Below are 110,212 nucleotides of genomic sequence, written 5' to 3' on the forward strand. Positions count from 1 at the left end.
CTCGGCCCGTCCGGCGATGGCCCGCACGCGTTCTTCGGCGGTGCGCACCGCCAGGCGGGCCTCCATCTCGGCCGCGCGGGCCTGCTGGGCGCGCTCGGCCAGCATGTCCCGGGCGGTGGTGTCCTCGCCGAGGTCGTCGGCGGCCTCGGCGGCGGCCTCCTGTTCGGCCAGCTGCTCGGCCAGCTCCTCGGCGGCGGCCAGGTCCTGCTCGCGGGCCTGCGCGGCGGCATCCAGCGCCTTGGTCAGCCGTTCCACCTCGCCGCGGGCGGCCCGCACGTCCGCCTCCAGCCGGGCGGCCCGCTTGGCCTCCTGGGCGGCGCGGGCCTCGAACTCCCGCAGCCTGCCGCGCACCCGGTCCAAGGCGGCCTGGGCCTGCCCGACCCCGTTTTGCGCCTGCTGGGCGGCGGCCTGGGCCTCCTCCAGCGCCGCCTGGGCCCGGCTTTCGGCCTCCTGCGCGGCCTGCAGGGCGGCGGCCGTCTCCGCGGCGCGGGACTGCGCCTTCTCCAGCGCCCCGGTCGCCTCGTCCAAGGCGGTGCGCGTCTGCAGCAGGTTCTGGGCGCCGCCGGTGCCGCCGCTTTGCGCCCAGTGCGCCCCCAGCAGGTCCCCTTCACGGGTGACGGCCCGCAGGGACGGCTCGCGCCGCACCAGGTCGGCGGCCTCCTGCAGACCGTCGACCACGACCACCCCGCGCAGCAGATGCCGCAGGGCCGGCCGCACCTGCTCGGGGACGTCGATCACATCGGCCAGGTACCGCACCCCGGGCACGGCCGGCTCGTGCTCGTCGGGGCCGCCGCCGACGACCATGGCGGCGCGGCCGGCCCGGCGGGAGCGCAGCAGTTCCAGCGCGGCGCGTGCGGCCTCCAGCGAGCCGACGGCGATGGCCTGCGCGGCGTCGCCCAGCACGGCGGCCACCGCGTTCTCATAGCCGGCCTCGACGGTCAGCAGGGACGCCAGGGTGCCCAGCACGCCCTCCAGGTCGCCGGCCAGCAGCACCTCCCCGCCGTCGACGGCGCTGCCCAGCGTCAGCTCCAGCGCCTCGATGCGGGCCTGCAGGGCGGTGACCTCTTTCTGGGCGGCCTGGTCGGCGGCGCGGGCGGCGGCCACGGCCGCCCGGGCGGCCTTGAGCTGCCGGCGAGGCTCCTCCTCGGCGGCGCGGGCCGCCTCGGCCGCCGCCTTGGCCTCCGTCAGGGCCCGCTGGGCCATCTCGTGCTCGGCGGCCAGCTCGGGGTCCTCGGCGGCCTGGGCGTCGAACGCCTCGTACTCGGCCTGTGCGGCCTCGGCCCGCCGCAGCGCCTCGGCGCGGGCCTCGCTCAGCCGGCCGATCTCCGCCTCGCCGGCCTGGGCCTTGCTGCGCAGCGCCTCGAGCCGGCCGCGCAGCCGGGCCAGCGCCTCGCGGCGGTCGGCGGCGGCGCGGGCGGCGGCCTGCAGGCGGTGTTCCTCTTCGCGCAGCGCGTCCTCGGCCTCGGCGCGGGCCCGCACCGCCTCCTCCAGGGCGGCCTGGGCCTCCTCCAGGGCGGCGCGCAGCTGCTCTTCCTGCTCGCGGACGGCGGCGGCCTCGCGTTCCATCTCTTCGGGGTCGCGGCCGCGGCGTTCCTCGCCGGTCTCCTCGGAGGCGTTGCGGTGCCGTTCGGCCGCCAGGTCGGCCACGCCCTGCAGCCGCTCTTTGAGGGAGGCCAGGCGGAACCAGGTGTCCTGGGCGCGGGCCAGCACCGGCGCGGCGGCCTGCTCGGCGGCCTCCAGCTCGGCCTCGCGCTGCTGGGCGGCGGCCAGGGCCTGTTCGACCTCGGCCCGGCGGCGCTGCAGCGCGGCCTCGTCGGCCTCCTCCCGCTCCAGCCTGGTGCGCAAGGTGACCAGGTCGTCGGCCAGCAGCCGGGCCTTGGCGTCGCGCAGCTCGGCCTGGATGACGGCGGCCTTGCGGGCGATCTCGGCCTGCCGGCCCAGCGGCTTGAGGCGGCGGCGCAGCTCGGCGGTCAGGTCCTGGACGCGGTTGAGGTTGGCCTGCATCGCCTCCAGCTTGCGCAGCGCCTTTTCCTTGCGCTTGCGGTGCTTGAGGACCCCGGCGGCCTCCTCGATCACCGCGCGCCGCCCATCGGGGCCGGCGTGCAGGACGGTGTCCACCATCCCCTGGCCGACGATCACGTGCATCTCGCGGCCGATGCCGGAGTCCGACAGCAGCTCCTGGACGTCCAGCAGCCGGCAGGGGTCGCCGTTGATGGCGTACTCGCTCTGCCCGGAGCGGAACATCAGCCGGCTGATGGTGACCTCGGAGTAGTCGATGGGCAGGGCGCCGTCGGAGTTGTCGATGGTCAAGATGACCTCGGCGCGGCCCAGCGGGGGGCGGCTGGCGGTGCCGGCGAAGATGACGTCCTCCATCTTGCCGCCGCGCAGCGACTTGGCGCCCTGCTCGCCCATCACCCAGGCCAGGGCGTCCACGACGTTGGACTTGCCGGAGCCGTTGGGGCCCACCACGCAGGTGATGCCGGGTTCGAAGCGCAGCGTGGTGGAGGAGGCGAAGGACTTGAAACCGCGCAATGTCAGGCTCTTGAGGTACACGCGCGGACTCTCCTTGCCCTCCCATGGGGGTCGCACCCGAGGCGGATCGCGATGCCCCCGACTCGCTGATCGGCCGGTGAACCTTCCCGCGGGGCCGCCGCGCGGTGCCGCCTCTGCCGCGGCTCCCGCCGGCACCGCTGTGATCAGGCAGTACGCGGGTGAAAAGGTTCAGTGCGAACGATACCGCCCGCCGCGGCGATGCACGCGGCCACGGGCCGCATGCCCCAATGTGCCACGTCCGGCTGCGTCCCGCACCCATGATCACGAGAATGCGAAGGCGGGCGGGCCAGCGGCGGGTGGGAGGAAAAAGGCAAAACAGAAGGGACGTCGACCTCCGACGTCCCTGATGTTTCCTCTCGCGGCGCCGTCAGGTCAGTGCCGGTTCGCGGTCCTTCACTCCCAGTGCCAACACGTCGTCGCGGGCCTGCGCAGCCAGCGCGTCGTTCTCCGCCTGGAGCCGAACGAGCTCGGCCTCCAGGTCACGTACACGCTGCTGAAGGCGCCGCATCTCCGCGACCATCCGGGGGTCGGGACCGCCGACGTGGCCGAGTAGAGCCTTCGCCATGATTAAGGGTCCTCCACGCTGAGCAACCAGCAGGAATCGCGCCCGAGAACGTTCATTACGGTGCGCGTATCATCTAGAGTCGCACCAGCCAGGGTGCCGGTCAAGACAGACATCACGGGCCGGTAACAACCTGTCGACACAAGTTTAGCAGGTGCAAACCCGTTTCCCCCACCCGTCACCGCTCGACGAAACCGACCAGGTCGCCACGGGGTTCGCTCCACCGTTCAACGACCGAGTCGACCCGTCCGGGAGTGCCTGGACCGCGCAACAGTTCCAGCAGGCGCGCGCAACGATCGCGAGGTCCTTCGGCGACCACCTCCACTCGCCCGTCCCGCAGGTTGGCAGCCGAGCCGACCAGGCCCAACTCCAGTGCGCGGGACCGCACCCACCAGCGAAAACCTACGCCTTGAACGTGCCCTTGAACCCAGGCCGTCAACCGTGCCGACGCTGTTTCCTCCACGGCACGATCGTAGGAAATCAAAGGCGGGGACGCCGCGGCCGGGGCTGGCACTTGGGACAACTGTAGGAAGAACGGTTCATGAAGACATCGCGGCGGATGGGCGTGCCGCACCGGCTGCACGGTTCGCCCCGTCGCCCGTATGCCTCCAAGGACCGTTCGAAATATCCACTTTCGCCGTTGACGTTGACATACAACCGGTCGAAGGAAGTGCCGCCGGCGGCCAGCGCGGCCGTCATGACCTCACGCACCCCTTCCAGCACCCGGCTCACTTCCGCCCGGGTGAGATTCTCCGTCGCCCGGGCCCAGTGCAACCGGGCCCGCCACAATGCCTCGTCGGCGTAGATATTGCCGACCCCGCTGATCAATGATTGATCCAGCAATGCCCGTTTGATACCGGTGCGGCGGCGGCGCAGCGCCCGGTAGAACGCCTCATCGTCGAAGGCGGGCTCCAGGGGATCGGGGGCGATATGCGCCACCGGCGCGGGAACGGCCGCCTCCGCCTCCTTTCCGGCGCGGCCGAAGGCGTCGGGGACCAGCTCGGCGACCATCAGGTGCCCGAAGGTGCGCTGATCGACGAACCGCAGGTCATGACCGCCGTCGGTGAACGTCAGGCGGACCCGCAGATGCCGCTGCCGGGCACGGGCGGGGTCGCCGACCAGCAGCTGGCCGCTCATGCCCAGGTGGGCCACGATGGCGCCGCCGCCTTCCGCCAGGGGCAGCCACAGGTACTTGCCGCGGCGGCGGGCGGCGCCGATCGTGTTCCCGATCAGCCGTGCGGTGAAATCGGCGGCGCCGCCGACGTGGCGGCGGACCGCACGCGGATGCAGCACCTCGGCGGCGGCGACGGTGCGGCCGCTCACCCAGCGCTCCAGGCCCCGCCGGACGACCTCGACTTCGGGAAGCTCGGGCACCTCAGCCGCCGGCGCTCGCCTTGTCGTCCTTGCCGTCGGACTTGCCTTCGGACTTGCCGCCCTTGCGCTTGGCCGACATCTCCTTGATGGCGTGCCAGGTGGCCTCGGCGGCGCGCTGCTCGGCCTCCTTCTTGCTGCGGCCCTCGCCGGAGCCGTAGGTGACCCCGCCCACCCGCACGGTGGCGCGGAAGGTCTTTTGGTGGTCCGGGCCGCTCTCGGCGACGTGGTACTCGGGGACGCCCAGCTCCTCTTCGGCGGTCAGCTCCTGCAGCGAGGTCTTCCAGTCCAGGCCCGCGCCGAGGCTGGCGGACTTGTCGATCAGGCTGTCGAACAGCCGGTGCACCAGCTTGGCCGCCTCGTCCAGGCCGTGCTCCAGGTAGACCGCGCCGATCAGGGCCTCCAGGGTGTCGGCCAGGATCGAGGTCTTGTCGCGTCCGCCGGTGCCCTCCTCGCCGCGGCCCAGCCGGATGTAGGCGCCGGCGCCCAGCGACCGGGCCACCCCGGCCAGCGCCCGCATGTTGACCACCGCGGCGCGCAGCTTGGCCAGCTGCCCCTCGGGCAGGTCGGGGTGGTTGCGGAACAGGGTGTCGGTGACGACGAGCCCGAGCACCGAGTCGCCCAGGAACTCCAGGCGCTCATTGGTGGGCAGGCCGCCGTTCTCATAGGCGTAGGAACGGTGCGTCAAAGCGCGTTCCAGCAGCTCCCGGCTGATCGAGACGCCCAGCGCGCGTTCCAGTTCGGCCGGGTCGGGGACGGGCTCGGGTGCCGATTTGGCGGTCACGGAATCCTCCTGGCGGGCCTGGATGCCGCCGTGCGTCATCACGGGACGAAACAGACCGGCCTCGCCGGTGCTCCTCCCGCGGGGAGGTTCCACGAAGACGAGGTGCGCGCCGGAGCACGGTCCCCGGCGTGCACCACGGCCTCGGGCTCCACCCTGTCCGGGTCCGGTGAGGGACGCTCGCCCTCTCCTTCGCCGTCGCCCGGCGGTCACTGCCTGACAATCGAACGGAGCAATCGAACGGAAAGGCGCTTTGCCCGGCACGCCCGGCCGCATGGCCCGGGCCCGCCGGAAAGCGCCGGCGGGGGCGGTCGCGCGGCGCGTCCCGCCCCCGGACGTCACCGGGTCAGCTCTGCGCGATGACCTGGCGGCGGTTGTAGGTGCCGCAGTGCTCGCAGGCCCGGTGCTGGATCTTGGGCTCGCGGCACGTGGGGCACGGGACCAGGTTCGGCGCGGTGGCCTTCCACTGCGAGCGCCGGTGCCGCGTGTTGCTGCGCGACTTCTTCCGCTTGGGGACGGCCACTTCAGCCCTCCTGCTTGTCGTGTGGTCGGTCGGTCAGGCCCCGCAGCGCCGCCCACCTGGGGTCGATGGCGGCCTCGTGGCGGTGGTCGGGCTCGGCGTCCGCCAGCCGTACGCCGCACTCGGGGCACAATCCGGGACAGTCGTCCCGGCACAGCGGAGACAGCGGCAGTGCGAGCACCACCGTGTCCCGCAGCACCGGCTCCAGGTCGATCAGGTCGCCCTCGATCCGGCGCTCGTCTTCGTCGGCCTCCCCGCCGGAGCGGGTGTCGGGGTAGACGAACAGCTCCTGGAACTCCGCCTCGAAGGTGTCCTCCAGCGGGTCCAGGCAGCGTGCGCACTCCCCGGTGAGCGGCATCCGCGCCGTACCCGTGACGAGCACGCCCTCCATCACGGACTCCAGCCGCAGCTCCAGCTCGATGTCCGCGCCCTCGGGAACGCCGACCATCTCCACGCCCAGATCCGCCGGGGCCGCCACGGTGCGGGTGAGCTCGCGCATCGATCCGGGTCGCCGGTCCAGTGCTCGGGTGTCGAGCACCAGCGGGGCATGCGGATCGAGGCGGATCAGAGCTCTCCTGCTTTCGTGGGACATGACGGATCTTCAGACGTCTGGAGGCAGCCGAACGGCGCCGACTGCCAAGGTTACCCAACAGCGGGGAGCTGACCCAACTCGGCGGCGGCCCGGCGGCCGCGCGGCCGGCTCCCGGGGCGGAAGCGCACGGGCGGGCGGGGCTTCCTCAGCTCTCCTCGCGCAGCCGCTCCACCAGGCGCTGCTGGACGAGTTCGGGCACCAGCCCGGAGACGTCGCCGCCGTACTTGACGACCTCTTTCATCAGGCTGGAGGACAGGAACGCATACAGCGGGTTGGTGGCCATGAACAAGGTCTCCACCCCCGACATCCGGTGGTTCATCTGGGCGATCTGCAGCTCATAGTCGAAGTCGCTGACCGCGCGCAGGCCGCGGACGATCACTTGGATGCCGTGCTGGCGGCAGTAGTCCACGGTCAGGCCGTGGAACTTGTCCACCTTGACGTTCCCGTATTCCTTTGTGACCTCCTGGATCATCTCCACCCGTTCATCGACGGTGAACAGGCTCTTTTTGGAGATGTTGATCAGCACCCCGACGACGACTTCGTCATAGAGCTTGGACGCCCGACTGATGATGTCGAGGTGCCCATTGGTGACGGGGTCGAACGACCCGGGACAAAGGACACGGCGCACGAGCTCTTCCCTTCCTTCGGCCTACGTCGCCCACCCGCTCCCCCGAGGGACGATCCGCGGCGTGACCGTACCAAACCGTCCCAACAGGGCTTTCGCCCGGCATACCCCTTATCGAGTGCCGGGACCTCACCGGAGCCGTCAGACGGCCCGTCCGTACCACAAAACCGCCTCCCCGTAGCGGCGGTCCCGGTCGGGGGCGTACCCCTGCGGCCAGCGCAGCGCCTCCCCGCGCGCCGAACGCTCCACCACCACCAGGGCGTCCTCGGCCGTCCAGCCCTGCCCGCGCAGCGTCTCCAGCAGGCCGGTCACCGCCTCGTCGGCCAGCGCGTACGGCGGGTCCAGGAAGATCAGGTCATAGGGTTCCTCAGGGGGCCGGCGCAGCACGCGTTCCACCCGGTCGGCGACCAGGTGCGCGCCGGGCAGCCCCAGCGTCTCGATGTTGCGCCGGATCACCTTGACCGCGCGGGGGTGGGACTCCACCAGCAGGGCGCAGGCGGCGCCCCGCGACAGCGCCTCCAGCCCCACCGCGCCCGACCCGGCGAACAGGTCGGCGACCCGCAGCCCCTCCAGCGGGCCGAGCAGCGCGCCGACCGTGGCGAACAGCCCTTCCCTGGCCCGGTCGCTGGTGGGACGGGTGTCCCGCCCGGCGGGTACGGCCAGCCGCCGTCCCCTGGCCGTTCCGGCGATGACTCTGCTCATCGGTCAGGCCTTCTCCAGGAAGCCGGCGCGTTCTTCATCGAGCATGACGGCCAGCTCGGCGGCCAGGGCGGCATGGCCTTGCAGGTCGGGGTCGGCCTCCACCAGCGCGGTCGCCTCGGTGCGGGCGGTGCGGATCAGCTCCTCGTCCTTGAGCAGGGTCAGCAGCCGCAGGCTGGAGTGACGGCCGGCCTGGGCGGCGCCCAGCACGTCCCCCTCCCGGCGCTGTTCCAGATCCAGGCGGGAGAGGGCGAAGCCGTCGGTGGTGGAGGCGACCGCGTCCAGCCGCTGCCGGGCGCGGCTGCCGGGTTCGGCGTCGGTGACCAGCAGGCACAGTCCCGGCAGCGAACCGCGGCCGACCCGGCCGCGCAGCTGGTGCAGCTGGGAGACCCCGAACCGGTCGGCGTCCATGATCACCATGACGGTGGCGTTGGGCACGTCCACCCCGACCTCCACGACCGTGGTGGCCAGCAGGACGTCGATCTCCCCGGCGGCGAAGCGGCGCATCACCGCGTCCTTGTCGTCGGGGGGCAGCTTGCCGTGCAGCACCCCGATGCGCAGGCCGGTCAGCAGCTCCTCCTCCAGCCGCGGCAGCAGGTCCAGCACCGCCACCGGGGCGCGGCGGCCCTCGTCGTCCGGGCCAGGTGGGGGCGTGGGGGCGTCGTCCTCCTCGTCCTCCTGGGCGCCGATGCGGGGGCAGACGATGTAGGCCTGGCGGCCCTGGGCGACCTCCTCGCGGATGCGTTCCCAGGTGCGGGCCAGGAAGGCGGGCCGCTCGGGCGGCACCACGAAGGTCTTGATCTCGGCGCGTCCGCTGGGCAGCTGGGACAGCGTGGAGGTCTCCAGGTCGCCGAAGACCGTCATCGCCACCGTCCGCGGGATGGGGGTGGCGGTCATCACCAGCACATGGGGGCGGCCGCCGGCGGCCTTCTCCCGCAGCGCGTCCCGCTGCTCGACGCCGAAGCGGTGCTGCTCGTCCACCACGACCAGCCCCAGGTCGGCGAACTGGACGTGCTCTTGCAGCAGCGCGTGGGTGCCGACCACGATGCCGGCCTCGCCGGAGGCGGCCTCCAGCAGCGCCTGCCGGCGGGCCTTGGCGCCTTGGGAGCCGGTCAGCAGCACCACGCGGGTGGCCTTGTCGGCGCCGCCGAGCCGGCCGGCCTCGGCCAGCGGGCCGAGCATGGCGGTGATGGAGCGGTAGTGCTGCTGGGCGAGCACCTCGGTGGGCGCCAGCAGCGCCGCCTGCCCGCCGCCGTCGACGACCTGCAGCATCGCCCGCAACGCCACCACGGTCTTGCCGGCGCCGACGTCGCCCTGCAGCAGGCGGTGCATGGGGTGCTCGCCGGACAGGTCCGCGGCGATCTCCTCGCCGACCTGCAGCTGGCCCTCGGTGAGGGTGAACGGCAGGGCGGCGTCGAAGGCGTCCAGCAGGCCGCCGCGGACGCGCGGGCGGGGCTTGGCCGGCAGCGCACTGGCCGCCTTGCGCCGCTGGGCCAACGCGATCTGCAGCACGAACGCCTCGTCCCACTTCAGGCGGCGGCGGGCGCGTTCCAGCTCGCCCCAGTCGCGGGGCTTGTGGATGCCGCGCAGGGCCTCGCCCAGGCCGATGAGGCCGTGCCGCCGCAGGATCGGCCCGGGCATGGGGTCGGGGCCGAGGTCGAGCTGGTCCAGCACGATCTGGACGCACTCTTCGATCTTCCAGGACTCCAGGCCCTTGGTGGCGGGGTAGATCGGGATGATCTCCTCGGCGAACTCCCGGGCCGCCGCGCCCGCCGACCCCTCCTCCGGCAGCACCCGGAATTCCGGGTGGGTGAGCTGGCGCTGCGGGCGGCCGCCGCCGCGCGGCCGGTAGGTGGTGACCTTGCCGGAGAACAGCCCGCGCACCCCCGGGGACAGCTCCTTTTCGGCCCGCCAGGCGCCCTTGCGCCCGAAGAAGGTGAGCTTGAGGGTGCCGTGCCCGTCGCTGACGGTGACCTCCAGCAGGTAGCCGGGCGAGCGGGGGATGGTGCGGCCCTGGACCTTGGTCACCTCGGCCATGACGGTGACGTGCTCGCCGTCGACCAGACCGTCCAGGTCGGTCAGCTCCCCGCGCTGGGCGTAGCGCCGCGGGTAGTGGTGCACCAGGTCTCCGACCGTGTGCAGCTCCAGGCCGCTCGCCAGCACCTTGGCGGTCTTGGCGCCCAGCAGGTTGCGCAACGGCTCGTCGAGTTTCGCCACGCCCTACTTTCTATCGCGCCCCGCCGACGGAGACGGGCGGACGAGACCGGCGGCCGGGGACCCGTGCCGGGCATGCGTGCGGACCCACCGGTGGGCCGGTGGGTCTGCCGGTCGGTCGCGAAAGCGGCGTCTTCAGACGGCCGGGCGGGTCACCTTGCCGGCCTTGATGCACGAGGTGCAGGCGTTGATGCGCTTGGTCGCACCGTTGACGACGGCGCGCACCCGCTGGATGTTGGGGTTCCAGCGGCGTGAGGTGCGGCGGTGCGAGTGGGAGACGCGCATGCCGAAACCGGGTCCCTTGCCGCAGACGTCGCAAACGGAAGCCACGGGAAACTCCAAGAAGTGTCGATGCTGTGAGGGCGCCCTGATCAGACGCTTGCCGATGGCGCCCCTGGCGGGCGCGCCCAGTCAGGTTAGCCGACCGGCGTTCGAGTGCGCGAATCAGCCACCAGGTGAGGGGGGCCGGCGCGCTCGCCGAGCCTGCTGTCACCGCGTCGGAGTCTTGTCATGTTTCCCGCTGTGACCAGGGAGAACACCGGCCGGCCGCGGCGCGGGCGCACCGGAGGACGCCGCGGGCGGAGTTCTCGGCGCCGGGACGGCCGCGGCGCCCGCCGCAGCTCATTCCCTCGCAGGCGGGAGGCCGGGGGTTGCGCGTGCTCACGTCCGGGCACGGCGATGCCCCGGCCGGCAGGGGGATGGAAGCAGCCGGCCGGGGCATCGTCCCGGGGAGGAAAGTGGCTCGTTTCGTGGAACGGGTGGTCTCAGGCTGCGAGGCCGAGCACGCGGCGAATCCCGCTCACGGCGGTGTCGAGGTCACGCGCGGGGGCGATCCGCTCCGCCCAGGCCCACCAGAACCAGGCCTCATCGCCGGTCGACTCGACGATCACCGGCTCCTCCGCCGCGGGCAGCTGCGGGTTGAGGACGTGCAGGATCGGCGGTTTGCCGAGCGGCTCCTCCAGCCGGGTGTAGATCCCCTCACGGCTCAGTCGGCCGGCCAGTTCCTCCAGGTGTCCGGATGGCGCTTGAGTCGCCATGGGTGTGTCCTCCAATGACCCCATCGGGTTCCGGGCCATATATGAAGGATGTTTCGGCTTTACCCTTACGCGCAACCGATGTTCGAATCTTTTACCTTCGGCATGTTTGAAGTGCCGCTCATCGGGGAAGCCGCCAGCCGTGGTGGACCGGGCCGATGCCCGAGCCCAGGGGGAAGCCGGCCGCGATGGCCCCGGTGACGTACTCCTTGGCCAGCCGGACCGCGGTGGGCACGTCCTCCCCCAGCGCCAGATGGCAGGCGATGGCCGAGGCCAGCGTGCAACCGGTGCCGTGAGTGTGCCGGTTGTCGTGCCGGGGAGCGCTGAAGCGGTACTCGCGCTCGCCGTCGAACAGCAGATCGGCGGGCTCGCCGGGCAGATGCCCGCCCTTGATCAGCGCCCAGCGGGGGCCCAGCTCCTTGACGGCCTCGGCGGCGCGGCGCATCCCCGCCTCGTCCACCACCTTGATCCCGGTGAGCTGCTCGACCTCCCACAGATTGGGGGTCACCACGGTGGCGGTGGGCAGCAGCCGGTCGCGCACCGCTTCGACCGCCTCGGGGGCCAGCAGCGGGTCGCCGTGCTTGGAGACGCCGACCGGGTCCACCACCACGGGCACGTCCAGGCCGGCCAGCACCTCGGCCACGGTCTCCACCAGGACGGGCGAGGCCAGCATGCCGGTCTTGACCGCCTGCGCGCCGATGTCGGACAGCACCGAGTCCAGCTGGGCCCGCACCGCCTCGGGCGGCAGCTCCCAGTAACCCTGCACGCCGAGGGAGTTCTGCGCGGTCACCGCCGCGATGACGCTCATGCCGTGCACGCCGAGGGCGAGCATGGTCTTCAGGTCGGCCTGGATGCCGGCCCCTCCCCCGGAGTCGGATCCGGCGATGGTGAGCACTCGGGCGGGGGTGGTCGAGGGGGTGTGATTCATGAAGTTCACCCTAGTCAACCGGGACGAGCGATCACCCGGCCGCCGTGGGGCCGCCTCAGACCAGCCTGCAGTCGGCCCGGTTGAACTTGCACACCGAGGGCCGGGTGGCGGTGCCGCTGGCGGTGAAGGTCAGCCGGATGCTGGCGCCGGGCGCCAGCGACGGCGCATCGGCCGGGTTGCGCACCCAGGTGACCTGCCCCTTTTTGATGACGGACGCGTTGGCCAGCGTCAGCACCTCGGCCTTGGGGAACTTGAAGCCCAGCAGCCAGCCGTCGATCGGCCGGCTGGTGCGGTTGGCGATGGTCACCGTGCCGGTGAAGCCATCGGGCAGCCTGCGGGCGACGCGGAAGGCGATCAGCACCCCGCGCCGGCCGCCCTCGCCGCTGACCTGGTCGCCGGGGGCCTGGCGCTGGATCTGGTCCCTGCCGGCGTCCGCCTGCGCCTGCTGCGGTGGGCCACCGGCGAAGTTCAGGGAGATCTGCGAAGTGGCCCATGCATAGGAGACGACCCCGATGGCGATCACCAGGGCGAACATCGGCAGCAGCGGTACCGAGACCAGCGTTTTGCCCCAACTGCGTCGCGAACGCTCTGGCCGGAGTTCCTCGCCGGGGGCTTCATCGCCCTCAGGCAGCTTGGTGTGTCGTCCCATTCCGTCCTCTTCGAGTCAGAGGAAGGTATACCAAAGCGCGACCAAGCGCGCCCACAGGAGCGGCAATCCCCTACCGCCTTTTCATCACACTCACCGCCGGCGGGCTCCGTGCGGTCAGGAGCGGAAGTGATCCCAGCCGGCGGCGGCGCAGGGACGGCCGTCCACCGTGACGGCGGGGCCGTCACCGGCCGCGGCGCTCACCCCGCCCACCACGGTCCACGCACCGGGCAGCGCGGTGCCGGGAGGGAAGGTCCCGGCGAAGGCGTGGTCCTCCCCGCCGGTCAGCACATGGCGCAGCCCATCGGGGCCGAGCACTTCCGGCACCGGCAAAGCGGCCCCGTCCAGATCGATGCGCACCCCGCTGGCGGCCGCGATGTGCCCCAGGTCCTGCACCAGGCCGTCGCTGACGTCCACCAGCGCGGTGGCGCCCAGCTCCCTGGCCTGGGGGCCCGCCTCATAAAAAGGACGGGGCCTGCGGTGGGCCTCCACCAGTTCGGCGGGGCCGTCCCCGCCGGCGGCCAGCACCTCCAGCCCGGCCGAGGCGAAGCCCAGCCGGCCGCACACCGCCACCACGTCGCCGGGCCGGGCGCCCGCGCGGGTCAGCGGACGGCCGCCGCCCAGGTCGCCCAGCGCGGTCACCGCCAATGTGATCTGCGGGGCCCGCACCACGTCACCGCCGGCCACCGAGGCCCCGGCCCGCGCGCACTCGTCCCGCAGCCCGTCGACCACCCGCAGCACCCACTCCAGGTCGGTGCCGGGGGGCGCGGCCAGGCCCAGCAGCACCGCGGTCGGCCGGGCGCCCATGGCCGCCACGTCGGCGAGGTTCTGCGCGGCGGCCTTGCAGCCGATCTCATACGGCCCCGACCAGTCGCGCCGGAAATGCCGTCCCTCCACCAGCAGGTCGGTGGTGGCCACCACCCGCCCGTCGGGCGCGGCGATCACCGCCGCGTCGTCGCCGGGCCCCAGGGCGATCCGCGGCCCCTGCGGCAGCCGGGCCGTCAAGCGCTCGATGAGGGCGAACTCCCCCAGTTCACCGATGGTCGCGGGTACCTGCTCGTCCACCTGCCGTCCTGCCGGGCCGTGGTTTTGCCGGGGGCGTCTCCCCCACTTTGCGGCCCCCACGATACGGTGAGCGGTCCAACGGCTTTTTCTCCGCCCGGGGAGGACGTGATGGTGCAGGCCTACATCCTCATCCAGACCGAGGTAGGCAGGGCAGCCGATGTCGCCCGCGAAATCGCGGGAATCCCGGGAGTGACCCAGGCGGAGGACGTGACCGGACCATACGACGTCATCGTGCGAGCGGAGGCGCGCAATGTGGACGAGCTGGGCAAGCTCGTCGTCGCGCAGATTCAGACGGTGGAGGGGATCACCCGTACGCTCACGTGTCCCATCGTCCACATCTAGGCGCCGGGCGCCGGCCTCGGCGCTGACGCTGGCCTTGGCCGCGTCGACGCTGGCCGGCTGCGGGGACGAGGCGGTACGGGTGCCGGTGCCGAGCCCGGACGCGGCGTCGGCGCGGCTGTGCGCGGGGCTTCGGCTGCCGGAGCGGGTGCACGGACAGCCACGGCGCGACACCTCCCCGGAGTCGCCGCTGACCGCCGCCTGGGGGTCGCCGGCGATCGCGCTGCGCTGCGGGGTGCCCAGGCCGCCGCAGATGCGGCCGGACGCCCAGCTGGTCACCGTCAACGGGATCCACTGGTTCCCCTACCCGGAGGGCCGGCCGGTGACCTACACCGCGGTCGGCCGGCAGGCCTACGTGGAGGTGACCGTCCCGGCCAAGTACGAGCCGGCCGGGGACGTGCTGATCGAGCTGGGTGAGGCCATCAAGACCACCATCCCCGAGAAACCGGAGGGCGAGCTGTAGCGGAGGGCTCCGTCCGGGCGCGGCGTAGATTGGAGTGATGGACGTCACGCCGCTGAAAGGCCTCGATCCGTTCGACATCTTCGACGCCGAGGCGGCCCGGCTGGAGGCGTACTTCAGCGGGCTCACCGAGCAGGAGTGGAACCGCCCGTCGCGGTGCGCGGGCTGGTCCGTGCGGGACGTGCTGGGGCATCTGGCCGGGGAGGAGCTGTACAACCAGGCCTGCCTGGACGGCGACCTGGCCGGGTTGTTCGCCGCCTTGGAGAAAGAGGGGGTGAACGACCTGACCTCCTTCAACGAATGGTGCGTGGCCACCCGCCGGCAGGTGCCGGTGGAGCAGGTGCTGCAGGAGTGGCGCGACAAGAACGGCGACACCCGGCGGCGCATGCGCGAACGCGGCATGGACGCCACGCTGCTCACCATGGTCGGGGAGTATCCGGTGGGCCTGCAGACCTTCCACTACAGCTCCGAGTACGCCACGCACGCCGACGACGTGGGGGTGCCGGTCGCCGCGGAGGAGGAGCCGGGCCGGTCGGAGTGGCGCGCCCGGGTGGGGTTGTTCGCATTGAGCGAGAAGAAGACCCCGGTTCGGGTGGAGCAGATCGGCGACCGCTACCGGGTGCGGCTGGGCGAGCAGAGCGCCGACCTGTCGCGGGGGGAGTTCATCGCGGCCACCGTCGCCCGGCTGCCCGATGACCATCCGCTGCCGTCCGCCCTGCGCACCGCGCTGCGCTGCCTGGCCTGAGCGGCTCACCCGCCGAGTTCGGCGAGGTCTTCGGCGGTGAGCCGGATGCGGGTCGCCGCCATGTTCTCCTCCAGGTGGCGCAGGGAGGAGGTGCCGGGGATGGCCAGGATCGCCGGGGAGCGCGCCAGCAGCCAGGCCAGCATGATCTGGGCGGCGGTGGCGCCGTGCCGGGCGGCGACCTTGGCGGCGCGTTCGTCGGGCAGGCCCCACAGCGGGAAGAACGGCACGTAGGCGATGCCCGCGCGGGTGCACTCGTCCACCAGCGGGTCGTCTTCGCGGGCGGTCAGCGCGTATCTGTTCTGCACGGCGGCGACGGGGGCGATGGCGCGGGCCTCGGCCAGGTGAGCGGCGCTGACGTTGCTGACGCCCAGGTGCCGGATCAGGCCCTCGTCCCGGAGGGCGGCCAGCGCGGCGAACCGGTCGGCGATGGATCCGGCCGGTGGCCCGCCCAGCCCGCCGACCCGCAGGTACACCAGGTCGAGGCGGTCGACGCCCAGTTCCCGCAGGTTGCGTTCGACGGAGGCGCGCAGCTCGCCCGCGGTCTGCTCGCCCGAGGGCCGTCCCCGCTCATCCAGTCGCGGCCCGACCTTGGTGGCGATGACCAGCCCTTCCGGGTAGGGGTGCAGTGCCTGGCGGATGAGTTCGTTGGCCGCCAGGTCCCCGTAGGTGTAGAAGGCGGCGGTGTCGATGTGGGTGACGCCCAGTTCCACGGCCCGGCGCAGCACCGCCAGGGCGGTGTCGCGGTCTCCGGCGGGGCCGTCCCAGCTCTTGGCGGGCAGCCGCATCGCGCCGAAGCCCATCCGGGTGATCTGCAGGTCTCCGCCGAGGTTCCAGTGCTCGTTCCGCATGGCCCCCAGCCTCGGCGGGGACGGGGCGGGAGGCGAGGCGATGGCAGCTTGCTGCCACATTGCCGCAGACTGGTTCCGATGACGGCCGATCCGGACCGCAACGTCGTCCTGCGGGGCGAACGGGAGCTGGTGGAACGGGCGGGGCCGCTGCTGGCCGCCGCCGCGGAGGACTTCGCCTGCGCCGCCGCCGACCTGCGGACCTGGGCGTTGCCGGGGGCGCGCGAGGAGATCGTGGCCGAGCGGCACCGCCGGGCGCCCGCCCTGCGCGCCCGCAAGCTTTACAGCCCGCTCGCCGTGGCCGATGAGGAGTCCGAACGGCACCTGGTGGAGCTGGCCGCCCGGGGTGCGCAGGTGCGGATCTGCCCCGCCGGGCTGCCGCAGGAGACGATCCTGGTGGACGGGCGGGCGGCGGTGCTGGCCGGCCCCATCGAGCGGGGAGTGCGCAGCTTCACCGTGGTGCGCTCACCGGACGTGGTGCGCGGGATCCGTGCGCTGTACCAGGCGGCCTGGGAGTCGGCCATCGATCTGGCCGCCTACCGCCGGGCCCGGCCGCCGATGCCCGACGAGGAGGGGCGCCGGATCCTGGGCATGCTCGCGGCCGGGTTGACCGACGAGGCCGCCGCCCGGCGGCTGGGGATGTCGCTGCGGACCTACCGCCGCCGGGTCGCCGGGCTGATGAAGCTGCTGGACGCGCGCTCCCGTTTCCAGGCGGGGCTGCGCGCCCAGCAGCTGGGTCTGGTGCCGGCTCAGGCGTCGGCCAGCCACAGGTCGGGCCCGAAGACCTCATAGTGGATGCGGGACGGCGGCACGCCCCGGTCCAGCAGGTGGGAGCGGACGGCGCGCATGAACGGCAGCGGGCCGCACAGGTAGGCGCGGACGTCCTGGGGGAGGTCGATGCCGGACAGGTCGGCCAGGCCGGTCCGTTCGGCGGGCCACTCCCCCGCCGGCCGCTCGTACCAGACGTGCGCCTGCGCGTCGGGGAGCTTGGCCACCAGCAGGTCCAGCTCGGTGCGGAAGGCGTGGGTGTCCTGGCTGCGGTCGGCGTGCACGACGATGACCCGGCGCGGGGAGCCGGTGTTGGCCAGGTGGGCGAGCATGCTGATGGTCTGGGTGCAGCCGATGCCGGCGGAGGCCAGCAGCACCGGTGACTGGCCGTCGTCGAGCACGGTGTCGCCGAAGGGGACGCTGACGGTGAGCACGTCGCCTTCGCGGACGTTGTCGTGCAGCCAGTTGGAGACCTCGCCGGCCGGGGTGGTGGCGGTGCCGGCCACCCGCTTGACCGAGATCCACCGGTCGGTGCCGTTGGGGGCGCACGAGAGGCTGTACTGGCGGATCTGGTTGGCGCCGTCCGGCAGCGGGACGCGCACCGACACGTACTGGCCGGGCCGGAACGGCGGGCTGGGCGCCCGGTCGGCCGGGCGCAGCATGAACGTCGTCACCTCGGGGGTCTCCTCCAGGCGGCCGACCACCTTCCAGGGCCGCCACACGTCCCCGTCGGCCACCCCGGCCTGGGCGTACAGCCTGGCCTCGGCCGCGATCAGGGCTCCCGCCATCAGCCAGTAGACCTCGTCCCAGGCGGCGGCGACCTCGGGGGTGATCGCGTCGCCGAGCACCTCGGCGATGGCGGCGAACAGGTGCCGGTGGACGATCGGGTACTGGTCGGCGGTGATGCCCACGGAGGCGTGCTTGTGCGCGATCCGCGACAGCATCACGTCCGGACGCCGGTCGGGGTGTTCCAGCAGCATCCGGGCGAACGCCGCGATCGAGCCCGCCAGTGCCCGGGCCTGTTCGCCGCTGGCCTGGTTGCCCCGGTTGAACAGGTCGCGGAGCAGTTCGGGGTGGGCGGAGAACATCTTGCCGTAGAACACGGGGGTGATGTCCTCGATGGCTCCGGCCACGGCGGGCAGGGTGGCGCGGACGATGTCTGCGGATTTGGCGGACAGCATCGAGCTCCTCCAAATAGGAATCTGATACTCGTATTATCGCCGCGCCTTGCCGGCTGTCAGTACCGGGGTGGGTGTGACCTCAGACTCGTCGCTCGAGAAGGTCGACGAACACCGGCGCGGAAGGCGCCTCCACCAGCTCCCGCACCGTCACCGGGTCGAGCGCCGCATAGAAGGCCTCCTGGGCCCGGCTCAGCGCGCCGCGCAGCCGGCAGGCGGCGCGCAGCGGGCAGGGCGGCGAGTCCTCGCAGCCCGCCACATCCCCGTAGCCCTCCAGCTCGCGCATCAGCCAGCCGATCGAGGCGTCGCGGCCGCGCTCGGTCAGCACCAGCCCGCCGCCGCGCCCCCGCCTGGCCTCCAGCACGCCCAGGTGCTGCAGCCTGCTGACCACCTTGGCCACATGCGTGTACGGCGCGCCCACGGCCTCGGCCACCTGTTTGGTGGTGTAGACCTCTGCGGGATCGGCGACCGCCAGCCGCATGGAGATTCGCAGGGCCAGGTCCGTGAACTTCGTAAGCCGCACACCTTCACGTTACCCAGCCATGGCCTTCGTCCCGCCCCCTGCACTCCCGTCCGGACACCCGCTGGACCCCCGGCTCATGAAGCAACCTTTGGGACGCCGGTGTGTCTCCGGTGCATGGGAGTCGATCCAGTGGTCGCGGCGGAGGGACATGCCGACGGCGTCCACGCGCCCTCCGGGGGCCGCCCCGGTTGCCGCCGTCCTCCTCGCCGTCCACCGGATGGGCATCGATGGGCGAGAGCAGGAACTCAGACCGTGGAACCCGATTTCACCGTATGGGTCTTCTTGTACGGGAGAACTTCGCGAACCCCAAGTGCGATCGCGGTGACGTGACCGCCGGCCGGCACAGAGCCCTTAGGACCAGACTGCGATCCCTCTCACAGAAGAAAGTGGGGCGGGCGGGATTCGAACCCGCTCAGCAAAAGCACCTGTTTTACAGACAGGCCCGACTCTCCCACGTCGGCGCCGCCCCGGAAACGGTCTTCCAACCGCTTGCTGCGGGCATTGGAATGATATGCACCTGATCTGCACCGAGGCCATCGATTATCGATGGCCGTTCCACGAACAGATCCCCCTGAGCCGTCTGCGGCGCCGCCCAGCGCATGACCGCCGCACTCCCGGCGCCCACCTGACTTAAGGCCGCAAAGACCGGCCACGACCTGAGCGTGGAACGCCGACGAGGTCGCCCGGCGCCTGCCCCGATTCCTGGCGGCCCTCTGAATTCGGCTTCCCTTGCACGAGGGCCGCCCACCATGGATCCAGAGCCCGGCGACATACCGCGCGGCCAAGAGAACCCTTGCCACAGTGCCCTCGGCAGGATTCGAACCTGCAGCCTCTTCGCTCTCGACGAAGCGTCTCTGCCGGTTGGACTACGAGGGCCTGGTGCGGCTCCCGGGAGTCGAACCCGGAACATCCACTTTCTGAAAGTGGCCTCTCTGCCTGTTGGAGTAGAGCCGCGTAGATCTGGGAGAGGAGTCGCTCGCGATTGTCGCGGCCGGGATGAGTTCTGAGCCTTTAGGACGGCACAGTGAGTGGATCGCCGTGTGGAGAAGGTGCAGAAGGCTCAGTGCGCCAGGGACCGGCCGTGGCGGGCAAGGGACGTCCCAGGCAGTCGGCGAAGTAGCTGGGGCATGGCCGGTCCTCCTCTCTCGGTCCCGTCGTAGTTCTCGGTGAGGCGACGTTCATAACAGTGCCAGGAGAAAGGAAGACAGGGCAACGGGTTTTCGCGGGCGCTATGGGACTGCCCTCTATGTGGGTGTTTTGCGACGTCCTGGCGATGTCCTGGGCAGGTGTTTCGCCGTGTGATCAGGAACGTTCCGGGGATCGGGACGGATCGCTCGAGAGGTGCTCGGTCTCCTGGAGGGAGCGGCGGAGGGTCGTGGTGACGATTTCAGATGTGACGTGCAAAGGGCGGGTGTCGCGGGCGGTGCGGCTGAGGAGGATGGCGCCTTCGAAGGCGGCGAGGACGTAGGTGGACAGGTCGGCGGCCTTGGTTTCGGGGATGCCGGCGGCGGTCAGGCGGCGGGTCACGGCGGTCTGCCAGGAGGCGAAGACCTCGGCGCAGGCGTGGCGGAGGGGTTCGCTGGTGGAGGCGGTCTCCAGGGCGACGGTGGCGATGGGGCAGCCGTCGGCGTAGTCGGAGTCTTCCAGGGCCTGCACGCTGAGCTGGAAGAAGTCGGCCACCGTGCGGACGATGTCGGCGCCGGCGCGGGTGAAGACCCGGTCGAACAATTTGAGGTAGCGGGCGCCGGAGTGGGTGACGGCTTCCACGCCCAGCTGCTCTTTGCCGCCGGGGAAGAAGTGGTAGAGGGAGCCCCAGGGGGCCTGGCCGGCCGCGGTGATCTGCTTGAGGCCGGTTCCGGTGTAGCCCTGGGAGCGGAAGAGCTGGGCGCTCGCCTCCAGCAACCGGCGCCGGGTGTCCATGGGGCCAAGGGTAGTGCTTGCCGGCACTAGATCGATCTATCTAATATGACGATCGATCTAGATAGAAAGGCGGGCGCCATGGCGGTACGCATCGAGGACCGGGGGCACGTCCGGATCGTGACGCTGGATCGGCCCGAACGGCGCAACGCGGTGGACGGGCCCATGGCGGACCGGATCGCCGAGGTGTTCGCCGCCTTCGAACGGGACGGGCGGGCCCGGGTGGCGGTGCTGACCGGGGCCGGCGGGACGTTCTGTGCGGGCAACGACCTGAAGGCGATCGCCGCCGGGGAGTTTCCGGTGCCCACGCGCCAGGCCCCGCCGATGCGGGTCACCCGGGCCGCGCCGGCCAAGCCGGTCATCGCGGCGATCGAGGGTCCCTGTTTCGGGGGCGGGCTGGAGCTGGCGCTGTGGTGCGATCTGCGGGTCGCCTCCGCCACCGCCGAGTTCGGCCTGCTCAACCTGGTGCACGGGCTGCCGTCCATGGACGCCGGGACGGTGCGGCTGCCGCGGCTGATCGGGCACGCCCGGGCCCTGGAGATGATCGTGACGGCGCGCCGGGTGCCGGCCGCCGAGGCCATGGGCTGGGGGCTGCTCAACCGGCTGGTGGAGCCGGGGCGGGCGCTGGATGAGGCGCTGCGGCTGGCCGAGGCGGTGGCGGCGCTGCCGCAGGAGCCGATGCTGGCGAGCCGCCGGTCGGCCCTGCAGCAGTGGGGGCGGCCCGAGGCGGAGGCCTTCGGCCGGGAGGTGGAGCTCGCGCTGGCCGCGCTGGGGAATCCGGGCTGATGGTCAGGCGGCGTCCGGGCCGGGCATCAGCATGGGGCCGGTGACGCCGAAGCGCTCCACGCCCCGCTTGGTCAGATTGACCCGCAGGTCGATCCAGCCGGGCATGGCGGACCCCGGGCAGTCGGGGGCCTCGGGCGAGGGGAAGTGCAGGTCCCCCACTGAGAGCTTGGCCCCGCGGACGTGGACCGGCAGCAGGATCCGCGAGCCGGCGGTCAGCGGGGCGACCGCGCAGTCGACGATCTCACGGCCGCGCAGGGTCGTCGGCACCGCCTCCGCCGCCACCTGCTCATAGCCGCGCAGGCCGGGACGGACCCTGCCGAGGATGACGCCCTCGGGGCGGGAGACGGGAGAGCGCCTTGCCCGCCGCACGCTGTGCGGGGCCGGGGCGCAGCCGATGACCCCGGGGTGAGCGCCGGGCGCATGCCGCCCGTCGCGGCGGCCCAGGGCCAGGACGTCCACCACGATCACATCGCCGGGCTCGGCGCCGACCACCACGATCGGGCCGCACAGGACGGCCTCGTCACCGGGCAGCGCGCCCTCGCACTCCAGGCGGACCGAACCGCCGGTGATCACCTCCGCGACCCCGGGGATGTCGGGGTGCCAGCGGTTGTGACCGGGCACCGCCTGCGCGGCGGCCGGGACGGGCGCGTGCGGCCGCGGCACCGTGGGCGAGAGCATCAAGAGGTGCGTTCCTTCCTGGGCGACGGTGACGATGAGACGATCGTGCCCGCTCCCCTGTTTCCAGGCCGTTACCACGGACTTACAAGTCAGTAAGGCAGTGTTCACTGACGGCGTGGGGTCACACCCTGGGACCGAAATGGCCGAAATGTCCGTCTAGGTGGGGCGGCCCGCTCATTGCTACGCTGCTGCGCGGACGCGGGGGCACGTCCATTTGCCCAGTACACAGCAGCGACGAGGATGACGTGATGCGGATCGCCGTGTTGTTCGGAGGCGCCAGCTCGGAACGGGAGGTTTCGATCGCCAGCGCCGCACAGGTGTTCACCGCACTGCGCGACCGCGGCCACGACGTCATCGCCATCGACACCGCCAAGGGGAAGCTGAGCCCGCAGGAGGTGGAGGCGTTCGTCAGCGCCACCGTCGCCTACGACCCGCCCGGAGTGGACGACATCCCGGCCTCGGAGGTGACCGCCCGGCTGACCGCCGAGGACAGCGAGCTGCGCGGCGTGGACGTGGTGTTCCTGGCGCTGCACGGCGGCTCCGGCGAGGACGGCACCCTGCAGGCGCTGCTGAAGGCCGCCGGCATCCCCTACACCGGCAGCGGAGTGCTGGGCAGCGCCGTGGCGATGGACAAGGACATGTCCAAGCGGCTGTTCCGGCAGGCCGGCGTGCCCACCCCCGACTGGATCATGGCGCCCGCCACCGCCGCCGAGGTGGCCGAGCGGATCGGCTTCCCGGCCATCGTCAAGCCCAACTCCCAGGGCTCCACCATCGGGCTCACCGTGGTCAAGGCGCCCGAGCAGCTGGAGGAGGCGATCGCCACCGCCGCCGCCTGGGACCACGAGGTGATGATCGAGCGGTTCGTGCCCGGCCGCGAGCTGGTGGTCGGGGTGCTGGACGGGCGGGCGCTGGCGGTCGGGGAGATCGTCCCGCAGCTGGGGGAGATCTTCGACTACCAGAGCAAGTACCAGGTCGGCGGGGCGGTGGAGACCTTCCCCGCCGACCTGCCGGCAGAGACCGCCGCCGAGGTGCAGCGCCTGGCGGTGGCCGCGCACCGGGCGCTCAAGCTGGGCTCCTACAGCCGGATCGACTTCCGGCTGGATGCGCAGGGCCGGCTGTGGTGCCTGGAGGCCAACACGCTGCCCGGCATGACCGCCACCAGCCTGATGCCGCAGTCGGCGGCGGCGGTGGGCATCGGTTTCGCCGAGCTGTGCGAGCGGCTGTGCGAGCTCGCCCTGGCCGAGCACCGCGGCCGCTGAGCGGGCCGCGGCCTCACAGGCCGTAGCGCTCCGGCTTGGGCGAGCGGGACATCAGCAGCGACGCCGCCTCGGAGATGCTCATCCCATGGTGCATCACCTGCGCCACCACCTCGGTGATGGGCATCTCCACGCTGTGCTTGCGGGCCAGCTCCAGCACCGCCTCAGAGGATTTGACGCCCTCGGCGGTCTGCTTGGTCACCGCGATGGTCTGCTCCAACGTCATGCCGCGGCCCAGGTTCTCCCCGAAGGTGCGGTTGCGCGACAGCGGGGAGCTGCAGGTGCCGACCAGGTCGCCCAGGCCGGCCAGCCCGGCGAAGGTGTGCTCGTCGGCCCCCAGCGCGGCGCCCAGCCGGGTGATCTCGGCCAGCCCGCGCGTCATCAGCAGCGCCCGGGTGCTGTCGCCGAAGCCCAGGCCCACGGCGATGCCCACGCACAACGCGATGACGTTCTTGACCGCCCCGCCCAGCTCGCAGCCGACCACGTCGGTGTTGGTGTAGACCCGGAAGTAGGGGGTCATGCAGGCCGCCTGGATCCGTTTGGCGGTCTCCTCGTCGGTGCAGGCGGCCACCGCGGCGCCCGGCTGGCCGGCGCCGATCTCGCGGGCCAGGTTGGGGCCGCACACCACGGCGATCCGGTCGGGGGACGCGCCGGTCATCTCGGCGATCACCTCCGACATCCGCCGCCCGGTGCCCAGCTCGATGCCCTTCATCAGGCTGACCAAGATGGCCTTCGGCGGCAGCAGCGGGCTCCAGACGCGCAGGTTCTCCCGCAGCGTCTGGCTCGGCACGGCGATCGCCACGATGTCGGCGCCCTCGACCGCCTCGGCCAGGTCGGTCGTGGCGCGCAGCCCCTCGGGCAGCTGGATGCCCGGCAGGTAGTCGGGGTTCTCGTGCCTGAGGTTGATCGCCTCGGCGATCTCCGGGCGGCGGGCGTAGAGCGTGACCTCGGTACCGGCGTCGTGGAGCACCTTGGCGAACACCGTTCCCCATGATCCCGCGCCCAGTACTGCCGCTTTGGTCAATGCTCCACTCCGTCTTCTCGCCTGCTGCCTGCTTGTGCCGGGGAGGTCCCCTCACCCCGTCTCCGGGATGAGCCTTCGGATCCGAAGGGGAGGGCCGGACGGCCGCATCGCGCCCGTCCGGTCCGCTCTCCCAAAGAACGCCCCCCAAACCCCCCAAGATCCGGACCCGGTGATCCGGTCAGGAGGCGGCCGCCCCTTTCCCGTCCCGCCGGCGGCGTTCGGCGATCGCCTTCTTGTGGTCGTAGAGCTCCTTGGGCGGCTCTTCGCCGCGCAGCTCACCGAGCAGTTCGGCGATCGTTCTCATGATCTCATTGGTGGCCTCGCGCAGCACCGTGGCGGTCATCGGCTGGTCGGCGTACTTGGACAGGTCGATCGGCTCCCCGGCGATGACGTGCATGGTCTTGCGGGGGAAGGGGCGGAACTTCTTGGTGCCATAGGGCAGCAGTTCGTGCGCCCCCCAGTGGGCGACCGGCAGCACCTTGACGCCGGTGCTGATGGCCAGGCGCGCCACGCCGGTCTGCCCGGTCATCGGCCACAGGTTCGGGTCCCGGGTGCAGGTGCCCTCGGGGTAGAACATCAGGCACTGCCCGGCCCGCAGCGCCTCTTCGGCGGCCTTGAGCGCCATGGCGGCGTCGACGCTGTCGCGGTAGACCGGGATCTGTCCGGTGCCGCGCAGCACCGCTCCGATGAACCGGGTCTCAAACAGCGGGGACTTGGCCAGGTAGACCGGGTAGCGCCCGGCCTCGTAGACGTAGTGGGCCAGGGCGAGGGGGTCCGCCCACGACAGGTGGTTGGCGGCCACGATCATTCCGCCTTCGGCCGGCACGTTGTGCTGGCCGCGCCAGTCCCGCTTGAGCATGCCGAACAGCAGGGGGCGCAGTACCGCGATTGTGAGCAACCGCCAGCGCGGCGAGTAGCCGTAACTCATGACTGCCTTCCTAGAACGTGACCCCGCCGGAGCGCACGGCAACGGGGTGGTCCCCCAGTGTCGCCGGTGACGGCGCGTAGTGTCGAGTTGAGATGGCTGTTGAAACGTCGCATGACGCTGAACTCACATGGTCCCTGGTGCTTCCGGTCAAGCCGCTGGCCAGGGCGAAGACCCGGATGGCCGAGGCGGCCGGGCCGCTGCGCCAGGCGCTGGCGCTGGCGGTGGCGGCCGACACCGTGGCCGCGGCGCTGCGCTGCGCGGCGGTCGCCGAGGTGATCGTGGTCACCGACGATCCGCTGGCCGCCGCGGAGCTGTCGGCGCTGGGGGCGCGGGTGGTGCCGGACGAGCCGGACTGCGGGCTGAACCCGGCGCTGGCCCACGGGGCGGCGCTGGCCCGGGCGGCCCGGCCGCGGGCCGGGGTGGGCGCCATGTCGGCGGACCTGCCGGCGCTGCGCCCGGCGGAGCTGGGGCGTGCGCTGGCGGCCGCCGCCGGCTTCGCCGAGTCGTTCGTCGCCGACGCCCAGGGCGTGGGCACCACCTTGTACGCGGTGCGGCCCGGCGTGCCGTTCTCGCCCGCCTTCGGGCCGGGCTCGCGCGCCCGGCACGCCGCCCAGGGAGCCCGTGAGCTGGCCATAGAGGGCCTGGACAGCCTGCGCAGGGACGTGGACACCCCCGGCGACCTGCGGGCCGCTCTGGCGCTGGGAACGGGCCCGCGCACGGCCGCTCTGGCGGCTCGCATGCCCGCCTTCAGTCCGGGAGCGGAAACGTCGAGAGGGTGACGGCGGTGATCCGCCCGTCCTCGACGGCCAGGTTGACCCGCTGTCCCAGCCGCAGCAGCCGCAGGCCCCCGGCGGCGAACGCCCGGGCGTCGAAGGCCAGCTCGGTTCCGTCGTCCAGCAGCACGGTGCCGCTTTGCGTCGCCGCGTCGTAGCCGCCGACCGTCGCCTGCATCCGCACTCTGTCCGCCATGCCGCAAGGGTAGCCGCCGGCGCGGGCCCTCCCCCGGTATGCACGCGCCCGGGGCCCGTGCACGGCACGGACCCCGGGCGTACGGGCTTGCTGGGGTGTTCTACTTCTTGCCGGCGACCAGGTTCTTGAAGTCCGAACCTGCCCGGAACTTGGGCACCGACGTGGCCGGGACCTCGATGGTCTTGCCGGTCGCCGGGTTGCGGGCCGTGCGGGCGGGCCGCTCGGCCTTCTCGAACGAACCGAACCCGGTGATGGCGACCTTGTCGCCCTTGGCGACGGCGTTCTGGATCGTCTCCAAGATCGCGTCGACGGCCTCCGCCGCGGCCTTCTTGCTGCCCAGCCGCTCCGAGATGGCGTCGACCAGCTCACGCTTGTTCATTGGGTTACTCCTCCGGTTCCCCCCTTGCCCGCACGAAACTAGGGGACGTGGGGCAGGGAAACAATCACCTGCAAGCAATACTTCCCGTGTCGCAGGCGATTTCGTCGTTCTACGGGGTCTCCGACGAGATCAGCGAACTGGAAGTATCCGCTTGGTCACCCTGCGCACCTACCCGTTCCCGGAAATCGGCCAAGAATGCCTGCAACCTGCGATCGGCCAGCTCGCAGTCCCGTTTGGCCAGATCCGTGATCGTCAGCAGGTGGCGGATCAGCCGGCGCCTGGGCTCCGGCGGCAGCGGGGCGATCATGCGGTGGGCCTCCCGCAGCCGGTGGGCCAGCCGGGTCAGCAGGGGATCCTCCCACTGCGGCCCCGCCCACGGCGGGCCGCCCGGCGAGGTCCGTGGTGTGCTCACGCAACCGCCCCCAAAAGCCGTCGAGCGCGTTCCCCACAGGATTGTCCTCTGCGGGGAACGCGCTCGTGCGCCGAGCCCCCTCCAAGGGCGCCTCGTCCCGGCTCGGGCGGCGTCAGAGGGTGACCGGCAGCCAGGAGGCGCGGCGCTGCTCGTAGGCGGCGATCTCGTCGGCGTGACGCAACGTGAGCCCGATGTCGTCCAGGCCCTCCATCAGCCGCCAGCGGGTGTAGTCGTCGATGTCGAAGCCGGCGGTCAGGCCGGCGGCGCGCACCTGGCGGGCCTCCAGGTCCACGGTGATCTCGGTGGCCGGGTCGCGCTCGACGGTCTCCCACAGCGTCTCGACGGTCTCGGTGGGCAGCACCACCGGCAGCAGCCCCATCTTGGTGGCGTTGTTGCGGAAGATGTCGCCGAAGCGCGGGGAGATCACCACGCGGAAGCCGTACTGCTGCAGCGCCCACACCGCGTGCTCGCGGGAGGAGCCGGTGCCGAAGTCCGGGCCGGCGATCAGGATGGTGGCGCCCTGGTACTGCGGCTGGTTCAGCACGAAGGACGGGTCCTGGCGCCAGGCCGAGAACAGGCCCTTCTCAAAGCCGGTGCGGCTGACCTGCTTGAGCCAGACGGCGGGGATGATCTGGTCGGTGTCGACGTTGCTGCGCCGCAGCGGCACGCCGCGGCCGGTGTGGACGGTGAAGGCTTCCATCGCGACGGGTCTCCAGGTCGGTTTGCGTTCGGGTCGGGACGCTCACAGGTCGGCGGGCGCGGTCAGGCGGCCGGTGACGGCGGTGGCCGCGGCGACGGCGGGCGAGACCAGGTGGGTGCGCCCGCCGGGGCCCTGCCGGCCCTCGAAGTTGCGGTTGGAGGTGGAGGCGCTGCGCTCGCCCGGGGAGAGCTTGTCGGGGTTCATCGCCAGGCACATCGAGCAGCCGGCCTCCCGCCACTCGGCGCCGGCGGCCTTGAAGATCTCATCCAGCCCCTCCTCCTGGGCCTGGGCCTTGACCTTCATGGAGCCGGGGACGATGAGCATGCGCACCCCGTCGGCGACCTTGCGGCCCTTGAGCACCTCGGCGACGGCCCGCAGGTCCTCGATGCGGCCGTTGGTGCACGAGCCGACGAACACGGTGTCGATCTTGATGTCGCGCAGCGGGGTGCCGGGGGTCAGCCCCATGTACTCCAGGGCGCGCTCGGCGGCCTGCCGCTCGATCGGGTCCTCGAACGAGGCCGGGTCGGGCACCGACTCGCTCAGCGGCAGCCCCTGGCCGGGGTTGGTGCCCCAGGTGACGTACGGGGTCAGGGTGGAGGCGTCGATCACCACCTCCTTGTCGAAGACCGCGTCGTCGTCGGTGCGCAGCGACTTCCAGTACTCGACGGCCTTGTCCCACTCGGCGCCCTTGGGGGCGTGCGGGCGGCCCTTGAGGTAGGCGAAGGTGGTCTCGTCCGGGGCGATCATGCCGGCGCGGGCGCCGGCCTCGATGGACATGTTGCAGACCGTCATGCGGCCCTCCATCGACAGGCCGCGGATGGCCTCGCCGCGGTACTCGATGATGTGGCCCTGGCCGCCGCCGGTGCCGATCTTGGCGATGATGGCCAGGATCAGGTCCTTGGCGGTGACCCCGACCGGCAGCGTGCCGTTGACCGTGACGGCCATGTTCTTGGGCTTGATCTGCGGCAGGGTCTGGGTGGCCAGGACGTGCTCGACCTCGCTGGTGCCGATGCCGAAGGCCAGCGCGCCGAAGGCGCCGTGGGTGGAGGTGTGGGAGTCGCCGCACACCACCGTCATGCCGGGCTGGGTCAGCCCGAGCTGCGGGCCGATGACGTGGACGATGCCCTGGCCCTCGTCGCCCATGGGGTGCAGCCGGATGCCGAACTCGGCGGCGTTCTTGCGCAGCGTCTCCACCTGGGTGCGCGAGACCGGGTCGGCGATGGGGGCCAGCAGGTTCTGGGTGGGGACGTTGTGGTCCTCGGTGGCGATGGTCAGGTCCGGCCGGCGGACCTTGCGGCCGGCCATGCGCAGTCCGTCGAACGCCTGCGGGCTGGTGACCTCGTGCACCAGGTGCAGGTCGATGTACAGAAGGTCCGGCTCGCCCTCGGCACGCCGCACGACGTGCGCGTCGTAGACCTTGTCGGCCAGTGTCCGGCCCATGAGCTCCACCTCACCTGATCCGTCACGTGCTTTGTCGTCTGGAAAACTCGTCTGGAAAGTCGTCTGGGACGTCTGCGGGAAACGGCCTTCAGCCCCCGAGGTGACGGGCCGGGTGGTCCCCCTCATCGACCGGTCTATGCCGCTGCCTGTGCCGGTCTACCCGGCCCGCTCCGGGCACGGGTGGTGCGCCGGAATCGGGCCCCGAACTTGCATCTCATATTTCAAGACTGCAATATCGAGGTATGGACAACTCTAGCGGAGTCGGCGTACTCGACAAAGCTGTTCGGGTTCTGAACGCACTGGAGGCCGGCCCCGCCTCGCTGGCCAGCCTGGTGCAGACCACCGGACTGGCCAGGCCGACGGCCCACCGGCTCGCCGTCGCGCTGGAGTATCACCGGCTGGTCCACCGGGACGCCCAGGGGCGTTTCGTCCTCGGTCCCCGCCTGGCGGAGCTGGCCGCGGCGGCGGGCGAGGACCGGCTGCTGGCCGTCGCCCAGCCGGTGCTGACCCAGTTGCGCGACCTGACCGGCGAGAGCGTCCAGATCTTCCGGCGGCAGGGGGACGTGCGCATCTGCGTGGCGGCGGCCGAGCGGGCCAGCGGGCTGCGCGACACCGTCCCGGTGGGCAGCGCGCTGCCGATGACCGCCGGTTCGGCCGCCCAGGTCCTGCTGGCCTGGGAGGATCCCGACCGGCTGCACCGGGCGCTGCGCAACGCCAAGTTCGAGGCGGCCACGCTGGCCTCGGTGCGGCGGCGGGGCTGGGCGCAGAGCGTCGGCGAGCGCGAACCGGGGGTGGGCTCGGTGTCGGCCCCGATCCGGGGCGCGGGCGGCCGGGTGATCGCCGCCATCTCGGTGTCCGGCCCGCTGGAGCGGCTGACCCGCTCCCCTGGACGGCTGTACGCCGGCCCGGTGGTCGCCGCCGCCGAGCGCATCACCGAGGCGATGCGCCGCTCCTCCGGGTGAGCGGGCGGTAGGAGCGCTCAGGCGGCCCGCCGCGGCGAGAACGGCAGGGCCAGGTGCCGGTCGGCCTCCTCCCACAAAGCGGCGGCGGCGTTCCGGTCGCGGGGCAGGTCAATGACGGGCAGCTCCCAGAACCGGAACTGCGCATCCCGCGTCCACGGGCGGATCTTGCGCATGACCGCGCCGTGCGGGTCGGTGCGGGCGTAGCGGTAGAGCGCCTCGCGGTCGGTCCAGGCCGACAGGGTCCAGAAAGTGCCCCGCAGCGGCCGGGCGCGCAGCGAGACGCCGAGGGCCCCCGGTGCGCGCCGGGCCTGCCGCCACAGCCGCAGCGAGTGCAGCAGGAAGGCCGGTGCGCGCCAGGGCGTCTTCAGCTGGAAGCGGGAGGCCATGACCAAGGCGGTCGCCCCGGTCTCGCGGTGGCCGGTCGAAGACCACGGGATCTCCATGGCGTGCCCCTCACCGGGCGGCGGAGGCTCCGCCACCCATTAGATACTGTCACTATCCAATAGTTGGATAGTACTACTATCCAACTGGGGGTGCCATGAGGATTTCCGAGCTGAGCGAGCGCAGCGGGCTGCCGGTGCAGACCATCAAGTTCTACATCCGGGAGGGTCTGCTGCCGAAGGGCACGCCGTGCGCCGCCACCCGCGCCGAGTACGACCAGGCGCACCTGGAGCGGCTGCGGCTCATCCGGGCGCTGCGCGAGGTCGGCGACCTGCCGGTGGCGGCGATCCGGCGCATCGTCGAGGCGCTCGAGGACGAGCAGGTCTCCCTGCACGACCTGTTCGGCCGCACCCAGTACGCCCTCGGCCCGCACGCCTCCACCGCCGGCCACGACCCCGACCTGCAGCAGGCCCGAGACGACGTGGACGCCTTCCTTACCGAGCTGGGCTGGCAGGTCACCGAGCAGGCGCCGGCCCGCGAGCTGCTCGCCCAGACCCTGGTGGCGCTGCGCCGCCTGGGCTTTGCGACCGGCCCGGACGAGCTGCGCCCGTATGCGCGGGCCGCCGCGGCGCTGGCCGAGCACGAGACGGGCAGGCTCGCCGAGGACACCCCGCGCGCCCAGGCGGTGCGCGGCATGCTGGTCACGACCGTGCTGTATGAGCAGGTGCTGATCGCCCTGCACCGGCTGGCCCAGGAGGACGCCTCGGCGCGGCGCTTCAGCGGGCGGTGAGCGAAGGCGGGCGAGCCTCAGCCCACCAGGCCGTGGGAGGCGGCCAGGTCGAAGGCGGCGCGGGCGGCGGGGGCGAGCAGGTCCCGTTCGTCCGCCCCCACGTACACGCACTCGTCGATCTCGCCGGCCGGGCCGATGCGGCCCCGGAAGCCGGCGGTGAAGCAGGCCATCCGGACGCAGGTGTGCGCGGGCTGGTCATGGGCGGGGGCGTGCACCACGCCCAGGGGGCGGAAGGAGTCCCGGTCCAGCTCCACGGCCAGCTCCTCGCGCACCTCCCGCGACAGCGCCGCCCAGTCCCCCTCCCCCGCCTCGCGCTTGCCGCCGGGCAGGTAGAGCAGGTCACGGCCGCGGGCCCGCACGGCGAGCATCCGGCGGTCGGCGACGTGCACCCAGGCCACGACATCGAGCATGGGGCGATCTTCTCAGGCCGCCACGGCGAACGAGAAAGGGATACCCGGTCGAAAAATTCCCCAAAAAGGGATGTATAGGGCGAACATTGTCGCGGGTATGACCTGGAACGCAGCTTCCCCACCCCGATGTGCGGAGGCTGAACGATGTCCACGGCGACGCCGGTCCCCCAGGCGGCGGACACGCTGCAAGGCGTCGCCGAGCAGGAGACCTCCCGGCTGCTGACCGGCTCGCGGCCGTGGACATGGTGGCTGGAGCAGGCGGCGCGGCACGGCCGCCACGGCTTTTGCAACACGGTGCTGATCGCGGCGCAGCGGCCCGCGGCCACCGACGTCCGTTCCCCTGAGGAGTGGCGGGCGGCCGGGCGGCGGGTGAAAAGCGGCGAACGCGGGATCAGGATCCTTGCGCCGGACGGACGCCGCCGGGCGGTGTACGACATCTCCCAGACCAGCGGGCCCCCGCCACGGCCGCAACAGGCTTCGCCGCAGGCGGCCGTGGCGCGGCTGCGGATCGCGGCCGACAGCCTCGGCCTGCAGGTCGACCACGACGCGCCCGTCGGGCCCGACACGCTGACCGCGCTCGCCCTGCGGCTGGGCCACCGGCTGCTGCCCGCGCACACCACGTCGGTGGCGTACCTGGTGCTGGCGCACCTGGGCGTGCCGGTTCCGCCTCTGGTCTACCCCCGCGTGCGCGCCTGGGCCGCAGACGCCGCCGCGGTCGCGGCCGCCGGTGAGCGCATCCTGCGGGCGGCACGGGTCGTGACCGGCAGGCTCGACCTGGTCGAGGCCGCCCGCGAGTGCCTGGCCGCCGCGCACGCGTTCTTCCGCGCCCGGGCCCCCGGCAGCTGGGTGCCCGCTCACCTGGCGGAACGGGGATTGGGGCCGGACGCCCTGGAGCGGTGGCAGATCGGGTACGCGCCCGCTTCGTGGCGGGCGCTCACCGGCCACCTGCTGAGCTCGGGCCACCGCCCGGAGGCGATCGTCGCCGCCGGGCTGGCCCGGCGGGGGCGGAACGGCGCGCTGTATGACCTCTTCCGCGACCGGGCCATGTTCGCCCTCCGGGACGGGGACGGCGCCATCGCCGGTTTCATCGGGCGGCTGCGCGAAGGGGCGGCCGGGCCGAAGTACCTCAACAGCCCCGAGTCGCCGCTCTTCCGCAAGGGCCGGCTGCTGTACGGGCTGCAGGAGGCCCGCGGCCGGCTGGAGGCGGGCGCCCGGCCGGTGCTGGTGGAAGGGCCGTTCGACGCCCTGGCCGTCAACGCCGCCTCACCCGCCCATGCCGCCGTCGCCACCTGCGGGTCGGCCGTGACGCAGGCCCAGGTGCGCGCCCTGCTGAAGGTCTGGCCGAGAGTGTCCGGTCCCCCTGCCGCCGGGGGCCTGCGGCAGGGGGCGGACGGTCCGGGGGTGCTGGTGATGCCGGACGGCGATGCGGCCGGGCGGGCCGCCGCGCTGCGGGCCTGGGAGGTGCTCGCGAAGGTGGGCGCGCCGGTGGATGCGGTGCTGCTCGCCGAGGGCGGCGATCCGGCCGACGTGCTGCGGCGGCGGGGGCCGGCGGCGCTGCGGGGCGCACTGGCGTCCGCGCATCCGCTGGCCGACCTGGCGGTGGATGCGGCCGTGGCGCGGGCGGGCGGGGCGCTGCACTCCCCGGAGGACCGGGTGGCGGCGCTGCGGGCGGCCGCCGCGGTGATCGCCGGGATGGCGCCCGGCCACGTGGCCCGGCAGGTCGGCCGGGTGGCGGCCCGGCTGGACCTCGACCACGCCACCGTCACCTCGGCCCTGGTCGAGGCCGTCACCGGTGCAACGGAAGCGGGGTGAGGACCCCGGCCCCCACGGGGCGGGGCGTTTGGGTGGATCTTCGCGGTCGAGGATCCGCCGCTGCCCGGTCCCCCATGGCACGGGGTGCTCTGGGCCGGTTCCCGGGTCGGCCCGAGCCTCTTCCGGCACGCCGTCTCCGCACGTCGAGATGGCCGTGCCGCACGTGGTGATCTGCGGGGACACGGCGCCGGTCCGGGGCCGCGAAAGTTCAACCCGTGGCCTTCGAGTTCCGCCCTCCCCCGGCCCAGGCCTCGAAGGCCACGATTTCGCGGGTCACGGCAGCGTCCCAGACCGCGCCGTCCCCGCCTGGACCCCGCGGGAACGGCGCGTCGGTGAGGGTCACTGGGCCGCCTGCTCCTTGGCCAGTTCGATGGCGATGTCGATGAGCTGGTCCTCCTGGCCGCCGACCAGCTTGCGCTCCCCGGCGCGCACCAGGATCTGGGCGCCGGAGACGCCGTAGCGTTCGGCGAGGCGGTCGGCGTGCTTGAGGAAGCTGGAGTAGACCCCGGCGTACCCCATCATGATCTCCATCCGGCCCAGCAGGCACTCGGAGTCCATCACGGGGCGGACCACGTCCTCGGCGGCGTCCACGATCTTGAACACGTCCACGCCGGTGCGGATGCCGAGCTTGTCGCAGACCGCGATGAACGCCTCCAGCGGGGTGTTGCCCGCCCCGGCGCCCAGCCGGCGGACCGAGCCGTCGATCTGCTTGGCGCCGGCGCGCACCGCGGCGATGCTGTTGGCCACGCCCAGCCCCAGGTTCTCGTGGCCGTGGAAGCCGACCTGGGCGTCGTCGCCCAGCTCGGCGACCAGCGCGGCGATGCGGTCGGAGGTCTCCTCCAGGATCAGCGCGCCCGCCGAGTCCACCACGTACACGCACTGGCAGCCGGCGTCCGCCATGATCCGGGCCTGCTTGGCCAGCACCTCCGGCGGCTGGGAGTGGGCCATCATGAGGAAGCCCACGGTCTCCAGCCCCAGGTCGCGGGCCAGCCCGAAGTGCTGCACCGACACATCGGCCTCGGTGCAGTGGGTGGCGATGCGGCAGATCTGGGCGCCGTTGTCGGCGGCCTCGCGGATGTCGTCCTTGACGCCCACCCCCGGCAGCATCAGGAAGGCGATCTTGGCGCGGGTGGCGGTCTTGACCGCGGCCTTGATCAGCTCCTGCTCGGGGGTCTTGGAGAACCCGTAGGTGAAGGACGAGCCGCCCAGCCCGTCCCCGTGGGCGACCTCGATGACCGGCACGCCCGCCTCGTCCAGGGCGGCCACCACCGAGGTGACGTGGTCGACGGTGAACTGGTGGCGCTTGGCGTGCGAGCCGTCGCGCAGCGAGGAGTCGGTGACGCGGATGTCGAGGGTGTCGGAGTAAGGCGTCATCAGTCGCTCCCGGTGATCTCCTGGGCGAGGACCTCACCGACCTTGGTGGCGGCGGCGGTCATGATGTCGAGGTTGCCGGCGTAGGGGGGCAGGAAGTCGCCCGCGCCCTCCACCTCCAGGAAGATCGCCACGCGGGCCATCCCGCCGCTGACGGGGCTGGGGTCGTCGAACTGGGGCTCGGCCCGCAGCCGGTAGCCGGGCACGTACTCGGCGACCTGGGCCCGCACCTCCAGGATGGACTCGGCGATCTTGTCGCGGTCGGCGTCGGGCGGGATCGAGCAGAACACCGTGTCCCGCATGATCACCGGCGGTTCGGCCGGGTTGAGGATGATGATGGCCTTGCCGCGGCGGGCGCCGCCGATGGTCTCGATGGCGCGGGCGGTGGTCTTGGTGAACTCGTCGATGTTGGCGCGGGTGCCCGGGCCGGCCGACACCGACGCCACCGAGGCGACGATCTCGGCGTACTCCACCGGCACCACCCGGGAGACCGCGTACACCATGGGGATGGTGGCCTGGCCGCCGCAGGTGACCAAATTGACGTTGTCGGCGTCCAGGTGCTCGCGCAGATTGGCCGGCGGCACCACGCCGGGCCCGATCGCGGCGGGGGTCAAGTCGATGGCCCGGATGCCGGCCTCCTTGTAGCGGGGCGCGGCGGCCCGGTGCACATAGGCCGAGGTCGCCTCGAACACCAGGTCGGGCTTTTCGGGACGGGACAGCAGCCAGTCGATGCCCTCGTGGCTGGTCTCCAACCCCAGCTTGGCGGCCCGTTTCAGCCCCTCGCTGTCGGGGTCGATCCCCACCATGTAGCGCGGTTCGATGTGCTCGCTGCGCAGCAGCTTGTACAGCAGGTCGGTGCCGATGTTGCCCGGCCCGACGATCGCGGCGGTCGCCGCCATGGTCACCCCCTGCGGGTCACTTGAAGGTCAGGGACACAGCGCCCAGTCCGCTGAACTCGGCGGTGAAGGTCTGGCCCGCGGCCACGTCGATGGCGCGGGTGCACGAGCCGGGCAGCACCAGGTGCCCGGCCTGCAGCCGCACGCCGAAGGAGGCGACCTTGCGGGCCAGCCAGGCCACGCTGGTCACCGGGTTGCCCAGCACCGCGTCCGAACGGCCGGAGACCACGAACTCCCCGTCGCGGTACAAGGCGGCCTCGATCGCGGTCAGGTCCAGTCCTTGGGGGGAGACGCCCTCCCCGATCACATAGCCGGCCGAGGAGGCGTTGTCGGCGATGGTGTCGGCCAGCGCGATCTTCCAGTCGATGATCCGGCTGTCGATCAGCTCCAGCGCCGGCACCACCCGTTCGGTGGCGGCCAGCACGTCGGCCTCGGTGCAGGTCTCGCCGGGCAGGTCGGCGCCGAGTATGAAGCCGACCTCCACCTCCACGCGCGGGTAGCAGTACCGGGCGACTTCGACCGGCTCATCGGAGCGCAGCTCCATATCGCCCAGCAGGTGGCCGTAGTCGGGCTCGTCCACGCCCATCATCTGCTGCATCGCCTTGGACGACAGGCCGACCTTGTGGCCTTTGACCACGGCGCCCTCGGCCAGGCGACGGCGGATGTTGATGAGCTGAATCTCGTAGGCATCGACGGCGTCGATGCCCGGGTAGCTCTCGGTGAGCGGCGGGATCGGCGCCCTCTGCAGCTCGGCGTCGCGCAGCCGGTCGGCGGCCTCGCGGCGCTGTTCCTCGGTCAGCATGCTGCGACGGTACGAGCCGAAAAGGCCCGGCGCCCGGGACGATCCCACTGGCCGGGAGCGCCCGGGCGGCCGGGGTTTTCAGGCTCCGTAGACCGGCTCGGGGGTCTGCGCCTTGGCCAGCAGATCGGCCACGACCGGGCCGAGTTCGGCCGGGTCCCAGCGGGCGCCCTTGTCCACCATGGGGCCGTGCCGGAAGCCCTCCATGACGCAGACCTTGCCGCCCTCGACCTCGAAGACCCGCCCGGTGACGTTCTTGGACTCGGCCGAGCCCAGCCACACCACCAGCGGGGAGACGTTCTCCGGGGCCATCGCGTCGAAACCGCCGTCGGTGGGGGCGGCCATGGTGGCGGCGAACACCTGCTCGGTCATGCGGGTGCGGGCGGCCGGGGCGATGGCGTTCACCGTCACCCCATAGCGGCCCAGCTCGGCCGCGGCCACCAAGGTCAACCCGACGATGCCGGCCTTGGCGGCCGAGTAGTTGCCCTGGCCGACGCTGCCCAGCAGCCCCGCCCCCGAGGAGGTGTTGATGACGCGGGCGTCCACCGGCTCGCCGGCCTTGGCGCGGGAACGCCAGTAGGTCCCGGCGTGCTTGAGCGGCAGGAAGTGGCCCTTGAGGTGGACGCGGATCACCGCGTCCCACTCCTCTTCACTGGTGTTGATCAGCATCCGGTCGCGCAGGAAACCGGCGTTGTTGACCAGCACGTCCAGCCCGCCGAAGGTGTCGATGGCGGTGCGGATCAACGCGGCGGCGCCCTCGTCGGTGGCGATGTCGTGCCCGTCGGCCACCGCCTCCCCGCCGAGCGCCCGGATCTCCTCGACCACCTGCTGGGCGGGGCCCTGGTCGGCCTGCCCGGTGCCGTCCCGGTTCACCCCCAGGTCGTTGACCACGACCTTGGCGCCCTGGCGGGCGAACTCCAGGGCGTGGGCGCGGCCCAGGCCGCGTCCGGCGCCGGTGACGACGACGACGCGTCCCTTGCAGATCATGTTCGGCTCTCCGCTCACAGTCGCTCGATGATGGTGACGTTGGCCTGGCCGCCGCCCTCGCACATGGTCTGCAGCCCGTAGCGGCCGCCGGTGCGCTCCAGGTGGTGCAGCAGCGTGGTCATCAGGCGGGCCCCGGTGGCGCCCAGCGGGTGGCCCAGCGCGATCGCGCCGCCGTTGGGGTTGACCTTGGCCGGGTCGGCGCCGGTGTCCTGCAGCCAGGCCAGCACCACGCTGGCGAACGCCTCGTTGATCTCCACCGCGTCGATCTGGTCGATCGTCATGCCGGTCTTTTCCAGGGCGTACGCGGTGGCGGGGATGGGCGCCGACAGCATCCGGATCGGGTCCTCGCCGCGGGCGGAGATGTGGTGGATGCGGGCCCGCGGGGTCAGGCCGTGGTCGCGCACCGCCCGCTCGGAGGCGATCAGCAGCGCCGCCGCGCCGTCGGAGATCTGCGAGGACACCGCGGCGGTGAGCAGCCCGCCCTCGGTGAGCGGCTTGAGCGCGGCCATCTTCTCCAGCGAGGTGTCGCGGCGCGGGCCCTCGTCCTCGCTCACCCCCTCCAGCGGGGCGATCTCCTTGACGAAGTGACCGCCGTCGATGGCGGCGATGGCGCGCTGGTGGGACTGGTAGGCGAACTCCTCCATCTGCTCGCGGGTGATGCCCCACTCGCGGGCGATCTGCTCGGCCCCGGCGAACTGGGAGACCTCCCCGTCGCCGTAGCGGGCCACCCAGCCCTTGGAGCCGACGAACGGGCCCTCGGTGAAGCCGAGGGGGGCGGCGGCGGTCATCGCCGAGCCGATCGGGATCTGCGACATGTTCTGCACGCCGCCGGCCACCACCAGGTCCTGGGTGCCCGACAGCACCGCCTGGGCGGCGAAGTGCACCGCCTGCTGGGAGGAGCCGCACTGGCGGTCCACGGTCACCCCGGGCACGTGCTCGGGCAGGCCCGCCGCCAGCCAGCAGGTGCGGGCGATGTCGCCGGCCTGCGGGCCGATGGTGTCCACGCAGCCGAACACCACGTCCTCCACGGCGGCCGGGTCCACCCCGGTGCGCTCCATCAGCGCCTTCAACACGTGGGCGCCCAGGTCCGCCGGGTGCACGCCCGACAGTCCGCCGCCGCGCCGCCCCACCGGGGTGCGGACGGCGTCGATGATGTAGGCCTCAGCCATGAGTGATCTCCTTACGTAGGTCCACCTTGCGGACCTTGCCTGCGGCGGTGCGCGGGAAGTCGTCCACGAACACGACCTCGCGCGGCACCTTGAAGTTGGCCAGGGCGTCCCGGCAGTGGGCGATGAGCTCCTCGGCGGTGGCCCGCCGGCCGGGGCGCAGCCGCACGTAGGCACGGCCGACCTCGCCCAGCCGCTGGTCGGGGACGCCGATGACGGCGGCCTCGGCGACCGCCTCGTGCCGGACGAGCACGGACTCGATCTCGGCCGGGTACACGTTGAACCCGCCGACGGTGAACATGTCCTTGGAGCGGCCGGTGATGGTCAGGTAGCCCCGCTCGTCCAGCTTCCCCCGGTCGCCGGTGACCAGCCAGCCGTCCCGCAGCGCCTCGGCGGTGGCCTCGGGGTCGTCCAGGTAGCCGGACATGACGTTGTAGCCGCGCACCAGGATCTCCCCGTCCTGGCCCGGGGGCAGCGGCCGCCAGTCCGGCCCGGCGATCATGACTTCCACGTCCTCGATGGGACGGCCGGAGGTGGTGGCCACCGTGACGTCGTCGTCATCGACCGAGCAGGCGGTGACCGTGCCGGTGGACTCGGTCAGCCCGTAGGCGGTGATCACCTGCGGGAAGAGGGTGCGGATGCGGCGCACCAGGGCGACCGGCACGTCGGCGGCGCCGGTCACCGCCAACCGCAGCGACGACAGGTCGCGTTCATCCAGGTCGGGGGCGTCCAGCAGGGAGGTGTAGATGGTGGGCGGGCCGGGCAGCACCGTGATCTTCTCGGTCTCGATCAGATGCAGCGTCTCGGGGACGTCGAAGACCCGCTGCAGCACCATGGTGGCCCCGCGCAGCAGGCACGCCAGGACCCCGGCCTTGTAACCGAAGGTGTGGAAGAACGGGTTGATGATCAGGTACCGGTCGCCGGCGGTGACGCCGGTGCGGCCCGACCAGGCCAGGTAGGTGCGCACGTTCTGCTCATGCGTGCTCAGCACGCCCTTGGGCCGTCCGGTGGTGCCGGAGGTGAACAGGATGTCGGCGACGTCGCCGGGCGCCACCGGATCCGGGTCGGACGCGCCCTCGCCCCGGGCCAGCCACCGCTCCCAGGAGATGACCCCGGGACGCTCCGGGCCGTTGAAGGTGACCACGGTCTGCAGGTCGGGCAGGCCGGGCAGGGTTCCGGACTCCTCCAACCCGAGCATGCCCGGGTAGTCGATGCCGAGGAAGTCGTCCTCGACGAAGAGGACCTTGACCTTGGCCTTGGTCAGCGGCCAGCGGGCCTCCTCGCCCTTGTAGCGGGTGTTGAGCGGCACCAGCACCGCCCCGGCGCACACCGCGCCCAAAGCGGCCACTATCCACGACAGGCTGTTGGGGGCCCAGATGGCGATTCGGTCGCCGCGGCCGATGCCGGAGCCGACAAAGGCCCTCGCGGCGGCCCGCACCCGCTCCCCCAGTTCGGAGAAGGTCACCCGGACCTGCCGGTCCACGACCGCCTCGGCGTCCGGGAAGTCGCGCACGGCGCGGTCGAGCACGGCCGGGATCGTCAACGCGTCCTGCTCGCTCATGCCCGCCATGGTGGCGATCGGCGCGGCGGGCGTGGGGGGCTTGTCCCGGTGAACGGTATGCGGGCCTTCTTCCAGCGAGCGCGGCCGTACCCTCCGTGAGTCTTGAGCGAGTCATCGCATGGAAGATCGCAGGGAAGCCGGAAGGAGCGGGATGAGCAGCGGGGTGAACGCGGCGGTGGACTTCACCGGCCGGGCGGTGCTGGTCACCGGGGGGACCAAGGGCATCGGCGCCGTGATCGCCAAGGCGTTCCTGCAGGCGGGCGCCGAGGTGACGGTGTGCGCGCGCAACGAGCCCCCCGAGCCGCCGAGCGCCGCCGGCCGCAAGGCCCACTTCCTGGCCGCCGACATCCGCGACGCCGCTCAGGCCGCCGCGATGGTGGAACGCGCCGCCGAACTGATGGGCCGGTTGGACGTGGTGGTCAACAACGCCGGCGGCTCCCCCGACGCCGAGGCCGCCACGGTCTCCCCCCGCTTCGTCGAACGCATCGTCCAGCTCAACCTGCTGGCCCCGTTCTATGTGGCCCAACCCGCCAACAAGATCATGCAGTCCCAGGAGGACGGCGGCTGCATCATCAACATCGGCAGCGTCTCCGGCATCGACCCCCAGCCCGGCACCGCCGCCTACAGCGCCGCCAAGGCGGGCCTGCGCACCTTCACCCAGGCCCTCGCCCTGGAATGGGCCCCCAAGGTCCGCGTCAACCACATCACCGTCGGCCTGGTCCTCACCGAGGCCGCCGCCTCCTACTACGGCGACGGCAGCGCCTTCAACAAGATCATCCCCATGGGCCGCATGGGCACCCCCCAAGACGTCGCCGACACCTGCCTGTACCTGGCCAGCGACCTGGCCCGTTACGTCACCGGCGCCGACCTCCCCGTTCACGGCGGCGGCGAATACCCCGCCCGCTGGCTCATCACCCACCGCTGACAACCACCCCGCCCGCCACTGCCACGGCGGCGGGGTGAGACCGAGCCATCCCTACAGTGAACCCCCTTGAAAGGGGCGGCCGGAGAGCAACGATTCATCGCGGCGCTGATCGCGCCGATGCCGCTGGCGTCCTGCGGTCTCGGCGACTGGGGTGAAGATCCGCTCACCGAAAAACATCCCGACCCCAGGGCCGTGCCCGGCAGCGAATCGGAGATACCCCTGGAGAAGGCATTGGGGGATCTTGGAATCACCATGCCGCCCGATGCCAAGGGGGTTCGTTTCAAAAGCCGCAACGACTTTGCACCATACTACCTTTATGTGAAATTCACAGTACCCTGCTCGCGAGCCGAATCGGTGATCCAAGCCAACAGACTGATCGACTTGCACAGATCCGACATACCCGGCTCCCTTGATGAATATACTCTAGAGAATATCTCTAGAACAGTGGAAGCGCAGATCCCATCCGGGGCCGGCATAAAGTTCTTCGTGTCGAAGTACAGCTCCAACGACCACAAAAAAGGCGGCCTACTCTTTTCTCCGGACAAGTCGAATTGCACATTCGCCTTGGCAGCCGAGAGGCACATTTGAACATCACTCCCGGCGTTCTGCATAATGCGGCGCTTGAGCAGACCACATAGGAACGCACTGGCGCCGGAGGCGGCGCCGCGTCCCGCGGGAACGGAGTGGAAACAAAAAGCCGCAGCACTTCAGTGCCCTCCGACCCCAAAAAAGGATGTCGGGATGACGCAGTTCATCTCGTACATCCGGGACCGAAACGGCAACCAGGCCGGCTCCGGACTCCCAGGGCAGCGCAAATTCCGAAGCAGGGCCACCGGCTTCAGCACGGAAATCGCCGCCGACGCGGCGAGCAGCCAGGCGCGACCACGGCCAGGCCGGTCATGCAGATGGCGGTTCTTGGAGAGTGTCCTTTGGGGAAACAGCAGAGCCGCACCGGCTGACAAGCGATTCGGGTCGGATCCACACTGAGGCTCCGTCGGCGGACACGCCTCAGGACCTCGCAGGAAGCCGTCTCATCACTTGGACCGAGACGCGGGCACGGAATGAGCTCACCCCCGTGGTCCCCCGGCCGGAGGCGGGCCGAGGGACCACGGGGTGTGCGGCGTTGCTAAGAGGCGAACAGAGCCCGGCCGCCGGACAGGACCACGGTGTCGTCCACGGCGGCTTCGAACAGGACGGCTTCGCCGTCCTTCCAGGTGGAGACGGTGAGGGTGTCGCCGGGGAAGACCGGGGCGCTGAAGCGGCCCTCCAGTTCCGTCAAGTCGGCCGGGTGGGCGCCGAGTTCGGCGGCCAGGGGCAGGGTGACGGTCGCCAGGGTGCACAGGCCGTGCATGAAGGGGCGGGGCATGCCGGCGGCCTTGGCGGCCTCCGGGTCGATGTGCATGTGGTGGCGGTCGCCCAACAGGCGGTACAGGGCGGCCTGGTTGGGGGAGGTGGGGACGGTGAGCGTGGTGTCGGGGGCGCCGTCGGGGCGTTTGCGGGCCGAGGGACCGCGGTCGCCGCCGAAGCCGCCGCAGCCGGGGGCGAACAGCGACCAGACGGCCTCGAAGTACTCGCTCTCCACCACGACCTCGAAGATGGCGGCCGAGCCCTTGTCCCAGACCTCGCCGACGCGGGCGGCCAGTTCCAGTTCGCCCGCCCTCGGCAGCGGCTTGTGGACCTTCAGGCGTTGGGAGCCGTGGACGGCGGTGGTGGGGTCGAAGGCGCCCGCCGAGCCCAGGGCGTCGGGGGCCCACTGAGCGCGGGTGAGGGCGAAGGTGGGCAGCACCCGCAGGCGTTCTTCGAAAACCAACTCCAAGTCGGTGGCCTGGGCGCCGACCGCCAGGGCGTACAGGATCGCGTCGCGGTCCTCGTAGGCGACGGTGCGGGTGCCCAGGTCCCGGCCCTTCCACTGTCCGGCGTTCATCGGTCCGCTCCCAGGATCAGGCCGCTGGTGGGCACGCCGGTGCCGGCGGTGACCAGCACGTTGGTGACGTCGCCGGGCTGGTTCACCGAGGTGCCGCGGACCAGGCGGACGGCCTCGGCGATGCCGTTCATGCCGTGGATGTAGGCCTCGCCGAGCTGGCCGCCGTGGGTGTTGCACGGCAGGCGGCCGCCGATTTCCAGGTTGCCGTCGGCGATGAAGTCCTTGGCCTCGCCGCGGGCGCAAAAGCCCAGCTCCTCCAGTTGCGGCAGCACCAGCGGGGTGAAGTGGTCGTACAGGATGGCCGCGCCGATGTCGGAGGGGTTGAGCCCGCTTTGGGCGTACAGTTGCTGGCCCACCAGGCCCATCTCCGGGATGCCGGTGATCTCGGAGCGGTAGTAGCTGGTCATCATGTGCTGGTCGTAGCCGGAGCCCTGGGCGGCGCCCCAGATCAGCGCGGGCGGGTGGGGCAGGTCGCGGGCGCGTTCGGTGGAGACCACGACCAGGGCCTGGCCGCCGTCGCTCTCCTGGCAGCAGTCCAGCAGGTGCAGCGGCTCGACGATCCAGCGGGAGTTCTGGTGGTCCTCCAACGTGATGGGGCGCTGGTAGAACCAGGCCTTGGGGTTGGTGGCGGCGTGCTTGCGGTCCACCACGGCGACGCGGCCGAAGTCCTCGCTGGTCGCCCCGTACTCGTGCATGTAGCGGCGGGCGAACATGGCCACCCACTGGGCGGGGGTGTTGAGCCCGAACGGCAGCAGCCAGGCGTAGGCGGCGCTGTCGGCGCCCTGGTCCATCTGGCGGCCGGCCTGGCCGAGGCCGTAGCGGACGCCGGAGCGTTCGTTGAAGGCGCGGTAGCAGACCACCACCTCGGCGATGCCGGTGGCCACGGCCATGGCGGCCTGCTGGACGGTGCCGCAGGCCGCGCCGCCGCCGTAGCCGACGCGGGAGAAGAACTTCAGCTCGCCGATGCCGGTGTTGCGGGCCACGTGGATCTCGGAGCTGGTGTCGGCGGTGAAGGTCACCAGTCCGTCCACGTCCGAGGGTTCCAGGCCGGCGTCGGCGATGGCGGCCAACACCGCCTCGCACGCCAGTTGCAGTTCGCTGCGTCCGGAGTTCTTGGAGAACTCGGTGGCGCCGATGCCGGCGATGGCGGCGGCTCCGGGCAGCACGCTCACTGCCGGTCTCCTTCCGGGAGTTCGATGACGACGGTGCCGGTGACGTGGGCGCCGAGGGAGTTGGTGCCGCGCACCGCGATCTCCACTCGGCGGGCGGCGTCGTCCTTGGCGGACACGGTGCCGGTCAGCGTCATGGTGTCGCCGGGGTAGTTGGGGACGCCCAGCCGGATCTTGATGGCCTTGACGCGGGCGGCCGGGCCGGCCCAGCTCGTCACATACCGATCGACCAGGCCGTTGGTGGTCAGGATGTTCATGAAGATGTCCTTGGACCCGCGCCGCACCGCAAGCTCCGGGTCGTGGTGGACGTCCTGGTAGTCGCGGCTGGCGATCGCGGTGGCCACGATCAGGGTGCGGGTGAGGGGGATGGCCAGTTCGGGCAGCTTCTCCCCCACGGACACGTCCGGGTAGGCACGGGTGGCGAGTTTCATGAGGCGGCCCCCTCGGCGATCAGGTCGCCCAGCCGCTGCAGGTCGGCGGAGGCGCCGCCCAGCGTGCCGGAGATCTGCTTGCCCCACAGGAAGTAGCGGTGGATCGGGTAGTCCACGTCCACGCCGATGCCGCCGTGCAGGTGCTGGGTGCGGTGCACCACGTTCAGACCGCCTTCGTCGGCCCACCATTTGGCGACCAGTGCGGCCTTGCCGTCGGTGGCGCCGTCCTCGGCGGCGCAGACCGCCTGCCACAGGCACACCCGCATCGCCTCGATCTCGATGTAGCAGTCGGCGAGCTGGTGCTGCACCGCCTGGAAGGTGCCGAGCGGGCGGCCGAACTGCTCGCGTTCCTTCAGGTAGGAGGCGGTGATGTGGAGGGCGCCGGAGGCCACGCCGAGCTGGACGGCGGCCAGGGCGGTGCGGGCGACGTCCAGCGTCCAGGGCAGGGCGGCGGGGCCGAGCGCGCGGGCGGGCACGGCGTCCAGGGTGAGGTTGCCGGCCATGTCGCGGCTGGTGGTCTCGGTGCGTTCCCAGCTCAGGCCGGGGGCGTCGGCGTCCACCAGGAACAGGCCGGGCCCGTCGGGGCCGGTCGCCGAGACCAGCAGGTGGGCGGCTCCGGTGATGCTGGGGACGACCGCCTTGGTGCCGCTCAGACGCCAGCCGTCGCCGTCCGGGACGGCGGTGCAGCCGGGTGCGGCCACATCGCCGACGCCGAACTCCTCCAACGCCACGGTCAGCCGCCGGGAGCCGTCCACCACGCCGGGCAGCAGATCGCGCTGCTCGGCGGTGCCGTGCTCGGCGATCGCCAGCGCCGCCACCAGCGTCGGCCACAGCGGGACGGGCGCCACGTGCCGTCCCTGTTCTTCCAGCAGCACGCACAAAGCGCCCAGGCCCAACCCGGCGCCGCCGGCGGCCTCGGGCAGCGCGACGCCGAGCAGTCCGGCGCCGGCCAGTTCCCGCCACAGCGTCTCGTCGATGCGGCTCTCGCTGGTCTCCACGGCGCGCAGCCGCTGGTGGGTGGCGTGGTCGGTGAAGATCTGCCGGGCCAGGCCCTGCAGTTCGGTGAGCTCCTCGCCAAGGGTGAAGTCCATCAGCTCTCCTCCTGCGGGACGGCCGGCCGGAACACCGGCAGGGTGAGCTCGGGGTCGGCCTCCAGCCAGTCCAGGACGACCGGCATGCCGATTTCGATCTTGTCGGGGGCGATGCCGACCAAGTTGGTGACCAGTCGGGTGCCTTCGGTCAGTTCCACCAGCGCCACCACGTACGGCATCTCGAAGGCCGGGTGCGGGGGGTGGTGGGCGACGATGTAGCTGTAGACCTGGCCGGTGCCGGCGGCTTCGACGGTGTCCCAGTCGAACGAGCCGCAGTGCGGGCAGCAGGGGCCGGGCGGGTGCCGCAGCGTCTTGCAGGCCGCGCACCGCTGGATGACCAGGCGGCGCTGTTTGGCGGCCTCGAACCAGAAGGCGTTGTCGCGGTTGATCGCCGGGCGGGGGCGCAGCGCCTTGGGTTTCTGCTCGGTCTGCTCGGTCTTCTTGGGGCGGAACCGCAGCAGCCGCCACCGCTGTGTGGCCACGACCTCGCCGTGCTGGTCGCGGTAGGTGCGCAGCGTGGTGATGAAGCGGCCTTCGCCCAGGGCGGTCTTCTTCTCCGGGGAGATCGACTCGACCTGTTCCTGGACGCTGATGTGGTCACCGGGCACCAGTTCGCGGTGGAACTCGAACTCCGAGTCGGTGGCCACCACCGAGGTGTAGCCGCCCTCGGCGAGCAGGGCGGTGAGCTCCTCCATGCCGCCCGCTTCGGGCTCGGGGTTCACGGTGGCGGCGTAGCCGCGCATGGTCCAGGCCTGCATCATCGACGCCGGGGCCACGACCGTCTCCCGGCCGGTGGCGCGGGCGGCCTCCTCGTCCAGGTAGACGGGGTTGGTGTCGCCCATGGCCTCGACCCAGTGGCGGATCATCGGCACGTTCACCGGGTCCTGGCCGCGCCGGGGCTCCCCCAGCGTGCGGCCGACCCATGCCTGCAGTCGCTTCTCGTAGTCTTCGCCGCTCATGCCCGCCTCGATCTCGGCATGCCCAGTCCCAGCGTGGCGACCATGTCGCGCAGCACCTCGTTGACGCCGCCGCCGAAGGTGTTGACGATGCCCTGCCGGGAGAGCTGTTCGATCTGCCCGGCCAGCACCGCGCCCGGGGATTCGGGGCGGATCCGCCCGGCGGCGCCCAGGATCCCGGTGAGGGTGCGCTGCACGTCGATGTGGGTTTCGGTGCCGTAGGCCTTGGTGGCCCCGGCGTCGGCCCCGGTGAGCTCGTCGTTCTCGACGGCGATGGTCATCTTCCAGTTCAGCAGCCGCATCGCCTCGAGCTTGGCGTAGGTGCGGGCCAGGTCCCGGCGCACCCATGGCTGTTCCAGCACGCCGTTGTCGCGGGCCCAGGCCACCACGTCCTCCCACAGCCGGATCATCCGGCCGCCGAGCGCGGCCAGTCCGATCCGCTCGTGGTTGAGCTGGGTGGTGATCAGCTTCCAGCCGCCGTTGATCTCCCCGACGACCTCGCTGACCGGGACGCGCACCCCGCTGTAGTAGGTGGCGGTCACCACCATGCCGCCGACGGTCTGGATGGGGCTCCAGGAGAACCCTTCGGCGTCGGTGGGGACGATGATGATGGAGATGCCCTTGTGCTTGGGGGCCTCCGGGTCGGTGCGGCAGGCCAGCCAGATGTAGTCGGCGGTGTTGGCGCCGCTGGTGAAGATCTTGCTGCCGTCGATGACGAACTCGTCGCCGTCGCGGACCGCGCGGGTGGTCAGCGAGGCCAGGTCGGTGCCGGCGCCGGGCTCGGTGTAACCGATGGCGAAGACGATGTCGCCGGAGAGGATGCCCGGCAGGTACTTCTTCTTCTGCTCATCGGTGCCGTACTTCATCAGCGTCGGCCCGACGGTGTTGACGGTGACGAACGGGAACGGCAGCCCGGCCCGCTGCACCTCGTCGAAGAGCACGTACTGCTCGCTGATGGAACGGCCCTGCCCGCCGTACTCCTTGGGCCAGCCGTACCCCAGCCAGCCGTCGGAGCCGAGCATCTTGACCACTTCGCGGAACCGCTCGCCGCCCACGCCCTGCTCTCCGACGCGGCGGCGTTCGTCTGCCGGCAGCAGCCCGTTGAAGTAGGCCCGTAGCTCGGCCCGCAGCTCGCTGAGCGCCGCGGGCTCACGCAGATCCATGTATCGCCCCCTCCTATGGCAGGAAACGCAGACGCCCGTTGGCGGCGAACTCCTCGCGCAGCGCCGCCTTGTCCGCTTCGGTCATCAGGTGGTATTCGGGTGCGCCCCGGCCGACCCACCGGTAGACCGGGTCGCCGGTGCGCCAGCCCTCCACCTGGAGCTGCTTTTTGGCGAGCTTCCCCGAGCCGGTGGTGGGCAGGTGGTGGGAGACGCGCACGAACCGCGGCGCGCCCTTGGTGCCCAGGTCTTCTTGGGCGGCCAGGAAGCCGGGCAGGTCCAGCTCTTCGAAGGTGACGCCCTCGGGGATCTCGATCGCCGCCATGACCTGGTCACCGGAGCGCGGGTCGGGAACACCGAAGGCCACCGCGTCGATGACCTTGGGGTGGCGGCGCAGCACCAGTTGGGTGTGCAGGGCGGAGATGTTCTCCGAATCGACGCGGATCCAGTCGCCGGAGCGGCCGGCGAAGTAGATGAAGCCGTCCTGGTCGATGTAGCCCAGGTCGCCGGTCCAGTACCAGCCGTGCCGCACCCGTTCGGCGTCGGCCTCGGGGTTTTTGTAGTAGCCCTCGAATTTGTCGGCGCCGTGGACGTCCACGATCTCGCCGATGGCCTCTTCGGGGTTGGTGACCCGGCCGTGCTCGTCCAAGATCGCCGGGGCGCAGGTCTGCAGGGTCTCGGGGTTGACGATGCGGACCCCGTCGTGGGCGGGACGGCCGAAGGCGGTGGGCGGGGCGTTGGGGTCTTGGGCGATCATGCCGGCGCCCTCGCTGGAGCCGTAACCCTCCACCAGGCGGCAGCCGAAGCGGCGCAGGAACTCGGCCTTGTCCTCCGGGGAGGCCTCGGTGCCGAAGGCGTGGGTGAGGGTGTTGTCGGCGTCGTCGGGTTTTTCGGGGGTGGCCAGGATGTAGCCGATGGCCTTGCCGACGTAGGTGAAGAACGTCGCCCCGTAAAACCGCACGTCGTCCAGGAAGCGGGAGGCGGAGAACTTGGGGGTGAGCGCCACGCACGCGCCCGCTGTCAGCGCCGGCGCCCACAGCGCCATGATCGCGTTGCCGTGGAACAGCGGCATCGGGCAGTAGCAGACGTCGGTGCGTTTGACGTCGTATTTGGCGCTGTTGTTGCGGCCCAGCTCCGCCAGCCGGCCCTGGGAGCAGCGGGCGGCCTTGGACTTGCCGGTGGTGCCGGAGGTGAACAGCAGCAGCATCTGCGTCTTGGGGGTGATCTGCGGGTCCCGCTCCGGCTCGCAGGCGTGCTCGGCGACCAGGCCGGCGTAAGCGGGGTCGTCGATGAGCAGGAACCGCTCCCGGGGGACGCCGATGTCCAGCCCGTCCAGCAGCTTGAGCCCGGCCTGGTCGGTGATGACCAGTTGCAGGTCGGTGTGGCGGACCTCCTGTTCCAGGTAGGCGCCGCGGCGGGTGGAGTTGATGCCGACGATGGTGGCGCCGCTCAGCGCCGCCGCGCCCAGCCACAGGATGTACTCGGGGACGTTCTCCAGCAGCACCCCGATGTGGAAGGGGCCGTCGATGCGCAGCTTGCGGGCCAGCGCCGCGCGGGCTGCGCTCTCCCGGACGACCTCGTCCCAGGTCCAGGTCCGCTCCCGGCTGCGCAGGCCGGGCCGGTGGTCGCCGAGCCGGGCCAGCAGCAGGTCCGCGATCGTCTCGTTGCGCACTGCCGTCCCTCCTACGGCCGGACGAGCACGCAGCTGGTGCCGCCGTAGATCTTGGTGAAGCACTTGTTGCAGTGGATGCACAGCGACGGGGTCTGGGGGTCCTTGGCGATCCGGTTGATCAGGTCCGGTTCGCGCAGCAGCGCCCGGGCCATCGCCACGAACTCAAAGCCCTCCCGCATCGCCAGGTCCATCACGGGTTTGCCGGTGATGCCGCCCAGCAGCACCAGCGGCAGTTTCACCGCGGCGCGGATCTGCCGGGCCAGCGGGAGCAGGTAGGCATCCTCATACGGGTAGTACTTCAGGAAGCGCTTGCCGACCAGTTGCACGCCGAGCTTGATGGGCTGCGGCATGATCGCGGCGAACTCCCGCAGCGGCACGTCGCCGCGGAACAGGTACATGGGGTTCAGCAGGGAGCTGCCGGCGGTCAGCACCAGGGCGTCCAGGGAGCCGTCGGCCTCCAGCCACCGGGCGACCTGGATGGCCTCATCCAGCCAGAACCCGCCGGGCACGCCGTCGTCCATGTTGAACTTGGCCAAGATGGCGATCCGGTCGCCGACCGCCTCGCGGACCTCGCGGGCGATGGCGCGGGCCAGCCGGGCGCGGTTCTCCAGCGAGCCGCCGTACTCGTCGTCGCGGTGGTTGACGCGGGGGCTCAAAAACGAGCTGGCCAGGTAGTTGTGGCCCAAGTGGATCTCGACGGCGTCGAAACCGGCGCGGATGGCCATGCGGGCGGCGTGGCCGTGGGCCTTGATGATGCGTTCCAGGTCGGCGCGGGTGGCCGCCTTGGTGAAGCTGGTGGTGGTGGCATGGAAGTGCCGGCTGGGGCCGAGCGCGGGAGCGCCGTTGGCCTTGGGGTTGGCGACCGGGCCGGCGTGCCCGATCTGCGCGGAGACCGCGGCGCCCTCGGCGTGCACGGCCTCGGTGAGGCGGCGCAGGCCGGGCAGGGCGTCTTCGGTCCACCGGTGCGGCCGTCCGGCGCCACCGCGCAATAGGCGACCGTGGTCATGCCGACCCCGCCCGCGGCATGCCGCACATGGAAGTCGATCAGCGCGTCGGTGACTTTGTTGTCCCGGCTGAGCCCCTCATAGGTGGCCGACTTGATGATGCGGTTGCGCAGCGTCACCGGGCCCAGCTTCGCCGGGGCCAGGACGTCGGGAATTGGCTGAGTCATCGGGTCCTTCCATCCGCCGCCCCGCTGGGGTGGCGGCCTAGACGTTAATCAGCGGGATGCCCGAGAGGTCCGGGCATCCCGCTGACCGGGAATGTCGGGGGTTACGGGCGGCTATCGCGCAGCGCGGCGGCGATCTGGTCGGTGTGGGCCTGGGACTCCACCAGTTGGCGCAGCAGCCACAGCCGCAGCACCCTCGTCACCGCCGCGGCCAGGTACAGCGCCGCGCCCAGCACGGTCAGCGCGGTGAACGCGGTGGCCAGCGCCTGGAAGGAGCCGACGTTGCGCAGATCGTCTTGGGCCAGGGAGTTGTTGTAGGCGATGAACGCGCCCACCACGCCGACGATCATCAAGATCAGGCCTGCGATGCGCCACAGGCCGTCGTGGCGGGAGGAGTCGGTCTTGAGCTTCTGCCGCGCCACGTCCTCTTTGAACTGGGCGCGCCGTTCCTCGGTCAGCATCCGGTGTCCCTCCTCGTGTTCTGCTGCGCCGCGTCCGCCGTGGACCGGGCGCGCCATCTCTGCTTTGGGGGCATCGCCGCTCAGCCGCCCAGGTAGTCGTCGGCCAGCCGGGCCTCGATCTCCTCGGGGGTGCCGGTGGCCACCACGCGTCCGTGCAGCATCAGCGCCGCGCTGTCGGCGATGGGCAGCACCGCGCGGGCGAACTGCTCGGCCACCAGCACCGACAGGCCGCCGGCGACCAGTTCGGCGACGGTCTGGTACATCTGGCTGACGATCATGGGGGCCAGTCCCATGGACAGCTCGTCCAGCAGCAGCACCGCCGGGTCGGTGGCCAGGGCGCGGGAGAGCGCCAGCATCTGCTGCTCGCCGCCGGACATCGAGCCGGCCAGCTGGTTGCGCCGCCGGCCGAGGACGGGGAAGCGGCTGTAGGCCTTTTCCTCCAGTTCCGCCAAGGTGGCGCCGGTGCCGGTGGCGACCCACAGGTTCTCCCGCACCGTGAGGTTGGGGAAGATGCCGCGGCCTTCGGGGATGGAGCACACCCCCAGCCGGGCGGCGTCCTGGGCGGAGATGCCGTTGACGGTGCGGCCGGCGTACCGCAGCTCCCCGCCGGTGATGGGGTGCAGCCCGGCGCACACCCGCATGGTGGTGGACTTGCCGCCGCCGTTGGGGCCCAGCAGCGCCAGCAGCGACCCGGGTTTGAGGGCGAGGTTCACCCCGTGCAGCACTTCGATGGCGCCGTACCCGGCCCGCACGTCCACCAGTTCCAGCAGCGGCTCGGGTTCGGTGACCGGCTCGCGGTCGGCCTGCTGTTCGGTCATGGTCATCAGGCGGCCTCCTCGGTGCCGATGTAGGCGGCGATGACCTCCGGAGACTCCTTGACCTCCTGGGGGGTGCCGGAGGCGATCAGCGAGCCGTAGTCCAGCACGTGGATGGTCGAGCACAGCCGCATCACCAGCGGCAGGTCGTGTTCGACCAGGCAGATCGCCAGTCCTTCGGCGGCCAGGCCGACCAACAGTTCGGCGAACGCCTCGGTTTCGCGTTCGGTCTGGCCGGAGGCCGGCTCGTCCAGCAGCAGCACCCGCGGGGAGGTCATCAGCGCGCGGGCCACCTCCACCACCCGGGCCCGGCCGATGGGGACGTCGGAGACGTCCTTGTGGGCGATGTCGGTCAGCCCGGTGCGCTCCAGCACCCGGTCGGTCTCCTCATCGAGGTCGAAGCGCCGGCGGCGGCCGGTGGCCTTGAGCACGTCCCCGGCCACGCGGACGTTGTCGCGCACCGACAGCGACAAGAACAGCTCCAGCCGCTGGAAGGTGCGCGCCATGCCGCGCCGGGCGCGTTTGGCCGGCGACAGGCGGGTGATGTCGGCGCCGTCCAGCAGCACCCGCCCGGAGGTGGGCTTCTGCAGGCCGGTGATGGTGTTGAACAACGTGGTCTTGCCCGCGCCGTTGGGGCCGATCAGCCCGGTGATCTGCCCTTCCTCCACGGTGAGGCTGACGTCGTTCACGGCGGTGTTGCCGCCGAAGCGGACGGTGATGCCGCGGGTTTCAAGCAGTGGCACGGGCGCCTCCCTTCTCGGCCGTGACCGGCAGGGCGGGCAGGCCCAGCTCGCGGTCGAGCCTGGCGCGCAGCTGGTCGGTGTAAGGCTCGTCCACGCCGATCAGCTCCAGCGGCGTGGTGCGGCGGCGGCCCTCCTCCTGGAGCATCCGCCCGATGACCGGCAGCAGCATCACCCCGCACAGGACGGCGATCGCGAACGTCCACACGCCGATCACGTCGGTGAGCGCCAGGACGTACAGCACCGCGCCGACGGCGGCGCCGCCATAGCGCACGGGTTTGGTGGTGTGCCGGTAGGACTCGACGATGTCGTGGACGAAGCCGCTGGGGTTGCGGCCCACGCCCATGCCGACCAGGGCGGTGCCGACCATGACCAGGTGGGCCAGGGCGCTGTAGATCGAGGACATCGCCTCGTGCTCCAGCGCCAGGTCGTTGAAGGTGCCCACCAGCACGGTGGCGCCGACCCCTGACATCAGGCCGCCCAGCAGGGCGCCGCTGATGTAGCCGATGCCGGCCACCACCACCAGCATCAGCAGGGCCAGGCTGCCCATGATGGTGAAGTTCTCCCCCGACACCGAGCCGGCGGCGGCCGACATCAGCACCCCGCCCAGCCCGGCGATCCCCGCGGAGATCATGAAGACGCTGAGCTTGAGCCGCACCAGGTCCTGCCCCAGCATCGCGGTGGCCGCGGGGCTGTCCTTCATGGCCGCCAGGCGGCGGCCGTAGCCGCTGTTGCGCAGCGCGGCCAGCGCCACGCCCAGCAGGGCGAACAGCACCGTGGCGGTCATCAGGAAGGTCTGGCCGTCGCGCAGGTCCAGCGGGCCCAGCTTGGGCGGGGGGACGGCGAGGGTGCCGTTGGGGAAGAGGGTGAACTTCACGCCGAACAGTTCGTGCTCGGTGGTGTCGCGCAGCACCATGTTCGACAGGAACACCCCGAACGCCATGGTGGCCAGCGCCAGGTACAGTCCGCGCAGCCGCAGCGCCGGCAGCGCGATCAGCCCGCCGACCAGGGCCGCGGCGGCGACCCCGGCCAGCACGCCCTGCGGGGTGAGGTAGGCCGACAGCCCGCTGCCGGACACCCCGAAGTGGAAGGCCACGATGGTGGCCACCGCCCCGAACGACAGCGGGGCGAGGTTGAGCTCGCCGGCGTACCCGGTGAGCACGGTCAGCGACAGGGCGATGATCGCGAACGTCATGCCCAGCGTCAGGGTGGTGATGCCGGAGTCCTCCAGCAGCAGGCTGTAGAGGTACACCACGGCCACCAGCACCAGGCCCCACACCGCCGCGGAGCCGACGGTGGGCACCCGGTAGCGTTCGCGAGTGCGGATGGCCGCGCCGCGCAGCCGGTCCTGCGGGAGCACCACCAGCACCACGAACAGCACGATCATGGGCAGGGAGACCCGCAGGTTCCCGGTCACCGGGCCGGAGGCCGGCAGGTAGCCCATCACGTAGGTGGCGGCCAGGCCCAGCACCATGGCGCCGGCGAAGGTGCGGGGGATGCTGCGCAGCCGCCCGAACATGGCCGCGGCGAACGCGTCGATCACCAACAGGGTGAGCATGTTGGCTTCCAGCGCGCCGCCGCCGACCGGCACGATCAGCACGCCGGCGGTCACCGCCAGGGTGGAGCCCAGCGCCCACGACAGCATGGCGGCCCGCTCCGGGTCGTGGCCGTTGAGGCGCAGCAGGTCGGGGTCGTCGACCGAGCCGCGCATCACCACGCCGATCCGGCTGCGGGTGAACAGCACCCGCAGCCCGATGGCGATGGCCGCGGCGGCGACCAGGCAGACGATCTCGTGGTACCGCACCACCACGCCCAGCAGCGTGACCTTGGCGTCCGCGCCGAAGAACATCTCCACGGTGCGGGCCTCGTCGGGGTTCCAGATCCACTGGGACAGGTAGACCATGCCCAGCAGCACCGCCACCGTGACGATGATCTTGGTGACGTCGGCGGTGTCCCGCAGCCCCCGCATGATCAGGGCGTGCAGCGCCGCCCCCAGCAGCGGGCCGACCAGCCCGATCACCACCAGCAGCGCGGCGAGGGTGGGCCAGCCCCAGTCGTACTTGAGCTGCCAGAACAGGAAGGTGCCGAGCATCGCCTGCGCGCCGTGCGCGAAGTTGAAGATGCCGGAGGTGTTGTAGGTCAACACCAGCCCGGAGGCGGCGATGAAGTACACCGCGCCCAGGACCAGGCCGAGGAGGGTATAGGTCAGGAAGGTCGTCATCGCTGGTCGCCGCCTCGGCGGATCAGGACTGTGGCTTGATCACGTCGTCGGTCAGGAACGTGGTCGCCACCCGGTCTTCGTTGAGCTTGGTGCCCCAGGTCTTGGGGTCGGTCTCCAGCACGATGTCGTCACTGCACTCGTACTCGCCGATGGTCTTGGGGTAGACCTGCTCGTACTTGGTGCCGGTGAGCTTGACCATCAGGGCGCAGGAGGACGGCTTGTTGGCGCCGGGGTCGGTGGGGGCGTGCAGCCCGCCGCCGGTCCACTCGTGCACCTTGGACAGCTCGTTGATCACGCACTGGCGGGTGAGGTTGGAGCCGCAGTTCTTGGCGGCCTGCGCCCACAGCAGGAACGAGGAGGTGGCCTGCATGCCCAGCAGCGCGACCTTGCCCTTCTGGGCGTTGACCAGGTCCATGTACTGCTTGACCGCCGGGATCTTGTCGGCGTTCTCCAGCGGCTGGAAGATCATGGCGATGTGGATGTTGTCGCCGGTGCCGGCCTTGTTCCACTGGGCGACGAGGCTGCTGTACCAGGTGGCCTCGAACACGTACTTGGGCTTGGCGCCGACCCGTTCGATCGACTCCAGCAGGCTGAACTGGCCGGGGTCGGGGGAGTCGGAGCTCCACAGCAGCTCGGCGCCGCACTTCTTGATCTTCTCGGCGTGCGGCATGTAGCTGCTCTCCCCGGCGTCGTTGAGCCGGACGCCGCAGTTGAGCTGCTTGTAGCCGAGCTTCTTCATCGCCGCGGAGACCTTGTTGGTGCCCATGGTCACCGCCGGCGAGGTGGACAGCAGGATGTCGGCCTTCTCCTTGGCCTCGGGGAACAGCTTCTCGGCGATGCGCAGCCCGCCGACGTTCATCAGGTCCACCGGGTAGGGGACGGCCTCGTACTTCATCGGGCCCATGGTGGCGTTGGGACCGACGGTGAAGCCGGCGACGGTGGGCAGCTTGCAGGCCACCCGGTGCTGCTCGGCGGCCTCGTCCATGGCGAAGCCCTGGCCGACCAGCATGAAGTCCTGCTTGCAGGACTGCTGGATGACCTTGACCGAGTTGGTGTAGGCGGCGTCGTACTGGTTGCCCTTGATCTTGCGGCCGTTGATGCCGCCCTGCTCATTGCACCAGTCGATCATCGCCTTGACCGCGTCGCCCATCTCCTTGGACAGGCCGGGCGCGGAGGCGAAGCCGCGGTCGTCGCCGAATCCGATGGTGATGGTGGTGTCGGTGACGCCCTGGTCGGTGGCGCCCTTGGCGTCGCCGGGCCCGCAGGGGGACGGCAGCGTGCCGAAGTAGCGGGCACCGCCGGAGCTCTGGCCGCCGCCGGCGCTCACGCCGTCGTCGCCGGAACGCTCACTGGCACACGAGGTGGTGACCATGGCAAGGGCCAGGGCGCCGGCTGCCAGGCGCCCGAATTTGGTGACCTTCATCCGGTGGTGTCTCCTTTGCATGCCCGCCGCGGACGCGGCGAGGCGGGGTGGTGGGGTGGAACGGAAACCAAAGGGGGGTGGGAACGGCGTGCCTTCGGAGGTCATCCGAAGTAGGCCTGCCCGCCGTCCAGCGGCACGGTGGCGCCGGTGAGGTAGCGCAGATCGGGGTTGACCAGCGCCACCACGGCTCGGCCGATGTCCTGTTCGCAGTCGCCGATGTAGCCGAGCGGGATGGTCTTGCGGAATTCCGCGGCGGCCTCGGGGTTGGCCTCCGCCCAGCGCTGCAGCCCCGGGGAGAGGGCGTGCGGGGCGATGGCGAGGGCGCGGATGCCGTCCGGCCCCCATTCGGCCGCCGCGGTGCGGGTCAGGGACCGCAGCGCCTGCTTGGCGGCGGCGTAGGCGCCGTAGGTCTGCGGGTCCCAGCGGACCATGGCGGAAGTGACGAGGTTGATGATGTGGCCGCCGCCGCGTCGCTTCATGTGGGGGTGGCAGGCCTTCATGAAGGCGAAGGCGGCGAACGGCCCGGTGCGGAAGCCTTTCTCGAAGTCGGCCTGGCTCATCGACAGCAGCGGGCCGTAGGCGCCGGAGTAGGCGTTGTTGACCAGGATGTCGATGCCGCCGAAGCGTTCGGCGATCCGGTCCACCAGGGCGGGGATGGCGTCGGTGTCGGCCACGTCACAGGGGAACGGCTCGGCGCGTGCCCCGCGTTCGGCGATCAGCTTGCAGGTGGCCTCCAGCTTGGCCGGGGTGCGGCCGAGCACCGCGATGGACGCACCTTCCGATGCGAGCGCCAAAGCGATGCCCTGACCAACGCCTTGTCCAGCACCGGTCACGATGGCGACCTTTTCGTCGAGGCTGCCCATGTCTCTCCCGCCATGCCCATGTCGTCGATCGACCGCCATGGTGATGTGACGCGGCACACCCCATAGGCTCAGTCCCGCTCAGCGGGAACGGTGACGAGGCATCAGGGAGAACGGACATCCCACTGAGCGGGAAATCGGCCTCACCGAGTGGGATGGGGATCACAATGGCGCCCGGGCGAGTCAGTGAGACCCAGGTAACAGGAGAACTGATGGCCACGACGGCGATGGAGATCATGCAGCGGCTGACCGGGCCGGGCGGACCGTTCGAGCTGCGCGAAGAAGAGGTGCTGGGCACCAGGCTGCCGGTGTTCGTCAACCGGGACCGCAGCCTGGGTGAGGTGCTCATCGCCTCGGCCGGCCACGGCGACCGTGACTACATCGTCACCGCCAAGGAGCGCATCAGCTTCGCCGAGCACGCCGTCCGGGTCGCCGCCCTGGCCAAGGCCCTGCGCACCGAGCACGGGGTGCGGCCCGGCGACCGGGTGGCCATCAACGCCGCCAACTGCCCGAACTGGATCATCGCGTTCTGGGCCACGGTGGCGGCCGGCGCCGTCGCGGTGGGCTACAACGCCTGGTGGGCGCCGCGGGAGGTCGAGTACGCACTCGGCCACACCACGCCCAAGGTGGTGCTGGTGGACGCCAAGCGGGCCGCGGTGACCCCGAAGTCGGACGGGGTGCGCGTGCTGACCCTCGAGGAGGACGTGCCGGCGCTGATCGAGCGGTACCGGGGGGCGGAACTGGACATCCCGCCGGCCGCCGAGGACGACCCGGTGGTGATCCTCTACACCAGCGGCACCTCCGGACGGCCCAAGGGCGCAGTGCACTCCCACCGCAACCTCACCTCGGTGATCATGTATCACCGCTACAACGACGCGCTCGCCCAGGCCTTCGGCGACCCCACCGACCCGCGGGACCGCCGCTACCTGCTGGCGCTGCCGCTGTTCCACATCGCCAGCCTGCACAACCTGGCCGTGCCGCGGCTGGCCACCGGCAGCACCGTGGTCATGCACGAGGGCTCCTTCGATGTGGACAAGGTGCTGACCCTGATCGAGCGGGAGCGGGTCACCAACTGGGGCGCGGTGCCGACCATGGCGCGGCGGCTGCTGGAGCACGGGGACCTGTCCAAGTACGACCTGTCGTCGCTGACGGCGTTCGCGCTGGCCTCGGCGCCGTCCTCGCCGGCCTTCAAGGAACGGCTGCGCAAGGCGTTCCCGCCGGCCCGCGACGCCCTGGTGGACAGCTACGGGCTGACCGAGTCGTGCACCGCGGCGGCGGTGGCCTCCCCGATGGACCTGGCCGAGGCGCCGGGCACGCTGGGCCGCCCCATCATCGGGGTGCAATTGGAGATCCGGGACGCCGAGGGCCGGACGCTGCCGGAGGGCCAAGAGGGCGAGGTGTGCATCCGCAGCGCCTACAACATGCTGGGGTACTGGAACGACCCGGAGGCCACGGCCCGGGCCATCGACGCCGACCGCTGGCTGCACACCGGCGACATCGGGGTGATCGAGCAGGGCCGGCTGCGGCTCAGCAGCCGCCGTTCGGACCTCATCCTGCGCGGCGGAGAGAACATCTACCCGGCCGAGGTGGAGAACGTGCTGTTCCCCGGCGTGCGCGAGTGCATCGCGCTCGGCGTCCCCCACCCGGACCTGGGGCAGGAGGTCATGGCGGTGGTCGTGTTCGCCGAGGAGTCGGACATCCCCTCCGAGGAGGAACTGACCGCCTTCGCCCGCGAACGCCTGGCCTACTTCAAGGTGCCCGCCAAGTGGCTCCTGACCACCGAGCCCCTGCCGCGCAACGCCACCGGCAAGGTCATCCGCCGCGAGGTGGAGAAGATGATCGGCCTGTCCACCGAGCCGGCCTCGGTCTCCTGACCCACCGCCCCCGGAGCGCGGCGCACGCCGGCCCCGTCCCCTGGGCCCCGGTAAGAGACCGAAGCCGCCTTTCGGGCGTGATGAGAATCCGGAGCCGCCCCGGACACGGCAAAAGTCCGGGGCGGCTCCATGCACGGCGAGAGACCGAAAGCATCCGCGGACGCGGCAGGAGGGAGTGTCTCCGACCTCTCGGCCCTCCCCGGCGCGGACGCGGCGTCCGCGCGAAGGCATAAAGAAACACATAAAGAAATAAGGTGCGACGCCCTAGTGGAGAAAGCCCTGGGTCCGCCGGTCAGTTCCTGACCGGCGGACCCAGGGCGCACGCTTTGTCGGGCGGCGTCCGGTAGGACGCCGCCCGACAAAGCGTCGGCACCCGGTGAAGCACTGGTGTGGATCTCGGGGCGGGCCGCCGCCTTGTGGTCAGCGCGGGCGGGGTGGGTGTTTGGCGATGAACAGGCCCTCGGCGGTGACGCAGGTGCGGTCGCCGGCCGAGATCGACCCCACGGCGCGGATCTTGCTGCCGTTCACCGCGACCTGGCGGCCGGTGACGGTGAGCGGTTCGAACAGCGGGGTCGGGTGGTGGTAGCGGAGGGTCAGCTCGGCGGTCATGCCGGATGGACCGCTCCAAGCGTTGGCCACCCCGAGGGTGTGGTCCAGCAGCAGGGCCGAGACGCCGCCGTGGACGCATGAGGGCGGGCCCTGGTAGGGCAGGTCCAAGGTGACTTGGGCCTCGATGGAGCCGTCGGGGCGGCCGGTGTACTCCAGCGGCGGGGCCAGGGGGTTCTCCGGGCCGGTGACCGGGTCGTGCCGGGTGGTGCCGTCGCCGCGCCACATGTTGACCAGGCGTTCCCGCAAGGCGGGGGCGGTGGCCTCCAGTTCGTCGGCGATGGCGTTGAGCCGGTCGGCGACGGCGGTCATGTCGGCGCCGGAGATGTCACCGGCGCGCACCAGCGCGGCGATGACCCGGCGGGCCGCGGCCGCGGCGGCGTCCACGCCGCGGCCGGTGGCGGTGGCGTTGAGCGCGATGGCCATCGCCGTCAGCCCTTCGGGGTCGGCTCGGGGTCGCGGGGCAGTCCCAGCAGCCGCTCGCCGATGATGTTGAGCTGCACGTCGGTGGTGCCGCCGGCGATCGACATGCACCGGGAGTTGAGGAACATCCAGGTGGCGTCCCGGCGGGCGGCGCGGCGCTCGGTGCCGACCGGGGCGGCCCCGACCAGCGCGGCTGGACCGGTCCAGTCCACCGCGACCTCCCAGACCTGCTCGATGTGCTCCACCCCGACCAGCTTGGCGATGCTGGCCTCGGCGCCGGGCTGGGCGCCGGCGACCGCGCGCAGCGCACTGCGCAGCCCGAACAGGCTGGTGGCCTGGGCGTCGCACAGGATCTGCCCGAGCAGGGTCAGGCGCTGCTCATCGACCAGTTCGGGGGCGTTGGTCAGGATCTCCACCAGGGCCTCTCCCCCGCTGCCCAGCGAGGAGTCGTGAGAGAGCGACACCCGCTCGTTGGCCAGCGTGGTGCGGGCCAGCTTCCAGCCCTCGCCGGGCCGGCCGACCAGCATGTCGTCGGGGATGAACACCCCGTCCGGGGAGGACATGTCCAGCAGGAAGTACGACAGGCCCTGGTGCTTGGGGGCGTCCGGGTCGGTGCGGGCCAGCAGGATGCCCCAGTCGGCCTCGCGGGCCATGGAGGTCCACACCTTCTGGCCGGTGACCCGCCAGCCGCCCTCCACCTTCTCGGCCCGGGTGGACAGCGCGGCCAGGTCCGAGCCGGCGCCCGGCTCGCTGAACAACTGGCACCAGGTGATCTCCCCGCGCAGGCTGGGGCGCAGGAACTTCTCATGCTGGGCGGGCGAGCCGTGCGCGATGAGCGTGGGCACCACCCAGTTGCCGATGATCATGTCGTGGGGGCGCAGGCCGGCCGCCCGCAGCTCCTCGGCGATCACCAGTTGGGTGACCGCGTCGGCCCCCTTGCCCCAGGGTTCGGGCAGGTGCGGGGCGGTGTAGCCGCGGTCGGCCAGGTAGGCCCGCTGCTCGGCGCCGCTGAGGCCGGTGGCGGGCTGGAGCTCGGCGCGGATCTCGGCGCGGATCTGCTCGGCCTCGGGGGGCAGCTCGACGGTGAGCTCGCGGCGCACCCCCTCCAGGGTGAGACGGGCGACCCGGCGCTGCCAGGACGCGGTGGAGCCCAGCATGATCCGCAGGGTCTGGGCGCGGCGCAGGTAGAACCCCGCGTCGTGCTCCCAGGTGAAGCCGATGCCGCCGAGGGTCTGGATGCAGTCCTTGGCGACGGTGAACGCCGCCTCCACGCTGGTGGCCGCGGCGACCGCGGCCGCCAGGGAGGCCTGGGCCGCGTCGGTGTCGGGGTCGGCGGCGCGGGCGGCGTCCCAGGCGCAGGCGCGGGCCTGCTCGGCGCGGGCCAGCATCCGGGCGCAGCGGTGCTTGACGCCTTGGAACTGGCCGATGGGACGGCCGAACTGCTCGCGGACCTTGGCGTACTCGGCGGCGGTGGTGGTGGCCCAGTCGGCCAGCCCGCTGGCCTCGGCGGCGAACAGCACCGCGGCCAGGTCCAGCACGTCCTGGTCGGTCAGGCCGTCCAGCACGGCGCCTTCGGGGACGGGGACGGCGGCGGCGCGCACCGCCGCCATCCGCCGCGTCAAGTCGTGGCTGGGCAGCGCGGCGACTTCGACGGCGGTGCGGGGCAGCACCAGCCAGGCGGTGGTCTCACCGTCGCGGGCCGGCAGCACGAACAGGTCGGCGAGTTGCCCGCCGATCACCGGTTCGGACTCCCCGTCCAAGACGGCCGTCCCGTCCGAGCGGGTCAGTCTCAGCGTGCCGGGGCGCAGCGCGACCGCGCCGATCGCGCTGCCGTCGGCCAGGGCGGGCAGGTGTGCGGTGTGCCCGGCGCGGTGCAGCACGGCCCCGGCCAGGGTGGTGGGCAGGAACGGGCCGGGGGTGAGCGCCCGGCCCAGTTCCTCGGCCGCCACGGCCAGCTCCAGCAGCCCGGCGCCGGCCCCGCCGGCGTCCTCGGGCAGGTGCAGTCCCAGCAGGCCCAGCTCGGCCAGGCCTTTCCAGAAGGGGGGAAGCTCTTCGCGCTCGGCGTCGATGGCGGCGCGGACGACCTGCGCGGTCACCTCGCGGTCGGTGAAGGCCCGCACGGCGTCGCGCAGGTCGCGGTGCTCCTCGGTCAGTCCGATGGTCATAGGGGTCGTCAGATCCGTTCGATGATGGTGGCGGTGGCGTGGGCGCCGCCGGCGCACATGGTGATCAGCGCGGTGGACTTGTCGGCGCGTTCCAGCTCGTGCACCGCCTGGGTGATGAGACGGGCGCCGGTGGAGCCGACCGCGTGGCCCAGCGCGATGGCGCCGCCGTTGACGTTGACCTTGTCCATGTCGGCGTTCAGGACGCCGGCCCACGACAGCACCACCGAGGCGAACGCCTCGTTGATCTCCACCAGGTCGATGTCGTCCAGCGTCATCTTGGCCTTGGCCAGCACGTGCCGGGTGGCGTCGATCGGCCCGTCCAGGTGGTAGTAGGGGTCGGAGCCGACCATGCCGGAGGCCACGATCCGGGCGCGCGGCCGCAGCCCCAGCTCGGCGGCCTTCTCCGGGGTGGTCAGCAGCACCGCGGCGGCGCCGTCGCTGATCTGGGAGGTGTTGCCGGCGGTGTGGATGCCGTCGGGGATGACCGGCTTGAGCTTGGCCAGCGCCTCCATGCTGGTCTCGCGCAGCCCTTGGTCGCGGGTGACCACGGCGGTCTCGCCCGTGGGGCCCTCGGGGCCCATGACCGGGGCGGTGACCTCGACGATCTGCCCGGCGAAGCGGTTCTCCGCCCAGGCCTGGGCGGCCTTGCGCTGGGAGGCCAGGCCGAAGGCGTCGGCGTCCTGGCGGGTGATGCCGCGCCGTTTGGCGATGCGTTCGGCGGCGGTGAACTGGTCGGGCATGTCCAGCGACCAGGAGTCGGGGAAGGGGTTGCCGGTCTCGGGGGTGACGGCCTGGCCGAGGAAGACCCGGCTCATCGACTCCACGCCGCAGCCGATCCCGGCGTCGATCGCGCCGGAGGCGATCAGCCCGGCGACCATGTGCACCGCCTGCTGGGAGGAGCCGCAGGCGCAGTCGATGGTGGTGCAGGCGGTCTGGTAGGGCAGCCCGGCGTGCAGCCAGGCCTGGCGGGTGACGTTGTTGGACTGCTCCCCGGCCTGGGTGACGCAGCCGCCGACCACCTGGCCGATGACCTCCGGCGCGATCCCGGCCTTGTCCAGCAGGCCCTTTTGGGCCGCGCCCAGCAGCTCGGCCGGGTGCAGGCCCGACAGGACCCCGTTGCGCTTGCCGACCGGGGTGCGGACGGCTTCGACGATGACGGCCTCAGGCATGAGAGCTCCCTGTCTTCTCGGCGGCGGTCAGCACGCGCTTGGCCCACCGGTAGTCGGCCTTGCCGCTGGGCGAGCGCACCACCGCGTCGGTGAAGGTGATCAGCGCCGGGACCTTGTAGCCGGCCAGCTGGGTGCGGCAATGGGCGCGCAGGTCCTCGACGGTGGGCGCGGCGGCGCCCGCGCGCAGCTCGACCACGGCGGCCACGCGTTCCCCGAAGCGCTCGTCGGGGACGCCGGCGACCAGGGCGTCCATCACCGCCGGGTGGGACTTGAGGGCCTGTTCGACCTCTTCGGGGAAGACCTTCTCCCCACCGGTGTTGATGCAGCCGGAGCCGCGGCCCAGCACCACGATGGTGCCGTCGGCCTCGACCTTGGCCATGTCGCCGAGGATCGACCAGCGGACCCCGTCGATGACCGGGAAGGTGCGGGCGGTCTTGTCCGGGTCGTTGTAGTAGCCGAGCGGGACGTGGCCGCTGCGGGCGACGTAGCCGATCTCCTCGCTGCCGGGCGGGAGCGGTTTGAGGTCGGCGTCCACCACGGTCACGTGCGGGCTGGGCGCCAGGCGCATCAGCCCGTCGTCGCCGACGGTGATGTTGCCGTCGACGCCGGATTCGGAGGCCCCGAAGCCGTTGTTGATGTGGATGCCGGGCAGCAGTTCGGCGAACTCCTCCTGGACGCTGCGCGACAGGATCGCCCCGCCCGAGCCCAGCACCTTCCAGGAGCTGAGGTCGTAGTCGGCGCCGTGGGCGCGGATCGCGTCGACCAGCGGCCGGGCCATGGCGTCGCCGACCATCGCGACGATCATGGGCTTCTCCCGGTCGACCAGCCGCAGCACCTCCAGGGCGTCGAAGCGGCGCAGCAAGATCACCACCGCCCCGCCGTACAGCGCGCTCAGCAGCGTGTAGGAGGCCGCGCCGTGCATCAGCGGCATGGTGATCAGGTAGGACAGGGGGAAGCCGTTCTTGGCGCCCTCGGCCAGGGCCTCCGGGGACAGGTACGGGTCGCCGTAGTGGTTTCCGCCCTTGGTGGCGGCCATGTAGAAGTCCTCGTGCCGCCACACCACGCCCTTGGGCAGCCCGGTGGTGCCGCCGGTGTAGACGATGAAGCGGTCGTCGGCGGTGCGCTCATCGGCCAGCGGCGGGTCCTCCGGGCGGCCTTCGAAGGCGGCTTCGAAGTCGGTCACGGTGAGGCGGCCGGGCCAGGAGGCGGGCTCCTGCGGCGCCTCGTCGCCGCGCACCACCCAGGCGTGGCGCAGTTTGGGGCAGTCCGCGGCCACCCGGGCGGCGGCGGGCGTGAACTCCTCGCCGATGACCAGGGCCACCAGGTCGGCGTCGGTGTACAGGTGGCGCAGCTCGCGGTCGGTGTAGCGGAAGTTGATGTTGATCGGCACCGCCCGGATCTTCAGGCAGGCCAGCATGGCCTCCACGTACTCGACCCCGTTGAGCATGTGGAGGCCGACGTGCTCGCCCGGGGCGATGCCGGCGTCCAGCAGGGCGTGTCCCAATGCGCTGGCGCGCCGGTCCAGTTCGGCATAGGTCAGCCTGCGCTCTCCGCAGACCACGGCCGGCCGGTCCGCCACGGCGGCGGCCACGGCCTCAAAGAGCGTCGCCAGGTTCAGCGTCATGCGGGGAGGCTAGAATTCGTTCTCACCTGCTACAAGATCGGTCCCACTCAGCGGTCACCGCGGGACCTTCCCTATCGGTCCGCCCGCTCAGCGGGACGTCCGCCCGCAGAAAAATAGAATTCGTACTAGCTTCCCGGTGGTCATCCGTATCACGACCGGGAGCAAGTGATGAACGCAGACCTCACCCTGGCGGGCCGCACCGCCGTGGTCACCGGCGCGGGCGCCGGGCTCGGCCGCAGCGAGGCCCTGGCGCTGGCCGCGCGGGGCGCCAACGTGGTGGTCAACGACGTGGGCCCGGCCGCCGAGGAGGTCGTCGCCGAGATCAAGGCCGCCGGCGGCCAGGCCGTCGCGGTGATCGGCGACGTCGGCGAATGGTCCATGGGCGACACCCTGGTGTCGGCCGCGCTGGACACCTTCGGCGGGCTGGACATCGTGGTCAACAACGCCGGCGTGCTGCGCGACCGGATGCTGTTCAACCTGTCCGAGTCCGACTGGGACGATGTGATCCGCATCCACCTCAAGGGGCACGCGGCGCTGTCGCGCGCCGCCGCGGCGCACTGGCGGGCCGCCAGCAAGGCCGCCGGCGGCCCGGTCTACGGCCGGGTCATCAACACCTCCTCGGAGGCGTTCCTGTTCGGCAGCGCCGGCCAGCCCAACTACTCGGCCGCCAAGGCCGGGATCGTGGCGCTGACGCTGTCCACCGCCCAGGGCCTGGCCCGCTACGGGGTGCGCGCCAACGCCATCTGCCCGCGCGCCCGCACCGCGATGACCGCGGCGTCCTTCGGGGAGGGCACCTCCCCCGGCGGGCTGGACGCGCTGGCCCCCGAGCGGGTGGGGACGTTCGTCAGCTACCTGGCCTCCCCCGCCGCCGACCACATCAGCGGCCAGGTGTTCATCGTCTACGGCGACATGGTGGCGCTGATGGCCGCGCCGACGGTGGAGCGCAAGTTCACCGCCGAAAGCGGGATCTTCTCGGTGGAGGAGCTGAACGAGCAGCTCACCCCCTACTTCAAGGACCGCGACCCGCACCGCACCTACGCCGCCTACAGCGTCGCCGCGCTCGACACCACGGGGGCCTCCAAGATCCCCGGGCAGTGAGCCCCGCGCGGGCCTGACCCCTGCCGGGTGCGCCGGGAGCCTCCGCAAGCGCGATGGCCGCCTCCCCACCGGAGAGGCGGCCATCGTCGTTCCGGCCGGCGGTCAGAAGACCTCGGGGCCGCGCAAGATGGCCTCGGCGCCGCCGTCCACGTAGATGATCTGGCCGGTCATGTGGGTGTTGGCCGGGGAGATCAGCCAGGCCAGCGCCTCGGCGATCACCTCGGGGTCGGCGTGGCCGCCCAGCGGCATCGGCACCGCCTCGTTCATGATCTTGACCATGGCCGCGTCGGCCAGCAGCGGCTCGATCATCGGGGTGCGGACCACGCCGGGGGCGATCGCGTTCAGCGGGATGCCCGCCCCGGCCCACTCGGGGGTGATGCAGACCCGCCGCAGCCACTGGGCCAGCGCCGCCTTCGAGGACGGGTAGGTCTTGTTGCCCTGGCCGGCCGCGACGACCTTCTCGGCCGCCGCCACCGCGGCCTCCTCATCGCCGTCCAGGCAGGCCGCGACCACGGCCTCATCCAGCGGCTGGGTGCCGGAGATGGACGCCACGGTCGCCGCCCGGGGCCGCTCGGCCCTGGCCAGCGCCGGGCGCAGCCCCTCCAGCAGCGCGGTCACCCCGAAGAAGTTCACCCGGACCGGCAGGGAGGTGAACTGGGAGACCCCGGCGCAGGCCACCACGGCGTCCAGCACCCCGCCGCACAGCTCCAGCACCCGCCGCACCGCGTGGGCGCGGCCCTCGGGGGTGCCCAGATCGGCCACCACCTCCGCCTCGTGCAGGTCGATCCCGATGACCTCATCGCCCCGCTCGCGCAGCAGCCCGGCCAGCGCCCGGCCGATGCCGGAGGCCGATCCGCTCACCGCGATGGTCCGTCCCATGGCCTGCTCCTCTTTCTAGATGTGGGCTCCGCCGTCCACGCGCAGCTCGGCGCCGGTCAGATAGGAGGCGTCGCGGGAGGCCGCGAACGCGATCACGGAGGCGATCTGCTCGGGCTCGGCGGAGCCGAACGGCGCCCGGATCCGGTTGAAGTAGCTCAGGTCCACACCCTGGGGGACCACGTCGGGCCGCCGGGTCAGCGGGGTGTCGACGGTGCCCGGGGAGACGGGCACCACCCGGATGCGGCGAGCGGTCAGCTCGGCGGCCAGGCTCAGCGAGAAGGCCAGCACCGCGCCCTTGGACGCCGAGTAGGCGGTCATGTAGGGGTTGCCCTGGGTGGCCGACAGCGAGGCCACGTTGACGATGACGCCGGAGCCGTCCGGCAGGTACCGCAGCGCCTCCCGGCAGAACAGGGCGGTGCCGACCAGGTTCACCGAGAACAGGTGCTGCAGGTCGGCCACCGACAAGGTGGCGATCGGCGTGGCCCTGTGGACGCCCGCCACGTTGATCAGGACGTCGATGCCGCCGAGCGCGGCGGCGGCGCGGTCCGTGGCGGCGACCACCGCGGCCTCGTCGGTGACGTCGGCGACGCCGGTCACCAGCCGGCCCGGCCCGGTCACCGCCGCGGCGGTCGCGGCCAGTCCCTCTTCGGACACATCGACCCCGAACACCGCGGCGCCCTCTGCGGTCAGCCGCAGCGCCGTGGCCCGTCCGATACCCGATGCCGCCCCGGTGAGCAGCACCTTCACCCCGTCGAAGCGATTCATGCCGGGGACGGTAACGGCGATCTCTCGCCGTCCGGCGCGGTGATCCCGGTCACCGGAAGCGGCCGTTTTCAGCCCTCCCGGTCGCCGGTGCGGCCGTTTTCCTGATTCTCCTCGCGGCCGGGCGCGTTGGAGCGCGGCGCCAGCAGCAGCCAGCAGGCCAGCCGGATGTCGTTTTCCAGGTCCGACAGCGACGCCCGGCCGTTCAGGCTGGACTGCAGCACCCCGTACCAGCACTGCATCAGCAGCCGCACCAAGGTGACGTCCTTGACGGTGGGCACCTCGATGCCCAGCGCCTCCAGGATGATCTCGCGGAAGCCGTTGTCGATGCGGGCGGCGTCGCCGACGGTGGCGGCGTTGGCCAGCCCGGAGCACTGCAGCATCGCCGAGGCCAGCACCGGGCGGCGCAGCAGCTGGCGGCTGGCCTGCACCAGCAGCTCGCCGACCGCGTCCTCGGGCGCCACGCCGGGCTCGGGCGGGCGGATGCTCTCCCGGAACCGATCCACCTGGTCGGCCATGACCGCGGTGAACAGGTGGACCTTGGAGGGGAAGTAGCGGTACAGCGTGCCGATCGCGACCCCGGCCTCCTTGGCCACCTCGTGCATCTGGACGCGCTCCAGCGGCTTTTCACTGCCGATGCGCATGGCCGCCCGGAGGATGCGCCGGCGCCTGTCATGCTGTTCAGGCGAGCTGGGCTCGGCCGGTGGCCGGGCCGATGCGATCCTCGGCACGTCGTCTCCGTTCACGCTCGATCCCCGCATGACAATACAGAGCCCTCCGCCATGGGACGGCCTGCTGATTCCGATGAGTGGGATGTGAGATCCGGCGCATCCGGCGTTGCGCTTGCCTGGAGCGGGCGCCAAGACGTGAAAGGACAACGCATGGGCAACGCCGGGGAATCGTGGGACGACCGTTTCGACGTGGTGGTGGCCGGATCGGGTGCGGGGGCCATGACCGGGGCGCTTGCGGCCGCCTCCAGCGGGCTGCGCACCGTCGTCCTGGAGAAGACACCGCTGCTGGGCGGCACGTCCGCGTACTCGGGGTCGGCCATCTGGCTGCCGGGCAGCCGGGTGCAGCAGCGGGCGGGCATCGGGGATTCGACCGAGTCGGCCCGCACCTACCTGCGGGCGTTGCTGGGCGAGGAGAACGCCGGGCACCGGGAGGCGTTCTTGTCCACCGCCCCGCAGGTGGTGGAGTTCCTGGAACAGAACCCGGAGATCGAGTTCGAGTGGCGGCCCTTCCCCGACTACTTCGCCCGGCCCGGCCGCATGGACCAGGGCCGCTCCTTCGTGCCGCTGGACCTGCCGCAGGACCGGCTGGGAGAGCTGGCCTCCCTGGTGCGTCCCATCGTGGACCGTGACCGCGCCGGGCTGGGCCACGACCCGGCCGCGCCGCTGTCGGCCGGGCGGGCGCTGATCGGCCGGCTGCTGCTGGCGTTCACGCAGACCGGCAACGGGGTGGTGCGCACCGAGACCGCGCTGACCGACCTGATCGTCGAAGACGGCCGGGTGGTCGGGGTGGTGGCCCGCACCGCAGACGGGACCGTCCGGCTGCGCGCCGAGCGCGGGGTGCTGCTGGCCGCCGGCGGGTTCGAAGGCGACGCGGCGGCCCGCGCCGAACGCGGCCTGCCGGGCAGCGCGCAATGGTCGATGGCCCCGGCCGGAGCCAACACCGGCGACGCCATCGCGGCGGCGGTGCGCATCGGCGCCGCCACCGGCCTGCTGGACCAGGCCTGGTGGTGCCCGGGCCTGGCCACGCCCGACGGCAGGGCCGCCTTCACGCTGGGTTTCCGCGGCGGCCTCATCGTGGACGGCTCCGGCCGCCGCTTCGCCAACGAGTGCCTGCCGTACGACCAGATGGGCCGCCAGATGGCCGCCGAACCCGGCCGCGTCCCCGCCCACCTGATCTTCGACTCGCGTTCCGGCGGCAGGCTCCCGGCCATCTCGGTGCCCACGGTCAAGCCCGAAGAACAACTGAAGGCCGGGCTGTGGGTGAAGGCCGACACCCTGGAGGACCTGGCCGCCGCCCTCGGCCTGCCCGCCGACAACCTGACCACCACCGTCGAGCGCTTCAACGGCTTCGCCGAAAAGGGCACCGACGAGGACTTCCACCGCGGCGAGGACCCTTACGACCGGTTCTTCGCCACCGGCGACGGCCCCAACCCCTGCCTGGTCCCCATCGACCGGCCGCCCTACTACGCGGCCCGCGTCGTCCTCAGCGACCTGGGCACCAAGGGCGGCCTGCGCACCGACACCGAGGCCCGGGTGCTCGACGCCTCCGGCAACCCCATCCCCGGCCTGTACGCGGTGGGCAACACCAGCGCGTCCTTCACCGGCCCGTTCTACCCGGGGCCGGGCATCCCGATCGGCACGGCCATGGCGTTCGCCTACCGCGCCGTCCAGGACATGAAGTAGAGGCTGCGCCCTGAGGACAGAGGCCCGCACCGCCCCGGTGCGGGCCTCGTTCTATCCCGAACTGGGGAACAGCGAAAGACCTCCCCATACCGAAATTTCCATTTGTGACATCGACAAAATGGTGGAAGAGCGCCTGCAGCGTCAGCAGGTCCTCGCCCGGGAATACGACTCCCCGACTCTGGTCGCGGTCATCTCGGAGGCCGTTCTCCTGTACAACGTGGGCGGAGCGGAGGTCATGCGCGCCCAGCTGGCGCATCTGATCGAGATGGCCCGCAGAAGCGACGTCTTCATTCACGTCATCCCGATGACGTCCGAGGTCTGCGCCGGGTTCCTGGCGAACTTCATCATCGCTACCCTCGACGGTAGAGAAGTCGCCTACCTGGACAACCAGCTGAACGGCGAAGTGATCGAAGAGCCAGAGAACCTGGCGCTATTGCGAAGGATGTTCGAACGCTTCAGGGCGCACTCCCTCAGCCGGCCGGATTCGATCGAGCTGATCAGAAGGATCATGGAAGAGCGGTGGACGAGATGAAGTGGCGCAAGTCGTCCTACAGCGGAGCCAACGGCGGCGCATGCGTTGAGCTGGCACGCGTTCCCGGCACCCGGCAGGTCGCGGTGCGCGACTCCAAGCAGCCGGACGGACCACAGCACAGGCTCAGCCTCACCGCAATGACGGGCCTCATCACAGCCATCAAGAACGGCGACCACGACCTGCGCCGGTCCTGAACGCCCTCGGGTCGTGAAGGCCCTGCGCCTTCAGGCGCAGGGCCTTTTCTCCCGGTCGTAGTCGGAATCGGTGCTGTCGATCTCGGTGCGGATCTGGTTGATCCGGCCCTCGATCTCGGCGGCGTCACCGGCGCCGTCCACGACGGTGGTCTCGTCCTTGGTGACGATGACGCGCTTGGCGCGGCCGAGCATCCTGTACCCCCGCGTCATGGCCGGCGCGGTCGCCGCCGCCGTCCGCGTGGCCGGGCGGCACTGGATCTCCCCCGGCGCCACCGGCTCCTTCGCCGACGTCCTGCGCCGCGCCCTGACCTGCATCCTCCCGGCGGCCCAGGCTCAGGAGGACTCCTGACGGCCGCGCGCGAAGGTCACTCGTGCAGCCGCAGCAAGGGCTTGATGGCCTCCAAGACGGCGGGGTCCTCGATGGTGGGCGGGACCGGCTCCTCCCGCCCGGCGGCCAGGCCGCGCATGGTCTTGCGGAGGATCTTGCCGGAGCGGGTCTTGGGCAGCGCGGGCACCACGGCCACGTCCCGGAAGGCGGCCACCGGGCCCACCTCGCGGCGGACGGCGGCGATCAGCTCGGCGCGCAGCTCGTCCGCGGCGACCTCGGCGCCGGCCTTCAGCACCACCAGGCCGTAGGGGATCTGGCCCTTGACCGGGTCGGGGACGCCGATCACCGCGCACTCGGCGACGGCGGGGTGGGCGGCCAGGGCGGCCTCCATGGCGCCGGTGGACAGCCGGTGGCCGGCCACATTGATGACGTCGTCGACGCGGCCCATGACGAACAGGTAGCCGTCCTCGTCGCGGTAGCCGGAGTCGCCGGTGGTGTAGTAGCCCTCGTGCCGGCTCAGGTAGGAGTCGAGGAAACGCTCGTCGTCGCCCCACAGCGTGGCCAGCGCACCGGGGGGCAGCGGCAGCTTGATGACGATCTCGCCCTCCTGCCCGGGTGGCAGCTCCGCGCCCGTGGCGTCCACGATCCGCACGTCCCAGCCGGGCATGGGCACGGTGGCCGAGCCGGGCTTGACCGGCATCGGCTCCAGCCCCTGGGGGTTGGCGGCGATGGCCCAGCCGGTCTCGGTCTGCCACCAGTGGTCGATCACCGGGACGCCGAGCTTCTCGGTGGCCCACTGCCAGGTCTCCGGGTCCAGCCGCTCCCCGGCCATGAACACCCCGCTCAGCGAGCCGAGGTCATATTTGGCCAGTTCGGCGCCGTCGGGATCGACCTTCTTGATGATCCGCAGAGCAGTGGGGGCGGCGAACAGCTTCTTGACGCCGTACTCGGAGATCACTCGCCAGAACGCGCCCGCATCCGGGGTGCCGACCGGTTTACCCTCGTACATCACGGTGGTCGCGCCGACCAGCAGCGGCCCGTAGACGATGTAGCTGTGGCCGACGACCCAGCCGACGTCGGAGGCCGTCCACCACACATCGCCGGCGCCGATGTCGTAGATCGCCCCCATCGACCAGGCCAGCGCCACCGCGTGGTCGCCGTTGGTGCGCAGCACGCCCTTGGGCTTACCGGTCGTCCCCGAGGTGTAGAGGATGTAGAGCGGGTCGGTGGAGTCCACCGGCACCGGGTCGGCGGGGGCGGCGCCCGGGACGACGTCGGCCCAGTCCAGTTCGCCGGGTCCCAGCTCGGCGCGCTGCCGGTCGCGCTGCAGCAGCAGGACGTGGTCGGGACGGTGGGCGGCCATGTCCAGGGCCTGGTCGAGGATCGGCTTGTAGGGCACCACGCGGGTCGGCTCGATGCCACAGGAGGCGGTGACGACCACTTTGGGGCGGGCGTCGTCGATGCGCACCGCCAGCTCCCGGGGCGCGAACCCGCCGAAGACCACCGAGTGCACCGCGCCGATCCGCGCGCAGGCCAGCATGGTGATGACGGCCTCGGGCACCATCGGCATGTAGACGATGACCCGGTCGCCCTCGCCGACGCCGAGCCCGGCCAGCGCCCCGGCCGCCCGGGCGACCTCATCGCGCAGCCGCCGGTAGGTGTAGCGGCGCTGGGCGGGTTCCATCGCCGAGTCCCAGATCAGCGCGGTGCGGTCGCCGGCGCCGCGCTCGATGTGCCGGTCCAGGGCGTTGTAGGAGGTGTTCAGCCGCCCGCCGGGGAACCAGCGGTAGAACGGGGCGTTCGCATCGTCCAGCGCCCGCTCGGGGAAGACGTCCCAGTCGATCAGGCCGGCCGCATCCAGCCAGAACCGCTCCGGATCCGCCAGGCTCTGCTCGTAGGCCTTCGCATACGCTCCCATCCCGGGCTCCTTTTCGGCTGTGCAACGGGCGCTTCCCCGACGCGCCCGCCGCGCCTTTCGGGACGGGACGGCCAAGACGCGCGAACACACCCCTGCGACCCGGGCGCGACGGCCTGCGGCCGGGGCGGGTTTTCTCCATACCCGTTCTGCCCGGCCGCCAACGCGGCGGCGCGCCCGTCCGGGGCCGTGCGGACGGCGATTTGACCTCAAGCGAAGTCGAGGTTTTAGCGTCCCGGTACGTCCATGAACGACGGGAGGCTCAGATGTCCGCGGTGTACCGGGTGGACAAGTTCATCGTCCCCGACCAGGCGCGCGAGGAGTTCTGGCGCAACGTCCGGCGAACCCATGCGGTGCTGCGCGAGCAGCCGGGCTTCCTGGAGGAGGTGCTGCTGGAACGGCACTCCGGCCCCGGCCGTTTCAACGCGGTCACGATCGTCAAGTGGGCCTCCGCCGACGACCTGGCCGCCGCGCGGACGGCCGTCGAGCAGGCCCACCGGCAGATCGGCTTCCAGCCCGCCGAGTTCTTCCGCACCGCCGGGATCGAGGCGGACCTGATGAACTACGTCGAAGTCGAGGCCTAAGACGCCCGCTCCGGAGAGCGCGCCCGCGGGGAGAGGTCCCCGCGGGCGCCTAGAGCAGGTTGTCTTCGATCTTCAGGCCGAACTCGCCGCGGCCGTACATGGCCAGGGCGCGTTCGGGGTCGTTGGCCACGTGCACGCTGCCGGCGTGGGCGTCCCGCCAGGCGCGTTCGATGACGTGGCCGCGGTGCAGGGAGTTGCCGCCGGCGGTCTTGAACAGGATGTCGATGGCCTCGATGGCGCGTTCGGTGCCGCGGACCTGGTCGCGGCGGGCCCGCAGGCGCAGCTCCATGGGGATCTTCTCGCCCGCGACGGCGTGGGCGTACATCTCGCGGACGTTGCGCTCGGTCTGCAGCACCGCCGCGTCGATCTCCGAGGCGGCACGGCCCACCGCGACCTGGGCGAACGGGTCCTCCACGAACCGGCCGCCGCCCAGGCTGAGGCGGATGCGGTCGCGCATGGACTCCACGTAGTGCGCATAGCAGCCGGCCACGATGCCGATCACGCTGGAGGTGATGGTGGTGGTGAAGAGCGTGCCGAACGGCATGCGGAACAGCGGGCCGGTGTTGACCTTGCTGCCGGGGGCGCGCAGCCGGGCCATGTCGTAGTTGCGCATCACCCGGTGCTCGGGGACGAACGCCCCCTTCACCACGATGTCGTCGCTGGCGGTGCCGCGCAGCCCGGTGGCGTCCCACACCTGGCGGATCTCATAGTCCCGGCGGGGCAGCAGGATGGTCATGAAGTCCACCGGACGGCCCTCGGCGCCCACCACCAGGGCGCCCAGCAGCGCCCAGTCGGCGAACTCGCAGCCGGAGGAGAAGCCCCAGCGCCCGGTCACCTCATAGCCGCCCTCCACCGGGGTGAGCCGGCCTATCGGGGCATACGAGGAGGAGATCAGCGTGTCCGGGCCGTTGCTCCACACCTCCCGCTGGGCCTCGTCGGGGAACATGCCCAGATGCCAGGCGTGCACGCCCAGCACCCCGGTGACCCAGCCGGTGGAGCCGCAGGCGCCGGAGATCATGCGGACCGCCCGGTAGAAGTCCACCGGGTCGCTCTCCAGGCCCCCGTGCCGGGACGGCTGCAGCAGCCGGAACACCCCGGCCTCGGTCAGTTCCCGGATCGTCTCGGCCGGAATGCGTCCCTTTTCGTCGACGGACCGGGCCCGTTCAGCGATCTGTGGCAACAGCCCGCGCACCGCCTCCAGGACCTCGTTGCTCATCTGCTGCTCCCTGTCGTGCTCACGTCCGCGATGCAGCAGACCACGCCCGCGCCGGTCGGCGGGCGGTGGCGTCCCGGCCAATGAGACTGCGCGGTCTGTGACGTGACCTGCGGCATAGCGTGCAGTTCGAAGCAATCCGCCCTTTGAAGGGATGATCCACGTGACCGCGACCGAGTCCGACGCGATCCGCGTCATCGAGGCGGAGGCGATTCCCGACCGCTACGCCCGGGGATGGCACTGCCTGGGTCTCGCTGAGAAGTTCAAGGACGGCAAGCCGCACACCGTCAACGCCTTCGGGCAGAAGCTCGTGGTGTTCTGCGGTGAGGACGGCAAGATCAACGTGCTGGACGCCTACTGCCGGCACCTGGGCGGCGACCTGTCCAAGGGCACCGTCAAGGGCAACGAGATCGCCTGCCCCTTCCACGACTGGCGCTGGGGCGGCGACGGCCGCTGCAAGAAGATCCCCTACTCCCGGCGGGTCCCGCTGCGCGCCCGCACCGCCGCCTGGCCCACGATGGAGCAGGACAAGCTGCTGTTCATCTGGAACGACCCGGAGGGCAACCCGCCTCCTCCGGAGGTCACCATCCCCCGCATCAAGGGCGTCGGGCAGGAGGACTGGACCGACTGGCTGTGGACGGAGACGATCGTCCACACCAACTGCCGGGAGATCATCGACAACGTCGTCGACATGGCGCACTTCTTCTACGTGCACTACTCCTTCCCGGTCTACTTCAAGAACATCTTCGAAGGCCACATCGCCACCCAGATCATGAAGGGCAAGAGCCGCCCGGACATCGCCAAGCCCGACGCCGACGGCAACAAGATGCTCGGCAACACCTCGGTGGCGTCCTACTACGGGCCGTCGTTCATGATCGACGAGCTGACCTACCACTACGAGGGCTTCGACCTGGAGTCGGTGCTGATCAACTCGCACTACCCGATCGACCAGAACTCCTTCGTGCTGCACTCGGGGATCATCGTGCAGCGCCACCCCAAGCTGAAGGGGGACGCCGCCGAGAAGGTCGCCCAGCGGCTGTCGCGCTTCATCCTCAAGGGCTTTGAGCAGGACATCGAGATCTGGCGGCACAAGGCCCGCATCGACAACCCCCTGCTGTGCGAGGAGGACGGCCCGGTCTACCAGCTGCGCCGCTGGTACCAGCAGTTCTACGTGGACGTCGCCGACGTCACCCCGGAGATGACCGACCGGTTCGAGTACGAGATCGACACCACCCGTCCGGTGGAGGCATGGACCCGCGAGGCCGAGGAGAACCTGGCTCGCCAGAAGGCCGCCGCGCAGGGGCAGCCGGCGTGAGGATCCGCGAGGACAACCGCCTGCTGGACGGCGTGCCGATGCAGCCGGTGCGCTGCCGGCGGTGCGACGGCGAGGTGCTGGTGCGCAAGGCCAGCTGGCAGCAGACCAGCATCCAGTGGAACGCCGAGGCCGCCTCGGCCTGCCCGAGCCTGGCCGAGGACCGCTGGAACACGTGCCCGGCGCTGATGTCGGCGATCCAGGAGGCCGCGCTGAACGGCGCCATCAAGATCGTCGAGGAGTGACGCGCGCCGGCCGGTGCCGATGTCCGGAGCGGGCGACGGGACGGGGAGGGACGTCGCCCGCCGGGTCGCAGAGCCGGACCCGGGCGGGGGATCACCGCCGGGTTCGGCACCGATGTTCCTTTGGCATGCCCTGATGTCGCCGGCGAGGCCCGAGCCCGCGGCCCGGTGAACGCCACGGGGGCGTCCCGGCAGACGCGTCTTCAAGGCCTGCGCCGCCGCGAGCGCCGAGGGCGGGACTTCGGCGCGGCCCCGCCGCACGCGGCCGGGCCTTTTGAAGATCGCCGCAGCGGCCCGGCCTCCCCTTTCGAGACCGGCACCGCCGGCGGTGCCCTCCCAACCGGTGAGCCTTTTTCAATGCGCCGTTCCCGCAGATCGCCCGCGGGGTGCGTCGCGGTCGGGGACGATGCCGTGACCGGCGGGCCTCGGATATCGCCCCGGCCCTCGTGCTTGAAAAGGCTCGGTGCAGGCGCCCGCGACCGGCCTGCACCGCTTCTGTTCGAGTTCCGCTCGAGGTTTCCGCTTGAGGACGGCGGGCAGCGCACGGCGCCGCCCGGTCCCGACGCCGGACAAAGAAGGACAGTGATGATCGACAAGGACCGTTACGGGCCCTGGGCCGTGATCGCCGGAGGCTCGGAAGGGGTCGGTGCCCGCTTCGCCCACCGCCTGGCCGACGCGGGCGTGAACCTGGTGCTGATCGCCCGCAAGCCCGGCCCGCTGGCCGAGACCGCCGAGCAGGTGCGGGCCAAGGGGGTGCAGGTGCGCACCCTGGAGCTGGACCTGGTCTCCCCCGACCCGCTCAAGGCGATCCGCGAGGTCACCGACGACCTGGAGGTCGGGCTGCTGATCTTCAACGCGGGCGCCAACAGCTACGGGCACGAGTTCGTCACCGGCGACCTGGACCGCTTCCAGGACGTCATCGCCCTCAACATCACCGCCCAGCTGTCGCTGACCCACCACTTCGGCGCGCTGATGAAGCAGCGGGGCCGCGGCGGCATCATCCTGGTCGGCTCCCTGGCCGGCTACATGGGCCAGGCGCAGATCAGCGTCTACTCCGCCGCCAAGGCCTTCAGCCGCGTCTTCGCCGAGGGCCTGTGGCTGGAGCTGCGCGACCACGGGGTGGACGTGCTGGAGCTGGTGCTGGGCGTCACCCGCACCCCGGCGATGGAACGCGCCGGGTTGAACATGGACATCCCGGGCCTGAACGTCGCCGACCCCGACGATGTGGCCCGCGAGGGCCTGGAGCACCTGTCCGACGGCCCGGTCTGGGTCGCCGGCGGCAACTACGAGGCCGCCGTCAAGCGCAGCGGCTTCCCCCGCGCCAAGCTGGTCGCCGGAGCCCACGCGGCCATGCAGCGCATGCTTCCCCCGGCCAAGTGACCCCCGCCCGCGGGGCGGGGGCGGCCGCCCCCGCCCCGCGGCGCTCTGAGGCTCAATGAGCGGCCGGCCGGTTCACCGGGCCCGATCCGGCGCCCGGCCTCCAGGTGCTCGCGGCATTCCCGCCGGGTGAAGCGTCGCGGGTCGGGCCGGGACGGCTGCTTTTCGCGGTCGCGCACACCGCTCACGCCGGCCGTCTGCCTTGCCGCCGAGTGTGGAAGCGTCCCCGCCTCACGATGGGGCAGACGGCACGCGCCGGAGCGGCGTCACTTCAACCGCGGGCGTTCAGCGGGGCATGAGTTCGTAGTCGTAGGTCTTGCCGATTCGCCGGTAGACGGGGTCGGTGGTGTGCCAGGCCTCGGCCCGCAGGGGGCGTTTGATGACCTTGTTGGTGGGGGTGCGGGGCAGTTCGGTCATGATGCGGACGTAGCGGGGCGCCCACTTGGTGCCCAGGTCGGGCTGGGCGTGCAGGAAGGCGGTGAAGGCGGCCGGGTCGAAGGTGCGACCGGGGGCCGGCACCACCGCCGCCATGACCTGGTCGCCGACGCGTTCGTCCGGGACGGCGTAGACCGCCACCTCCAAGAACGCCTCGTGGCGGGCCAGCAGGCGTTCCACGGGGGCGGCGGCGAAGTTCTCCCCGTCCACCCGCAGCCAGTCGCTGTCGCGGCCGGCGAAGTACCAAAAGCCCTCGGCGTCGCGGTAGGCCAGGTCGCCGGACCACACCCAGCCGCCCCGGATCCTCTTGGCGGTGGCCTCGGGGTTGTTGTAGTAGCCCTCGAACTTGGCGGCGCCCTTGGTGTCGACGATCTCGCCAATGGCCTCATCCGGGTTGAGCAGCGTGCCGTTCTCATCGAAGCGGGCGCGCGGGCACTCCTCGCCGGTCTCGGGGTTCACCACGATGACGCCCTCGTCGGCCACGCCCAGCGAGCCGGGCGGGGTGCCGGGCACGCGGACGATGCGGATCTCCCCTTCGCTGGAGCCGTAGGAGTCGATGACGGTGCAGCCGAAGCGGCGGGCGAAGGCGGCGATGTCGCGCGGGGCGGCCTCGTTGCCGAAGGCGATGCGCAGCGGGTTGTCGGCGTCGTCGGGTTTCTCGGGGGTGGCCAGGATGTAGCTGAGGGGCTTGCCGACGTAGTTGAAGAACGTCACCCCGTAGCGGCGGACGTCCGGCAGGAAGCCGGAGGCGGAGAACTTGCGCCGCAGCACCAGCCGCCCGCCGGTGCGCACCGCCGGGGCGATGCCCGCCATGATCGCGTTGGAGTGGAACATCGGCATGACGACGTAGAACACATCCTCGGCGGTCAGGTTGCGGCGCTGGGCCTGCTGGACGGCGATGCGGCCGAGCCGGCCCTGGCTGCAGATGACGGCCTTGGGCGCCGAGGTCGTCCCGGAGGTGAAGACCAGCGAGAAGATCGTCTTGGGGTCGATCGGGGGGCCGCCGGCGGGCAGCGGGCGAGCGTCGGCGAGTTTCTCGGCGTAGGCGTCGGTGTCGGTGACCAGCCGGGGGATGCCGGGGACCAGCCCGTCCAGCAGCACGGCCCGTTCGGTCTCGGTGACCAGCACGCCGCAGTCGGTGTGGGTGATGTCGCGGGCCAGTTCCGCGCCGCGCCGGGTGGGGTTCAGCTCCACCACCGGGATCCCGGCCAGCGCGGCGCCCAGCATCCAGAACAGGTGCTCGGGGCCGTTCTCCAGGAACAGGCCCACATGCCAGGGGCCGTCGGAGCGGCGCAGCGAGCGGGCCAGGCCGGCGCGCAGCCGGGCCTCGGCGATCACCTCGCGCCAGCTCCAGGTGCGGTCCTCATAGCACAGGCCCGTGCGGTCGTCGTCGGCCCTGGCCGCGACCAGCTCGGCGAAGGTGACCGGGTGCTCGGGGCCGTCGTCGGTCAGCGCCCTGCCCGCCGTCATGTCCTCTCCCCTCCTCTTGCGCTCTCACCGCGAATCGCCGCGCCACCGGCGGACGGGGCGGGTCTCGATCCACTCCAGGTGGAGTTCGCGGCGGGCGATCCGCCAGGCGCCGCCCTGGCGGCGGTAGATGTCGGCGTAGCGCAGATGCCACGCCAGGTTCACGACCGTCCCGTCCCGCTCCGACAGGTGGCAGGCGGTGCAGGCCACCGAGCCGGTGGCGGTGCCCGGCTCGGGGCCGGGGTCGAACACCTGACCGGCCAGGGCGTGCATCGTCACCGGGAAGACCTCCAGGGACGACATCACGCGGGCGATCTCCTCCCAGCCGCGGTGGACCAGCACCGGCCCCATCCGTTCGGGCGGGTCGGGCAGGACCAGCACGGCGTCGTCGGTGAACAGGCCCGCCAGGGCGGCCAGGTCCCGCCGGTCCACATGCAGGGCGTAGCGGGCGACCAGGTCGGCCAGCTCGACCCGGTCGCCGGTGCTCAGCCTCATGGGGCGGTCAGCCCGAGCCGCTGCGCGCACGCCGACAGCTCCTCCAGCGCCCGCTCCAGGTCGCGCGTGGGGGTCGGCTGCAGGACGATCCGGTCGGCGCCCAGCTCGGCCAGTCTCTGCGCCTTCTCGGGGGTGATCCGGGCCAGCGAGTGGCCCAGCGTCACCTCCAGGGCGTCCGGGTCGCGTCCGGCCAGCTCGGCCTCCTCGCGCATCAGTTTCAGCAGGTCGCGCAGCGCCTCCCCGGTCACGCCGAGCGGCTGGATGCCGTCGCCGTGCCGGCCGGCCCGCCGCGCCGCGGCGCGGCTGTGCCCGCCGATGTGGATCGGCACGCCGCCGGCCCGGGCCGGTTTGGGGTAGCTCATCGCGTTCTTGAAACGGAAGAACTCCCCCTCGTGGTCGGCGCCGTGCGGCGCGGTGTCGGCCCACAGCTTGCGCATGACCTGGATCTGCTCGTCGGCGCGGCGGCCCCGGGTGGCGAAGTCGGCGCCGCAGGCCTCGACCTCTTCGCGCATCCAGCCCATGCCCACGGTCAGCCGCAGCCGCCCGCCCGAGAGCCGGTCCACGGTGGCGGCCCGTTTGGCCAGCACCACCGGGTGGTGGTTGGGCAGCACCAGCACGCCGGTGGCCAGCCCGATCCGACTAGTGCAGCCGGCCAGGAAGGCCAGCAGGTCCAGCGGGTCGGGGATGTCCAGGTCGTCGGCCAGGTCCATGCGCCCGGAGGCGTCGTAGGGGTAGGTGCTGGTGTAGCCGGCGGCGACGACGGTGTGCTCCACCACGCTGATGGATTCGAACCCGCAGGCCTCCGCGTGGCGGGCGTAACGGCCGATCCACTGCGGGTCGGCCGTCACGCCCGCCGCGACGGGGGCCAGGACGGCGTATTTCACGCCTCAGTCCTCTCCCGCTGCGGCGCGTCCGGCGCGGCGGCCGAAGAACGTGCCGTCGCCCAGCGACGTGCCGCTGACATAGCCCTCGCCGTGGATGCCGGAGGAGGCCCGGCCCGCCGCGTACAAGCCGGCGATGGGCTCGCCGGAGTTGTTGAGGACCTGGCCGTCCACGTTGGTGTGCAGCCCGCCGAGGGTGAACCCGTTGACCCCGGTGCCCTTGCTGCCGCGGTCCCGCTCACCGGGGAAGAAGCCCTCGGCCGGGTCGATCGCCGCCAGCGGGCCCCGCAGCGGGCGCAGCCACTTGGGGTCCTTGTGGAAGTAGGGGTCCTCGCCCTTTTCGGCGTGCCGGTTGTAGATCTCGATGGTGGTCTCCAGCGCGCCGGGCGGCATGCCCAGTTCCTCGCCGAGCTCGGCGGCGGTCTCGGCGGCGTACTTGGGCCGCACCCCCCACCGCTCGGACTCGGGGATGGATTCGAAGCCCTCCTCGTCGATGATCGACCAGTAGGGGGCGGGCTGGTGCAGCAGCGCCCGGTGGCTGTAGAGGCCCGGGTAGACGTCCTCGTTGATGAACCGGCGGCCGAGGGCGTCCACCAGCATGCCGCGGACCACCACGGCCGGCAGCGCGGTCAGCGCGGCCTCCACCACGCTCATGCGGCGGGTGGCGGCGCCGATGGCGGTGGCCATGCGGATGCCGGAGCCGTCGCTGTTGCCGTCGCTGACCTTGTCGTGGCCCAGCAGCACCGGGGCGTGGTGGGCGAGCATCTCGTCGTTGTCGACGAAACCGCCGGTGGTGAGGATGACCGCCTTGCGCGCCCGGTAGGTGACCCGCTCGCCGTACTTGCGCGCCACCACCCCGGCCACCCGGCCGTCGTCGTCCAGCACCAAATTGGTGGCGGCGGTGTCGGCGTGGGTGACGGCGCCGGCGGCGGTGGCGGCGGCCGTCAGCTTCTCCATCAGCAGCCGGCCGCCGAAGCCCTTGGCCGCCGGGCGGTGGCCGCGCGGGACTGGACGGGCGATGGTGTTGTAGGGCCAGGCGTTCTCCCCCAGCCACATCAGCCCGTCCTCGGTGTAGGGCATCCAGGTGGGGGCGTCGAACAGGCTGGGGTTGAACGTCAGGCCGCGGGCGCGGAACCACTCGAAGTGCTCCACGCTCTCATCGCAGTACAGCCGCAGCTTGGCGGCATCGACGTGCGGGCCGAGCGCCGCCTCCAGGTAGGCGTACATGTTGTCGGGGTCGTCGTCGAACCCGCACGCCTTCTGGATCTCGGTGCCGCCGCCCAGGTACAGCTCCCCGCCGGACATGGCCGACGCCCCGCCGGGGCCGCCGGCCTTCTCCAGCACCAGCACGCTCGCGCCCGCACTGGCCGCCTCGAAGGCGGCCGCGGCGCCCGCGCAGCCGAACCCGACCACCAGCACGTCGCACTCGTGGTCGAAGGCGCCGACTTCGCGGACGCCGATCGGTTCCACAGAGCTCATCGGCATCACTTGGTCGGGGGGATGAACGCGGCCAGCGGCTCAGAGCCCGACCAGTCGTGGCCCCAGTAGCTGTCGCGGGTGATCTCTTCGGCGGTGTAGTACGTCTCGTCGACGAGCATGCCGTCGGTGCCGTACTCGATGTCCCAGCCGCCCGGGGCGCGCACGTAGAAGGAGACCATCTTGTCGTTGGTGTGGCGGCCCAGGGTGGAGGAGATCGAAAAGCCCAGCCGGGTGACGTTGTCCAGCGCCCGGCCGACGGTGTCCAGGTCCTCGACCTCCACCATGATGTGCACCAGGCCCGGGTCGCCGTCGTGCGGGGCAGGGGCGATGGCCAGGCTGTGGTGGCGCTGGTTGACGCCGAGGAAGCGGACGCGCAACGGACGCTCGGGGGTGGCGGCGCTGACCTTCATGGCACCGCGCGGCAGGAACCCGAGGACCTCGCAGTACCAGTTCGTCAGCTCCTCGGCGCGGGGGGTGGGCAGCACCACGTGGCCCATGCCCAGCGGGCCGGTGACGAACCTGTGGGCCAGCGGGGTGCGCAGCGGGCTGTGGTCCAGGACGGGGCCGAAGAACACCTCCACGGGGGTGCCGGAGGGGTCCTTGAAGGCGATGGCCTGCTCGACGTCCCGCTCGGCGGCCTCCTTGGGCGACAGCACGGTCACGTCCGTGCCGGACTTCTCCACCGCCTCGCGGACCGCGGCCAGCGCGTACTGGTCGCGCACCTCCCAGCCGACGGCCAGCACCCGGTCGGTGTCGCCGGGCAGCACCGCCAGGCGGTAGCGGCGCTCGTCCATGCGCAGGTACAGCCCGTCCGGGTCCGGTCCGGAGCCCTCGGCGAAGCCGAGTCCTTCGATCGCCAGTTCGCGCCAGCGTTCGATGTGGCGCGTCTGGACCTTCACATAGCCAAGTCCTCGGATCAACGTCACTGTGCGTCCTCGATCCATCTTCGATGTCGCGGTCGAGCCTCCGGCCGCCAGTGCTCAAGCTCTCAAAACCGCCTGCTCGCCGCGCCCGTCCTCCCGCTCAGTGAGAGTCCCGGACCGGGGACGCCGCGCCGCCCAAGGCGCTTTCGCGGGCGAACTCCTCCAGCGTGGTGGAGACGGCGCGCACACCGGCGGCCGGTTCGTTGCCCACCTCGTCGTACCTGGTGATGAACTCCTGTGATGCGGCAACGCCCATGCAGGACGGTGACGCGGAATCCGTCCCCGGAAAAAGATCGCGGCCCGGCCGGCCCGCCGTGGGCGGCGACCCTCCCGGCCGCAAGCCCCCATCCGCCCGTGCCCGATCCCACGGAGCCCCCGCCGCCCCCTGCCCGAGCGCGGACGGTACCCGTTCTTTCCGGGAGATCTCGCGTGAGGCGGGCACATCAAGGGTCTCTAACATCAGCGGGCAGGACAGGCGCGGTGAAGGGAAGCGGACATGCGACAGCGGGCTCTCGGCCGGCAGGGGCTGGTGGTGTCGGAGCTGGGGTACGGCGCGATGGGCATTTCCATCGCCTACGGCCCCTCGGACGAAAAGGAAGGCGAGGCCACCATCCGCCGGGCCCACGAGCTGGGGGTGACGTTCTTCGACACGGCCGAGCTGTACGGGCAGGGCGCCAACGAACGGATCGTGGGGGCCGCGCTGGCCCCGGTCCGCGACGAGGTGGTCATCGCCACCAAGTTCGGGTTCGACTTCACCGGCACGCGTCCCAGCGGGCTGGACAGCCGTCCCGAGCGCATCCGCCAGGTCGTCGACAACAGCCTGCGCCACCTGGGCACCGACGTCATCGACCTGCTCTACCAGCACCGGGTCGATCCCGATGTGCCGATCGAGGAGGTGGCCGGGACCGTCGGGGAGCTGATCGAGGCCGGCAAGGTCCGCTACTTCGGGCTGAGCGAGGCGGGTGAGAACACCATCCGCCGGGCGCACGCCGTCTGCCCGGTGTCGGCGCTGCAGACCGAGTACTCGCTGTTCGAACGCGACGTGGAGGCCCTGTTCCCCGTCCTGCGCGAGCTGGGGATCGGGTTCGTGGCCTACTCACCGCTGGGCCGGGGCTTTTTGACCGGGTCGGCCAAGCCCGGCCCCGAGTACGACCCCTCCGACTTCCGCCACTGGGACCCGCGCTTCCAGCCCGGCAACTACGAAAAGAACCTGGAGGCCACGCGCGCCCTGGCCGAGCTGGCCGCGGCCAAGGGCGCCACCGTCGCCCAGCTGGCGCTGGCCTGGCTGCTGACCCGGGGCGAGGACGTCGTGCCGATCCCCGGCACCCGCAGCCCCAAGCGCCTGGAGGAGAACGTCGCCGCCGCCGACCTCGTCTTGAGCCGGGCCGACCTGGAGCGCATCGCCGAGATCCTGCCCGACGGCGGCTTCGGCGCCCGCTACCCGGAGGGCATGCTCCCCACCTGGGACTGAGGCCGTCACGAACCGGCCGCAAACGGGACGGTCCCGGGCCGGTCGAGGGGCCGGTCCGGGAGAGTCCTCATGGCGAAGGCCCCGTCCGGTGGCGCCGGGGCCGGCGCGGGTTTTCAGATCATGGAGCGGATCGGGCCCAGCGGGGGCTCGATGTCCATGTCGGTCAGGGCGGAGACGTGGTAGACGGCGCCGGGCACGTGGATGGCGTGCACCAACCCCATGTGGGCGTCCCGCCAGAACCGCTGGATGGGGTTGTCCATGCGCATGCCGTTGCCGCCGGAGCGCAGCACGATCTCGTTCATCGCCCGCACCGCGCGCCAGGCCGAGCGGACCTGGGTGCGGCGGGCCGCGGCGCGCTCGGCGAAGGTGATCTTCTTGCCGGCGGCGACCTTGTCATACAGCCGGGAGATGTAGTCCAGCATCGTGATGCGGGAGGCGGCGATCTCCTCGGCGGCCTCGCTGATGGCGTACAGCACGTACGGGTCGTCTTTGACCTTGGTGCCGGTGATCTGCACCCGGCTGCGCTGGTAGGCCAGGTGGGCGGCGAGCGCGCCCTCGGTGATGCCGATCACCGCCGAGGAGATGCCCAGCGGGAAGATCGCGGTGAACGGCACGTGGTAGAGCGGGTTGGTCAGCCCGGCCCGCTCGGCCTGGATGCCCTCGATCACATCGTGGTACTTCAGCACCCGGTACTCGGGGACGAAGGCGTCGCGGACGATGATGTCCTTGCTGCCGGTGCCCGACAGGCCCACCACGTCCCAGGTGCCCTCGACGATCTCGTAGTCGGAGCGGGGCAGGATCAGGTGCAGCGAGGTCGGCGGCTGGGCGATGTTGCCGTCGGCGTCGCCGAGCATGCCGCCCAGGAAGATCCAGTCGCAGTGGTCGGTGCCGGAGGAGAACTGCCAGCGGCCGTTGAAGATGTAGCCTCCGTCGACCGGGCGGGCGATGCCCAGCGGCGCGTACGGGGAGGCGATCCAGGTGTCCTGGTTGTCGCCCCAGACCTCTTCTTGCACGCGCGGGTCGGCCAGGGCCATCTCCCAGGCGTGCAGGCCGACGATGCCGGCGACCCAGCCGGTGGAGCCGTCCAGGGCGGCGATGCCCATCACCGTCTCGGCGAACTCGCGGGGGTGCGCCTCCATGCCGCCGTAGGTCGCCGGCTGCAGCATCCGCATCATCCCCGCGTCGCGCAGGATCTTGGCGGCCTTGTCGTCGAGCTTGCCGAGCCGCTCGTTGACGGGGCCGAGTTCGCGGATCTCCTCGGCGTGTTCCATGATCGCGTCTAGCACGCGCTTGGCCATCGCCCACTCTCCCGTGATGTCGTTAGCCGTCGTAGGTGACCTTCAGCCGGTCGCTGACCGGCCTCGCCTGACAGGCGAGGATGAGGCCGTCGGCGAGGTCCCGCTCATCCAGGACGGTGTTGACGTCCATGGACGCCTCCCCTTCCAGGACCACGCAGGCGCATGCCGCGCACGAGCCCTCACGGCAGGAGAACGGCGCGTCCACTCCGGCGCGCAGCAGCACGTCGAGCAGGCGTTCGGAGCGGGGCCAGGGCACGGTCCGCCTCTCGCCGTCGATTTCGACCTCCACGGTGGCGGCGTCCTCCTCACCCGCCGCACCGCTGTCCCCGTCTGAGATGGCGTCCTCGCCGGCCGCCTCGAACGGGTCGCCGGCCAGCGAGAAGTACTTCTCCACATGCACCCGCCCGGCGGGCACGCCCAGACCGGTCAGCGCCTCGGTCGCCAGGTCCATGAACGCGGCCGGCCCGCAGATGAAGGCGTCGCGGTCGGTGTAGGGCCGCAGCAGCGCGCGCAGGCCGGCCGCGGTGGGCAGGCCCTGCACCGACTCCAGCCAGTGGAGGACCGTCAGCCGCTCACCGTGCGCCTCGGCGAGGGCGCGCAGCTCACCGGCGAAGATGACCGAGCGTTCGTCCCGGTTGGCATACAGCAGGGTCACCTTCCCGCCGCCCGCGGCCAGGCAGGATTTCAGGATCGACATGATGGGGGTGATGCCGCTGCCGCCGGCGATCAGCAGCAGGTCCTCCTGCAGCGAGGAGGGGGTGAAGGTCCCGGCGGGACGCAGCACCTCCAGCACGTCCCCGGCGGTGACGTTGTCGCAGATCCAGTTGGACCCCAGCCCGCCGGCGACCCGTTTGACGGTCACCTTCAGGTGCTCGTCGGTGAGCGGCGAGCTGCACAGCGAGTAGCAGCGCGCCGCCCAGCCGTCGGGTGCGGGCACCCGGATGGTCAGGAACTGGCCGGGCCGGTAGGCGAAGCGCTCCCGGTCCCCCTCGGCGGGTTCCAGGACGAGCGTGTGCGCCTCGGCGGTCTCGCGGACGACCTCGACGACGCGCACCTTCAGCGATCCGGCCCGGCTCACCGCTGGTCCTCCCGGCGGGCGCGGGCGGCGGCGTGCCGGGCGGCGATGTAGCCGAACACGATGGACGGGCCGATGGTGGCGCCGGGACCGGCGTACTCGTTGCCCATCACCGAGGCGGAGGTGTTCCCCGTGGCGTACAGCCCTTCGATCACCGAGCCGTCCTCGCGCAGCACCCGGCTGTGCTCGTCGCAGACCAGCCCGCCCTTGGTGCCCAGGTCGCCGATCTCCAGCCGGAAGGCGTAGTAGGGCGGGGTGTCGATCACGTCCAGGTTGGGGTTCTTGAGGTTGGGGTCGCCGTAGTAGCGGTCGTAGGCGCTGTCGCCGCGGCCGAATTCGGGGTCCTTGCCGGTGCGGGCGTAGCCGTTGAAGGTGGTGACGGTCTCGTTCAGCGCGTCGGCCGGGACGCCGATCTTCTCAGCCAGTTCGGTGAGGGTGTCGGCCTTGAAGGCGATCCCCGCCTCAAAGAAGCTCTTGGGGATCGGCGCGCCCGGCAGGATCTGCGCGAACGGGTAGCGGGCGCGGGCCTTGGCGTCCATCACCAGCCAGGCGGGGATGTGGCCGCCGGCGAGCTGGTCGTGGACGAAGTTGACGTACGGGGCCGACTCGTTGGTGAAGCGCTTCCCTTGCGGGGAGACGATGACCTGCCGGGGGATGGCCCGTTCCGACAGCAGCGGGATGACCGCGCCGGCCGGGTGCCGCAGCGCCGGCATCCACCAGGCGTCGTCCATCAGGTCCAGCGCGGCGCCGAGCTTGATCCCGGCCTGGATGCCGTCGCCGGTGTTCTCCCGGGCGCCCATGGCGTAGTTCTCCCGGGCGCCCTCGGGCAGGTACTTGGCGCGCATCTCGTTGTTGTGCTCAAAGCCGCCGGTGGCCAGCAGCACGCCGTAGCGGCCGCGCAGCCGCAGCGTCTTGCCCTCCCGTTCGACCTCGATCCCGACGACGGCGCCGCGCTCGTCGGTGATCAGGTCGGTCATGCGGGTCTGCAGCCACAGCGGGATGCCGGCGTCCTTGAGCGCCATGCGCAGCCGGGCGACCAGGGCGCGCCCGCCGGTGGCCATGTGGCGGCGCAGGATCAGGTTGGAGGAGACCCGCCAGGCGGCCACCAGGGAGGCCTTGCGGCCCCGCCAGGTGCGCTTGGCCATGGCCAGGTCGCGGTAGTCCTTGGCGGTGATCCACAGGCCGAGGGGGCCTTTGAGGTTGTTGGGCCGCTGGTACTTTTCGTCCTCACCCAGCTTGCGGGTGTCGAAGGGCTTGGCCTCGATGGAGCGTCCCATCGGGCGCCCGCCCTCCAGCTCGGGGTGGTAGTCGGAGTAGCCCTTGGTCCAGAAGAACTTGACCCACTTGCTCTTTTCGAGCACCTCCATCGCGGCCGGGCCGTTGTCCACGAACGCCTCCAGGCGCGCCCTGGGCACGCGGCCCTGGGTGAGCTGCTCCAGGTAGCGCAGGATGGACTCGCGGCTGTCGTTGTGGCCCTTGGCGCGCAGCGTGGGGTTGTTGGGGATCCAGATGCCGCCGCCGGAGATGCCGGTGCTGCCGCCGTACTTTTTGCCCTTCTCCACGATCAGGGGCTTGAGTCCCTCGTCGTGGGCGGTGAGCGCGGCGGCCATGCCGCCTCCGCCGCTGCCGACGATGACCAGGTCGTATTCGGCGTCCCAGCCGTTGCCCGCGGCGCTCATGCGGCGTCCTTGCGGGTCAGGAAGGCCAGCACCACGCTCTCCCAGGCCTCCTTCTGCTCGATCATCACCCAGTGGCCGCAGTTGGGGAAGATGTGCACTTCGACGTCGGGGATGGCGCGCATCGGCAGCAGCGCCATGTCCACGGGGCTGACCCGGTCGTCACGCCCCCAGGTGATCAGGGTCTTGGCCTTGAGCTTGTGCAGCATCGCCCAGTAGGGCGGGGTGTCGGAGGCGGCCTGGGCCTTGGCGTTGGCGGCGAAGGCCTTGCTGCCGTACATGCGGCGGGCGGCGGCCAGCGTGTCGGGGTCGGTGGCCTGCTGCCAGCGCTCCTCGATCATCTCCTCGGTGATGATCTTGGGGTCGTAGACCATGGAGTGCAGCCAGCGGATCAGCTTCTCGCGGCTGGGCTCGTCGGTGAACTCCATCAGCAGCTTGATGCCCTCGCCGGGCGAAGGACTGAAGATGTTGCGGCCCATGCCGCCGATGGTGACCAGCCGGCGCACCCGGTCGGGGTGGGCCAGCGCCACCTGGGTGCCGACGATGCCGCCCATGGAGTTGCCGATCACGTCCACCTGCTGCAGGCCCAGCCCGTCCAGGAAGCGGAGCACCGCGCCGGTGGCGGCCAGCATGGGGTGCTGGTCGGTCGGGTCGCTGACCCCGAAGCCGGGGAACTCCAGCACCAGGCAGCGGAAGTGCTCGGCCAGCACCGGCAGGTTGCCGCGGAAGTTGCGCCAGCCGGTGACGCCCGGCCCGGAGCCGTGCAACAGCAGCAGCGGCGGTCCCTCGCCCGCCTCGTGGTAACGCAGCACCCCTTGGTCGGTGGCGAGTTCGCGCAACGTCGACTCGTAGGTCAGCTCCGTGGTCATAGGTCTCTCAGTCCTTCGCAGGTGACTTGCCGGGAACGTAACCAGCGCCTTGTCAAGGCCGCCGCGACGATCCCGATCAGCGGGACGCGCCTGATTCGGGGGTTGTGACCGGTCCTGGCGGTGCGGCGGATGGGGAGCGGCCGGCGCTCGTCGAAGGCGCGGCGGCGGGGATGAAGAGTGGTCTTCCACTCAACGGGATGCCCTTTCCCTCGGTAACGAGGGCGGCCTACGTTCCTGATCGTCAACGCCCGACGCGGCCCGCCGAGCACCCGAGGGGAATCCATGCCAGCCGAGCCAGCGATCACCACCGATCCCGGTCACGCCGCGCCGCCCGCGCCGGTGGAGTTCCGGCGGGCCATGGCCGAGTTCGCCACCGGCGTCACCGTGGTCACCGGCCTCGACGGGGGCGAGCCGGTGGGTTTCGCCTGCCAGTCGTTTGCGTCGGTGTCCCTGGAGCCGCCGCTGGTGCTGTTCTGCGCCGATCACCGCGGCCGGTCCTGGCCGCGCATCCGGGCCAGCGGCCGGTTCTGCGTGAACATCCTGGCCGAGGACCAGCGGGAGCTGTGCGAGCGCTTCGGGTCGAGCAAGGGCCGCAAGTTCCAGGGGCTGGAGTGGGAGCCGTCGCCGTGGGGCGCGCCGGCGCTGCCCGATGTGCTGCTGCGCGTGCACGCGGTGGTGCAGGACGTGCACGTGGCCGGCGACCACGACGTGGTGATCGGACGGGTGCTGAGCTGTGAGCGTCCCCCGGGGAACGAGGGGCGGCGTCCGCTGTTGTTCTTCCGCAGCCGGTTCGGCATCGACGAGCCGGACGCCCCGATCGCCCCCGACCCGTGGGCCAGGGGCGATCGGTGGGGCTGAGGTCACCGCAGCGCCGCGGTCACATCCACTCGCCGCGGCCGTCCATCGCCAGCAGGCGGTTCAGCGTCTCGGGAGACCAGGAGTCCTCGGCGGGCGGGGCGAACTCCGCCCGCCGGGCGCGGGGGCGGCGCGCCGGCGCCGTGGACGGGAAGAGGGTCTGGGACGCCTCACGGGCGGCGGCGGCCACCAGCGGGGCGACGTTCTCCAGCGGGGTGCGGATGTCGCCGACCAGGGAGATGCCGGCCACCGGCCCTTCGGGGCCGCGGATGGCGGCGGCCACGCAGGCGATGCCGGGGAAGGTCTCGCCCCGCTCGAAGGCCAGGCCGCGGCGCCGGCGGATGCGGTGCAGCTCCTGGTGAAGGGTGGCCAGCTCGCCGATGGTGCGGTTGGTCAGCCGGTTCAGGGCGCCGCCGAGCCGGGCGTCGACCTGCTCGGGCTCCAGCCAGGCCAGCATCGCCTTGCCCAGCGCGGTGGAGTGGGCCGGGGCCCGTCCGCCGACCCGGGAGGGCACCGAGCTGGCGAACCGTCCGCCGACCTTGTCCAGGTAGAAGACGTGGGCGCCGTCCAGCACGGCCAGGTGGGCCACCAGCCCGGTGGTGATCTGCAGCTCGTGCAGCAGCGGCGCGGCGGCCTCGCGGATCTTGCCGTGCCCGCCGTCCCGGCCACCGAGACTCAGCGCCCGCGGCCCGAGGGCGTAGCCGTAGGAGTTGTGCTCCAGCCAGCGCTGGCGGACCAGCTGGTCGAGGATGCGGTGCGCGGTCGAGCGCGGCAGGCCGGTGTGCCGTGCCACGTCCTCCAGGGTCAGCCGGACCGAGCGGCCGGTGAAGGCGTCCAGGATCAAGGTCATTCGCTCGACCATCGACGGCGGCGGGTCGCGGCGCACTGCGGGGGCTGCCGTGGACTCGCTCATCGCACCTCCCAGACGACTGAAATGAATTCTTGTGACACGAATCTAGCAAGCAGTCTCTTCCCAGGGAAGACACCAGTTGATGTCGTGTTTATGGCGCTTTGTCCGTTCCGTTGAGTGAGACGCCTCACGAGACAGCGCGGACGTTGCTACTAGAACGTTTTCTTGTCACAGCCTGGAGGGGGGCACATGCGCATCGGCATCGTCACACCGGTGGTGGCCCAGCCGCCGGGAGCACACTCCCCGTGGGAGCACAGCGCCGGCATCGAGGAGCTCGGCCGGATCGCCGAGGCCGCCGACCGGCTCGGCTACCACCACCTGACCTGCAGCGAGCATGTGGCCGTGCCCACCGAGGCCGCCGCGCAGCGCGGCGGCGTCTACTGGGACCCGCTGGCGACCTTCGGCTACCTGGCCGCCCGCACCCGCCGCATCCGGCTGGCCACGCAGGTGCTGGTGCTCGGCTACCACCACCCGCTGGCCATCGCCAAGCGCTACGGCACGCTGGACCGCGTCAGCGGCGGGCGGCTGGTGCTCGGGCTGGGCGTGGGCAGCCTGGCCGAGGAGTTCGCGCTGCTGGGCGCCCCCTTCGAAGGCCGCGGCCCGCGCGCCGACGAGGCCATCGCCGCGCTGCGCGCCGCCTGGGGCCGGCGAGAGCCGAGCTTCCACGGCGAGCACTACGACTTCTCCGGCTTCGTCGTCGAGCCGCACGCCGTGCGCGAGCGGGTGCCGATCTGGATCGGCGGGCGCACCGCCCGCTCGCTGCGCCGCGCCGTCACGCTCGGGGACGGCTGGGTCCCCTTCGGCCTGCCCCTGGACACGCTCGCCGAGATGCTCGCCAAGGCCGACGCGCCCGAGGGTTTCGAGGTGGTGCTGAGCCCCGGCCGCCCGCTGGACCCGCTCGGCTCCCCCGAGGCGGCGCGCACCGCGCTGGAGCGGCTGCGCAAGGCCGGCGCGACCATCGCCGGCGTCCGCCTGACGGCCACCTCGGCCGACCACTACTGCGACCAGCTGGCCGCCCTGCGCGAGCTGGGCCAGAGCCAGGGTCTGTCCTTCGCCGGGGACTGACCCCGTTCTCCGGCTGCACCCCGGGCCGGACGAGCCCGCGCCGCGCTCGTCCGGCCCGCCCCTACCGAGCAAGTCGTCAGGAGGTTGCGATGGCCGACGCCGAGCCGCGGCGGGAGGCGCTGGAGGAGCGGCTGCGGGCGCTGGAAGAGCGGCTGCGGCTGCTGGAGGACGAGCGGGAGATCACCCGCCTGATCCTGTCCTATGGCCCGCTGGTCGACAGCGGCTGCGCGCAGGCCGTGGCCGAGCTGTGGGAGCCCGAGGGCGTCTACGACGTCGACGAGCTGCTGATGAACGGGCGGCGGGAGATCGCCGCGATGGTGCGCTCCCGCAACCACCAGGGCTGGATCGCCGGGGGCTGCGCCCACTTCATCGGCCCGCCCCACGTCACGGTGGACGGCGATGAGGCCACCGCGGTCGGCTACACCCTCATGATCGTCAACACCCCGGACGGCTTCACGCTGCGCCGCGCCACCGCCAACCGCTGGCGGCTGCGCCGCACCGCGGCCGGCTGGCGCGCCGTCGAGCGCACCAACCGCGTGCTGGACGGCCGCAAGGAGTCCCCCGACCTGCTGGCCTCCTGCTTCCCCGGCGCGGTGCGCCACCTGCCGCAGGGGCCACGGGCGTGATGGGCGACCGCGAGCAGATCATCGAGCGGCTGGCCGAACTGGCCGCCGCGCTGGACCGCCGGGACTGGGCGGCGATCGGCGCGATGTTCACCGAGGACGCCACCGGCTACGGCCGCACCGGACGGGCGGAGATCGTCGCCGTCGTCCGCCGCCATCTGGGCGGCTGCGGCCCGTCCCAGCACCTGCTGGGCAACCACCGGGTGCGCATCGACGGCGACCGGGCGCGGTCGCTGACCTACGCGCGGGTCATGCACCTGGGCGCCGGCCCCATGGAGGGCCGCCACTATGAGTGCTTCGGCGAGTACGACGACCGCTGGGTGCGCACCGCCGGCGGCTGGCTGCTGACCTCCCGGACGTTCCAGATCACCATGCAGTTCGGCGACTTCGGGGTGCTGCGGCCGGGCTGATCCCCCGGTGGCCGGGCGGAAAGAGAGACTCAGCTCACCCTTCGAAAAGCTCCGTGCGGCACCGGCCCGGCTTTTATCCTCAATGAGTACGAAACCGTTTCGTACTCATTGAGAGGGGGTCGTAACGGTAGAGTCGGTCCTCGTGGCAGAGCGTCGGACCCGACTGTCGCCGGAGCGGGAACAAGAGCTGTTCACGGCGGTGCTCGACCTGCTGCGCGAGGTCGGGTACGAGGCGCTGACGATGGACGCGATCGCGGCCCGCGCCCGCTCCAGCAAGGCCACGCTGTACCGGCAGTGGCGCGGCAAGCCGGAACTGGTGGCCAGCGCGCTGCGGCACGCCGAACCGGTGTCGATCACCCATATCGACACCGGGACCTTGGCCGGCGACCTACGGGAGCTGGCCCGGCGCCTGGGCGAGGTGGCGCTGCGCGACATGGAGCTGGTCCGGGCGCTGGGACACGCCATGCACCAGGACCCCGAGCTGCTGCAGGCGGTGCGGGCGCTGCTGGTCGAACCCGAGCTGACCGCGCTGCGCGGGATGCTGGACCGGGCGGTGCGGCGGGGCGAGCTGGCCCCGGACGTGCCGGCCGCGCAGTTCGTCCCGCACATGGTGCTGGGCGCCATGGTGGGACGGGCCCTGGTGGAGGACCGCGACGCCGACGCCGCCTACCTGGTGCGCTACATCGACGCCGCGGTGCTGCCCGCCCTCGGGCTGTCCTGACGGGCGTCCGCCCGCCGGCTCCCCCGAGCCTTCCCCGCGCCGGCCCCCTGGCGGCCGCACAGCCGCTCCGGGCCGTGCCGCCGGCGACTGATCTTCGATCCCCTCTCCCCCGCCCGGCGGCCGGAGAACACACTCCGCGCCGTCGCGCATGCCGGTGACCGGCCGGCGTCGCCGCGCACCCGCGCCCCGCGGACGCGGCCGTTCCACCCCGTTGTGTCCCTTCCCCAGCATCGATCTCGACGGGAGTTCGTCACCGATGGCCACGTTGCTCTACCGGCTGGGCCGCTTCGCCTTCCGCAGAAGACGGCTGGTCGCCCTGGTGTGGGCGGTGCTGCTGGCGGCGGCCGCGGCCGCCGCCTTCCTGGCGCCGCCGGCGGCCTCCGGGCAGTTCTCCATCCCCGGCACCCAGGCCCAGCAGGCCTTCGACCTGCTGGACCGGCGCTTCCCCGGAAGCAACGCCGACGGCGCCACGGCCCGCGTGGTGTTCCAGGCCCGCGGTGACCGGAAGATCACCGACCCGGCGGCCCGGGCCGAAGTCCACAAGGCGCTGGCGGAGCTGCAGGCGCTGCCCAAGGTGCAGGCCGTCACCGACCCCTACCGGGCCAAGGCGATCAGCCCGGACGCCTCCATCGCCTACATCCAGGTCTCCTACCGGGTGCCGTCGATCGAGCTGAGCGAGGCCGACCGCGACGCGCTGCAGGAGGCCGTGCACAAGGCCCGCGGCGGCGGCCTGACCGTGGAGGTCGGCGGGGACGCCCTGTCGGCCGCGCCCGAGGGCGGCGCCACCGAGGCGATCGGCGTGGCGGTCGCGGCGGTGGTGCTGCTGGTGACCTTCGGGTCGCTGATCGCCGCCGGGCTGCCGCTGCTGACGGCGCTGGTGGGCATCGGGGTGGCGGTGGCGGCCGTCACCGCGCTGAGCGCCCCGCTGGAGCTGGACGACACCACCCCGATCCTGGCGACCATGATCGGGCTGGCGGTCGGCATCGACTACGCCCTGTTCATCGTCTCCCGCCACCGCGCCGAGCTGGCCGAAGGGCGCGATGCGGCGGAGGCGGCGGGCCGGGCGACCGGCACCGCCGGGTCGGCGGTGGTGTTCGCCGGGCTGACGGTCGTCATCGCGCTGGCCGGCCTGGCGGTGGTCGGCATTCCGCTGCTGACCAAGATGGGGCTGGCCGCCGCGGCCGCGGTGGTGGTCGCCGTGCTGGTCGCGCTCACCCTCATCCCCGCGCTGCTGGGATTCGCCGGCGACAAGGTGCTGCCCCGCTCCCGGCGCGCAAAGGGCGCCCGGCCCGAAGGGGACGGCCTGGGCGCCCGCTGGGCCCGCCTGGTGCTGCGCTTCCCGGTGCCGGTGCTGCTGGTCACCGTCGCCGCGCTCGGCGTGATCGCCATTCCCGCCGCCGACATGCGGCTCGGGTTGCCCGACGACGGCTCCCAGCCGGCCTCCACCACCCAGCGCAGGGCCTATGACCTGCTGTCGAAGGGTTTCGGTCCCGGCTTCAACGGCCCGCTGGTGACCGTGGTGGACGCCGCCGGCGCCAAGGACCCCCAGGGCGCCGCCGCCCGGGTCGCCCAGCAGATCAGCGGCATGCCGAACGTGGCCGCGGTGCTGCCGCCCGCCTTCAACCGGGCCGGGGACACCGCGATGATCACCGTCATCCCCGCCTCCGGCCCGGCCGACGACCGCACCGAAAAGCTGGTGCGCGCCATCCGCGGCACCGCCGCCGAGGTCAAGGCCGCCACCGGGGCGCGGGTGCTGGTCACCGGCCAGACCGCGGTGGCCATCGACATGTCGCAAAAGCTCGACGACGCGCTGATCCCCTACCTGGCGCTGGTGGTCGGGCTGGCCTTCCTGCTGCTGATCCTGGTGTTCCGCTCGCTGCTAGTCCCGCTCAAGGCGGCGCTGGGCTTCCTGCTGTCGGTGCTGGCCTCGCTGGGCGCCGTGGTGGCGGTGTTCCAGTGGGGCTGGCTGAAGGACCCGCTGGGCGTGGAGGTCACCGGCCCGGTGATGAGCATGATGCCGATCTTCCTGGTCGGCGTGGTGTTCGGGCTGGCCATGGACTATGAGGTCTTCCTGGTCACCCGGATCCGCGAGGCCTGCGTGCACGGCGAGGACGCCCGGCAGGCCGTGGTCACCGGCTTCGCCCACAGCGCCCGGGTGGTCACCGCCGCCGCCATCATCATGATCAGCGTGTTCGCCGGCTTCATCGGCTTCTCCGACCCGATGGTCAAGATGATCGGCTTCGGGCTGGCCATCGCCGTGCTCTTCGACGCCTTCGCGGTGCGCATGACCATCGTCCCGGCGGTGCTGGCCCTGCTCGGCAAGGCCGCCTGGTGGCTGCCGCGCCGGCTCGACAAGGTGCTGCCCGAGGTGGACGTGGAGGGCGAAAAGCTCAACCGTCCCGCTCCGGCCGCACCGCAGCCGCAGCGGGAGCTGCAAGTCAGCGGCGTGTGAAAGAGGCCGCTCGCGCGGGCCGTCCATGGATCATGGGCGGCCCGCCGCCGTTCAGGGATGCACCACCGCCACCGTGCAGGGCGCCATCTGCAGCATCGCCATCGCGGTCGCGCCCAGCGGCTGCAGGTTCGGGCCGCGCTCGCCGCGGGCGCCCACCACCACCATGTCGGCGCCCTTGGCCGCGCCCAGCAGCGCCCGCCGGGGCTCTTCCAGCACCAGCGAGGTGCGCGTCGCCACCTGCGGGTACTTCACCAGCCAGGGGGCGACGGCGCGCTGCAGCCGGGCGCCGCACACCTGCTCCAGCTTCTCCCGGTCGGCGAACAGCGCGATCTCGGTGCCGGCCACGCCGCCCGGCTCCCAGCACCCGGAGACCGCCTCGACCTGCCAGCCCCGCAGCGCCGCCTCCTCGAAGGCGAACTCCAGCGCGGCCTGCGACCCCGGCGAGTCGTCCACCCCGACCACCACGCGGCCGTCGGTCGGCGTGCCGGGAGCCCGGACCACCAGCACCGGGCCGCGGGCGTGGGCCGGCACCTGCAGCGCCGAGGACCCCACCGGCAGCTCCTCCCGCTCATGCGAGCCGAGCACGATGATCCCCTCGGCGCCCTCGTGCAGCAGCGCCGGCACGGCGGGGCCGTCCACCAGGCGCTGGTGCACCTTCAGGCCGGGGGCCAGGCTCTCGGCGAGCTCGACGCCGTGCTGCAGCAGATGCCGCCCCATCCGCTTGACGATGGCCACGCCCTCGTAGTCGATGTAGCTGATCGGGTACGGCCAGCGCCAGGCGTGGCAGACCGTCAAGTCCAGCCGGCGTTTGCGGGCCTCCTCCACCGCCCATCTGATGGCCAGCTCGCTTTCCTTCGTCCCGTCGTAACCGACGAGCACCTGCGCATAGCGCCCCATCGCGCCTCCTCGGTCGTTCCCACACCTCCATGGCACCTCGCCGGGACGACCGGTACCCAGAGTCGTTGGTCCTGTGCCCGCATCTCCGTCCGGCAATCGGCCCGCGGCGATGCGAAAGACAGCCGGGCGGGGGTAGGAGGCGGGGCACGGGGGTGAGCGACGATGAGCCGCTGGCTGCTGTCCTACGACTCCTACGACCCGGCCGCCGAAGGGGTCAAGGAGGCGCTGTGCACGCTGGGCAACGGCTACTTCGCCACCCGCGGAGCGGCCCCGGAGTCGGTCGCCGACGGCGTCCACTACCCGGGCACCTATGTGGCCGGTGTCTACAACCGGCTGACCTCGCAGGTCGCCGGCCGCACGGTGGACAACGAAGACCTGGTCAACACCCCGGACTGGACGGCGCTGACCTTCCGGATCGGCCCCGAGGGCCCCTGGTTCGACCTGGACGCCGCCCACCGCGCCGGGCACCTGCTGTCCTACCGGCAGGAGCTGGACATGCGGCGCGGGGTGCTGACCCGGATCGTCCGCCTCACCGACCCGGCCGGCCGGTGCACCCAGATCACCCAGCGCCGGCTGGTGTCGATGGACCAGCCGCACCTGGCGGCGATGGAGACCGCGGTGCTGCCGGAGAACTGGAGCGGCCCGCTGCAGGTGCGCTGCCGGCTGGACGGCCGGGTGCGCAACACGGGCGTGGCCCGCTACCGGGGGTTCAGCAACCGGCACCTGGAGGTGGATGAGATCTGCGAGCACGGCGACGTGCTGTGCCTGCGCACCACGACGGTCACCTCCCGGATCGGCGTCGCCACCGCGGTGCGGGTGCGCAGCGCCGCCGAGACCGGGCGCCGGCTGCTGCGCGAACCGCAGGCGGCGACCTGGGAGCTGTCCCTGGATGCCGTCCAGGGCACCCCCGTCACCGTGGAGAAGGTCGCCGCGATCGCCACCTCGCGCGACCATGCGATCGAAGAGTGCGCCATCGCGGCCCGGCGCTGGGCCGAGCGCGCCGGCTCGTTCGATGAGCTGCTGGAACGGCACGTGCTGGCCTGGGACCGGCTGTGGCGGCGCTGCCAGATCCGCGTGGACCACGACGACACCCAGCGGATCCTCAACCTGCACATGTTCCACCTGCTGCAGACGGTCTCCGAGCACTCGGTGGACCTGGACGTGGGCGTTCCGGCGCGGGGGCTGCACGGCGAGGCCTACCGGGGGCATGTGTTCTGGGACGAGCTGTTCATCCTGCCGTTTTTGGCCATGCGGTTCCCCGAGATCGCCCGGGCGCTGCTGATGTACCGCTGGCGCCGGCTGCCGGAGGCCCGCTGGGCGGCGCGCCGGGCGGGCCTGCGCGGCGCCTGCTACCCGTGGCAGAGCGGCAGCGACGGCACCGAGCAGACCCAGCGGCTGCACCTGAACCCCCGCTCGGGGCGGTGGCTGCCCGACCACACCCACCTGCAGCGCCACGTGGGGCTGGCCATCGCCTACAACGTGTGGCGCTTCCACGAGGCCACCGGCGACACCGAGTTCCTGGCCGAGTACGGCGCCGAGATGCTGCTGGAGATCGCCCGCTACTTCGCCGACCTGGCCGTCTACAACCGGGTCGAGGACCGCTATGAGATCCGCGGCGTCATGGGACCCGACGAATACCACGACGCCTACCCGGACCGCGACGAGCCCGGCCTGGACAACAACGCCTACACCAACGTGATGACCGCCTGGGTGCTGCGCCGGGCCCTGGAGGTGCTGGCGCTGCTGCCGCCGGAACGGGAGGCCGAGCTGCGGGAGGACCTGATGCTGACCCGCGGGGAGCTGGAGCACTTCGAGGAGGTCGCCCGCAAGCTCAAAGTGCCCTTCCACGACGGGGTGATCAGCCAGTTCGAAGGCTACGGGGAACTGGAAGAGCTCGACTGGGAGGGCTACCGGGCGCGCTATGGGGACATCCGCCGCCTGGACCGGATCCTGGAGGCCGAGGGCGACACCGTCAACCGGTACAAGGCGTCCAAACAGCCCGACGTGCTGATGCTGTGCTACCTGCTGTCGCCCGGCGAACTCGGCTCCGTCCTCACCGGGCTCGGCGTCGACCCCGGCCCGGACCTGATCCCCCGGACGATCCGCTACTACCTGCCCCGCACCTGCGACGGGTCATCGCTGAGCGCGGTGGTGCACGCCTGGATCCTGGCCCGCACCGGCGATGCGGACTCCTGGCGGTTCTTCCAGGAGGCCCTGCACAGCGACATCGCCGACATCCAGGGCGGAACCACCGCCGAAGGCATCCACCTGGGCGCCATGGCCGGCACCGTCGATCTCGTCCAGCGCTGCTATGCGGGCATCTCCACTTGCGGCGACACCTTGTGCATCGACCCCCGCCCGCCCAAGGAGATCACCGCGCTGCGGCTGGGCCTGCGCTACCGGGGCCACTGGGGCATCGATCTGGCCTGCGACCATGAACGGCTGCGGGTGCGGGTGCGGCCCAGCGCCGCCTCCCCCATCCGGGTCGCTCATGCGGGCCGCTCGGCCGTCATCGATCCCGGCGGCTGCTGGGAGGTCCCGCTGTAGGGCCCTTGCGGCCTTGGCCGGGGCGGCCCCGCAGGACCGCCCCACCGCGCGCCGGGCGCCGCAGGCCGACACCGCCCGGCGTGCGTGCTCTCACCCGTCCTCGGGATGCTCGTAGTGGACGACCCTGGCGTCCGGGCCCGGGTAGATGAGGCTGGTCCGCCCGGTGTCGGCCCAGCGGACCAGGTAGGGCGGGGTGCCGTCGGGCCCGATCACCTCGATGATCTCGCCGTCGCGGACCGGCTCGTGCAGCCCCGACCGGACGATGACGAGCCGGTCTCCGGCGGCGGCCCGCATCGTCGCTCCCCCGTGCGGCCGGTGTGCGGTCCTGTTCATCGCGTCCCCCTCACGCGTTTTCTCTTCCGCTCTCAAGAGCGCGGCCGGACGACGGCGACCGGGCAGTCGGCGTGGTGGATCACGCCGTGGCTGACCGAGCCGATCCGGATCGCGCCGAGCCCGTGGCGGTCCCGGGCCCCCACCACCACCAGGCCGGCCGTGCGGGAGGCGTCGGTCAGCGCGGCGACCGGATGGTCGTAGGCGACCTCTTCGACCACCTCGATGTCGGGGTGGCTCTTGCGCAGCGGGGCGGTCGCCCGGATCAGCGCCCAGCGGATCTCCTCTTCGGCGTCCCGCAGATTCATCGCATACCCCGTCTCGGTGACCGCCGGCGGGCGCCAGCCGTGCACGACCCGCAGCCGGGAGCCGCGCAGCGCGGCGGCGTCGAAGGCGTACTCCAGCGCCGTGCGGCACTCGCCGCCCGGATCGACCCCCACCACCACGTCCCCGCCGGTCCGGCCGGCGTCACCGCGCACGATGACCACCGGGCCGGGCACATGGCCGGCCACCCGCAGCCCGGTCGAGCCCAGCAGCAGCCGGGAGAACCCGCCCACGCCGCGGTGCCCGATGACGATCTCGAACGCCGACCTGGCCTGCTCGCTGAGCGCATAGCCCGGCGACCGCAGCACCAGCTGGGTGGTGACCTTCAGCTCCGGGTGCCGGTCGCAGGCCAGCTCGCGGGCCTCCTCCAGGATCTCCTTGCCGGCCTCCTCCAGCGCCACGGTCACCTCGGTCGGGGCCATCATCGGCGCCACGGGGACCCAGGGCTGCGCGGCGTGCACGATGTGCAGCCGCCGATGCCTTCTGGCCGCCTCGTCGGCAGCCCACTCCACAGCGCGGTCGGCGGCTTCGGAGCCGTCGGTGCCGACGACGACGGGATCGGAAAGCTTCGACATGTTCAGCTCCTGGTGTCAGCTCCTCTGACTCCAGGGTGAACCGCCGTCCCATGCCGCAGGCAGCGGCGTAGGTCACACGCCCATGGGACCTTCGGCCCCTGCCGCAATGCGCCGCGAAAACCCCGATACGCTGCACAAACGCCGGGGCGCCGGGTTTTTTCAGGAGACGGCCGAGGGGGCCGGGCCGCGGTGCGGCGGCAGCCGTTCGGCGCCGGTGTAGACGTTCATCGAGGAGCCGCGCAGGAAGCCGACCAGGGTCAGGCCCTGTTCCCGCGCCAGGTCCACGGCCAGGGAGGACGGCGCCGAGACCGCCGCCAGCAGCGGGATGCCCGCCATGACCGCCTTTTGCACCAGCTCGAAGGAGGCCCGGCCGCTGACCATGAGGATCGTGCCGCGCAGCGGCAGCCGCCCCGCGCGCAGCGCATGGCCGATGACCTTGTCGACGGCGTTGTGGCGTCCCACGTCCTCGCGCAGGCACAGCAGCTCGCCGTCGGGGGCGAACAGGCCGGCGGCGTGCAGGCCGCCGGTCTTGTCGAACACCCGCTGGGCGGCGCGCAGCCGCTCCGGCAGCAGGGCCAGGGTCCGGCAGGACACCCGCAGGTCGTCTGCGGTCAGGTCCCACGGCGCGGTGGTGCGCACCGCCTCCAGGCCGGCCTTGCCGCACAGGCCGCAGGAGGAGGTGGTGTAGAAGTTGCGTTCCAGCGAGGTCTCCGGCAGCGGCACGCCGGGCGCCAACGCCACGTCGACGACGTTGTAGGTGTTGGCGCCGTCGGCGGTGGCGCCCGCGCAGTAGCGGATGCCGGCGATGTCCTCTGCCGCGCGGACGACTCCCTCTGCCACCAGGAACCCGGCGGCCAGGTCGAAGTCGTCCCCGGGAGTGCGCATGGTCACCGTCAGCGCCCGGCCGCCGACGCGGATCTCCATGGGCTCCTCGACGGCCAGGGTGTCGGGGCGGTGGGAGCGCCGCTCGGCGCGGACGCGCAGCACCGGCCGCAGCGCGGTCACCCGGCCCATGCCGCGCTCCGCTCCCCCGCCGGCTCCAGCCGGACCACGACGGCCTTGGAGGTGGGTGTGTTGCTGTGCTCGGCCACGCTGTCCAGGGGGACCAGGACGTTGGTCTCCGGGTAGTAGGCGGCGGCCGAGCCGCGCGGGGTCGGGTAGGGCACCGCGGTGAAGGCCGGGGCGCGGCGTTCGCCGCCGTCCTCCCACACGCTCACCAGATCGACCGTGCTTCCCTCGGCGATTCCCAGTTCGGCCAGGTCGGCGGGGTTGACCAGCACGACGCGGCGGGAGCCGCGGATGCCGCGGTAGCGGTCGTGGGAGGTGTAGGGGACGGTGTTCCACTGGTCGTGGGAACGCAGCGTCTGCAGGATCAGGTGCCCCTTGGGCGCCTTCAGCATCGTGAAGGCGTTGCAGGTGAAGACGGCCTTGCCGCTGGGGGTGCGGAAGGTGCGGCTGTTGACGGGGTTGGGCAGCCGGAACCCGCCGGGCTCGCGGACCCGGGCGTTGAAGTCTTCAAAACCGGGGATGACGCGGGCGATCCGGTCGCGGATGGTGTCGTAGTCGGCCTCGAACTCCTCCCACGGCAGGTCCGGCCGGTCGCCCAGGGTGAGACGGGCCAGGCGGCTGATGATGGAGACCTCGCTGAGCAGCGTGCCGGAGGGGGGTTGCAGCCGTCCCCGGGAGGCGTGCACCTGGCTCATGGAGTCCTCGACCGTCACGAACTGGTCGCCGCAGGCCTGCACGTCCCGGTCGGTGCGGCCCAGCGTGGGCAGGATCAGCGCGGTCCGGCCGCAGACGGTGTGGGAGCGGTTGAGCTTGGTGGAGATCTGCACGGTCAGCCGGCAGGACCGCAGCGCCCGCTCGGTGACGCGGCTGTCGGGGGTGGCCCGCACGAAGTTGCCGCCCACCCCTATGAAGATCTTGGCGCGGCCGTCGCGCATCGCGCGGATGGCGTTGACGGTGTCCAGGCCGGGCTCGGCGGGCGGGGTGAAGCCGAACTCCCGCTCCAGCGCCTCCAGCAGCCATTTCGGCGGCTTCTCCCAGATGCCCATGGTGCGGTCGCCCTGGACGTTGCTGTGCCCGCGCACCGGGCACACCCCGGCGCCGGGACGGCCGATGTTGCCGCGCAGCAGCAGGAAGTTGACGATCTCCCGGATGGTGGGCACCCCGTGCCGGTGCTGGGTCAGCCCCATCGCCCAGCACACGATGATCCGCTCACTGGCCAGCACCCGGGCGTGCACGTCCTCGATCTGCTCGCGGCTCAGGCCGGTGGCCTCCAGCACCTGCGGCCAGGTGACCCGCCGGACGTGCGCGGCGAATTCTTCGAACCCGGTGGTGTGGGCGTCGATGAACTCCCGGTCCAGCACCGTGCCGGGGCTTTCCTCCTCGGCCCGCAGCAGCAGCATGTTGAGCGCCTGGAACAGCGCCAGGTCGCCGCCGGGCCTGATCTGCAGGAACACATCGGCGATGCGGGTGCCGCGCCCGACGATCCCGCGCACCTTCTGGGGGTGTTTGAAGCGTTTGAGGCCCGCCTCCGGCAGCGGGTTGACCGCGATCACCTGGCCGCCGCGGCGTTTGGTCTCCTCCAGCGTCGCCAGCATCCGCGGGTGGTTGGTGCCCGGGTTCTGCCCGACGACGAAGACCAGGTCGGCCCGGTGGAAGTCCTCCAGCCCGACGCTGCCCTTGCCGACGCCCAGCGTCTCGGTGAGGGCGCAGCCGCTGGACTCATGGCACATGTCGGAGCAGTCCGGCAGGTTGTTGGTGCCGAAGGCGCGGGCGAACAGCTGCAGCAGGAAGGCCGCCTCGTTGCTCAGCCGGCCGGAGGTGTAGAAGATCGCCTGGTTGGGGTCGCCCAGGGTGCGCAGCTCATCGGCCACCAACTGCAGCGCCTCGTCCCAGCCGATCGGCTCGTAGTGGTCGGAGCCGGGGCGTTTGATCATCGGTTCGGTGAGCCGGCCCTGCTGGTTGAGCCACTGGTCGGACTTGCCGTCCAGCTCCGAGACGGGGTGGCGGCGGAAGAAGTCCGCACCCACCCGGCGCGAGGTCGCCTCGTCGGTGATGTGCTTGACGCCGTTTTCGCAGTACTCGTTCTTGTGCCGGCGCGGCCCTTCGGGCCAGGCGCATCCCGGGCAGTCCAGCCCTTGGGCCTGGTTGGCGTTCAGCAGCGTCAGAGCCGTCCGCCGCACCGAGGTCTGGCCCAGGGAGTACTCCAGGGCGTGGACGACGCCGGGGAGCCCGGCCGCCCAGTCCTTGGGGGCACTGACCGAAAGCCGTTCCCGGTCCTGCTCTTCGTTCTTGCTCACCGGTCTCTCCCGTCGCGTCCACGGTCGCGGCCCGCCGCGGTGGAGGCCGCCCCTCCTCCACCGGCCGCCCAGGCCGCCCTTTGCCCCTGCTCGACCCGGCGATTCCACTCCCGCTCGGTGGCCTGCCGGCCGCCTTCATCCTGGCCCGGCCGGAGATGGAAACCTGTTTTTTAGGGATTCCCCACTCGATGAGCGGCAACCGCCGCGGCTCTTTGATAAAGCCCGCCTCGCCGTGCACGAACGCCTGGGGTGTCTCCGGCGGAGGCTGTGCTTCGGCGAGGGCCCGGGGAAGCGGACGGCGTCTCCTTCCCCGGGCCGGGAGATCCACGGGCCTGCCAGGTGCTCTCTCGCTGGGGCAGACGATGCCGGTGGTCGGCTCGTGCCCGTTCGGCGTCCCAGTGGCACAGGGAACCTGAGAGAGAAGCCGTGACAGGTTCCCTCTTCCAGGAGGGCTGTGACGTGCCAGCGGTTATCGCATTGGCCGGCGCGTTCGCCACGGGATTCATGAGGGGTCTTTCCCGTCGAAGACGTCCACGACGTACTCGGCGATCGCCATGGACGAGGTCGCCGCCGGCGAGGGCGCGTTGCGCACCGTGGTGATCGGGCCGAGCCGGTTGATGCGGAAGTCCTCGACCAGGGAGCCGTCCCGGTCCAGGGCCTGGGCGCGCACGCCCGCAGGTCCCCGCACGACGTCCTTGGGGCCGATCGCGGGCACATACCGCTGCGCCGCCCGCATATAGGCCCGCTTGGAAAGAGAGCCGTACATTTCCTTGACACCGGTGACCCAGTGGCGGCGCGCCATGCGCCAAAAACCCGGCCACGCGGCGATCTCCCGCAGGTCCTCAAAGGAGACGTTCGAGCGGCGGTAGCCCTCACGGGCCATGGCGAGGACGGCGTTCGGGCCGACGTCCACGACGCCGTTGACCCGCCGCGTGAAATGCACGCCGAGGAAGGGGTAGCGGGGGTCGGGCACGGGGTAGATGAGCCCGCGGATCAGGTCTTTCTTCTCGTCGGAGACGATCATGTACTCGCCCCGGAACGGGACGATCTGCGGCTCGCGCTCGTCCCCGGCCAGCGCGGCGACCCTGTCGGTGTGGATGCCGGCGCAGACGATCAGCCGGTCCACTCGCACGGACCGTTCCAGCGAGCCGACCTCCAGCTTCCCGCCGGCCTCGGTGATGCGGGTGACGGGGAAGGACAGCCGCACCTCTCCCCCGGCCGCCGCGATGTCCTCGGCGAAGGACTCGGCGATGCGCACGAAGTCGGTGATCGCGGTCCGGGGCGAGTGCAGTGCGGCCAGTCCCCGGGCGTGCGGCTCGATCTCCTTGATCCCCGCGGGGCCGAGGCGCTGCAGCCCGGGCACGGCGTTGGTGTCGGCGCGCTCGTAAAGCGCGTTCATCCGGGTGACGTCTTCGGGGGTGACCGCGACGACGAGCTTGCCGACCTCCTCATACGGCAGGCCGCGCTCGGTGCAGTACTCGCGCAGCATCTCCTTGCCCCGGGTGCACAGCCTGGCTTTGAGGCTGCCCGGCTTGTAGTAGATGCCCGCGTGCACGACGCCGGAGTTGTGGCCCGTCTGGTGGGCGGACACACGGTCCTCCTTCTCCATGACGACGACCCGCGTGCCGGGCCTGCGCCGGGTGATCTCCCGGCCGATCGCCAGGCCGATGATCCCGGCCCCGACGATGCCGATGACCTCGTCAGCCATACCGCGTTCCCGTTCTGTCGATTGCCCTCGAAGGGGGTTCCTCCGGCTTCAGTAGTGAATCGTGATGGTCTTGACGCGCGTGCAGAAGCGGAGGGCTTGTGAGCCCTGTCCCTTGAACGCCGATCCGGAGTCGCGGATCCCCCGAAGGATGGTGCGCGTCCCGGCCGGAGGCGGGGGCGTTGACCGCCGCCTGGCCGCACTCGGCTTCTTCGGTGAAGCGGTGGGCGGCCGACAGGTCCCGGGTGGAGATCGCCGCGGACGGAGCCGCCGGCCGCCGCGGTGGCCTGCGTCGTGTCATCGACGGGAAACACCACCGGCACCGGGCCGAACACTTCGTGCCGCCGGATGTCCATGTCCGCGGTGGCGCCGGTCAGGGTCGCGGGGCTGACGCAGCAGCCATTGGCCAGGGCCGCATCCTGCGGCGTCCCCTCGCCGAGCCCGGCCCGGGCGCCCTGTCCGGTGGCGCGGCGTTCTGGGACGAGCCCCACACCGGCATGCAACAGAGCCGGTCTCCGTCCAAGTCGAACCGGCGGTCCCCAATTCGTGGATCTCCGACCTTGATGGGGTGCACGCCGGCCATCAGGTAGGGCGCCCCCTCACAGCCCGACCAGGCCGGTGACACCGGCGATCTCCCCTTCGGTAAGGGAGATCTGCAGTTCTCGCTGCGTCCCGCCGCCGCGGATGTGCGTCCTGGTGGCGATGGACCGCCGGACGGTCTGTTGGGAACCCGCTCGTTCTCAGGGGACGCGGGGTGAATCCCTCTGGAAAACAACTACCGCAGGCCGGATATGCCAATCCAACCTGCGGTCTGCCGTACCCCCGAGCGGATTCGAACCGCCGTTACCGCCTTGAGAGGGCGGCGTCCTAGGCCACTAGACGACGGGGGCCTGCCTTGTTTTTGCCTTTGCGGTTTCCCGCTCGGGCCGGGTCCAGCTTACCGGACCTTTTCCCATTACTCGAATCGGTTCTTCAGATCCGTTCGGGGTCTGGGAGCGGGTCTGCCGGCCGGGGCCGGGTGACCCAGCTGGGGTACCAGGACTCGAACCTAGACTAACTGAACCAGAATCAGTCGTGCTGCCAATTACACCATACCCCAGTGGCGTATCGGGACTCCGGGAGTCCCGCTCGCGCATGGATGAGCTTACCGGACTCTGGGAGCGGCTACCAAAACGATTGCCGCCCGGCGGGGAGAGAATCCGGGGAAAGCCGCCCGCCGTCCCGTCGCGCCGGCGGGGACGGGCCGGTGCGGGGCGTCCCGCCGGCGGCAGGACGCCGGCCGCGAAAGCCGTCAGTCGCGGGCGGCGACGCGGTTGGTGAGGGTGCCGATCGACTCGATGGTCACCGACACCTCGTCCCCGATCTCCAGCGGCCCCACCCCGGCCGGGGTGCCGGTCAAGATGATGTCGCCGGGCAGCAGGGTCATCACCTGGCTGACGTACTCGATCAGCGCGGGCACATCGTGCATCAGCTGCGAGGTGCGCGCCGACTGGCGGACCTCCCCGTTGACGGTGGTGGTGATGGCCAGGTCGGACGGGTCGGCCCGGGTCTCGATCCAGGGGCCGAGCGGGCAGAAGGTGTCAAAGCCCTTGGCCCGCGTCCACTGTCCGTCGCGCTGCTGCAGATCGCGGGCGGTGACGTCGTTGGCGCAGGTGTAGCCGAGGATCACCTCCGGGACCCGGGAGGCCGGCACCTCCCGGCACATCCGGCCGATCACCACGGCCAGCTCCCCTTCGTAGTCCACCCGCTGGGTGAGCTTTTGCGGGTAGGCGATGGCCTCGCCGGGACCGATCACGGCGGTGGACGGCTTGGAGAAGATCACCGGTTCGGCCGGCGGCTCACTGCCCATCTCCCGGGCGTGCTCGGCGTAGTTCTTGCCGATCGCCACCACCTTGCTGGGCAGGATCGGCGCCAGCAGCCGCACCTTCTCAAGCGGGAACCGAGCCCCGGTGAACCGTATCTCCCCGAACGGATGAGCGGCGATGGCGGCGACGGTGTCGCCTTCGACCACGCCGAAGGCCACCTCGTCACCGATGGAGAACCTTGCGATACGCAACCTGTCGCCCCGTAGTTCAAAGCGCGGACATCAACACTGGGAAGCCTAGTCATCTGTTCTGACGGGCTTTCGCTCAGTGCCGCGCATCTTCCGTCGCCCGGCCTCCGCCATGGGAGCTCACCGAAGCCCTTTCACCGGTGCCGCGGGGCCTTGCGGCCGCTTTCACTCCAGGCCGCACTCGCGGTCGTTGAAGCGGCATTTCCTCGGCTCGACCGGGCTGCCGGCGGCGCCGAAGCGGACCTCCCAGGTGCCGCCCGGCGGGATCTGCGGAGCGCCGTCCAGGCTGCGGATCTGCACGCGGTCGCCGCCGCGCACCAGCTCACCGCCCCAGACGTGCTTGACGTCGGCGCCGGGCGTCTCGAAGGTGATCGTCCACTCCCGCATGGGCTCGGCACCGTGGTTGGTGATGATCAGCAGTCCCTCGTAGTAGCCGGGATCGTGCTGGACGAGCTGGTAGGTCAGCCCTTTGCCGCGCAGCACCGGGCCGATGGGGTCGCGAGGCGGCGGCGTGGGGTCGGCCGGCGCCCGCCCGGGGGCCGGCGCGCCGTCCTGCGGTGACGCCCCGGGCGCCGGGGCGTCCTGCGCCGGTGCGGGGACGCCGGAGCCGCCCGCTCCCGGTGGCGCCTCTCCCGCCGGCGCGCCGGTCCCTCCGGACCCGTCCTCACCGGGCGCGCTGGAGGCGCCGCCGGCCGGGGGCTTGGCGGTGGTCGCCTCGCCGTCCTTCCCGCCGCGCATCAGGGTGAGCGCCGACACCCCGGCGACCACGGCGAAGAGCAGCACCAGGGCCGCCGCCACGGCCAGCGGTGCCCGTGAGCCGCGCCGGCCGCCCGCGGGCGGCCGCTGCGCGCCGGGGGCGTTCACCGGCCTCGCCGAGGCGACGGGGCGGTCGGGAAGCGGAAGCACGGCGGGGGCCGTATCGGTCGCCGGGGCCTGCGCGTCCGGCGCGGGGGAAGCCTGTTCATGGGAGGCGATGGGCGGCGGCAACGGCCGGGCACCGGTGGAATCCGGTGCATCCGGCTGCGGTTCCGGGCGGGAGGCGTCCGCGCGGTCGGGCACGGTGGCACCGGGAGGCACGGCCGCCGCGGCGAGCGGGCTGAGTGAGGCCGTGGCGGCCGGTTCCGCGGGCCGTTCCGAGGGCTGGGGCGCAGCCGCCTCCCGGCGGGCGTCCTCGCTGCCGAACAGCTCGGTCCACTCTCCCTGTCCGGCCTCCGCATTGCGTTCCCCGGAATCGCCTGGGAGGTCATGGCGCGCAGGCGCCCAGGGGTCCTGCGGATCCCGCACCGTCGCATCCGGCGCGGCGCCGCCGGCCCGCGGGCCGGGCGGGTCTGCGAGGGTCTGCTCCGCCTCGTCCCGGCCATCGGGGAGCCCGTGGTCGGCCACGGTGTCCTCGGCCTGGCCGGGATGTCCGGCCGGCGGCTTGCCGGGCAGCGGGATCTCCACGGTCGTCTCGTGGTCGGGCGGGACGTAGCCCGGTTCGTCGGTGCTCAACTCCGTCACCTTCCACACGGCCCTGCACGTTCGACCAATCCGACGACGGCCGCGCCCGACGGGTTCGTCCCACTCAATGAT

107 protein-coding genes, 5 tRNA genes and 2 pseudogenes are annotated in these 110,212 nt (G+C 71.8%); 30 read left to right on the plus strand and 84 right to left on the minus strand.

Annotation, left to right across the window (positions count from 1 at the left end; genetic code table 11):
- From smc to BUE48_RS17110, 15 genes are all read right to left on the minus strand, one after another.
- A partial coding sequence (gene smc / locus BUE48_RS17040) for a chromosome segregation protein SMC (RefSeq protein ID WP_286990511.1) occupies positions 1 to 2,553 on the minus strand: 2,553 nt, incomplete at its 3' end.
- A 367-nt stretch (positions 2,554 to 2,920) separates the two neighbouring features.
- Positions 2,921 to 3,118 (minus strand): hypothetical protein, encoded by a 198-nt coding sequence (locus BUE48_RS17045; RefSeq protein ID WP_012853752.1) that lies wholly within the window; start codon positions 3,116 to 3,118, stop codon positions 2,921 to 2,923.
- 175 nt (positions 3,119 to 3,293) lie between these two features.
- The gene (locus BUE48_RS17050) at positions 3,294 to 3,578 is read right to left on the minus strand and encodes an acylphosphatase (RefSeq protein WP_012853753.1); all 285 of its coding nucleotides are present in this window, start codon (positions 3,576 to 3,578) and stop codon (positions 3,294 to 3,296) included.
- A 17-nt stretch (positions 3,579 to 3,595) separates the two neighbouring features.
- The gene (mutM, locus tag BUE48_RS17055) at positions 3,596 to 4,489 is read right to left on the minus strand and encodes a bifunctional DNA-formamidopyrimidine glycosylase/DNA-(apurinic or apyrimidinic site) lyase (protein ID WP_286990514.1); all 894 of its coding nucleotides are present in this window, start codon (positions 4,487 to 4,489) and stop codon (positions 3,596 to 3,598) included.
- Between the two features lies 1 nt (position 4,490).
- Complete coding sequence (gene rnc / locus BUE48_RS17060) at positions 4,491 to 5,309, minus strand: ribonuclease III (protein ID WP_286990515.1); 819 nt, start codon at positions 5,307 to 5,309, stop codon at positions 4,491 to 4,493.
- A gap of 304 nt (positions 5,310 to 5,613) precedes the next feature.
- The gene (rpmF, locus tag BUE48_RS17065; RefSeq protein WP_012853756.1) at positions 5,614 to 5,790 is read right to left on the minus strand and encodes a 50S ribosomal protein L32; all 177 of its coding nucleotides are present in this window, start codon (positions 5,788 to 5,790) and stop codon (positions 5,614 to 5,616) included.
- A gap of 1 nt (position 5,791) precedes the next feature.
- Positions 5,792 to 6,379: a YceD family protein gene (locus BUE48_RS17070; RefSeq protein ID WP_012853757.1), complete on the minus strand. Its 588-nt coding sequence runs from the start codon at positions 6,377 to 6,379 to the stop codon at positions 5,792 to 5,794.
- Positions 6,380 to 6,524: 145 nt separating this feature from the next.
- Positions 6,525 to 7,007 carry a pantetheine-phosphate adenylyltransferase gene (gene coaD, locus BUE48_RS17075; RefSeq protein ID WP_012853758.1) on the minus strand — a complete coding sequence of 161 codons (483 nt, stop codon included), beginning with the start codon at positions 7,005 to 7,007 and terminating at the stop codon, positions 6,525 to 6,527.
- A gap of 138 nt (positions 7,008 to 7,145) precedes the next feature.
- The gene (gene rsmD / locus BUE48_RS17080; protein ID WP_012853759.1) at positions 7,146 to 7,706 is read right to left on the minus strand and encodes a 16S rRNA (guanine(966)-N(2))-methyltransferase RsmD; all 561 of its coding nucleotides are present in this window, start codon (positions 7,704 to 7,706) and stop codon (positions 7,146 to 7,148) included.
- A gap of 3 nt (positions 7,707 to 7,709) precedes the next feature.
- On the minus strand, positions 7,710 to 9,920 hold the full coding sequence (gene recG / locus BUE48_RS17085) for an ATP-dependent DNA helicase RecG (RefSeq protein ID WP_286990519.1): 2,211 nt from the start codon (positions 9,918 to 9,920) through the stop codon (positions 7,710 to 7,712).
- Positions 9,921 to 10,052: 132 nt separating this feature from the next.
- Entirely contained in the window at positions 10,053 to 10,247 is a 195-nt protein-coding gene (gene rpmB, locus BUE48_RS17090) for a 50S ribosomal protein L28 (RefSeq protein WP_012853761.1), read from the minus strand.
- Positions 10,248 to 10,681: 434 nt separating this feature from the next.
- A complete protein-coding gene (locus tag BUE48_RS17095) occupies positions 10,682 to 10,954 on the minus strand; it encodes a hypothetical protein (protein ID WP_012853762.1) in 273 nt (90 codons plus the stop codon).
- Positions 10,955 to 11,072: 118 nt separating this feature from the next.
- Positions 11,073 to 11,879 carry a bifunctional hydroxymethylpyrimidine kinase/phosphomethylpyrimidine kinase gene (gene thiD / locus BUE48_RS17100; protein WP_012853763.1) on the minus strand — a complete coding sequence of 269 codons (807 nt, stop codon included), beginning with the start codon at positions 11,877 to 11,879 and terminating at the stop codon, positions 11,073 to 11,075.
- A 55-nt stretch (positions 11,880 to 11,934) separates the two neighbouring features.
- Complete coding sequence (locus tag BUE48_RS17105; protein WP_286990522.1) at positions 11,935 to 12,414, minus strand: cellulose binding domain-containing protein; 480 nt, start codon at positions 12,412 to 12,414, stop codon at positions 11,935 to 11,937.
- Positions 12,415 to 12,642: 228 nt separating this feature from the next.
- On the minus strand, positions 12,643 to 13,590 hold the full coding sequence (locus BUE48_RS17110) for a thiamine-phosphate kinase (RefSeq protein WP_286990524.1): 948 nt from the start codon (positions 13,588 to 13,590) through the stop codon (positions 12,643 to 12,645).
- A 108-nt stretch (positions 13,591 to 13,698) separates the two neighbouring features.
- On the opposite strand from BUE48_RS17110, the gene BUE48_RS17115 reads away from it, so the two are divergent.
- The 3 genes from BUE48_RS17115 to BUE48_RS17125 are packed head-to-tail and all read left to right on the plus strand — an operon-like array spanning position 13,699 to position 15,134.
- Positions 13,699 to 13,932: an Lrp/AsnC family transcriptional regulator gene (locus BUE48_RS17115; RefSeq protein ID WP_012853766.1), complete on the plus strand. Its 234-nt coding sequence runs from the start codon at positions 13,699 to 13,701 to the stop codon at positions 13,930 to 13,932.
- Between the two features lie 34 nt (positions 13,933 to 13,966).
- On the plus strand, positions 13,967 to 14,392 hold the full coding sequence (locus tag BUE48_RS17120; protein WP_012853767.1) for a DUF3515 domain-containing protein: 426 nt from the start codon (positions 13,967 to 13,969) through the stop codon (positions 14,390 to 14,392).
- Positions 14,393 to 14,429: 37 nt separating this feature from the next.
- Positions 14,430 to 15,134 carry a maleylpyruvate isomerase family mycothiol-dependent enzyme gene (locus tag BUE48_RS17125; RefSeq protein ID WP_012853768.1) on the plus strand — a complete coding sequence of 235 codons (705 nt, stop codon included), beginning with the start codon at positions 14,430 to 14,432 and terminating at the stop codon, positions 15,132 to 15,134.
- A gap of 5 nt (positions 15,135 to 15,139) precedes the next feature.
- On the opposite strand, the gene BUE48_RS17130 is transcribed toward BUE48_RS17125, so the two are convergent.
- Entirely contained in the window at positions 15,140 to 16,042 is a 903-nt protein-coding gene (locus tag BUE48_RS17130) for an oxidoreductase (RefSeq protein ID WP_245536885.1), read from the minus strand.
- 18 nt (positions 16,043 to 16,060) lie between these two features.
- Here BUE48_RS17130 and BUE48_RS17135 point away from each other — a divergent pair, with 18 nt between their 5' ends.
- A complete protein-coding gene (locus tag BUE48_RS17135) occupies positions 16,061 to 16,771 on the plus strand; it encodes a helix-turn-helix transcriptional regulator (RefSeq protein WP_012853770.1) in 711 nt (236 codons plus the stop codon).
- On the opposite strand, the gene BUE48_RS17140 is transcribed toward BUE48_RS17135, so the two are convergent.
- From BUE48_RS17140 to BUE48_RS17165, 6 genes are all read right to left on the minus strand, one after another.
- Positions 16,729 to 17,928 carry a globin domain-containing protein gene (locus BUE48_RS17140; RefSeq protein ID WP_012853771.1) on the minus strand — a complete coding sequence of 400 codons (1,200 nt, stop codon included), beginning with the start codon at positions 17,926 to 17,928 and terminating at the stop codon, positions 16,729 to 16,731. The genes BUE48_RS17135 and BUE48_RS17140 overlap by 43 nt on opposite strands.
- A 79-nt stretch (positions 17,929 to 18,007) precedes the next feature.
- The gene (locus BUE48_RS17145) at positions 18,008 to 18,448 is read right to left on the minus strand and encodes an RrF2 family transcriptional regulator (protein ID WP_012853772.1); all 441 of its coding nucleotides are present in this window, start codon (positions 18,446 to 18,448) and stop codon (positions 18,008 to 18,010) included.
- A 387-nt stretch (positions 18,449 to 18,835) separates the two neighbouring features.
- Positions 18,836 to 18,917, minus strand: a tRNA-Tyr gene (locus tag BUE48_RS17150).
- Between the two features lie 333 nt (positions 18,918 to 19,250).
- Positions 19,251 to 19,324, minus strand: a tRNA-Leu gene (locus tag BUE48_RS17155).
- Between the two features lies 1 nt (position 19,325).
- A tRNA-Leu gene (locus BUE48_RS17160) sits at positions 19,326 to 19,402 on the minus strand.
- Between the two features lie 348 nt (positions 19,403 to 19,750).
- Positions 19,751 to 20,368, minus strand: a complete 618-nt coding sequence (locus tag BUE48_RS17165) for a TetR/AcrR family transcriptional regulator (protein ID WP_286990527.1) — start codon at positions 20,366 to 20,368, stop codon at positions 19,751 to 19,753.
- Positions 20,369 to 20,446: 78 nt separating this feature from the next.
- Between BUE48_RS17165 and BUE48_RS17170 the strand changes: the two genes are divergently transcribed.
- On the plus strand, positions 20,447 to 21,151 hold the full coding sequence (locus BUE48_RS17170) for an enoyl-CoA hydratase-related protein (RefSeq protein ID WP_012853775.1): 705 nt from the start codon (positions 20,447 to 20,449) through the stop codon (positions 21,149 to 21,151).
- Positions 21,152 to 21,154: 3 nt separating this feature from the next.
- On the opposite strand, the gene BUE48_RS17175 is transcribed toward BUE48_RS17170, so the two are convergent.
- The gene (locus BUE48_RS17175; protein ID WP_012853776.1) at positions 21,155 to 21,829 is read right to left on the minus strand and encodes an acetamidase/formamidase family protein; all 675 of its coding nucleotides are present in this window, start codon (positions 21,827 to 21,829) and stop codon (positions 21,155 to 21,157) included.
- Positions 21,830 to 22,077: 248 nt separating this feature from the next.
- Between BUE48_RS17175 and BUE48_RS17180 the strand changes: the two genes are divergently transcribed.
- Positions 22,078 to 23,088 (plus strand): D-alanine--D-alanine ligase, encoded by a 1,011-nt coding sequence (locus BUE48_RS17180; RefSeq protein ID WP_012853777.1) that lies wholly within the window; start codon positions 22,078 to 22,080, stop codon positions 23,086 to 23,088.
- A 13-nt stretch (positions 23,089 to 23,101) separates the two neighbouring features.
- On the opposite strand, the gene BUE48_RS17185 is transcribed toward BUE48_RS17180, so the two are convergent.
- On the minus strand, positions 23,102 to 24,109 hold the full coding sequence (locus tag BUE48_RS17185) for an NAD(P)H-dependent glycerol-3-phosphate dehydrogenase (RefSeq protein WP_012853778.1): 1,008 nt from the start codon (positions 24,107 to 24,109) through the stop codon (positions 23,102 to 23,104).
- A gap of 178 nt (positions 24,110 to 24,287) precedes the next feature.
- Positions 24,288 to 25,037 (minus strand): lysophospholipid acyltransferase family protein, encoded by a 750-nt coding sequence (locus tag BUE48_RS17190; protein WP_286990530.1) that lies wholly within the window; start codon positions 25,035 to 25,037, stop codon positions 24,288 to 24,290.
- Positions 25,038 to 25,129: 92 nt separating this feature from the next.
- Between BUE48_RS17190 and cofC the strand changes: the two genes are divergently transcribed.
- Positions 25,130 to 25,816 carry a 2-phospho-L-lactate guanylyltransferase gene (gene cofC / locus BUE48_RS17195; RefSeq protein WP_012853780.1) on the plus strand — a complete coding sequence of 229 codons (687 nt, stop codon included), beginning with the start codon at positions 25,130 to 25,132 and terminating at the stop codon, positions 25,814 to 25,816.
- On the opposite strand, the gene BUE48_RS17200 is transcribed toward cofC, so the two are convergent.
- The 5 genes from BUE48_RS17200 to leuC all read right to left on the minus strand — a co-directional run bounded on the left by BUE48_RS17200 (position 25,785) and on the right by leuC (position 28,937).
- The gene (locus BUE48_RS17200) at positions 25,785 to 26,006 is read right to left on the minus strand and encodes a hypothetical protein (protein WP_245536886.1); all 222 of its coding nucleotides are present in this window, start codon (positions 26,004 to 26,006) and stop codon (positions 25,785 to 25,787) included. The two genes, cofC and BUE48_RS17200, sit on opposite strands and share 32 nt — an antisense overlap.
- A gap of 100 nt (positions 26,007 to 26,106) precedes the next feature.
- Complete coding sequence (locus BUE48_RS17205) at positions 26,107 to 26,385, minus strand: HU family DNA-binding protein (RefSeq protein ID WP_012853782.1); 279 nt, start codon at positions 26,383 to 26,385, stop codon at positions 26,107 to 26,109.
- 109 nt (positions 26,386 to 26,494) lie between these two features.
- Positions 26,495 to 26,797: an SCO5555 family protein gene (locus BUE48_RS17210; protein WP_052305532.1), complete on the minus strand. Its 303-nt coding sequence runs from the start codon at positions 26,795 to 26,797 to the stop codon at positions 26,495 to 26,497.
- A gap of 112 nt (positions 26,798 to 26,909) precedes the next feature.
- Positions 26,910 to 27,497 carry a 3-isopropylmalate dehydratase small subunit gene (gene leuD / locus BUE48_RS17215; RefSeq protein ID WP_286990533.1) on the minus strand — a complete coding sequence of 196 codons (588 nt, stop codon included), beginning with the start codon at positions 27,495 to 27,497 and terminating at the stop codon, positions 26,910 to 26,912.
- 42 nt (positions 27,498 to 27,539) lie between these two features.
- Complete coding sequence (leuC, locus tag BUE48_RS17220; protein ID WP_012853785.1) at positions 27,540 to 28,937, minus strand: 3-isopropylmalate dehydratase large subunit; 1,398 nt, start codon at positions 28,935 to 28,937, stop codon at positions 27,540 to 27,542.
- A 242-nt stretch (positions 28,938 to 29,179) separates the two neighbouring features.
- Between leuC and BUE48_RS17225 the strand changes: the two genes are divergently transcribed.
- Positions 29,180 to 29,899 (plus strand): IclR family transcriptional regulator, encoded by a 720-nt coding sequence (locus BUE48_RS17225; protein WP_012853786.1) that lies wholly within the window; start codon positions 29,180 to 29,182, stop codon positions 29,897 to 29,899.
- A 17-nt stretch (positions 29,900 to 29,916) separates the two neighbouring features.
- Here BUE48_RS17225 and BUE48_RS17230 read toward each other — a convergent pair whose 3' ends face one another.
- Positions 29,917 to 30,378, minus strand: a complete 462-nt coding sequence (locus BUE48_RS17230; RefSeq protein WP_286990534.1) for a hypothetical protein — start codon at positions 30,376 to 30,378, stop codon at positions 29,917 to 29,919.
- A 59-nt stretch (positions 30,379 to 30,437) separates the two neighbouring features.
- Between BUE48_RS17230 and BUE48_RS17235 the strand changes: the two genes are divergently transcribed.
- Positions 30,438 to 31,070, plus strand: a complete 633-nt coding sequence (locus tag BUE48_RS17235; RefSeq protein WP_012853788.1) for a MerR family transcriptional regulator — start codon at positions 30,438 to 30,440, stop codon at positions 31,068 to 31,070.
- A gap of 17 nt (positions 31,071 to 31,087) precedes the next feature.
- Here the strand turns inward: BUE48_RS17235 and BUE48_RS17240 are convergent, their stop codons facing one another.
- The gene (locus BUE48_RS17240) at positions 31,088 to 31,480 is read right to left on the minus strand and encodes an NUDIX hydrolase (protein ID WP_012853789.1); all 393 of its coding nucleotides are present in this window, start codon (positions 31,478 to 31,480) and stop codon (positions 31,088 to 31,090) included.
- Between the two features lie 144 nt (positions 31,481 to 31,624).
- Here BUE48_RS17240 and BUE48_RS17245 point away from each other — a divergent pair, with 144 nt between their 5' ends.
- Positions 31,625 to 33,292, plus strand: coding sequence for a toprim domain-containing protein (locus BUE48_RS17245; protein WP_286990536.1), 1,668 nt, complete (start codon positions 31,625 to 31,627; stop codon positions 33,290 to 33,292).
- A gap of 339 nt (positions 33,293 to 33,631) precedes the next feature.
- On the opposite strand, the gene dmpG is transcribed toward BUE48_RS17245, so the two are convergent.
- From dmpG to BUE48_RS17275, 6 genes are all read right to left on the minus strand, one after another.
- A complete protein-coding gene (gene dmpG, locus BUE48_RS17250) occupies positions 33,632 to 34,666 on the minus strand; it encodes a 4-hydroxy-2-oxovalerate aldolase (RefSeq protein WP_012853792.1) in 1,035 nt (344 codons plus the stop codon).
- Positions 34,666 to 35,562, minus strand: a complete 897-nt coding sequence (locus tag BUE48_RS17255) for an acetaldehyde dehydrogenase (acetylating) (protein ID WP_012853793.1) — start codon at positions 35,560 to 35,562, stop codon at positions 34,666 to 34,668. The genes dmpG and BUE48_RS17255 overlap by 1 nt, the downstream gene beginning before the upstream one ends.
- 16 nt (positions 35,563 to 35,578) lie before the next feature.
- A complete protein-coding gene (locus BUE48_RS17260) occupies positions 35,579 to 36,361 on the minus strand; it encodes a 2-keto-4-pentenoate hydratase (RefSeq protein ID WP_286990538.1) in 783 nt (260 codons plus the stop codon).
- A gap of 78 nt (positions 36,362 to 36,439) precedes the next feature.
- Entirely contained in the window at positions 36,440 to 37,345 is a 906-nt protein-coding gene (locus BUE48_RS17265; RefSeq protein WP_012853795.1) for an SDR family oxidoreductase, read from the minus strand.
- Between the two features lie 14 nt (positions 37,346 to 37,359).
- Positions 37,360 to 38,514 carry an acetyl-CoA C-acetyltransferase gene (locus BUE48_RS17270; protein WP_012853796.1) on the minus strand — a complete coding sequence of 385 codons (1,155 nt, stop codon included), beginning with the start codon at positions 38,512 to 38,514 and terminating at the stop codon, positions 37,360 to 37,362.
- Positions 38,507 to 40,072: a FadD3 family acyl-CoA ligase gene (locus tag BUE48_RS17275; protein WP_148233046.1), complete on the minus strand. Its 1,566-nt coding sequence runs from the start codon at positions 40,070 to 40,072 to the stop codon at positions 38,507 to 38,509. The genes BUE48_RS17270 and BUE48_RS17275 overlap by 8 nt, the downstream gene beginning before the upstream one ends.
- Before the next feature lie 151 nt (positions 40,073 to 40,223).
- On the opposite strand from BUE48_RS17275, the gene BUE48_RS17280 reads away from it, so the two are divergent.
- Both BUE48_RS17280 and BUE48_RS17285 read left to right on the plus strand, forming a co-directional pair.
- Positions 40,224 to 40,997 (plus strand): SDR family oxidoreductase, encoded by a 774-nt coding sequence (locus tag BUE48_RS17280; protein WP_012853798.1) that lies wholly within the window; start codon positions 40,224 to 40,226, stop codon positions 40,995 to 40,997.
- A gap of 66 nt (positions 40,998 to 41,063) precedes the next feature.
- Complete coding sequence (locus tag BUE48_RS17285; RefSeq protein WP_286990540.1) at positions 41,064 to 41,585, plus strand: hypothetical protein; 522 nt, start codon at positions 41,064 to 41,066, stop codon at positions 41,583 to 41,585.
- Between the two features lie 538 nt (positions 41,586 to 42,123).
- On the opposite strand, the gene BUE48_RS17290 is transcribed toward BUE48_RS17285, so the two are convergent.
- The 14 genes and pseudogenes from BUE48_RS17290 to BUE48_RS17360 all read right to left on the minus strand — a co-directional run bounded on the left by BUE48_RS17290 (position 42,124) and on the right by BUE48_RS17360 (position 57,091).
- A complete protein-coding gene (locus BUE48_RS17290) occupies positions 42,124 to 42,921 on the minus strand; it encodes a MaoC/PaaZ C-terminal domain-containing protein (protein WP_012853800.1) in 798 nt (265 codons plus the stop codon).
- The gene (locus BUE48_RS17295; protein WP_012853801.1) at positions 42,918 to 44,093 is read right to left on the minus strand and encodes a lipid-transfer protein; all 1,176 of its coding nucleotides are present in this window, start codon (positions 44,091 to 44,093) and stop codon (positions 42,918 to 42,920) included. Before BUE48_RS17295 ends, BUE48_RS17290 begins: the two co-directional genes overlap by 4 nt.
- Complete coding sequence (locus BUE48_RS17300; RefSeq protein WP_012853802.1) at positions 44,090 to 44,521, minus strand: MaoC family dehydratase; 432 nt, start codon at positions 44,519 to 44,521, stop codon at positions 44,090 to 44,092. The genes BUE48_RS17295 and BUE48_RS17300 overlap by 4 nt, the downstream gene beginning before the upstream one ends.
- A complete protein-coding gene (locus BUE48_RS17305; RefSeq protein ID WP_012853803.1) occupies positions 44,518 to 45,612 on the minus strand; it encodes an acyl-CoA dehydrogenase family protein in 1,095 nt (364 codons plus the stop codon). The genes BUE48_RS17300 and BUE48_RS17305 overlap by 4 nt, the downstream gene beginning before the upstream one ends.
- Positions 45,612 to 46,571, minus strand: coding sequence for a bifunctional MaoC family dehydratase N-terminal/OB-fold nucleic acid binding domain-containing protein (locus BUE48_RS17310; RefSeq protein WP_286990545.1), 960 nt, complete (start codon positions 46,569 to 46,571; stop codon positions 45,612 to 45,614). The genes BUE48_RS17305 and BUE48_RS17310 overlap by 1 nt, the downstream gene beginning before the upstream one ends.
- Positions 46,568 to 47,731, minus strand: coding sequence for an acyl-CoA dehydrogenase family protein (locus BUE48_RS17315; protein WP_286990547.1), 1,164 nt, complete (start codon positions 47,729 to 47,731; stop codon positions 46,568 to 46,570). Before BUE48_RS17315 ends, BUE48_RS17310 begins: the two co-directional genes overlap by 4 nt.
- Before the next feature lie 13 nt (positions 47,732 to 47,744).
- Positions 47,745 to 49,400: a steroid-22-oyl-CoA synthetase gene (gene casI / locus BUE48_RS17320; protein ID WP_012853806.1), complete on the minus strand. Its 1,656-nt coding sequence runs from the start codon at positions 49,398 to 49,400 to the stop codon at positions 47,745 to 47,747.
- 11 nt (positions 49,401 to 49,411) lie between these two features.
- Positions 49,412 to 50,571: pseudogene (locus BUE48_RS24520) on the minus strand (NADH:flavin oxidoreductase).
- Positions 50,572 to 50,672: 101 nt separating this feature from the next.
- Complete coding sequence (locus BUE48_RS17335; RefSeq protein WP_012853808.1) at positions 50,673 to 51,029, minus strand: hypothetical protein; 357 nt, start codon at positions 51,027 to 51,029, stop codon at positions 50,673 to 50,675.
- 80 nt (positions 51,030 to 51,109) lie between these two features.
- A complete protein-coding gene (locus BUE48_RS17340; protein ID WP_012853809.1) occupies positions 51,110 to 51,853 on the minus strand; it encodes an ABC transporter ATP-binding protein in 744 nt (247 codons plus the stop codon).
- Positions 51,853 to 52,587 carry an ABC transporter ATP-binding protein gene (locus BUE48_RS17345; RefSeq protein WP_286990550.1) on the minus strand — a complete coding sequence of 245 codons (735 nt, stop codon included), beginning with the start codon at positions 52,585 to 52,587 and terminating at the stop codon, positions 51,853 to 51,855. The genes BUE48_RS17340 and BUE48_RS17345 overlap by 1 nt, the downstream gene beginning before the upstream one ends.
- On the minus strand, positions 52,574 to 54,805 hold the full coding sequence (locus tag BUE48_RS17350; RefSeq protein WP_286990552.1) for an ABC transporter permease: 2,232 nt from the start codon (positions 54,803 to 54,805) through the stop codon (positions 52,574 to 52,576). The genes BUE48_RS17345 and BUE48_RS17350 overlap by 14 nt, the downstream gene beginning before the upstream one ends.
- 22 nt (positions 54,806 to 54,827) lie before the next feature.
- Positions 54,828 to 56,228, minus strand: coding sequence for an ABC transporter substrate-binding protein (locus tag BUE48_RS17355; RefSeq protein ID WP_286990554.1), 1,401 nt, complete (start codon positions 56,226 to 56,228; stop codon positions 54,828 to 54,830).
- 101 nt (positions 56,229 to 56,329) lie between these two features.
- Positions 56,330 to 57,091: an SDR family NAD(P)-dependent oxidoreductase gene (locus BUE48_RS17360; protein ID WP_012853813.1), complete on the minus strand. Its 762-nt coding sequence runs from the start codon at positions 57,089 to 57,091 to the stop codon at positions 56,330 to 56,332.
- 209 nt (positions 57,092 to 57,300) lie between these two features.
- Here BUE48_RS17360 and casG point away from each other — a divergent pair, with 209 nt between their 5' ends.
- Positions 57,301 to 58,962, plus strand: a complete 1,662-nt coding sequence (casG, locus tag BUE48_RS17365) for a steroid-24-oyl-CoA synthetase (protein WP_286990556.1) — start codon at positions 57,301 to 57,303, stop codon at positions 58,960 to 58,962.
- A gap of 420 nt (positions 58,963 to 59,382) precedes the next feature.
- On the opposite strand, the gene BUE48_RS17370 is transcribed toward casG, so the two are convergent.
- The 4 genes from BUE48_RS17370 to BUE48_RS17385 are packed head-to-tail and all read right to left on the minus strand — an operon-like array spanning position 59,383 to position 64,949.
- The gene (locus BUE48_RS17370; protein ID WP_286990558.1) at positions 59,383 to 59,994 is read right to left on the minus strand and encodes a PaaI family thioesterase; all 612 of its coding nucleotides are present in this window, start codon (positions 59,992 to 59,994) and stop codon (positions 59,383 to 59,385) included.
- Positions 59,995 to 59,999: 5 nt separating this feature from the next.
- The gene (locus tag BUE48_RS17375) at positions 60,000 to 62,156 is read right to left on the minus strand and encodes an acyl-CoA dehydrogenase family protein (RefSeq protein WP_286990560.1); all 2,157 of its coding nucleotides are present in this window, start codon (positions 62,154 to 62,156) and stop codon (positions 60,000 to 60,002) included.
- Positions 62,157 to 62,164: 8 nt separating this feature from the next.
- Entirely contained in the window at positions 62,165 to 63,325 is a 1,161-nt protein-coding gene (locus BUE48_RS17380; protein WP_012853817.1) for a steroid 3-ketoacyl-CoA thiolase, read from the minus strand.
- Positions 63,318 to 64,949 (minus strand): acyl-CoA synthetase, encoded by a 1,632-nt coding sequence (locus BUE48_RS17385; protein WP_286990562.1) that lies wholly within the window; start codon positions 64,947 to 64,949, stop codon positions 63,318 to 63,320. The genes BUE48_RS17380 and BUE48_RS17385 overlap by 8 nt, the downstream gene beginning before the upstream one ends.
- A 168-nt stretch (positions 64,950 to 65,117) precedes the next feature.
- Between BUE48_RS17385 and BUE48_RS17390 the strand changes: the two genes are divergently transcribed.
- Positions 65,118 to 66,047: a 3-oxoacyl-ACP reductase gene (locus BUE48_RS17390; protein ID WP_012853819.1), complete on the plus strand. Its 930-nt coding sequence runs from the start codon at positions 65,118 to 65,120 to the stop codon at positions 66,045 to 66,047.
- Positions 66,048 to 66,149: 102 nt separating this feature from the next.
- Here BUE48_RS17390 and BUE48_RS17395 read toward each other — a convergent pair whose 3' ends face one another.
- The 3 genes from BUE48_RS17395 to BUE48_RS17405 form a co-directional block, all read right to left on the minus strand.
- Complete coding sequence (locus tag BUE48_RS17395) at positions 66,150 to 66,926, minus strand: SDR family oxidoreductase (RefSeq protein WP_012853820.1); 777 nt, start codon at positions 66,924 to 66,926, stop codon at positions 66,150 to 66,152.
- Between the two features lie 15 nt (positions 66,927 to 66,941).
- Complete coding sequence (locus BUE48_RS17400) at positions 66,942 to 67,691, minus strand: SDR family NAD(P)-dependent oxidoreductase (RefSeq protein ID WP_012853821.1); 750 nt, start codon at positions 67,689 to 67,691, stop codon at positions 66,942 to 66,944.
- Between the two features lie 68 nt (positions 67,692 to 67,759).
- Positions 67,760 to 68,449, minus strand: a complete 690-nt coding sequence (locus BUE48_RS17405; protein ID WP_286990563.1) for a TetR/AcrR family transcriptional regulator — start codon at positions 68,447 to 68,449, stop codon at positions 67,760 to 67,762.
- Between the two features lie 120 nt (positions 68,450 to 68,569).
- Here BUE48_RS17405 and BUE48_RS17410 point away from each other — a divergent pair, with 120 nt between their 5' ends.
- From BUE48_RS17410 to BUE48_RS17420, 3 genes are read left to right on the plus strand one after another with little or no spacing between them, the layout of a single operon-like run.
- The gene (locus BUE48_RS17410) at positions 68,570 to 70,102 is read left to right on the plus strand and encodes an FAD-dependent oxidoreductase (protein ID WP_286990564.1); all 1,533 of its coding nucleotides are present in this window, start codon (positions 68,570 to 68,572) and stop codon (positions 70,100 to 70,102) included.
- Positions 70,103 to 70,139: 37 nt separating this feature from the next.
- Positions 70,140 to 70,634, plus strand: a complete 495-nt coding sequence (locus BUE48_RS17415) for a DUF5753 domain-containing protein (RefSeq protein WP_012853824.1) — start codon at positions 70,140 to 70,142, stop codon at positions 70,632 to 70,634.
- On the plus strand, positions 70,631 to 70,828 hold the full coding sequence (locus BUE48_RS17420; RefSeq protein WP_012853825.1) for a DUF397 domain-containing protein: 198 nt from the start codon (positions 70,631 to 70,633) through the stop codon (positions 70,826 to 70,828). Before BUE48_RS17415 ends, BUE48_RS17420 begins: the two co-directional genes overlap by 4 nt.
- Positions 70,829 to 70,858: 30 nt before the next feature.
- On the opposite strand, the gene BUE48_RS17425 is transcribed toward BUE48_RS17420, so the two are convergent.
- On the minus strand, positions 70,859 to 71,038 hold the full coding sequence (locus BUE48_RS17425; protein ID WP_286990627.1) for a hypothetical protein: 180 nt from the start codon (positions 71,036 to 71,038) through the stop codon (positions 70,859 to 70,861).
- Here BUE48_RS17425 and BUE48_RS17430 point away from each other — a divergent pair.
- Complete coding sequence (locus BUE48_RS17430; RefSeq protein ID WP_169313037.1) at positions 70,995 to 71,177, plus strand: acyl-CoA-like ligand-binding transcription factor; 183 nt, start codon at positions 70,995 to 70,997, stop codon at positions 71,175 to 71,177. The two genes, BUE48_RS17425 and BUE48_RS17430, sit on opposite strands and share 44 nt — an antisense overlap.
- Positions 71,178 to 71,193: 16 nt before the next feature.
- Here the strand turns inward: BUE48_RS17430 and BUE48_RS17435 are convergent, their stop codons facing one another.
- Positions 71,194 to 73,164: an acetate--CoA ligase gene (locus tag BUE48_RS17435; RefSeq protein ID WP_286990565.1), complete on the minus strand. Its 1,971-nt coding sequence runs from the start codon at positions 73,162 to 73,164 to the stop codon at positions 71,194 to 71,196.
- 173 nt (positions 73,165 to 73,337) lie between these two features.
- Between BUE48_RS17435 and BUE48_RS17440 the strand changes: the two genes are divergently transcribed.
- Positions 73,338 to 73,655, plus strand: a complete 318-nt coding sequence (locus BUE48_RS17440) for an antibiotic biosynthesis monooxygenase family protein (RefSeq protein WP_012853827.1) — start codon at positions 73,338 to 73,340, stop codon at positions 73,653 to 73,655.
- A gap of 49 nt (positions 73,656 to 73,704) precedes the next feature.
- Here BUE48_RS17440 and hsaA read toward each other — a convergent pair whose 3' ends face one another.
- Positions 73,705 to 74,871, minus strand: a complete 1,167-nt coding sequence (gene hsaA / locus BUE48_RS17445; protein WP_012853828.1) for a 3-hydroxy-9,10-secoandrosta-1,3,5(10)-triene-9,17-dione monooxygenase oxygenase subunit — start codon at positions 74,869 to 74,871, stop codon at positions 73,705 to 73,707.
- Between the two features lie 151 nt (positions 74,872 to 75,022).
- On the opposite strand from hsaA, the gene BUE48_RS17450 reads away from it, so the two are divergent.
- From BUE48_RS17450 to BUE48_RS17460, 3 genes are all read left to right on the plus strand, one after another.
- A complete protein-coding gene (locus tag BUE48_RS17450; protein ID WP_012853829.1) occupies positions 75,023 to 76,183 on the plus strand; it encodes a 3-ketosteroid-9-alpha-monooxygenase, oxygenase component in 1,161 nt (386 codons plus the stop codon).
- On the plus strand, positions 76,180 to 76,425 hold the full coding sequence (locus tag BUE48_RS17455; protein ID WP_012853830.1) for a hypothetical protein: 246 nt from the start codon (positions 76,180 to 76,182) through the stop codon (positions 76,423 to 76,425). The genes BUE48_RS17450 and BUE48_RS17455 overlap by 4 nt, the downstream gene beginning before the upstream one ends.
- 582 nt (positions 76,426 to 77,007) lie before the next feature.
- On the plus strand, positions 77,008 to 77,802 hold the full coding sequence (locus BUE48_RS17460) for an SDR family NAD(P)-dependent oxidoreductase (RefSeq protein ID WP_012853831.1): 795 nt from the start codon (positions 77,008 to 77,010) through the stop codon (positions 77,800 to 77,802).
- 282 nt (positions 77,803 to 78,084) lie between these two features.
- Here the strand turns inward: BUE48_RS17460 and BUE48_RS17465 are convergent, their stop codons facing one another.
- The 6 genes from BUE48_RS17465 to BUE48_RS17490 form a co-directional block, all read right to left on the minus strand.
- On the minus strand, positions 78,085 to 79,704 hold the full coding sequence (locus BUE48_RS17465) for an AMP-binding protein (protein WP_012853832.1): 1,620 nt from the start codon (positions 79,702 to 79,704) through the stop codon (positions 78,085 to 78,087).
- Between the two features lie 24 nt (positions 79,705 to 79,728).
- Entirely contained in the window at positions 79,729 to 80,196 is a 468-nt protein-coding gene (locus tag BUE48_RS17470; RefSeq protein ID WP_012853833.1) for a nuclear transport factor 2 family protein, read from the minus strand.
- On the minus strand, positions 80,193 to 81,080 hold the full coding sequence (locus tag BUE48_RS17475; RefSeq protein WP_286990566.1) for an LLM class F420-dependent oxidoreductase: 888 nt from the start codon (positions 81,078 to 81,080) through the stop codon (positions 80,193 to 80,195). Before BUE48_RS17475 ends, BUE48_RS17470 begins: the two co-directional genes overlap by 4 nt.
- Positions 81,081 to 81,083: 3 nt before the next feature.
- Positions 81,084 to 82,556 carry an FAD-dependent oxidoreductase gene (locus BUE48_RS17480; protein ID WP_286990567.1) on the minus strand — a complete coding sequence of 491 codons (1,473 nt, stop codon included), beginning with the start codon at positions 82,554 to 82,556 and terminating at the stop codon, positions 81,084 to 81,086.
- 5 nt (positions 82,557 to 82,561) lie between these two features.
- On the minus strand, positions 82,562 to 83,455 hold the full coding sequence (locus BUE48_RS17485; RefSeq protein WP_286990568.1) for a VOC family protein: 894 nt from the start codon (positions 83,453 to 83,455) through the stop codon (positions 82,562 to 82,564).
- Positions 83,456 to 83,579: 124 nt separating this feature from the next.
- A complete protein-coding gene (locus tag BUE48_RS17490) occupies positions 83,580 to 83,735 on the minus strand; it encodes a hypothetical protein (protein ID WP_012853837.1) in 156 nt (51 codons plus the stop codon).
- A gap of 240 nt (positions 83,736 to 83,975) precedes the next feature.
- On the opposite strand from BUE48_RS17490, the gene BUE48_RS17495 reads away from it, so the two are divergent.
- On the plus strand, positions 83,976 to 84,950 hold the full coding sequence (locus tag BUE48_RS17495) for an aldo/keto reductase (protein ID WP_286990569.1): 975 nt from the start codon (positions 83,976 to 83,978) through the stop codon (positions 84,948 to 84,950).
- A gap of 113 nt (positions 84,951 to 85,063) precedes the next feature.
- Here the strand turns inward: BUE48_RS17495 and BUE48_RS17500 are convergent, their stop codons facing one another.
- The 4 genes from BUE48_RS17500 to BUE48_RS17515 are packed head-to-tail and all read right to left on the minus strand — an operon-like array spanning position 85,064 to position 89,868.
- A complete protein-coding gene (locus tag BUE48_RS17500; protein ID WP_012853839.1) occupies positions 85,064 to 86,248 on the minus strand; it encodes an acyl-CoA dehydrogenase family protein in 1,185 nt (394 codons plus the stop codon).
- 22 nt (positions 86,249 to 86,270) lie between these two features.
- On the minus strand, positions 86,271 to 87,326 hold the full coding sequence (locus tag BUE48_RS17505; RefSeq protein ID WP_012853840.1) for a ferredoxin--NADP reductase: 1,056 nt from the start codon (positions 87,324 to 87,326) through the stop codon (positions 86,271 to 86,273).
- The gene (locus BUE48_RS17510) at positions 87,323 to 89,002 is read right to left on the minus strand and encodes an FAD-binding protein (RefSeq protein ID WP_012853841.1); all 1,680 of its coding nucleotides are present in this window, start codon (positions 89,000 to 89,002) and stop codon (positions 87,323 to 87,325) included. Before BUE48_RS17510 ends, BUE48_RS17505 begins: the two co-directional genes overlap by 4 nt.
- A complete protein-coding gene (locus tag BUE48_RS17515) occupies positions 88,999 to 89,868 on the minus strand; it encodes an alpha/beta fold hydrolase (protein WP_012853842.1) in 870 nt (289 codons plus the stop codon). The genes BUE48_RS17510 and BUE48_RS17515 overlap by 4 nt, the downstream gene beginning before the upstream one ends.
- 282 nt (positions 89,869 to 90,150) lie before the next feature.
- Between BUE48_RS17515 and BUE48_RS17520 the strand changes: the two genes are divergently transcribed.
- The gene (locus BUE48_RS17520; RefSeq protein ID WP_012853843.1) at positions 90,151 to 90,726 is read left to right on the plus strand and encodes a flavin reductase family protein; all 576 of its coding nucleotides are present in this window, start codon (positions 90,151 to 90,153) and stop codon (positions 90,724 to 90,726) included.
- Between the two features lie 19 nt (positions 90,727 to 90,745).
- Here the strand turns inward: BUE48_RS17520 and BUE48_RS17525 are convergent, their stop codons facing one another.
- Entirely contained in the window at positions 90,746 to 91,636 is an 891-nt protein-coding gene (locus BUE48_RS17525; protein ID WP_012853844.1) for an IclR family transcriptional regulator, read from the minus strand.
- 186 nt (positions 91,637 to 91,822) lie between these two features.
- On the opposite strand from BUE48_RS17525, the gene BUE48_RS17530 reads away from it, so the two are divergent.
- From BUE48_RS17530 to BUE48_RS17550, 5 genes are all read left to right on the plus strand, one after another.
- On the plus strand, positions 91,823 to 92,698 hold the full coding sequence (locus tag BUE48_RS17530; RefSeq protein ID WP_012853845.1) for an LLM class F420-dependent oxidoreductase: 876 nt from the start codon (positions 91,823 to 91,825) through the stop codon (positions 92,696 to 92,698).
- A gap of 89 nt (positions 92,699 to 92,787) precedes the next feature.
- Positions 92,788 to 93,324 carry a nuclear transport factor 2 family protein gene (locus BUE48_RS17535; RefSeq protein ID WP_012853846.1) on the plus strand — a complete coding sequence of 179 codons (537 nt, stop codon included), beginning with the start codon at positions 92,788 to 92,790 and terminating at the stop codon, positions 93,322 to 93,324.
- Positions 93,324 to 93,731: a nuclear transport factor 2 family protein gene (locus BUE48_RS17540; protein ID WP_012853847.1), complete on the plus strand. Its 408-nt coding sequence runs from the start codon at positions 93,324 to 93,326 to the stop codon at positions 93,729 to 93,731. Before BUE48_RS17535 ends, BUE48_RS17540 begins: the two co-directional genes overlap by 1 nt.
- 142 nt (positions 93,732 to 93,873) lie before the next feature.
- The gene (locus tag BUE48_RS17545; protein WP_012853848.1) at positions 93,874 to 94,452 is read left to right on the plus strand and encodes a TetR/AcrR family transcriptional regulator; all 579 of its coding nucleotides are present in this window, start codon (positions 93,874 to 93,876) and stop codon (positions 94,450 to 94,452) included.
- Positions 94,453 to 94,708: 256 nt separating this feature from the next.
- Positions 94,709 to 96,904, plus strand: coding sequence for an MMPL family transporter (locus tag BUE48_RS17550; protein WP_286990570.1), 2,196 nt, complete (start codon positions 94,709 to 94,711; stop codon positions 96,902 to 96,904).
- A 51-nt stretch (positions 96,905 to 96,955) separates the two neighbouring features.
- On the opposite strand, the gene BUE48_RS17555 is transcribed toward BUE48_RS17550, so the two are convergent.
- The gene (locus BUE48_RS17555) at positions 96,956 to 97,801 is read right to left on the minus strand and encodes a universal stress protein (protein WP_286990571.1); all 846 of its coding nucleotides are present in this window, start codon (positions 97,799 to 97,801) and stop codon (positions 96,956 to 96,958) included.
- A gap of 162 nt (positions 97,802 to 97,963) precedes the next feature.
- Here BUE48_RS17555 and BUE48_RS17560 point away from each other — a divergent pair, with 162 nt between their 5' ends.
- Positions 97,964 to 100,348, plus strand: a complete 2,385-nt coding sequence (locus tag BUE48_RS17560; RefSeq protein WP_286990572.1) for a glycoside hydrolase family 65 protein — start codon at positions 97,964 to 97,966, stop codon at positions 100,346 to 100,348.
- Positions 100,349 to 100,438: 90 nt separating this feature from the next.
- Here BUE48_RS17560 and BUE48_RS17565 read toward each other — a convergent pair whose 3' ends face one another.
- The 10 genes and pseudogenes from BUE48_RS17565 to BUE48_RS17605 all read right to left on the minus strand — a co-directional run bounded on the left by BUE48_RS17565 (position 100,439) and on the right by BUE48_RS17605 (position 110,131).
- A complete protein-coding gene (locus BUE48_RS17565) occupies positions 100,439 to 100,681 on the minus strand; it encodes a DUF1918 domain-containing protein (protein ID WP_245536888.1) in 243 nt (80 codons plus the stop codon).
- A gap of 32 nt (positions 100,682 to 100,713) precedes the next feature.
- On the minus strand, positions 100,714 to 101,577 hold the full coding sequence (locus BUE48_RS17570) for a universal stress protein (protein WP_012853853.1): 864 nt from the start codon (positions 101,575 to 101,577) through the stop codon (positions 100,714 to 100,716).
- Positions 101,578 to 101,736: 159 nt separating this feature from the next.
- Complete coding sequence (fdhD, locus tag BUE48_RS17575; RefSeq protein WP_012853854.1) at positions 101,737 to 102,591, minus strand: formate dehydrogenase accessory sulfurtransferase FdhD; 855 nt, start codon at positions 102,589 to 102,591, stop codon at positions 101,737 to 101,739.
- Positions 102,579 to 104,882, minus strand: coding sequence for an FdhF/YdeP family oxidoreductase (locus BUE48_RS17580; protein ID WP_286990573.1), 2,304 nt, complete (start codon positions 104,880 to 104,882; stop codon positions 102,579 to 102,581). Before BUE48_RS17580 ends, fdhD begins: the two co-directional genes overlap by 13 nt.
- Positions 104,883 to 105,384: 502 nt before the next feature.
- A complete protein-coding gene (gene lhgD, locus BUE48_RS17585) occupies positions 105,385 to 106,590 on the minus strand; it encodes an L-2-hydroxyglutarate dehydrogenase (protein ID WP_012853856.1) in 1,206 nt (401 codons plus the stop codon).
- A 281-nt stretch (positions 106,591 to 106,871) separates the two neighbouring features.
- Positions 106,872 to 107,078: pseudogene (locus BUE48_RS24525) on the minus strand (aldehyde dehydrogenase family protein); the annotation flags it as partial.
- A gap of 326 nt (positions 107,079 to 107,404) precedes the next feature.
- Positions 107,405 to 107,477 (minus strand) — tRNA-Glu (locus tag BUE48_RS17590).
- Between the two features lie 137 nt (positions 107,478 to 107,614).
- A tRNA-Gln gene (locus BUE48_RS17595) sits at positions 107,615 to 107,686 on the minus strand.
- 192 nt (positions 107,687 to 107,878) lie between these two features.
- Positions 107,879 to 108,643, minus strand: a complete 765-nt coding sequence (locus BUE48_RS17600) for a fumarylacetoacetate hydrolase family protein (RefSeq protein WP_012853857.1) — start codon at positions 108,641 to 108,643, stop codon at positions 107,879 to 107,881.
- A gap of 162 nt (positions 108,644 to 108,805) precedes the next feature.
- Positions 108,806 to 110,131 carry a cellulose binding domain-containing protein gene (locus BUE48_RS17605; RefSeq protein WP_041439957.1) on the minus strand — a complete coding sequence of 442 codons (1,326 nt, stop codon included), beginning with the start codon at positions 110,129 to 110,131 and terminating at the stop codon, positions 108,806 to 108,808.
- Positions 110,132 to 110,212: the final 81 nt, after the last annotated feature.

This window comes from Thermomonospora sp. CIF 1, from assembly GCF_001896795.1.
In the GTDB taxonomy this organism is placed as follows: Bacteria; Actinomycetota; Actinomycetes; order Streptosporangiales; family Streptosporangiaceae; genus Thermomonospora; species Thermomonospora curvata.

Excerpts from the sequence above, each read along its gene's own strand:
- BUE48_RS17275 (WP_148233046.1), bottom strand. The coding sequence starts at position 40,072 with ATGAGCGAGCAGGACGCGTTGACGATCCCGGCCGTGCTCGACCGCGCC.
- BUE48_RS17400 (WP_012853821.1), bottom strand. The coding sequence starts at position 67,691 with ATGAATCGCTTCGACGGGGTGAAGGTGCTGCTCACCGGGGCGGCATCG.
- BUE48_RS17565 (WP_245536888.1), bottom strand. The coding sequence starts at position 100,681 with ATGAACAGGACCGCACACCGGCCGCACGGGGGAGCGACGATGCGGGCC.
- leuD (WP_286990533.1), bottom strand. The coding sequence starts at position 27,497 with ATGGAAGCCTTCACCGTCCACACCGGCCGCGGCGTGCCGCTGCGGCGC.
- BUE48_RS17410 (WP_286990564.1), top strand. The coding sequence starts at position 68,570 with ATGGGCAACGCCGGGGAATCGTGGGACGACCGTTTCGACGTGGTGGTG.
- dmpG (WP_012853792.1), bottom strand. The coding sequence starts at position 34,666 with ATGACGCCTTACTCCGACACCCTCGACATCCGCGTCACCGACTCCTCG.
- BUE48_RS17165 (WP_286990527.1), bottom strand. The coding sequence starts at position 20,368 with ATGGACACCCGGCGCCGGTTGCTGGAGGCGAGCGCCCAGCTCTTCCGC.
- BUE48_RS17570 (WP_012853853.1), bottom strand. The coding sequence starts at position 101,577 with ATGTCGAAGCTTTCCGATCCCGTCGTCGTCGGCACCGACGGCTCCGAA.
- lhgD (WP_012853856.1), bottom strand. The coding sequence starts at position 106,590 with ATGGCTGACGAGGTCATCGGCATCGTCGGGGCCGGGATCATCGGCCTG.
- BUE48_RS17225 (WP_012853786.1), top strand. The coding sequence starts at position 29,180 with ATGGACAACTCTAGCGGAGTCGGCGTACTCGACAAAGCTGTTCGGGTT.
- BUE48_RS17360 (WP_012853813.1), bottom strand. The coding sequence starts at position 57,091 with ATGGGCAGCCTCGACGAAAAGGTCGCCATCGTGACCGGTGCTGGACAA.
- BUE48_RS17340 (WP_012853809.1), bottom strand. The coding sequence starts at position 51,853 with ATGACCATGACCGAACAGCAGGCCGACCGCGAGCCGGTCACCGAACCC.
- BUE48_RS17550 (WP_286990570.1), top strand. The coding sequence starts at position 94,709 with ATGGCCACGTTGCTCTACCGGCTGGGCCGCTTCGCCTTCCGCAGAAGA.
- hsaA (WP_012853828.1), bottom strand. The coding sequence starts at position 74,871 with ATGAGCAACGAGGTCCTGGAGGCGGTGCGCGGGCTGTTGCCACAGATC.
- fdhD (WP_012853854.1), bottom strand. The coding sequence starts at position 102,591 with ATGGGCCGGGTGACCGCGCTGCGGCCGGTGCTGCGCGTCCGCGCCGAG.
- BUE48_RS17105 (WP_286990522.1), bottom strand. The coding sequence starts at position 12,414 with ATGTTCGCCCTGGTGATCGCCATCGGGGTCGTCTCCTATGCATGGGCC.
- BUE48_RS17540 (WP_012853847.1), top strand. The coding sequence starts at position 93,324 with ATGGGCGACCGCGAGCAGATCATCGAGCGGCTGGCCGAACTGGCCGCC.
- BUE48_RS17525 (WP_012853844.1), bottom strand. The coding sequence starts at position 91,636 with ATGAGCGAGTCCACGGCAGCCCCCGCAGTGCGCCGCGACCCGCCGCCG.
- BUE48_RS17450 (WP_012853829.1), top strand. The coding sequence starts at position 75,023 with ATGATCCACGTGACCGCGACCGAGTCCGACGCGATCCGCGTCATCGAG.
- BUE48_RS17095 (WP_012853762.1), bottom strand. The coding sequence starts at position 10,954 with ATGGCGACTCAAGCGCCATCCGGACACCTGGAGGAACTGGCCGGCCGA.
- BUE48_RS17480 (WP_286990567.1), bottom strand. The coding sequence starts at position 82,556 with ATGAGCTCTGTGGAACCGATCGGCGTCCGCGAAGTCGGCGCCTTCGAC.
- BUE48_RS17375 (WP_286990560.1), bottom strand. The coding sequence starts at position 62,156 with ATGACCATCGGACTGACCGAGGAGCACCGCGACCTGCGCGACGCCGTG.
- BUE48_RS17180 (WP_012853777.1), top strand. The coding sequence starts at position 22,078 with ATGCGGATCGCCGTGTTGTTCGGAGGCGCCAGCTCGGAACGGGAGGTT.
- BUE48_RS17135 (WP_012853770.1), top strand. The coding sequence starts at position 16,061 with ATGACGGCCGATCCGGACCGCAACGTCGTCCTGCGGGGCGAACGGGAG.
- rnc (WP_286990515.1), bottom strand. The coding sequence starts at position 5,309 with ATGACGCACGGCGGCATCCAGGCCCGCCAGGAGGATTCCGTGACCGCC.
- BUE48_RS17405 (WP_286990563.1), bottom strand. The coding sequence starts at position 68,449 with ATGCGGGGATCGAGCGTGAACGGAGACGACGTGCCGAGGATCGCATCG.
- cofC (WP_012853780.1), top strand. The coding sequence starts at position 25,130 with ATGGCTGTTGAAACGTCGCATGACGCTGAACTCACATGGTCCCTGGTG.
- BUE48_RS17125 (WP_012853768.1), top strand. The coding sequence starts at position 14,430 with ATGGACGTCACGCCGCTGAAAGGCCTCGATCCGTTCGACATCTTCGAC.
- BUE48_RS17140 (WP_012853771.1), bottom strand. The coding sequence starts at position 17,928 with ATGCTGTCCGCCAAATCCGCAGACATCGTCCGCGCCACCCTGCCCGCC.
- BUE48_RS17175 (WP_012853776.1), bottom strand. The coding sequence starts at position 21,829 with ATGCTCTCGCCCACGGTGCCGCGGCCGCACGCGCCCGTCCCGGCCGCC.
- BUE48_RS17300 (WP_012853802.1), bottom strand. The coding sequence starts at position 44,521 with ATGAAACTCGCCACCCGTGCCTACCCGGACGTGTCCGTGGGGGAGAAG.
- BUE48_RS17420 (WP_012853825.1), top strand. The coding sequence starts at position 70,631 with ATGAAGTGGCGCAAGTCGTCCTACAGCGGAGCCAACGGCGGCGCATGC.
- BUE48_RS17465 (WP_012853832.1), bottom strand. The coding sequence starts at position 79,704 with ATGACGGCGGGCAGGGCGCTGACCGACGACGGCCCCGAGCACCCGGTC.
- BUE48_RS17385 (WP_286990562.1), bottom strand. The coding sequence starts at position 64,949 with ATGACGCTGAACCTGGCGACGCTCTTTGAGGCCGTGGCCGCCGCCGTG.
- leuC (WP_012853785.1), bottom strand. The coding sequence starts at position 28,937 with ATGGGCCGGACACTGGCCGACAAGGTCTACGACGCGCACGTCGTGCGG.
- BUE48_RS17560 (WP_286990572.1), top strand. The coding sequence starts at position 97,964 with ATGAGCCGCTGGCTGCTGTCCTACGACTCCTACGACCCGGCCGCCGAA.
- BUE48_RS17240 (WP_012853789.1), bottom strand. The coding sequence starts at position 31,480 with ATGCTCGATGTCGTGGCCTGGGTGCACGTCGCCGACCGCCGGATGCTC.
- BUE48_RS17260 (WP_286990538.1), bottom strand. The coding sequence starts at position 36,361 with ATGCTGACCGAGGAACAGCGCCGCGAGGCCGCCGACCGGCTGCGCGAC.
- BUE48_RS17530 (WP_012853845.1), top strand. The coding sequence starts at position 91,823 with ATGCGCATCGGCATCGTCACACCGGTGGTGGCCCAGCCGCCGGGAGCA.
- BUE48_RS17315 (WP_286990547.1), bottom strand. The coding sequence starts at position 47,731 with ATGGATCTGCGTGAGCCCGCGGCGCTCAGCGAGCTGCGGGCCGAGCTA.
- BUE48_RS17470 (WP_012853833.1), bottom strand. The coding sequence starts at position 80,196 with ATGAGGCTGAGCACCGGCGACCGGGTCGAGCTGGCCGACCTGGTCGCC.
- BUE48_RS17490 (WP_012853837.1), bottom strand. The coding sequence starts at position 83,735 with ATGGGCGTTGCCGCATCACAGGAGTTCATCACCAGGTACGACGAGGTG.
- BUE48_RS17205 (WP_012853782.1), bottom strand. The coding sequence starts at position 26,385 with ATGAACAAGCGTGAGCTGGTCGACGCCATCTCGGAGCGGCTGGGCAGC.
- BUE48_RS17070 (WP_012853757.1), bottom strand. The coding sequence starts at position 6,379 with ATGTCCCACGAAAGCAGGAGAGCTCTGATCCGCCTCGATCCGCATGCC.
- BUE48_RS17555 (WP_286990571.1), bottom strand. The coding sequence starts at position 97,801 with ATGGGGCGCTATGCGCAGGTGCTCGTCGGTTACGACGGGACGAAGGAA.
- BUE48_RS17265 (WP_012853795.1), bottom strand. The coding sequence starts at position 37,345 with ATGATCTGCAAGGGACGCGTCGTCGTCGTCACCGGCGCCGGACGCGGC.
- BUE48_RS17425 (WP_286990627.1), bottom strand. The coding sequence starts at position 71,038 with ATGACGCGGGGGTACAGGATGCTCGGCCGCGCCAAGCGCGTCATCGTC.
- BUE48_RS17510 (WP_012853841.1), bottom strand. The coding sequence starts at position 89,002 with ATGAGCGCCGCGGGCAACGGCTGGGACGCCGAATACGACCTGGTCATC.
- BUE48_RS17460 (WP_012853831.1), top strand. The coding sequence starts at position 77,008 with ATGATCGACAAGGACCGTTACGGGCCCTGGGCCGTGATCGCCGGAGGC.
- BUE48_RS17200 (WP_245536886.1), bottom strand. The coding sequence starts at position 26,006 with ATGGCGGACAGAGTGCGGATGCAGGCGACGGTCGGCGGCTACGACGCG.
- casG (WP_286990556.1), top strand. The coding sequence starts at position 57,301 with ATGGCCACGACGGCGATGGAGATCATGCAGCGGCTGACCGGGCCGGGC.
- BUE48_RS17310 (WP_286990545.1), bottom strand. The coding sequence starts at position 46,571 with ATGAGCGGCGAAGACTACGAGAAGCGACTGCAGGCATGGGTCGGCCGC.
- BUE48_RS17335 (WP_012853808.1), bottom strand. The coding sequence starts at position 51,029 with ATGCTGACCGAGGAACGGCGCGCCCAGTTCAAAGAGGACGTGGCGCGG.
- BUE48_RS17115 (WP_012853766.1), top strand. The coding sequence starts at position 13,699 with ATGGTGCAGGCCTACATCCTCATCCAGACCGAGGTAGGCAGGGCAGCC.
- BUE48_RS17305 (WP_012853803.1), bottom strand. The coding sequence starts at position 45,612 with ATGGACTTCACCCTTGGCGAGGAGCTCACCGAACTGCAGGGCCTGGCC.
- BUE48_RS17535 (WP_012853846.1), top strand. The coding sequence starts at position 92,788 with ATGGCCGACGCCGAGCCGCGGCGGGAGGCGCTGGAGGAGCGGCTGCGG.
- BUE48_RS17290 (WP_012853800.1), bottom strand. The coding sequence starts at position 42,921 with ATGAACGCCGGACAGTGGAAGGGCCGGGACCTGGGCACCCGCACCGTC.
- BUE48_RS17280 (WP_012853798.1), top strand. The coding sequence starts at position 40,224 with ATGAGCAGCGGGGTGAACGCGGCGGTGGACTTCACCGGCCGGGCGGTG.
- BUE48_RS17270 (WP_012853796.1), bottom strand. The coding sequence starts at position 38,514 with ATGGCTGAGGCCTACATCATCGACGCCGTCCGCACCCCGGTGGGGCGG.
- BUE48_RS17380 (WP_012853817.1), bottom strand. The coding sequence starts at position 63,325 with ATGCCTGAGGCCGTCATCGTCGAAGCCGTCCGCACCCCGGTCGGCAAG.
- BUE48_RS17395 (WP_012853820.1), bottom strand. The coding sequence starts at position 66,926 with ATGGGACGGACCATCGCGGTGAGCGGATCGGCCTCCGGCATCGGCCGG.
- BUE48_RS17170 (WP_012853775.1), top strand. The coding sequence starts at position 20,447 with ATGGCGGTACGCATCGAGGACCGGGGGCACGTCCGGATCGTGACGCTG.
- BUE48_RS17500 (WP_012853839.1), bottom strand. The coding sequence starts at position 86,248 with ATGGCCAAGCGCGTGCTAGACGCGATCATGGAACACGCCGAGGAGATC.
- rsmD (WP_012853759.1), bottom strand. The coding sequence starts at position 7,706 with ATGAGCAGAGTCATCGCCGGAACGGCCAGGGGACGGCGGCTGGCCGTA.
- BUE48_RS17245 (WP_286990536.1), top strand. The coding sequence starts at position 31,625 with ATGTCCACGGCGACGCCGGTCCCCCAGGCGGCGGACACGCTGCAAGGC.
- BUE48_RS17235 (WP_012853788.1), top strand. The coding sequence starts at position 30,438 with ATGAGGATTTCCGAGCTGAGCGAGCGCAGCGGGCTGCCGGTGCAGACC.
- BUE48_RS17255 (WP_012853793.1), bottom strand. The coding sequence starts at position 35,562 with ATGGCGGCGACCGCCGCGATCGTCGGGCCGGGCAACATCGGCACCGAC.
- BUE48_RS17045 (WP_012853752.1), bottom strand. The coding sequence starts at position 3,118 with ATGGCGAAGGCTCTACTCGGCCACGTCGGCGGTCCCGACCCCCGGATG.
- BUE48_RS17515 (WP_012853842.1), bottom strand. The coding sequence starts at position 89,868 with ATGACCACGGAGCTGACCTACGAGTCGACGTTGCGCGAACTCGCCACC.
- BUE48_RS17495 (WP_286990569.1), top strand. The coding sequence starts at position 83,976 with ATGCGACAGCGGGCTCTCGGCCGGCAGGGGCTGGTGGTGTCGGAGCTG.
- BUE48_RS17130 (WP_245536885.1), bottom strand. The coding sequence starts at position 16,042 with ATGTGGCAGCAAGCTGCCATCGCCTCGCCTCCCGCCCCGTCCCCGCCG.
- BUE48_RS17430 (WP_169313037.1), top strand. The coding sequence starts at position 70,995 with ATGACGCGCTTGGCGCGGCCGAGCATCCTGTACCCCCGCGTCATGGCC.
- BUE48_RS17370 (WP_286990558.1), bottom strand. The coding sequence starts at position 59,994 with ATGGCCATCGCGCTCAACGCCACCGCCACCGGCCGCGGCGTGGACGCC.
- BUE48_RS17520 (WP_012853843.1), top strand. The coding sequence starts at position 90,151 with ATGCCAGCCGAGCCAGCGATCACCACCGATCCCGGTCACGCCGCGCCG.
- thiD (WP_012853763.1), bottom strand. The coding sequence starts at position 11,879 with ATGAATCACACCCCCTCGACCACCCCCGCCCGAGTGCTCACCATCGCC.
- BUE48_RS17390 (WP_012853819.1), top strand. The coding sequence starts at position 65,118 with ATGAACGCAGACCTCACCCTGGCGGGCCGCACCGCCGTGGTCACCGGC.
- BUE48_RS17355 (WP_286990554.1), bottom strand. The coding sequence starts at position 56,228 with ATGAAGGTCACCAAATTCGGGCGCCTGGCAGCCGGCGCCCTGGCCCTT.
- BUE48_RS17440 (WP_012853827.1), top strand. The coding sequence starts at position 73,338 with ATGTCCGCGGTGTACCGGGTGGACAAGTTCATCGTCCCCGACCAGGCG.
- BUE48_RS17190 (WP_286990530.1), bottom strand. The coding sequence starts at position 25,037 with ATGAGTTACGGCTACTCGCCGCGCTGGCGGTTGCTCACAATCGCGGTA.
- BUE48_RS17350 (WP_286990552.1), bottom strand. The coding sequence starts at position 54,805 with ATGACGACCTTCCTGACCTATACCCTCCTCGGCCTGGTCCTGGGCGCG.